This is a genomic window from Saccharospirillum alexandrii, assembly GCF_043641555.1.
GTDB lineage: Bacteria > Pseudomonadota > Gammaproteobacteria > Pseudomonadales > Natronospirillaceae > Saccharospirillum > Saccharospirillum alexandrii_A.
Genome location: NZ_JBHZRJ010000003.1, coordinates 1 through 115343, shown reverse-complemented (window position 1 = coordinate 115343; position 115343 = coordinate 1). Strand labels below are relative to the sequence as shown.

Below are 115343 nucleotides of genomic sequence, written 5' to 3'. Positions count from 1 at the left end.
ACCAGGCCGTGCTGGCACACTACATGACGGCCGCGTTCGCACTGGATCTTCACCCCCGGGACATTTACTGGTGCACTGCGGATCCAGGCTGGGTGACGGGTACGTCCTACGGCATTATCGCGCCCCTGTGCCATGGCGTAACGCTGATCATCGATGAAGCCGAATTCGAAGCCGAACGCTGGTACCGGATACTCCAGGATCAGCACGTGACCGTCTGGTATACAGCACCAACCGCCATTCGCATGCTGATGAAGTACGGCCCTGAACTGGCCCGGCAGCACGATTTATCCTCTCTGCGCTTTCTCGCCAGTGTCGGCGAACCCCTGAACTCCGAGGCCGTTGTCTGGGGCCTTGAAACCCTGGGCCTGCCGTTTCATGACAACTGGTGGCAAACCGAAACCGGCGGCATCATGATTGCCAACTACGCCAGCATGGACATCAAGCCCGGGTCCATGGGCCGACCGATGCCGGGCATTGAAGCCGCCATTGCGGAACGCTCGGAGGCCGGGGAGATGCGTATGATCACTGACCCCAATGAAACCGGTGAGCTGGTTCTGAAAGCCGGCTGGCCTTCTATGTTTCGCGGCTACCTGCATGAAGACGCCCGCTACCAAAAAGCCTTTGTTGACGACTGGTATTTTACCGGTGATCTGGCCAGAAAAGACGAGGACGGTTACTTCTGGTTTATTGGCCGGGCCGACGATGTCATCAAGTCATCCGGGCACCTGATCGGGCCCTTTGAAGTCGAAAGTGTGCTGATGGAACACCCAGCCGTTGCCGAGGCTGGTGTTATTGGTATTCCCAATGAAGTCGGTGGTGAGGTGGTCAAAGCCTTTGTTGGATTAAAACCGGGTTATGAAGCCGACGAGAAACTGTCGCAGGACATTCTGGGCCTGGCACGCAAGCGACTCGGCCCGGCCGTCGCACCCAAATCCATTGCGTTTCGCGACAACCTTCCCAAAACCCGCAGCGGAAAGATCATGCGTCGCCTGTTGAAAGCACGCGAGCTGGGGCTGCCCGAAGGCGATACGTCCACACTGGAGGAGTCGCGCTGATGAGTACTGCAAAACCATTGCCAGGCCAGTTGGATCCCAGTCGTAAACTGAGGCTGTCGCGCGATCATCTGCTTGACCTGTTGTTTCAGATGATTCGCGTACGCCGGTTCGAGGAAAAGTGTGCGGAACTCTATACCCGGGAGAAAATTCGCGGTTTCCTGCATCTCTACATCGGCGAAGAAGCCGTGGCCGTGGGTGTCGCCCGCGCCCTGAACGATGACGATGCCGTAGTAGCGACGTATCGCGAGCACGGCCATGCCCTGCTGCGCGGCGTGCCGATGGACAAGGTGATGGCTGAAATGTACGGCAAGGAAACCGGTTGCAGCAAAGGCCGTGGCGGGTCCATGCATCTGTTTGATGCGCAGCAACGGTTCTTTGGTGGTAACGCCATCGTCGGTGGCGGTTTGCCACTGGCGGTCGGCCTGGCGCTGGCCGATAAAATGGCAGGGCGCAACCGGGTAACCGTTTGTTTCTTTGGTGAAGGGGCTGCGGCTGAAGGCGCTTTTCACGAAAGCCTTAACCTGGCTGCCTTGTGGCAATTGCCTGTCCTGTTCGTGTGTGAAAACAACAACTATGCCATGGGTACGGCGCTGTCCCTGTCCCAGTCGCAACGGGATGTGTATGTCAAAGCCGAGGCTTATCAGATAAAAGCTGAGCGCGTCGATGGCATGAACGTGGTCGACGTTGAAGCTGCATCCCGGCGTGCGGTCGAAGCCATTCGTCAGGGAACCGGACCGCACTTTCTAGAATGCCACACCTACCGTTTCCGCGCGCACTCCATGTTCGACCCCCAGCTGTATCGCGACAAGGCCGAAGTTGAGACCTGGAAAGACAAGGGCCCGATCGTATTGCTGACCCGCTGGATGGACAACAACGAGCTGCTGCACCCGGACGACCTGCAACGCATGGAAGAGGCCGTCGCCGAAGAGATTGAGGCGGCCGTTACCTTTGCCGAGTCTTCACCCTGGGAATCCGTTGCCACCTTGAAACAGCACGTTTCCCTGCCCGCGAACAATCCGTTAACCCCGCCGCCCAATGCCAACAGTGAGCCCATGGAAACCACCTATCGCGAAGCCTGTCACCTGGGCCTGCAAGAAGCGCTGCAACACAACGACCGCGCTTTCCTGATGGGTGAAGACGTGGGCCACTATGGCGGTTGCTACGCGGTCAGCCATGACCTGCTTGCTGAATTCGGTGAACAGCGGGTACGCGATACGCCGTTGTCTGAAAATGGGTTTACCGGCGCTGGCGTCGGGGCGGCACTCGGTGGCATGCACCCTATCGTTGAAATCATGACGGTCAATTTCAGCCTGCTTGCCATGGATCAGATTGTGAATACCGCGGCAGCCCTGCTGCATATGTCCGGCGGCCAGTTCAATGTTCCGCTGGTAATTCGCATGGCGACCGGAGCGGGCCGTCAGTTGGCCGCTCAACATTCACACAGCCTGGAACACTGGTACGCTCACGTACCGGGTTTGCGGGTACTCACGCCCGCCACACTGGAAGACGCACGCTACATGCTCTGGTCGGCACTGCAGGACCCTAACCCGGTGCTGATTTTCGAACATGCGGCTCAGTATAACGACAAAGGCACACTGGCCCCTTGCCCACAGGGCGTCAACATCGATCAGGCGGCCATACGCCGACCCGGCAAAGACATTACCCTGATCACCTACGGGGGGTGTCTGAATAAAACGCTGGCCGCCGCTGACGCACTGAGCCAGGAAGGCATCGATGCTGAGGTGATCGATCTGCGCGTGCTGCGGCCATTGGATACGGCTACTCTGGTCGAATCGCTGTCTCGAACGCACCGGGCTGTGGTCATCGAGGAGGCCTGGAAAACCGGCGGCATGGCTGCTGAGGTCAGTGCGGTTCTGATGGATAAGGTGTTCTGGGAGCTGGACGCGCCGGTCGGGCGAGTCGCCAGTGAAGAGGTGCCCATTCCCTACGCTGCTCACCTGGAAGTGGCGGCACTCCCCCAGGTCGAGGCTATCGTACAAGCCGCCAAAGCAACGCTGCGAGGCGGCCATGAGTGACTTCCTGATGCCCTCCCTCGGGGCCGATATGGACGAGGCCGTTTTGGTGGAATGGCAGGTGAAAGCCGGCGACACGGTTCACCGGGGTGACGTTATTGCCGTGGTGGAAACCGCCAAAGGTGCCATTGAAGTGGAAGTATTTGAAGAAGGCGTTGTGGAAGAACTTTATGTACCCGTGGACACCACCGTACCGGTTGGTAGCCCCATCGCACGTTTAGCCACCCAAGCCAGCGTGGCGCCAGCCAGCCAGACACCCGCCGAACCGGAAACTGCGCCGAACGCCTCCGTTGAAGCTGACCGGCAGCTGGAACCGAGTGCCAAGCCTGCGGTGGAAGTGTCGGTTAAAACGGAAAAGAATGATCGAATCACGCAGACCCCGACAACACCACCGGAACGACTGAAAGCCAGCCCACTGGCTCGCCAGCGCGCTGCGCAGTCCGGCCAGTCGCTGGCAGGCGTAACGGGCAGTGGACCGCAGGGAGCCATTTTGGTAGGCGATCTCACCTCCACTGCTCAGCAAGCGCCAGCCGCAGCAGAACCAAAAGGCGAAAAATCTCACGCCGGGTTTAACCCAGTCGAAATGCGCAAAGCCATTGCCGCAGCCATGGCACGCTCGAAACGGGAAATACCTCACTACTACCTGGCCACGGCTGTAGATATGATGGCCGCAACTCGCTGGCTTGAGGCATATAACGCCAACCAGACACCGGAGAAGCGGCTGCTGATGTCCGCATTGATTTTCAAAGCCGTCGCCAATGCCCTGCGCGATTTTCCGGAAATGAACGGTTATTTTCAGGAGGGAACTTACCAGCCCAGCCCTTCAGTCAATCTCGGTATCGCTATTAATTTACGCGGTGCCGGTCTGATGACACCTGCACTCATAGACGCCGACAAACTCAACCTGGCGGAGCTGATGACAAACCTGCAGGACCTGACCCGACGTGCCCGCCAGGGCGGCTTGCGCAGTTCGGAAATGACCCGGGCTACCATCACCATTACCGCGCTGGGCGAGCGGGGTGTCGACTCCGTCTATGGCGTCATCTACCCGCCGCAGGTCGCCATTCTGGGGTTTGGCAAGGTCAGTTCACGCCCCTGGGCCATTGGCGATGCGCTGGCGGTTCGCCCTGTGATGCAAGCGACGCTAGCAGCCGATCATCGGGTTAGTGATGGCCATCGTGGCGGCTTATTTCTCGACCGAATCAACCAGACCCTGCAAGACCCCGAGCAGCTCAATCAACCTGCCCACCAGGAACCTGAATCATGATGAACCGTGATGAACTGAGAACCGCCCTGATCGAAGAAATTACCCGCGTCGCACCAGACTTGTCTGCCGATGAGATAACCGACGATGCAAGCTTGCGAGATGACTACGACCTGGATTCCATGGATTCGTTTAATCTTGCTTCGGCTATTCACAAGCGACTGGGCGTTAACATCCCCGAGACCGATTTCGCCCGCTTGCAAAGCCTGGCTCAGTTGGTGGCTTACCTGGAAAAACATCCGGCTTAAGCACCGGTAAGCTACAGCGCCTGGTAGCGTTCCTGAGCGACAAAACGGTCACGTGCCTGGCGTACCTCGTCATGGTGTTTATCGGCCCATTGCACCATGGGCTGTAAGTGTTCATAAAATGAATGGCCAAGCCCGGTCATGCAGTACTCCACTTTGGGCGGAATGGTGGGGTACACCTCTCGTCTGACCAGCCCATCCTGCTCCAAATGACGCAGCGTCTGCGCCAGCATGCGCGGTGAAATATCAACGATCTGACGGCGCAGCTCACTAAACCTGAGTGTCTGGTTGCCCAGTGTCATCAGGATCAGCACCGTCCAGCGATCGCCCAGCCGATCCAGCACATCCCGAATCGGGCAGTTTCGATTCAGGGGTTCGTGTTCCAGTTTGCGTTTGCCCATCGGGTCAATCCACCGTTATTCAGTTCATTGGTATTCCATGGCCTGTCACCAGGTTACCTGGCAGTAACCAGGTGACCTTCAGCACCCTACTTCCGCCGCCCGGGAAAGGCAGTATCATAAAGTAACCTACTAGGTAAACGTAACCTTTATTTGGCAAGACACGAGGGCTTTTTCCATGAGAGACACTTACCCCATTGCCGTCACCGGCGCATCAGGCCAACTGGGCCGACTGGTCATCAATGCCTTACTGACCGAGCAGGGCGTTCCAGCGAACCAGATTATCGCGCTGACCCGACGCCCGGAATCCCTGAAAGAGTTCGCCGATCAGGGCATTCAGGTACGCCAGGCGGATTTCGACGACCCGGCTACTCTGAGCGCAGCCTTCAACGGGGTGAATCGCCTGTTGCTCGTTAGCACCGACGAACTGGCGGAAGCCGGCAAACGCCTGGCTCAGCACAAGCTGGCCGTCAGCGCGGCGGAACAGGCCGGGGTACGGCATATACTGTACACCTCCATGCCCAAGCCCGAAGGCTCGGCCATTACCTTTGCCGGTGACCACCTGAAAACGGAACAGTTTATTGCCGCAAGCTCCATGAGCTGGACGATCTTGCGCAACAGCTGGTACTTCGAAAACCTGTTGATGGAAACCGGGCACATCCTGGAGTCGGGTCAGTGGTTCACCGCCGCTGGAGACGGCCGGGTTGCGAACATTGCCCGTGCCGACCTGGCAGCGGCCGCCGCCGCAGCGCTGGCGAAGAATGACTTCAACAACCGCACCTACACCCTGACGGGCAAAGAGGCGCTCACCACCGCGCAAATGGCCACTCTGCTCAGCGACATCAGCGCACGTTCCATTGTGGTGGTGCCAATTACCGACGAACAAAAAACAGGCGGGCTCGAACAGGCGGGTTTACTACCGGTATTGGCCAAAACGTTTGCAAGCTTCGATACAAACACTCGCCAGGGCGGCGTAGAAGAGGTCACCAGTGACTTTCACCAATTGACCGGGCGTGAACCGCAAACGCTGAAGGAGTGGCTAAGCCAGAACCGGGCGCTCCTCACACCAGCGTCCTGATCTCGATAGCAGTGGCAACTGCTTCCGGCCATTTATAAACGACAGGGAGTGTCGTTCACCGCAAGGCAGGAGGCCTTGCTTGCAGCAGACTTCACAATCCTCCGCACTATTCCCCAAGTTACTGACGTCGCCTAACAACCGTTAAACCTCCTGCTAATTCTTTTCACTTGATAATGAGTTGCATTTTTATTACTGTTTGCGTAAAGCAGCGTTCGACTGTAATAGCCGCCGCAGAATCCCTCTTGGACCGTCAGTTACCCAAATGACCACAACGACCGTCACTCCTGCATCCTTCGCCGACTGTATCAATGAGCTCGGCAACCGCTTCGACGGCCTTAAGGTGAGCTATGGCACGCAGCCGGAACATAGCTGCCGCTTCGATGAAATGATCACTGAACACAGTGAATGGCGTACTGCCCTGATGCGCCATGAAGCCGGGCGATGCCCCGGCCTTGACCCCAAAGGTCAGGTCGCCTTCCTGGTTGGCGACACCGCTCACTATTTACTGACGGCCATCGCGGCCCTGTACCTGGGCGAAGGCATAGTGCCCTCTCTGGCAAGCGATAATCTGGCGTTTATGAAATACGACGTTCACTGGGAAGAAAACGGAGCAAGCGGAACCTATCAATTACTGGAAGTCCGGTTGCTCGGCTCAGACTGCTGGGCTTACGCCCCCCGCACCTTAATTAACCATGCCATTCCGGTCAGTAGCCAGGCTGACCTGCAGGATCTGCTGCGCCGGCAAATAGAACGCCTCTTTCAACCGCTTATCGAACGACTCTATCAACTGCACCGCCTGAGCAAGGCAGCACAATGGCGCCTGGTAGCCGATGCACTGGCGGTCGCGTTTCTCAATATCGGTCGACAGTCTGGTGTGGAAGAACACGCCCGGGAAGAAGCCCTGGCACTGATAAAGCACCCCGGCTCCCCATTGTTCAACCGGCAAACCGGCTTTTTCGAAATCACCTTAAAAGACAAACGCTCGCCGGAAAACGTTCTGGCAAGACAACACTTTCGTGCCCGGGGTGGCTGCTGCCGCTATTACACCAGCGATGCAGCTAACTATTGTTCAACCTGTGTATTACTGCCCAAGGAAGAACGGGATAAACGCCTGAGTCACTACCTAGAGCACCAGTACAACGCCCAGTCAGCTTAATGGGCAAATTTTCACGCGGGAATCAATCAGAACCAATGATGAGAACGACGAAAAAAATACCCCTGAAACGCAACCTCGTTGCTGAATAAGTAACGTATACAGAGAAAAACATCATGATAAAAACATGGCTCATCACCGCCGCGATCACCCTGAGCAGTGCCTTGCCTGCTTTAGCCACTGCCTGCCCGGAAAACACAACGGCCGTTAACCACGAACTGGGTACCACCTGCGTGCCGGGGCAAGTCAGTGCTGTGGTTGCTCTGGAATTCAGCTACATGGACGCCACACTCAATCTTGGCGTTAAACCTGTGGCGGTGTCCCGCGATGCTTTACCGTTACCGATTCTTGAAGTGCACATGGCAGGCATTCCCAGCGTGGGCACGCGCGCGCAACCGGATTTAGAAGCCATTGCTGCTGCCAACCCAGACTTGATATTGGCTGACCTAACACGCCATACCGACCTTTACCCCCATCTGAGCGCCATCGCGCCCACCTTGGTGTTCAACAGTTTGCGGGGCAGTTACGAAGACATATTGAACCAATACCAGCAAATTGCCGACCTGTTGGGCGAGCGTCCGTTGGCCGACACCCAACTGACCGAGCACCAACGGCGCTACCAAAACGTGCGCGCATCAAACCAGAACCAAGGTCAAAGCATAGTGATTGCAGTATCCCACCCCGGCGGGTTTACAGCGCATGGTGGCACCAGCTTTATGGGCAGCATTTTGGGTGATTTCGGTTTCGACAATGCCGTTGTCCCTGCTACCAATGCCATTTCCGCCAATGTCGATTTTGAAGGCTTATTGGCTTTAAATCCGGATATTCTTATTGTCCTCGAAGCCACAGAAGAGGTGACTCAAAACCCCCTGTCAGCATGGGAAAAAAGCCCTTTGTGGGGCTCGTTAGCTGCTGTAGAAAATAACAAAGTGTATCGGTTTGACCGCAGCAACTGGTCCCGTGCCCGCGGTCTGCTGGCCTTAAACGCCATGCTGGATGATGTGGTTAATAGTGGGTTATTACGATGACACGACTGATCATCGCCCTCGCCACCTTCACGATGTTTTCTACCGCTGTGGTTGCGCAGGTACCTGCAGTGCCTGCCATTTGAATGATGTAGTAAGTCAGCCTGCCATCAAACCAAACCTTAATAATTATGCGTACAAATATCATTAATGTTTGGTAGGTCAGCCTCTATAGACGGCCCTCTGGTCACCCGGATTCAGGCTCTGTCATTCCATTGATGCAGATCATGACCGGCACTCACGTCAGAGCGTAGTGTGGCTAGAAACAGCCTGCGGAGACCTGTCATGACGAAGCTCTACGACCAATTAAAAGAAGATCACCGGAATCTGGTGAAAGTGCTGGATGTGCTGAAGCGGCAGATAGCGCTGTACAGTACGCGTGAGGAGGCGGGAACCGAGAAACCCGATATCGCGCTGATCCTGGATGTCATGGACTACATCCAGCACTATCCGGATCGCTTTCATCACCCACTGGAAGAAGCCTGTTTCGACTATCTTGACGAACATAAACGCGGAGATGCGGTTGCCAGGGATGCCATTCGGGAAGAGCACGAAGCGCTGGAACACAGTGCTAGTAAAGTCAGAACATTGCTTAATGCCATCAATCTCGGTGAGGCCGTTCCGTTGGACAGGCTCCAGCAGACTCTGGATCAGTTCCATTCCCTGCAGCTTAACCACCTGAAACGTGAAGAGAAAACCGTGTTCAAAGACATCAACGCCCTGGATGACGCTGCCAGCGAGACCATCCTGGATCGGGTTGAGCACCGTCAAGACCCACTCTTCGCGGACGTGGCGAACCAGCAGTTCAACGACCTGATCCGGCAACTAATGCAGCAGTAACGACAGCGTAACGTCATGCGTTTCATCCGGTCCCATGAGGCAGTTGCTGTCGGCGTTACCCTACTGCGCTGTGGGCAACGCCAAAGTGAAGTGCCTCGTCACGGTTGTAAGTCCACCATAAATGCCGCAAAAAACTCAGCCAGACTCTGATGATCATTCAGCGGCAATACATGGGCAACATACTGATCCGGACGAACAATGACCAGACACCCCAGCTCCCGATTGATGCCACGCAGGTCAAAAATATCCTGCCCGCTGTCCAGCTCCGGGCAAAACACTTTTTCATAGTCATTTAAACCGTAGCGTCCCTTGCGGGGCATCAACAGGGTGGGCATGGAATCTATCGCCATCTCCCGGTGTGACGACTGAAAAACCGCGCGCAGATCAAACACCGAATCGATGTCTTCACCCTGAGGTGTGTATCGCCTGATTGGCGACTCCGGCGCGTCGGTCAGAAACTCGCACAGCGCCCTTATGCCAGACTGCGCCCCCGCCCTATCCATCTCACCGGCGAAGGCATATAGCCGCCAGCGACCATCGGCTCGAGCCACATGCCCCAGATGCAAGGGTCGAGCATCCGCCAGGCGTACTACCGGTGCGGAATGAAACCGTTTGCCAATGATAAACCCCTGGGCCAGATGCTGGTGCGTTGCCTCTGCGCAAATCTGGGAAGGCTGATAGTGCGTTTCCGTGCCAGCCGTAAACCGGCCCTGCCTGACAAAATAGCGCTCGAATTCTTTCGGGTCGACACCCCCCTCACCTCCGCCTTCAGACGGACGGTCACTGAACATCTTCGCCCACGTTCGGTCGAAATCAATTAATTCCTGTGCCACTGTCTGGCGTTCAGCTGAATAGCTGTGCAGCAAGTTAGGAGTGCACTGGCCGCGCAGTACCGAGGCCAGTTTCCAGCCCAGATTAAACGTATCCTGCATCGAGAAATTCATGCCTTGCCCGGCTTTGGGGCTGTGCGTATGGCAGGCATCGCCTGCAATGAACACGTGGGGCAAATCCTGACAGTCTGAGCGGCCCGCAACATCGTCATAGTGGTCACAGATGCGCTGCCCGATCTCATAAACCGACCACCAGGCGACTTCTCTGACATTCAGCGTATACGGATGCAAAACACGTTGCGCTGCAGCAATAAGGTGATCGACAGTAATGTTACGGCTAGCGACCCGCTCGTTCTCGTTCAACTTGTCGAGTTCCACATAAAGCCGCACCAGATAGCCGCCTTCACGCGGAATGACTAGCACATTGCCCTCGGTGGCCGAGTGAATCGCCGCCTTGAGCCGTATATCCGGAAAATCAGTTACCGCCAGAACGTCCATCACACCCCAGGCCTGATTCGCTGAATCGCCACTGAGTTCCCGCCCGATCGACTTGCGCACTGCACTGCGGGCGCCATCACAGCCGACGACATAGCGTGCCCGAACGATCTCTTCCTCCCCCTGATGCGCCGCATCGGTTCTGGCAACGCGAACCGTTACCGGGTAATCCGCTGCCTTACGGTCGACCTCAACGTCTACCAGGCTACGCGAGTAGTCTGGCTCCAATCGGCTGGGGCTGTTTTTCATGACCTCGAGATAAAAATCATGCACCCGAGCCTGGTTCAGAATGACATGCGGAAATTCGGACAATCCGTCTTCGGTATCCTGCACACGGCCGTTGCGTACGATGTGTTCCGGGCGTTTTGTGTCCGGCTTCCAGAAGGTCACTTCGTTGACCCAGTAGGCTTCTTCCATGACCCGACGACTGAAGCCGAAGGCCTCAAACATTTCCATGGTGCGGCAGGCGACACCATCAGCCTGCCCCAGCTTCAGCGGGCCCTCTTTTTGCTCGATGATGCGCGTGCGAATATCCGGGAAGGCGGCCAATTGGGCGGCCAGCGTCAACCCAGCCGGTCCGCACCCGACGATGAGTACATCGACCTGCTCGGGCAGGGAATCGGTTTGAGGGTTGGTTTTCGCCGACTCTGACGGCGCCTGAACCCGCGGATCTCCGGCATTAAACCCATCCAGATGAAATTGCATACCCCCTCCCCAACGCCTATTCTCGGCTTCTCTGTGATTTTTTGGACCCGTGTTCAGCCTCACAACGAGACTGACCGGACGGTGACACCCTGTGTCTTGATCTATAAAACAATATAGTCAGTATGCTGATCATCAGTATACTTGTCAATTATCGCCTTATTGTGCGTTCCTGAATGAGAGTTCCTGAATGACCGACGTCAACACCATGCCCGGACACCTGATACGCCGCTACCATCAAGCATCAGTGGCCATCTTTCACGCCCGGGTCGCAGAACTGGGCTACGACCTCACACCTGTGCAGTATGCCGCCCTGGCAAAAATAGAAGCCCAGCCGGGCATCGACCAGGCAACCCTGGCGGGCCTGATCGCCTATGACCGAACCACCATCGGAGGCGTGGTAGACCGACTGGTGCAAAAGACGTATCTGGTCAGGGAAGTCAGCGCTACAGACCGCCGAGCCCGGGTTCTAAAGCTGACCGAGTTGGGAGTAACCACCTTGCACCGTTTGGGGCCGGCGGTGGAGGAGGCACAGCAGACCATGCTCAGTGGCCTCGAACCGGGTGAACAGGCGGAATTTGTCAGGCTGCTGCAGAAAGCGACAGCCGGGGTTAACCAGATGAGCCGGGCTCCTTTGAAAGAGACCGACTAGTATTGGCGGGTTTCTATCGGTACGCGCGTGTTAAGACGGATCACCGGTGCGAGCCGGTGCTCCGAACGGCTGCGTCAGAGTCTGGGCCATCACCACACCGGCCAGCACCAGTACGCCGCCGACCAGATGAAACAAAGCCACACGCTCACCGAGAAACACCATGGCAATAAGTGCGCTGAACAGCGGCATCAGGTTGATGAAGATGCTGGCCTGGCTGGCGCCTATCTGGCGTATGGCGCGCATCCACAAGAAGGTGGTGACAATGGACGCCGGAATGCCCGCGTAGAGAATCAGCCAGACGTTGCTGCCATCTACCGGCGTCATCGGCCCCAGCAAATAACCGGGCAACAGAAACAAAACGGCGAAACAGACCTGGGCATAGAGCAACACCCAGGGGGGCAGATCAAAAGGCCAGCGTTTAAGCATCACGCCGTAGAGGGCATAGCAGGTCGCGGCAACGACCATCAGCGCATCGCCCGCCGCTACATTCAGATCGAACAGTACCAGCGGGTTACCCCGGCCCAGCAACACAGACACCCCGATCAGGGCGACCAACCCACCCAGAATGCCGCCCCGGGTAGGTGGTTCACGCAAAATCAGGGCACTGAGCAGCACGGTCAGCAAAGGCACCATGGCTGCCAGAATGCCCATGTTGGTGGCCGAGGTGGTTTCGGCCGCCACATAAGCCAGCCCCTGCCAGAGCGCCATGCCCAGCAACCCCAAAAAGGCCAGTTTGGGCCATTCGCGGCGGATCGTCGCCCGGTATTTCCAGGCTTGGGGCAAGAAAAGCGGTGTCAGAATCAGCCAGGCGAGCAACCAGCGCAAAAAAGCGATACTGCTGGGCGCAATCGCCCCAACCGTCAACTGGTTAATGGTCATGTTGCCAGACCAGATCAGTACAGTCCCCAGCGGGGCCAGGAAATACAACAGCGGCATGGTTTCCTCAACGCAATCAGGCAGATAGAACGATAACGGACGGCCACAATAACCGGGCGCTGCCGGGGAGTCCACTGAGCCCGACTCCCCCTCCAATACCCAACCCCCCTCAAATTACGCCCCCCAAGTGGATTACAGCGCACGCCCAATGTGGATACTTCAGGCTGGGTTATCCGGCAGTAAGGAACATTAATCCATTCACCGACAACAACAAAAAGAGGCAAACATCATGCACGCAACGCAGCGTTCCCGATCCATCTTAGGCTGTACCCTGGGCGCTACTCTCGCCCTGTGCGCAGTTTCCGCACCGGTACTGGCCGATATGGCGCAATCCGCCAACGTCATGGCGCCGCTAGAAGTCGATAACTACGGCGCCTTTGAAAACCAGATGGCCACAGCCAATGCCATGGGGGTTACAGCCGTTTCGGTCGATGTCTGGTGGGGCAAGGTAGAAGGCGCCGGTGACCAGCAATTTGACTGGGGCTACTACGACGATTTATTCGGTCGCATCACCAACGCAGGCCTGGATATCGTACCGATCATGTCGTTTCACCAGTGCGGCGGTAATGTGGGCGATACCTGCAATATTCCGATCCCGGGGTGGATCTGGAATCACTACCCGGTATCAGCCTCCGATTTGCGCTACAAAAGCGAGCAGGGCAACGAATCCGTTGAAACCGTCTCGTTATGGGCCGACAGCTACGTGCTCAGCGAATACCAGGAATTTATGGAAGCCTTCGAGGCGCGCTATAGTTACCTGGCCAGTGACATCGACGAAATCAACATCTCCATGGGGCCTGCGGGCGAACTGCGTTATCCATCCTACAACAGCCACGACACCGGTACCGGCTACCCCACGCGCGGTGGTTTTCAGTCTTACAGCGAGCCAGCCAAGTCAGACTTTCGCAACTGGGCGATCAATAAATACGGCAGTCTTTCGGGGGTTAACAACGCCTGGGGTTTTTCACTCGGCCAGGTCAATGACATCAACCCACCCGCCAACGCCGGCAATTTCGTCACCAGTGGCGAACACGTCAACACGCAATACGGCCGTGATTTTGTGCGCTGGTACCACGATAGCCTGATGGGCCATGGCTATAACATGATGGATACGGCCCTCACCGGCTTCGACGGTGCCTTTGCCGACATTGAGCTGGGCATGAAAATCCCGGGCATTCACTGGAAAATGTCAGCCACCGATAACACGCGGCGCAGCGCAGAAATTGCCGCCGGTCTGATTCCATCTGACATCGACCTCAACAGCCCGGCAACCGGCCATGGCTATGCCGACATCGTCGGTGTCGTCGCGAGCTACCAGAACGAACCGCGCGGTGTCGTGCTGCATTTTACCGCCCTTGAAATGAACGATGACCCTAACGGCAACGGCCAGTCGCTGGCACAAACACTGGTGTTCTGGGTGGCCGAAGAAGCCGAAGCTCAGGGCGTACCGATCAAGGGTGAAAATGCACTGGCTGGCGGTGCAACCACCGACACGGGCTGGGACAACATCGAGAACGCCTTCGACTACGCAAGCTACAGTGGCATGACGGTATTGCGCATCAATCAGGTGGCTACCGGTGGCACGGGTCAGTACCGCTATGAGCAATTCATCAATAACTACTTACAGGTCGAGGAATCCGGCGACTTCCAGCGCACGGTGATCTTCATGTACGGTCCTACTGATGCCGGTCAGGATATGTTCATTCGCGGTGGCATCGATCACAACTATGCGAACACCAACCTCGGCCGTAATTGCCAGACATGGAACACCGAGTGCGCGCTTCGCATTCAACACAACAACCTGTTGAACAGCACCACGGCTTCCTGGAAAAGTGGCGACCTGTACCTAGACTGGTATGGCATTGAAGCCAACCAGGGTGCCGGCGCCGAAGGCACCGCCATGGACTGGACCACCAACAACTGGCCATCCAGCTGGGGGCCACTGCGCACCGTACCGGTCGATGGCTACGGCGAATCCGCACTGAACAGCTACGGCGATCACTACTGGATGCTGGATGTGCAAATGGATTGCGCAAACACCGTCAATGGCTGGTTTGAACTGAAAAGCTACATCTCAAACGGGCCCGGCTGGGAAGGCAGCATCAGCCAGAGTAGTACGCCTTACAGCTCGGGCAACCATATGGCGCAGTGCGGTAAAATCAATGTGTTCGAACGGAACAGCAACAGCGTTCAGTTCGTAGACTTCTGATCTTCATTAACCAGCCTGTCCATTAAAAAGGGGCGCCTTGCGCCCCTTTTTTCGAGTTCAGAAAATGATTCCCCGCCTATTTACGATTGCCTGCAAAACTGTCACCAACAGAACCGGGCATTAGCCCGCCGCCCGCCGTGCACGAATCAGTGTCATTACCTTCTTGGCCACCAGCGGGAATAGACCTAACAGAGTGAAGGAAATCAGCAAACTGGGAGACAGAATGCCCGAGAGACTTTCCAGCTGACCCAGTTGGGTGCCTGCATTAATATACACCAGAGTGCCTGCCAGCATGCCCACCTGGCTCACCCAATAGAAAGTCCAGGCTTTGATCGGTGTCAGGCCCATCAGCAGGTTGATCAGAAAAAACGGAAAGGCGGGTACCAGGCGCAGTGTAAACAGGTAAAAACCGCCCTCTTCTTCAACACCCCGGTTGATCGCCGTAAGGCGCTCACCAAACCTGGCCTGCACAGCGTCTTTCAACAGGTAGCGCGCCACCAGAAACGCCAGTGTTGCCCCCAGCGTGCTGGCAAAAGACACCAGTAACAGACCCCAGGCAAGTCCGAACAAGGCACCGCCGGCCAGCGTCATGATGGTGGCACCCGGCAGCGACAAGGCAGTCACAATCACATAGATCCCGAAGTAGGCGGCGCTGACCAGAAACGGGTGTTCATTCAGCCAGGCTTCAAATTGAGCCTGGCCTGCGTTCAGGCCCTCCAGCGTCAGCCATTGCTGCAAGTCGAATACAAAAAACGCAATGATGGCCGTGGCAATCACGACAACAATCGAAACTTTCTTTTTCACGAGTTGTTTCTCTCTCTTAAAATGTATCGGGTTCAACTTCCTACAATCAGCTCAGGCCATTCAGAGCCCCCTGAAGACGGGCCATTAGCCAACTGGTACACTTCAGGCACCTTGTTTGCTGGCTGGAAGGCTACCGTCATGTGTGAACTTTTGGGTATGAGTGCCAATACCCCAACTGATCTCTGCTTCAGTTTTACCGAGCTAACCCGTCGCGGCGGGGGCTCCGGCCCGCACAAGGATGGCTGGGGCGTTGCCTTCTATGAAGGCCGGGGTGTCCAGGCGTTTCACGAGAGCCGGGCCAGTGCCCAGTCCGACATTGCACGCATGGTGCAAACGCACCCGATCAAAAGCGAAATCGCCATTTGCCACATTCGCCAGGCCAATGTCGGCGATGTCTGCCTGGCCAACACCCATCCGTTCCAGCGTGAACTCTGGGGCCGCTACTGGACGTTCGCACACAATGGCCAGTTAAACCAGTTCGAACCCCGCCCGGGTATTTACGAGCCAGTGGGAACAACCGACAGCGAAGCCCTGTTCTGCGACCTGATGAACGCCATCCGCTCTTCGCTGGACCGCGATGTGGACCTGAAAACCCTGACCCGGTTTCTGGTAAAACACAGCAATGCCTATTCAAAGCTGGGGGTCTTCAACCTGTTGCTGAGCAATGGCGACTGGCTGTTTACCTACTGCACCACGAAAATGGCGGCCATTACCCGGCGCTCCCCCTTTGGCCCCGCCCGCCTGCAGGACGCCGATGTAACGGTCGACTTTGGCACCGTCACAACCCCGTCCGATGTGGTCAGCGTGATTGCCACCGAACCATTGACGGTGGATGAGCGCTGGGACCGTTATGAGCCTCATGAATGGCGAATGTGGCGCAAGGGAGAAGTGATTGATCGCGGCAAGCAGATCACGACCGCCGATTCTCCAGCTTGAATAACCGGTCGAGCGATAACGCACCAGGACCTACGGCAAACACACCGAACAAGACCACAAACCACCAGGCAGCTGGGTTCCACCAGTGACCCCAGGTTGGGAACACCGCCAGTTGGATAAACAGCGTCATCGCGATCAGCCCAAGCGCTGCCGGTCGGGTCAGCAGACCCACAATCAGCAACACAGGTAAAACCACCTCAACAATACCGGCAAGTAACGCCAGCGATTCAATCAACGCTATGGTGAGAGACCCGCTCTGGTAATCGAGCGTTACCGGATCACACAACAGCAAGGCACCCGGTCGAACCGGATCGGGGCAAAAGAATTCGTAGAGAAACAAATCGTATTTGGTTTCGTTAAAGTCAAACCAGCCATGCCATTTCGACAGGCCGGACTGCAAAAAGACACGCGCCACCAGTAGCCTCATCAATAGTAAAGCCAGAGGTTCCAGGTAGGTAGATAGTAGTCGTGTGCCACGTTGATACCCCTGCTGAACCCGCACTACAATGCTCATCGTTTTTAGTCTCCAGCTATCAGCAGCCCAGACTCAATAAGCCGGGCAAAATAGTGTTCCAGGGTTATCGGCACATCATGAACGTTTGTTGTTGCCGGCAGGAAATGTTCAGCGGCTTCTTCCAGGCTATCGGTAGCCTGAAAACTCAGGTAAAAATGCGCTTCCCAGGCGTCCAGCTGGCGGCTGAGCACCGTCATATCCGGACGCCAGAGCAGGGCATGGCCGGGCTCAGGTTGAGTAGGTACCCATACGCCACTTTCTCCCTGTCGAATGGACAACCAGACATCAAACACCGAATGACCCAGCGCGACCACATGCGCATTGCGCGGCAGGCGCAAGGACACCGGTAAACCATCACCCGATTGAATACGCTGGTTCAATTGCAGCGCGGTCAGAGGGCTTTCATCCAGGCCAAACAGACAATCGAGCCAGGCACCGTCGAGCCGCGCCAGATCAACCAAACCCGGGTTTATTAGTGAGCACTCTTCAGTGGAAAGCCAATCAGGAAAGTCGGCGCCATAGCCAGTCAGGGATCGCTGCCTGGGCGGCGACGCTTGCACATAGGCAGTACAGACTTTGCGAAAATCGACCTCCCCCATCGCCGACGCGACTGCCGGAAAGCGAGCCTCCAGTGCTTCGCGGCAGGCACGTAAATAGCCATTGCGATACAGGATGGCGATTTGTTCTGGCTGGAAGTCGGAAAATACATGATGCAACCCATTCGCCTGGCCATTCAGCACAAAATCACTCAACCCGCGATAAGGGTCATGCATGATCAGGCTCCGTTAGGCGGTCGAGCATTCGTTGCGCTCTGATCACTTCCTGCTCAAGTATCGAAAACTCCGGAAGGTTGGCATCACGCTCAATCAGTATGGGTTTGGGCCCGAGATGCGCCAGCGCATAGTCGAGTAACGACCAAACCGGGCCAGCCACGGCAGACGCATGGGTGTCGATCAACAAGCGGTTGCCAAACTGCGGATCGGCATCAAAACCCGCAATATGAATCTCCCCAACTTTTTCCGGTGGCAGTGCATTGATGTAAGCCTTTGGATCAATACCTATGTTGTGCGCTGAAAGATACAGATTATTGATGTCCAGCAAGAGCCCACAACCGGTTCGGCCCGACACCTCCAACAGGAAATCGGCTTCATCCATATCGCTGTGAACCGTCAAATAATTGGTTGGATTCTCAATCAGTATGGTTCGACCCACGGCAGTCTGATAGGCATCGACACCGGCGACCAGGTTGGACATTACTGACCGGGTTCTAGGCAGTGGTAACAGTTCCGCAAGATAGGTTTGATCGATCGAAGACCAAACGGCATGCTCCGACAACCGAACCGGTTTGATGTCATCAACCAGTTGACGAATGGCTTTCAGATGATCGGCGTCTGGTAAATCCGGACCACCGAGTGAAGCACCGACACCGTGGAAACTGATGTCGCGGTCAGCGGCAATTTGCCGCAAACCGCGAAGTCGGGGCCCGCCCTGCATCAGATAATTTTCCGGATGCACCTCAAACCAGATTCCATGCGAGCGACTGGCCATCGCCTGCTCGAAATGCTGGGGTTTGAGACTGACACCAGCCGCCGCAGTGTCGTGGAAGGCAGGTTTTGGTTCAGGAGCAGACATAATGACGACCTGTAATACAGTAACGACCTGTAAAGTTGAAACGCTGCAACAGACAAACCGGTCTGTTCCGGTCAGCCCGCTGCAAGTCGCTCAGGGTATATTACGATCCAGTGCAGACAAGGCGGCTTCACCATCGGGCGTTACAATGTATTCACAGGTACCGCGTGGTACATACGTCCAGGAATTACCCTGATAATCCAGAGTAGCGGTCCCCTCGCAGCTGGTGCCCGGACCGGCGGCACAATCATTTTCTCCCGCCAGTGCGATGCCAAAGCACTTGTCATTCCGGCCGGCAACCCGTTCACCGGCCATCCACTTTTGAAAGTTCTCCTGAACGTTCGCCGGTGCGTTAGATTCAATCGACAACCCATCATTCGGTTTCGCCATTGAATGGCCAGACATGGCCATAACTGAACCGGCAAGCAGTGCTGTGGTAATAGACGTTGTATATTTCATAGGTTTTCTCCCTGACTGTTTTATCAATACCCGTAATTCGGGCTAATCGGACGGCAACCGAGCCAAAAGTGACATCAGGTTCTCGTACTGTTCAGTCGTGCGCAGGGGGAATTCATTACAATGATTAGAAAAGAAAGACGGATTATTTGAAAAATAAAGTCACTGATGGTTTATTCGCTGCAGCGGCGAACCTCACCGGGTGCTGTTAAGCTGTAAAGGCATCGGGCTGTATCCGTTCCAGAGCCAGGCAGACCATCAACCTGAATACTACCTCGACCAACTGGTCGGCAATCACGGCCATTAAACCGATTCACAGCCCCTTATTCTTTACTGCTGGAGCCCGCTGAGTCGCTGGTGCTGTTTGTGGTTTCCTCACCTTGTTCTTTAGCATACCGTCGCGCTATCCGACCGAGGTCATGCACCTGAACGTTAAAATTCCTGCATCCGACACACAACAGGTTGTGCATTTTAATCGCCGCCCGCTCGCGAATCGTTAGATCACGTTCACAACCATCAGACATCAGTCGGGTAGCTTGTTCACAATTCATCATGGCGCTACTTCCTCACAAAACCAGTGCTCTTCAAGACAGCGGCGCAGGCGTAACCGAGCCCTGTGTAACAACACATGCAGGTTGCTGGCGCTGATATCAACCGACTGACAAATCTCATCACTGTCGAGTTCAATAAACTCACGCATCATAAACACCCTGCCCTGCGCCGGTGGCAGGTCTTCAAGGCAAGCCTCAAAAACGCGCCAGAAATGAGCGTCGTCGATCGCTTCAACCGGCTGTGCCCAGCGATTGGGGCGATCTTCCTGATGCCAGAAGCCCCGGGTGTCGAACACCGAGGGAAGGGCTTCGTCGTCGGCTGAATCCGACTGCTTTTCCACATCCACCCATCGCTGCCGGTAGCGCAACAGGTCTGTAATCTTGTGTTTCAGAATGGCGAACACCCAGGTTTTCAATGCGGCCTTTCGCTCAAACGACGCCACGTTCTTCAGGGCACCTATCAGTGCCTCCTGCACCGCATCTTCAGCCTGGGCCTCATTGTCGAGTTGCAGAACCGCAAACTTGAGCATTTGCCGGCGCAAGTCTTCGAGAAATACGGGGTCGGTTAAGTGGCTCGCGGCTGACTGTTCAACCAGCGCCTCCCCGGGCAGCACGGACTCTCCCATTGATCGGTTCCCTGATGTTTTTGGTGTTTTTGCCTGTAACCGGCCGGGTGACGAACGGTTCAGGGTTCAGACAGCAAAGACTACAAGGATGATGTGACTTTGTCGTAAGACCGACACTTTCCTTACAGTTTGCTGTTAAAAAATCGACGTTGTTGTCAGCCACAGGTTAGTGATGCAGGTCCAGCCGGCGGACGATGGCTTTCCAAAGTTCACTGAGGTCTCTGGAGACCGGGTGCTCAGGATGACTGTCGGTTACAGCACGTTTGTTCACGGCCATCTGCTCCATCAGTGTCGTCGACCGCACCCAGCCCAGTGGCGGTGAATCCTGCCCGGCTGCGAAAGTTTTCAGGCACTGGCGATGCAACGCCAGGCGCTGATTAACCCGATTAAAGAAGGGCGCAATTCTGCTCGGGTCTGTCTTAATGTCGCGGGTAAAGTCGGCCAGATCAGTATAACTTTGCAAACACAGCGGCGTCGGGGTCAGTGGCACCAGCACCAGATTGGCAGCCCGGTAGGCCTGTTCGGTAACGGTATTGATGCCCGGCGGGCAATCGAGCAACACCAGATCAAACTGCGACTTGAGCGATTTAAGCAGCTGTTTTAAGTGTTTGTCGGAGACGGCGTCGCTCATCAGACGGTCGAGTTTGCGCAACCCCTTGCGCGCCGGAAGAATGAAAACACCGTCATAAGGGGTGGCTTCGATGAACTGATTCCAGTCGATTTGATCGTTGAGCCAGTCTTTGGCGCGCAATTTGGGAGCATTGCCCTGGCCGAGCAAAAAGGTGGCTGACCCCTGTGCATCGAGATCAATGACCAGGGTCTCAAAACCATAGGTCATGGCTTCATGAGCCAGATTCAGCGTGATCGAGGTCTTCCCCACCCCACCCTTTTGGCTGTGAACCGCAACAACCTTCATAGCTCTGGCTCCTGAACACCGAACCCTGATTACACCACGATAACCCCAAAGGCTCCAGAGTAAGCCGAATTCGACAGATATCCGTAGATAAGGCGAAGGCTTTAATGGAACCCGGAATGTCACTCACACTGAAGCAGGCCCGGCAGCACAACACCCGTTTTCACTTGGCCGAAGTGGAAGCATTGATGGGCACTTTTTACCAGATTCACCTCTTCGACGCTAAGCGCGGGCACCTGCTGACTGACGACGCAGGTCGGCCGGTTCAGCTGAAGTCACTGCCCGGCGTGCGCAGCCTGCTGCAACAATTACCGCTGGATCAGGCAGAACTGGTTCACCGGTCGGCGTTTGGCGAAATGATCGGCCTGGACGATACCGACAACACCCTCCGTGTGCCGCTGCGCCTGCACCAACCCGACAACCCGGAGGCTGATGTATGACGCCCACCCAAACCCTGCTGTTCTGGTCTCTCGGTGGCCTGCTGTTTTTCTGGGCAGGTGCCCTGTTGCTGTTTATCAACCCAGGATGGGTTGAGGTGTACATCAGTTTCAGTGCCCTGATTCTGAGCTTTCTGTCTGGCAGCCTCTGGGTGCAGAGTGCCAGCCAGGATACCCGGCGGAACCGGCGCACACTCAACCTCACCATGGGCTATTTCCTGCTCGCCTGGCTGGCCCTGTTTCTGCCGCCCGCCATCGCTCTGGTGCTACTGGGCATTGCCTACCCGGTACTCTGGTGGCAGGAAAAAGACCGCTTTTTCACCATCTACACACCCGACTACCGTCGGCTACGTACCCTGTTGAGCTGGAGTGTTGCAGCCAGCCATGTGCCTGCGGCCGCCGCCCTGATTGGAGCCGCTTCATGAAACTGATCATCGGTGCCAGTGGCGGTGTTGGTCAGGGCCTGTTAGCGGCCTGGGAGCAGAGTGAGCGGGTAGGAACCTACCACCAGCACCACCCTTCAGAGCCAACTGGGCAGAGCCACCTGCGCTGGCTGCCCTGTAATGTACTGCAGCCCGGCTGGGCCGATGACCTGCTCGATGCCGTAGGGCCCGACCTGCCCGAGACCATCGTGCTCTGCAGCGGCATACTGCACGATGCGGATCATCAGCCGGAGAAAAGCATCACCCGCTTCGACCGCGACTGGTTTGCCCGTTCCATCGCCACCAACACCCAACCCTTTGGCGAACTGGCCGCCGCCGTCACTACCCGGGCCCGGCGAGACCAGGCTGTTACCCTGGCGGTGATATCAGCCAAGGTAGGGTCCATCAGCGATAACAAGCTCGGCGGCTGGTACAGCTACCGGGCCAGCAAGGCCGCCCTCAACATGCTGGTACGCACCACTGCCATCGAATGGCGTCACCGCCTGCCGCAAAGCTCCCTGCTGACCCTCCACCCCGGCACCACCGATTCAAGGCTGTCGGCTCCGTTTCAAAAGCGCCTTCCCGAAGGCCAACTACACAGCCCGGATTACACCGGGCAGCGGCTGGCTCAGCTAATCGACAACGCCCAGCCTAAAGACAGTGGCGCTTTTTTAAGCTGGGATGGAAGTTTACTACCTTGGTAGAGGTGTACTTACAGCCAATCGCGCCGAGTACCAGTTGTTGCCAGGGGCCCGTGACGGCCACCGGGTAGGCTCATACAGGGTCGGGCGGAATGCCGCCCACTCAACCCATCCATGGGGCCTAGACCGCAGCATCCATGCTGCGGACTTCCCTGTATGAACCTACCCGGCAGCCGCCACTCATATCGCTGGCCCAACCAAAAACCGCATTACCCAGTCGGATAAAAAACACGCTTCGGGAAAAACTCGCCACCGAACCTGTAATTTTGTTACATTCTGCTGAGTGAACTCTCTACTATTGCCCGGCTCACTGGCTTAATTCATTTTACGAACCCGGTGAGCCGGAGCCTGTATAGGTTGTGCAGCCATGATTAAAAAAATCGGAGTGTTAACCAGCGGTGGCGACGCGCCTGGCATGAACGCGGCGATCAGGGCCGTGGTACGCAATGCCATCGTTAAGGATCTGGAGGTTTATGGCATTCGGGATGGTTATCTGGGCCTCCATCTCGACCGGATCAAACCGCTGAAACGCCAGGACGTGTCAGACATGATCAATCGCGGTGGCACCTTTCTGGGGTCGGCCCGATTTCCGGAATTCAAGGAAGAATCGGTTCGGCGCGAATGCATCGACAACCTGCGCAAGCATGACATCGATGCCCTGGTTGTGATCGGCGGCGATGGCTCCTACATGGGCGCCAAGCGACTGACTGAAATGGGTTTCCCCTGCGTTGGCCTGCCCGGAACGATCGACAACGACGTCGCTGGAACCGACTACACCATTGGCTTTCACACGGCGCTGAACACCGTGCTCGACGCCATCGACCGGTTGCGCGATACCTGCTCGTCGCACAATCGCATATCCATTGTCGAAATCATGGGCCGGTACTGCGGTGACCTGACTATTATGGCGTCTATCGGGGGCGGGGCTGAATACACCATTGTGCCCGAAAAAGGCTTTGACGAGGCATCGCTGATCAAGACCGTTGCCAACAACGTCATCACCGGCAAGAAGCACTCCATCATCGCCATTACCGAGCATGTGACCGACGTCAGTGCTCTGGCCAAGCGCATCGAAGCGCGAACCGGTCTCGAAACCCGGGCTACCATACTGGGGCACATTCAGCGCGGCGGCGTCCCCTGCGCGTTCGACCGGGTAATGGCCAGCCAAATGGGTGCCTATGCGGTTGAGTTACTGATGGAGGGTCACGGCGGCCGTTGCGTGGGGCTGCAAAGCAACCGTCTGGTGCATCATGACATTATCGATGCCATTGAAAATATGCCCCGCCCGTTCAAACAGGACCTGTACGACCTGACCAAATTGCTGGCCTGACAGGCTCCCCGGGGGAAGGTATCCACCCGGGGTTGACCCATGCGGGGTTGGTTAATCGAGCGTAGTGATAATGCGGGAATAGCGGGCTATGTAGCGTCGCGCTTCGTCCACCAGCAGACGACCATCGATACCCTGCGTCGAGACGTCTTCGATCCAGCGTTGCACGACCTGCTCGCTGAGGTCTTCAAAGGCGTAGATCTCATCGACCGGCAACTTGGTCAGATTTTCATATTGAACCATCCGGCCAGGCACCTCCAGATCATCCCAGGCGAGACCCATCTCCTTCACGAAATCAATGCCGATGTTGTCGTCGATGACCTGCTGCAGGTCGGCAGGCAAGGCATCGAACTGGCTTTGATTCATCAGAAACAGGAACACCGAGGTGCCGAAGCGGCTGCCGTCCGACCCTATTGTCGAATGACCCACCAGTCCTTCAAGACCGATTGAGGAAAACACCTCGAACGGGATCAGAGCACCATCAATACTGCCATCGGCCAGGGCATCCCGAATGCGGGGCGCTGGCATGGCGGCCTGCTCGGCCTGCCAGGCATCGATCAGCCAGCCACCGGTGCGTGAGGGGGTACGAATGGTCAAACCGCGCAAATCAGAGGGTTCGGTCACGTTCTGATTGGCCATCTGAATCGCATTGCCGGCGTGCACGTGCACCAGCAGTGGCTTCAGCCCCTGATAGTCGGCCTCAATCAGATCAAAATTGGCAAAAATCGCCCGGTTGGTGGCATAGGCGCTGCGAAAATGCACCGCAGGCAGCTCGAAAACTTCGGTACGGGGAAAGCGGCCCGGTGTATAACCGGCCAGTGTCCACACCATGTCCACTTCACCGGACTCAACCTGATTCACCAGCGTTGGGGGCGCCCCGCCCAGCGACATTGCCGGGTGAATGCTGATATCGATGCGGCCGTTGCTTTGCTCGCGAATTCGCTCGGCCCAGGGCTCCAGCAGTACTTTCTGAGCCGGTGAGTCCGGGCCTAAAAAGTGATGCAACCGAAACTGGAACTCCTCCGCCTGAGCCGTGCTTACCAGGCTGACCAGACTGGTTACGACCAGGCAGATCAGAGGCAGGCGTTTAACCGGCTTCACAGCTAACCGGTGGTTGCTATCCTTCATAGTATGAACGCTCCTTAAAGCAGACAGGCCATCAACAGCCCGGGCTGAAACATGACTCAGTCGTAATCGTTGTTGTTTGAGGTGACCAGTGCCAGCCAGGCGCAGCCTGGATGACGACAGATTCAGATAAAAGGGTGGGCATGAGACATCGGCCAACTGGCCCCGATTTTCCACCCCTCTGGAGGTTACCGTGACCCTTAACAGGGTACGACGAGCCCACTCATGGACGCAGCGTTCCATCGCAAAATCGAGAGGTAGCTCACACTATCTACCCATGTTCATCAATAGAAACCGCGTCTCCTGGCAGATCGGCATCTATTTGACGCGTTGAACCGTGAAAAACACCTACGAAAAGTCAAATCACTGGCATTCGCACTCGCCTGACTGCGTATTAAAGAGGGGCGGGTGGATTAGAAGATGTCGGCCGGGTCCAGACCGAACAGGGATGGATCGCCGGGGTCGACACTCTCACCCTGCTCGTCTTCCGGGGTGACTTCGCCTTCAAAATCCGGATTGTCCTGGCGCACAATAATCTCTACCCGGCGGTTGGTAGCACGACCTTCCGGCGTATCGTTACTGGCAATGGGCTTGGTTGAACCGTGCCCGACGATGGTAAAGCGGTCTTCACTCATCTCCGGAGCGGCCCAGAGGTATTCGGCAACCGATAAGGCCCGGGCTGAACTGAGCAACCAGTTACTGCGAAAGCGCGCAGTCGCGATGGGTATATCGTCGGTATGGCCTTCAATTGACAGGGTACCGGGTACCGTCACCAGCAAATCCCGAACGCGGTCAAGAATGGGTAAGTATTCATCGGCAACGAAGTCGGTTCCCGCGCCGAACGACTGTTCGCGCACCCGAATAATGATCGTCTGATTAACGGTTTCGATATCGAGCATGCCGTCGGCAATGACATCAGCCAGAGCCTCGGCTATCCGCTCTGCCTGCTCTTCCACCTGGCGTTGTGCCTCGGCGTCCGACACCCGCACCTGGCGTGACTGCAAGCCGGACTCACCTTCAGCCTCTTCCTGCATCAGGGTCGTATCCTGGCAAAGTATCTCCAGCGAGTCGCGCAAGTCATCGACGGTATCCTGACGGATAACGTTCAGGGGCGTCGGATCCGGGCGGCCCGGGCTGAATTCCTGGGCAATGATGCTGGTGCCCTTGGGCACTTCATTGAACTGAAGTTCGGCCTGAACACCAAACGCATTGCGCAAAGACCCGGCCAGGCGTTTGAACTTGAGCGCATCCATCTCCGAAAAGGACAGTAACAGCACAAAAAAGCACATCAACAGTGCCATCAAGTCAGAAAAAGTGGCCATCCAGGCTGGCAGCCCTTTCTTGCATTCGGGACAGTCGTCTTCAAATTCGTCGCTCATCAGATGACCACCGCCATGTCATTCAGCTCCGCGTTTGGATGTCGGTAGGTAACTCTTGAGCATGGACTCGATAATTCGCGGGTTTTGTCCTGCCTGAATGGACAGCAACCCGTCAATGACCATCTTTTGAATGCGCTCTTCTTCCAACGCCCGGAATCTGAGTTTATCGGCGATTGGAATCGCGACCACCGTTGCCAGCAAGGATCCGTAAAGCGTTGTCAGCAGAGCCACCGCCATGGCAGGACCAATCGCCTTCGGGTCATCCATGTTAGCCAGCATGGCCACCAGACCGATTAGCGTCCCGATCATACCCATGGCAGGAGCGACATCACCCAGTGCGGTGAAAAAGGTCGTCCCTTCTTCGTGCCGTGCTGACGTCATCTTCATGTCTTTGCTGAGCAGTTGTTTGACCACTTCCGGGTCATGTCCATCAACCAGCAACTGTATGCCTTTGGAGAGAAACTCATGGCTGGTTTCACGCCCCTCCAGTGACAACAGCCCACCCTTGCGAGCCGCGTCGGCCAGCTCAACCACTTCATCAATCATGTCGTCAGGCGTCACCAACTTAAAGGAAAACGCTTTTCCCACGACGCTTCCCACCCCGAGAAATTTCTCCAGGGTCAATTTGGACATTGCCACAAACGTCGATCCGACAAACACAATGAGAATGGAAGGTACGTTAACAAACATGCCCAAATTGCCACCCAGCAACATCGACATCAAAACCATCGCAAAGGCCCCGATGAGGCCAATGATCATCGCTAAATCCACAGTGTAAGCTTCCCGGTCTGGTCCCGTTGAATCGTCTATCCTGTTATTCTAACAAGAGTCTAGCAATAGTCTGGCAGAACAGCGTGCTCTACAGGCCTGTTTCAACCCCGGCTATCAAGGACGTTCCGTCCATCTTAACCGGTATATCGGCAGGCACGATCATTGTTTGACTGTAAAACGCCCGTTTCGGGAAAAGAATATCAGCAGAGTGTAAAGTATCGGCTGGCGCCAAATGGTTGACCCCTCTGGCCTGCCTTCGTACCTTACGCCACCACCACAGCCCAGGACCCCGACATGACCGACCCAAAAACCGATACGTTTGAAGCCAAAATGGGCCAGCTGGAGACACTGGTCAGCCAGCTGGAGTCCGGTGAACTGTCGCTGGACGATGCCATGAAAACCTTTGAACAGGGCATTAAGCTGACGCGAGAGTGCCAGTCTGCGCTCGACCAGGCCGAGCAAACCGTGCAGGTACTGCTCGGCGAACCCGGTCAGGAGCAGCTGTCCCCGTTAACCGATTCCGAGTGAGCCAACGCCCCAATGACCTTTGCGTCTTTTCAGAACGATACCCGCCAGCGTCTTGAGCAGCACCTCAATCAACTGTTGCAACAGCCGGTCGCTAGCCGGCTGGTCGAGGCCATGCGTTACTCCCTGCTCGATGGCGGCAAGCGCCTGCGCCCAACCCTGGTGCGTGCCGCCGCCGAAAGCCTGAGCGCCGAGCCCGACACCTGGCTGTATCCGGCCGCCGCATTGGAGATGATGCACGTCTACAGCCTCATTCACGATGATCTGCCCGCCATGGACGACGACGACCTGCGCCGTGGCAAGGCCACCAACCACCGGGCCTTCGACGAAGCCACCGCCATACTGGCCGGCGACGCCCTGCAAAGCCTGGCTTTTGAACACCTCAGCCAGACACCGGGCCTGGACGCAAACACCCGCCTGGCCATGGTCGGTATTCTGGCCAGGCAGGCCGGACACGCCGGCATGGTGGGCGGCCAGATGCTGGATCTGCAGGCAGAAGGGCAACAACTGGGGCTCGACGACCTGGCCCGTATCCACCGCCTTAAAACCGGCGCACTGATCGAATCGGCCCTGCATCTTGGTGCCCTGTGTACCAATGCCCCCCTGCCCGACGTTACCCGCGCAGCGTTAACCACCTTCGGCCAGGCTCTCGGCCTTGCGTTTCAAATCACCGACGACATGCTTGATGTCACGGCCGATACCGCCACTCTGGGCAAACCCCAGGGCAGCGACGCGGCGCTGAACAAATCCACCTACGTGCAATTGCTCGGTCTCGACGGCGCCCGGCGTGAGGCGCAGCAGCACACCGACGCTGCCCTGGCCGCGCTCGACCAACTGGGCATCGACCCGGCATCTCCCCTGCGAGCACTGACAAACTATGTTCTAAACCGGAACCACTGATCGTGTTCCTTAGCGACCGAACTTCCCGCAACGACCACTAGGGACGAACAGGGCTTTCCGTTACAATGCCGTGCCCGGCAGACACAGACCGGGACGACCCACACCATAACGATCATCACTGGTTCCGTTGCAGGGACAGGCTCGAAGGCAGGAAAGCGCATTTTCATGAAGGTTTTTACTCACATCCCCAAAACAAGACCGGTCACGCCCCTGCTCGATACCATCGACACGCCGGCAGACCTGCGTCTGCTGACGCTGGACGAACTGCCCCGCCTGGCGGATGAACTGCGCGAATTCCTGCTCTACAGCGTCGGCCAGACCGGGGGGCACTTTGGCGCCGGTCTGGGCGTCGTGGAACTGACCATCGCCCTGCACTATGTCTACGAAACACCCGACGCCTCACTGGTCTGGGACGTCGGCCACCAGGCCTACCCCCATAAAATACTGACCGGGCGGCGCGAGCGCATGCACAGCATCCGCCAGGCCGAGGGTCTGGCTGCCTTTCCAAAGCGCGATGAAAGCGACTATGACACCTTTGGCGTCGGCCATTCCAGCACGTCCATATCAGCGGCGCTGGGCATGTCGATTGCCGACCGGTTGCTCGGTACTCCGCGCCAGAGCGTTGCCGTCATCGGTGATGGCGCCCTGACGGCCGGCATGGCGTTCGAAGCCCTCAACCACGCAGGTCACGACGGCGCAGACATGCTGGTGGTGCTGAACGACAACGACATGTCGATTTCGGAAAACGTCGGCGCCCTGTCGAAAACCTTTTCCCGGGTCTTTTCCTCCAAGACTTACTCGCACATGCGCGAGAACAGCAAGAAGGTCCTGCAGAACCTACCGCCCATCCTCGAATTCGCGCGCAAGGCCGAGGAACACGTTAAAGGCATGGTGTCGCCCGGCACCCTGTTTGAAGAGCTGGGGTTCAACTACGTCGGCCCGGTAGACGGCCACGATGTGATCGAACTGGTGCATACCCTGCGCAACCTGAAAACCTTCAACGGACCGCAATTTCTGCACGTGGCCACCCAAAAGGGCAAGGGGTTCACCCCGGCCGAGAACGAACCGATCAAATACCACGCCATCACCAAGCTGGAAAAGAAAGACGTGGAACCGGCCGCCAAACCCCCGGCAGGCCCCAAATACTCCAACGTCTTTGGCCAGTGGTTGTGCGACATGGCCGGCAGCGACGACCGCCTGATGGGCATCACCCCTGCCATGCGCGAGGGCTCAGACCTCGTCGCATTCGCCGACCAGTTCCCGGACCGCTATTTCGACGTCGCCATCGCCGAACAGCATGCCGTTACCCTGGCCGCCGGCATGGCCTGCCAGGGCGCCAAGCCGGTTGTCGCCATCTACTCGACGTTTCTGCAACGCGCTTACGATCAACTGATTCACGACATCGCCATTCAAAACCTTGATGTCACCTTCGCCATCGACCGCGCAGGCCTGGTCGGTGAAGACGGCCCAACCCACGCGGGCAGCTTCGATCTGAGCTTTTTACGCTGTATTCCCAACCTGGTCATCATGGCGCCCAAAGACGAAAACGAATGCCGTCAGATGCTCAGCACTGCGTATCACCACCCCGGGCCAGTCGCTGTGCGCTACCCGCGCGGCACAGGGCCGGGCGCCATCATCGAAACAGCGCTAACGGTATTGCCCCTGGGTGAAGCCGAAACACTGCGCCAGGGCAAAAAAGTCGCCATCCTGGCCTTCGGCAGCATGGTCGCACCGGCCCAGGTCGCCGCCGACGCACTCGACGCCAGCCTGGTTAACATGCGCTTCATCAAACCTTTGGATAATGAGCGGGTTCTGGACATGGCTCGCAGCCACGACCTCATCGTGACCGTAGAAGAAAATGCCATTTGCGGCGGCGCTGGTTCAGCAGTCACCGAATGCCTGCACCAGGCCGGCCTGACCACCCCTGTATTGCAACTGGGTCTGCCAGACACCTACATCGACCACGGCAAACCCCAGGATTTACTGGCCAGTGTTGGTTTAAATGCGCCTGGAATTCAGGCAGCGATTGAGCGTCGCTTCAGTAGCTCATAACTAACGTTTCGGAGTTCGGTTCACCTCAAGGGCATTGGCCCGCACCGGATGCCGGGTATGCCTCTGTGGGGTCGGCGTAGATCCCTCCATGGAGCCTAGACCGCAGCATCCTTGCTGCGGACTACCCCACAGAGGCATACCCAACACCCAGTGCTAGCCTTCTGGGCGAACTCCGAAACGTGAGTTATTAACATTGAGGTTTGTTCACCAAAAACATGTACTGGCATGTTTAGGGTAAACCACGAACCAAGTGTCAGCTGCCGGGTAGTGCCATCTGGGGTAGTCTGAGGCATGGATGCCGAAGCCTAGGCCCCATGGATGGGTTCACGCCGACCCCGGATGGCCCTACCCGGTAGCTGGCACGGTCCACTGGCACAGATGAAAAGTAGCCACCCATCAACAGGGAGAATACCATGCCACAGACACTCGATTTCTGGCGCACGGTCATGCAGTCCAAGCCTGGCAGCCAGGAGGAAACCCCTTTCGGCCCCGATGCGCTGGTGTATAAAGTGGCAGGCAAGATGTTCGGCCTGATTGGTCTTGGCGACAGGCTGACCATGAACCTGAAATGCGACCCTCAGGATGCCCTGATACTAAGAGAGGCTTTTCCTGCCGTCACACCCGGCTATCATATGAACAAGCAACACTGGAACACGGTTGATCTGACCGCCGGTTTGGAACCGGACCTGATCAGCGAATGGATCGACGACTCCTACTTGCTTGTCGTTCGCTCCCTACCCAAAAAGCAGCAAGCCCAACTGCTGAGCCCGACTCAGCCGGAGACCAGGGATGAATAACCTAACGCTCGTGATCGCCAACAAAAACTACTCCAGCTGGTCGCTGCGCGCCTGGCTGTTGATGTCTCACTTTAAAGTCAACTTTCAGGAAGTTCGCGTTCCGCTCGATACGCCTGAAACGCCAGCCCTGATGGACCAGCACAGTCCGAATCGCCGCGTACCCGTGCTGAAAATCGGTAAGCTCAGCGTCTGGGATTCACTGGCCATTTGCGAAACCGTGAATGAACGGTTTCTGCAAGGGGCCGGTTGGCCGTCTAACCCCGATTTGCGCGCTGTGGGTCGCTCGGCTTGTGCTGAAATGCACAGTTCCTTCTTGGCCTTGCGCCAGACCATGCCGATGAACTGCCGACGTGTGGTCAAGGGCTTCACGCCAGACGCCGCCACCCGCGCCGATATTGACCGGATGCACACCCTGCTCAGCGATTGCCTGCAGCAATCCGACGGGCCGTTCCTGCTGGGTCGCTTCTCCATTGCCGACGCCTTTTTTGCACCGGTCGCTTTTCGACTGCGTGGCTATGGCATCGAGTCGCCCGAGCCCGTCACTGCCTGGATCGACCGGATGCTTGAATTGCCGTCACTGCAGGCCTGGCTCGATGCTGCCCGCGATGAAACCGAAACCATTGACGCCGAAGAAGTCCCTGACCAGGGCTGACGGAAACGGGAGCTCACCTGATGTCGAGTTTTGAACACACCATGCCTGACAACGCACCTGCCGTGCTGACCACCGAACAACTGAAGCAATACCAGGAAGACGGTTTTCTGTTGCTGGAAGGCTGGGTACCGGATGACCTGAGACAGCAACTGATTGAGCGTGCCTACCAACTGATCGAGCAGGCAGACCTGACCGAGCACAACCGGTTCTCCACCACCGATCGGGCGCAAATCAACAACGATTTCTTTCTGGAGTCGGCCGAAACCATTCGCTGCTTCTTTGAAGAAAAAGCCTTCGATGACACTGGCGAACTCACCCAGCCCCGCGCACAAAGCATCAACAAGATCGGTCACGCCCTGCACGATCTCGATGATGTGTATCAGGCCTTCGCCCGGCGTCCGGAATTCGGCAAACTGGCACGCGACCTGGGCCTGCAGGCCCCGCACCTGTACCAGACCATGGTGATTTTCAAACAGCCCCGCATTGGTGGCGAGGTCACCTGGCATCAGGATGCGACCTTCTTTTACACAGACCCCACCAGCGTCATCACCTACTGGTTTGCGCTGGAAGATGCCACCCTCGAGAACGGCTGCCTCTGGGTCGAGCCGGGCGGCCACACCGGCCCCTTGCGTGAACGTTATTTCCGCGAAGACAGCGACCTGCGCATGGAACCGCTGGACGACACCCCCTGGCCTGATGACACCTCGGGCACGCCCATGCCCGTCAAGGCGGGCAGTTTGCTGGTGTTCCACGGCCACTTGCCGCACTACAGCGCCCCCAATCGCTCTGATAAATCCCGACTGGCCCTCACCTTTCACGTGGTCGATGGCCAAATCACCTATGCACCCGAAAACTGGTTGCAGCGCCCGACCCTGGGCACGTTTCCGCTGTAACCGTCGTAGAATGAGGAGTCGCTCGTGTTCGATGTAGCCACTACCCTGGCCCAGCTCAGTACCGACGAAAAAGTCAGGTTACTGTGCGGAAAAGACGCCTGGCACCTGCACGGTATAGAGCGGCTGGGCATCCCGTCCATCACCCTCACCGACGGCCCGCATGGCGTGCGGCTCAGTGAATCTCAGGCGCTGGATGATTCCGCCCTGCCCGCCACCGTGTTTCCGGTCGAGGCAGCCATGGCCGCCAGCTGGAACCCGGAATTGCTGGAGCAGGTGGCTGCGGCCATTGGCGAAGAGTGTCAGTCGATGGATGTGGGCATCCTGCTCGGCCCGGGCGTGAATGGAAAACGCACGCCTCTGGGCGGTCGCAACTTTGAATATTTTTCGGAAGATCCGTTTCTCTCGGGCGCCATGGCCAGCGCCTTTGTTCGCGGCATTCAGTCGCGCGGCGTGGGGGCCTGCCTGAAGCACTTTGCCGGCAACGAACAGGAAACCCGGCGTTTTCTGGTCAATGCCGAGATTGACGAACGCACCCTGCAGGAGCTCTACATAGAGCCCTTTGCCAAAGTCATTCGCGAGAACCCGCCGTGGACGATGATGGGCGCCTATAACGCGGTCAACGGCGTGCACGCCTGTCAGTCGACCGACTTATTGCAACGCATCCTGCGCGACCAGTTGAGCTACGATGGCCTGGTCATGTCTGACTGGGTCGCGGTTAAAGACAAGGCCGCCTCCCACATCAACGGGCTCGATCTGGAAATGCCTGGCCCCGGTGAGCGCGATGCCGAACTCCATGCCGCCCTGGCCGATGGCCGTATCAGCGACGCCGAACTCGACCAGCGGGTCACTCGGGTGCTGACACTGATAAAGCAGGTGTTGGACAACAACCGAACCGTTACCGTCGAATGGCCAGCCCACCATGAACTGGCCACGCAACTGGCGGTCGAGTCGATGGTGTTGCTGAAAAACGAAGCCAGCCAGTTACCCCTGAAACCGCAACAGCGCATTGCCGTCATTGGCGACTTTGCCCGCCACCCGCGTTTTCAGGGCGGCGGCAGTTCGCACATGACGCCACACCAGCTCAGTACGGCTCTGGGCGCCATCGAACAACGTGCCGAGGTGATTTTCGCCGAAGGGTACACCGAAACTCAGGTCACGCAGGAACAACTGGACGCTGCCGTTAGCGCAGCTACCGGGGCAGACCGCGTGGTTCTGCTCACCGGCACGACCGACTCCATGGAAAGCGAAGGCTTCGACCGCGCCGATATGAAACTGGCCCCGGATCATCTGATGCTGATCAGCGCCATCGCCGATGCCAACCCCAACGTCACCCTGGTGCTGCACACCGGCTCGGCCATCGAGACTCGCCAGTTCGAACACCAGATTCCGGCCATGCTGCAAGCCTGGCTCAGCGGGGAAGGCGGCGGTGAGGCACTTGCCCGGGTATTGTTTGGCGAAGCCAACCCCAGCGGCAAGCTCAGTGAAACCTTTCCGGTACGGCTGGAGCACAACCCGACGTTTGAGACCTTTCCCGGCACCAAAGCCACGGTTGCCTATCAGGAAGGTCTGTTCACCGGTTACCGCTACTACGACACCAAAGCCCTGCCAGTGCAGTATCCCTTCGGTCACGGGCTCAGTTACAGTCAGTTCACCCTGGGGGATCTAACCTACCACGCCGATGCACGCCAGGTCAGTTTCAGCATCACCAACCAGGGGCCGGCCGAGGGTGCTGAGGTGGTGCAACTGTATATCCACGACGAAGCCAGCACGTACCGGCGGCCAGTGCACGAACTGAAGGCGTTCCGGAAAGTCAGGCTGGTTCCCGGAGAAAAACGTACGGTCACCCTGCAGCTTGATGCTCACGCCTTTGCCTATTACGTGCCCCATCTGAACGGTTTCGCAGAAGAGAGCGGCCGGTTCGAATTGCGCCTGGGATTTTCGTCAAGAGACATTCGCCAGACGCGCTGGGTGACTGTCGAATCCGACACCGATGTCCGGATACTACCGACCCTGGGTGATACGGTTCAGGACTGGCTGTCAGACAGCCGCACGGCGCCCGTTCTGCAAAACGAACTGGATCGTCTGAACTTTACCGCATCGCATCCGATGTACGGCATCGCACTCGGTTTCCCGATTCCCCAGCTCATTCAGTTTATTCCCCATATGGGGTACGACGAAAACGATGCCAGGGACGTACAGCGCTCGCTTGAACAGCATTGGAGCCAGATCCAGACGGTGGCCTGAACCCGGCCTTTAGACGGCTAATCAGCCTTCGCGCCGGTAGGTTCCCACCAGCCGGTTCATGCCAATGATGTTGGGTTCTATTTTTTCCAGCAGCTGCCACAGGGTTAGGTCGGGTGTATAGCGTTCGTTGCTGTCCAGCGCCAGCACCCAGAAATAATAGCGGTGAGTACCGTGCCCTTCCGGTGGCATGGGGCCACCGTAACCGGAATGGCCAAAATTGTTTTGCCCGGCCGTTCCCAGGTCAGTGCCTGCTGCCAGTTCGGTCAATGACCCCGGCAGGTTGTAGAGCACCCAATGCACGAAACCGTAATTGCCATTGGATGACACCAGCGGCGCATCCGGATCGTGGCAAATAACGGCGAACGACTCGGTGCCTTCCGGTACCTTGTCCCAACTCAGTGCGGGTGAACGATCTTCCCCTTCACCGGTGCAGTCACGGGGAATCACGCCATCGGCTGGAAAATCAGAACTGCTTAGGGTCATGGGCGACAGGGCAAATGGCATGGGCAAACCTCCAAACGTTGACGTGAACAGAGACAGTCGTTTCTGCGCGGACCACTACACTGGCAAATCACTGGGCCACAGGTCAATCAAACCTTGGTCGCAGAGCTAGGGAGCCTCTGAATAATTCCCCCTAGTGATGATGCATACGCACAGTATAGTCACAGGGCAACTGCACCGTGACCTCAAGGCCACCCTGCGGATGATCTCTCAGACTCAGTTCGCCCCCATGTCCATGCACAATGCTTTGCGCGATGCCGAGCCCAAGGCCCATACCACCGGCATTGCGCGCCTGGCCATGCGCCAAACGGGTATAGGGCTTGAACAAATTCACGGGGTCCGTGGTACCCAGGCCCGGCCCGCTGTCTCTAATGCGCACAACGGCCTGCCCTTGCTCTGTTGTCAGGCTAACGACGGCCTGGTCGCCATAAAAGACGGCATTGTCGATCAGATTGGTCAGGCAGCGCTTCAGCGCCAGGGGTTTGCCCATTACGTCAACCGGTTGTTTCTGTTGCACGATAACCCGGTGACCACCGAGCTGTTTTTCGCTGGCAATCTTGTTGATCAGAGTTCCCAGTTCTAGGGGTTTCGGGTCTTCGTGAATATCCGCATCGCGCACCGTTTGCAGGGCGCCTTTAACCATAAGATCCAGCTCTTCGAGATCTTCTTCCAGAGACAGCCGCAACGCCTCATCCTCAATCATTTCCGTCTGCAGCCGCAGCCGGGTGATGGGCGTGCGCAGGTCGTGCGAAATGGCGGCAAACAGCCGCTCACGGTCATCGAGGTAACGCTGAATGCGCAGTTCCATGGCCGAGAATGCCTCGGCGGTCGCGTCGAGCTCGCGCATGCCCGATTCAATAAGCGGTTCATGGGCTACGCCCCGGCCAAAGGAGTCGGCGGCGTCGGCCAGTCGCCGTAGTGGCCGGGTTTGCCAGCGAACAAACCAGAAGCCGAGTACGCCGACGGCCATCAACGTCACCCCCAGAGACCACCAGCGCTCGCGCGTGAGCACCCGGTTTTTATCGAGAATGTAGGGGTCGGGCAGCAGGGTGGCCAGGTACAACCAGTCGCCACCGGGCATGGGCACTTGCACCGTGAGAATGGGGGCCGGTTCCGGCTCGAGGATCAGGCTCTGGCGAATCCAGCGAATCGGGATGTCGGCAATCGGTACTTGCTGATCGTACACCCGCACTTCCTGCGGTAATGCCAGAGCCAAGTGAACACCACTCTGACCCAGGTCGGCACTGAGCTGGTCGTCAATGGCCGCCAGAAAGGCGTCTTTTAACGGCGCAGTGAAGGTGCTTTCACTGGCCAAACGGTGTTGATTGACGCTCATGAACAACCGGCTACCGCCTACTTCGCGTTGCTGGTCAATAACGATCGGACGCACGTTATCGGGCAGTGCCTGAAAGTAGCGAATGGTGGCCGCCAGGGTAATGGCCAGGTACTGGGCATTTTCCGACACCCGATTACGGCTGTCGCTGTCCAGCTGACCCGCCCAGATCAGACTGGTCATGATCTGGGCAACCCCAACGCCCGACAACATGACCAGCAACAGGCGAGCGAAAAGAGACCGGGGCAGCCAGCGCCGGGTCGGGTTCACGCTGAAACCTCCGGCTCTTGCGGTCGCTGGTTCAACCGTTCAACTTCAGCGGTGAACACGTAGCCCTGGTTGCGCACGGTTTGAATAAGCTGACCGTTGCGGCCCGCATCGCCCAGGCAGGTTCGCAACCGGCTGATCTGGACATCCAGGTAGCGATCCAGCGGGCCAAGGTCTCGCCCCCGGGTCGCTTTCATCAGAAAGCTGCGCGACAAGACATTACCGGCCTGGTCGAGAAACAGAGTCAGCATCTGATACTCCGCCGCTCCGAGCGTGATGGTGTGCCCTGTCGGGAGTTGCAAAGTGCGTTCGAGCGAGTCCAGCAGGTAGTGCCGAAACCGGTAAAAACGCCCGCCGTCACCGACTGGCTGGGCCGGCTCGTAACGCCGGTGAATCGCCTTGATTCGCGCCAGCAATTCACGCGGGCTGAAAGGTTTGGCAATGTAATCGTCCGCGCCCATTTCAAGGCCGACCACGCGGTCGGTTTCTTCCGCATTGGCCGTCAGCATGATGATCGGCACATCGGACACAGCCCGAAGCTTCTGGCACACGCTGAACCCATCCTGCCCCGGCAGCATGATATCGAGCACAACCAGGGAGACTTCCCGGCTTCGGGATTCGAACTCAGCCAGAAAGGTTTCGCCGTCGGCAGCGGCATAGACCTGATAATTGTTCTTTTCGAGATAGGTCTTCAGCAACTCACGAATCTTGTGGTCGTCATCCACCACGTAGATGTGTTTGGGTGTTTTCATTTCAATGCTCTCAGCGTCTGAGCCAGTTGAATTGCCGCCAACTCGGGCGTCATCCGCTCGTCGTTAAAGAAGCGATGCACAATCTCGAAAACGGCATCTTCCGACTCCGGAGACATCGCCATTGAATGGGCAATGCTGGGCGCCAGCATGCCGCTTTGACTGGCCTGGCCAAACACATGATGAGAAGCCCGAGAACAATCATCGACGGCGGTTACCGGCAGGTCTTTTCGGGCCGGGATGGTGCCCTTGGCCAGGCTGAAATCGCGCTGTAAATCGGGAGACAACAGTGTGTCAATAAAGGTGGGCATCGGCACGGCATTGGGTTCATCGAGAAACATCACAAAGGTGTCGATGCTGTATAGGTGTTGCTCATTGGTGCCGGGAACCGGCAGGCACAAGTAGTCCTCTCCCGGGACCAGGCCCCAGGCACTGAACTCGCCTTTAACCCAATCGCCCATAATCTGCACAGCAGCCTCCCCGTCTGCAACCAGTCGGCTGGCTTGCTGCCATTCACGCTGATTGATGTGCGGGTCCATCAACGTTTTCAGAGTGCGCAATTGCTCAAAGGCGGCAACGACCGACGGATCGGTCAGGGCAGACTCATCCCGGTCGATAAAATACTGGCGGTAAAAGCTCGCGCCCGCCTGGCTCAGCAAAACGATTTCGAACAGCGTAGCGTTCTGCCAGGGTTCGTTGCCATGTGCCAGGGGAATAATGCCCGCAGCACGCAATACCGGTGCTGACGATTCCAACTGACTCCAGGTGGTCGGTAACGGAATGTCGAGTCGTTCAAACACCGAGGGGTTCAGCCACATCCAGTTGATGCGATGAATGCTTAATGGAATGGCCACCGTCTGCCCCTGAACCCGAATCAATTCATTGACGACCGGATAAAACAGCGATGTATCGTCCAGTTGCGCATGATGCAGCGGGCTCAGAAAACCCAGCTGGGCCCAGTGCTGGATATCCGGCCCTATGATCTGGGCAGCCCCGGGTGGCGATCGGTCGATCACCCGGGCTTTCAATACCGCCATGGCCGAATCACCTCCGCCACCGCGTACCGGGTAATCCACCCAGAGCAGGTTGCGGTCTGCCAGCCGCTCTTTAAGCACCGCCGCCGATTGCTGTTCACCGCTGGATGTCCACCAATGTAGCACTTCAAGGGATTGCATCGCGTATGCGCAGGTCGGCATCGCGATCAAGGCTATCCACATCACAGCAGGCGCCAGAGTTACCCTGGGATCAGTCATCATTATTATTCTGTTCAAACCCGACTGAATCTTACCTTACTCTGCTGCCAGGTTTTCTATCAAATTCTTACCGGCGTCTTTCACACTCTGCCATTCGGGCTGCATTGCAAGCTTCGGAAAGGACAGCTGTTTGCGTACCTTTGTTAAAAACCATCTGTAAATCAATTCGTTAGTCTGAGCCTGCGAACCTTACCCGACAGTCGGAGTCCGGTTTCCGGTAAGACGCCCTTTCGTCATAAGGTCGTGAAACTGGATTCATTGCTCCAGCGAACCGCTCAATTCCAACAAGAAGAGGAAGCACCATGCTGTCGTTAAAACCCACCCTGTCGCTGACCGCGGCGCTACTGACTGCAAGCCTTGCCGTCGAAGCCCAGACGCTGACCATCGAAAGCTGGCGTGTCGACGACAAAGACCTTTGGCAAGACATACTAATACCGGCGTTCAACCAGCAACATCCGGATATCGAAATCCGATTCAACCCAACGTCGCCCACCGAGTACGACTCATCACTGAATGCTCGCATGCAAGCTGGCACCGCCGGTGATCTGGTCACCTGTCGCCCCTTTGATGTCTCTTTGAACCTGTACCGCCAGGGGCATTTGATGGCGCTCAATGATCTGCCGGGGCTGGATCATTATCAGGACTTTGCCAAACGCGCCTGGAGTACCGATGACGGTGCCACGGCCTTTTGCCTGCCCATGGCGTCTGTCATTCATGGCTTTTTCTACAACAAAGCTATTTTCAGCGAGTTGAATCTCGACCCGCCAGAAACGCTGGATGAGTTTCATGCCGTCCTGGAAACCGTCAAGTCCGAATCCCGTTACACCCCTCTCGCCCTGGGCACCAACGATCAGTGGGAAGCCAACCAGATCGTCTTTACCAACATTGGTCCCAACTTCTGGGAAGGTGAAGCGGGACGACTGGCGCTGATTAATGGCGAGGCGACGTTCACCGACGCGCCCTACGTAGCCGCCTGGGAAGAAATGGCACGCTGGAGTGACTACATGGGACGCGGCTACCCATCGCAGACCTATGGCGATTCACAGAATCTGTTTGCACTCGGGCGAGCCGCCATCTACCCCACCGGCAGTTGGGACACCTCCTATTTTAACGATCAGGCAAGCTTCGAATTCGGTGCCTTCAAACCGCCCGTGGCCGCCGCCGGCGACCAGTGCCATATTTCCGATCACACCGACATGGGCATTGGCATCAACCCGGCTTCCGCCAATCCGGAAGCGGCGAAAACCTTCCTGAACTGGGTCGCCAGTGCTGACTTTGCCGACCTGTTCACCAACGAGGTAACCGGCTTCTTCTCGCTGTCGACCCACCCGGTTGAGGTCAACGATCCGGTGGCGGCTGAAATGATCAGCTGGCGCGACGAGTGTGACTCCACCATTCGACTGAACGCCCAGGTCATGAATCGCGGCACACCCAACATGGAACAGGAACTGTGGATTGTCAGCAGCCAGGTTCTGAATGGTGACATCACGCCGGAAGAAGCAGCAGCGCGCATCCAGACTGGCTTTGCCCAATGGTATGAACCTCAGTCCGAGTAATCGGGCTGTTTTGAGGGCGCCCTGTTCATCAGGGACGCTCTCCTTTTTTAAAACCGCTGTGCCTTCTCCGGTCCGGTACCGGCATACGTTTTCGATAGGGCTCATGATACACACCGAGGTTAGCACCCATGCAACGCGCATTTCCCTGGCACCTGATTTTCTTTCTGGCACCGGCGCTCATCATCTATACCGTCTTCAGTGCCTACCCACTGTTCGACACGCTTCGATTGAGTTTCTTTACCGACAGCGAGAGCGGTGAACGCAGTTTCGCCGGTCTCAGTAACTTCGTAACGCTGCTGGGCAATTCGGTCTGGTCTGAGGCATTCTGGAATGCCATGTGGAACAACACCCAGTTCTTTCTGATTCACTTGCTGGTTCAGAACCCCATTGGCCTGGGCCTGGCTGCACTGCTGAGCCTGAAAGGTCTGCGCGGTGCCCGCACTTACCGCACGCTGATTTTTTTACCAACGCTGTTGTCCGTCGTCATTATCGGGTTTATATGGCAATTGATTCTGAGCCCCTTATGGGGTGTTTCGGAAAACTTTTTATACGCGCTCGGCCTGGGGCACTACTTCGACGCCTGGCTCGGCAGGGAAAGCTCTGCACTGATTACCCTGTCATTAATCTCGGTCTGGCAATTCATCGGCATACCCATGATGCTGATTTACGCCAGCTTGCTGTCGATTCCGGAGGAATTGCTGGAAGCCGCCAAGGTCGACGGGGCGTCACCCTTTCGAATTTTCTGGCGCATCAAAGTGCCGCTTATTCTGCCCACCCTGGGCCTGGTCACCATTCTAACCTTTGTCGGGAACTTCAATACCTTCGAGCTGGTCTATGCCGTTAAAGGCGCGCTGGCAGGGCCGGATTATTCCACTGACATCATGGGTACCTTTTTCTATCGAACCTTTTTCGGCTACCAGTCGCAACTGGGCAGCGCCACCATGGGCGCGACCGTGGCCACCATGATGTTCCTGGTTATTCTGACCGGGGTGATGGCGTATTTTTACCTCGTGCAGCGCCGCCTGACACGCTACCAGTTATAAGGAACCGCGTATGACACCCTCATTTCAGTATCAGCAAAAGGCCCGGATGGGCCTGGTTCATCTGGCTCTGTTGGGCTACACGCTGATCGCGCTGTTTCCCATTGTGCTGGTCATCATCAATTCCTTTAAATCAAGGTCGGCGATTTTCAACGACCCGCTCTCACTGCCAGACACCGGCAGCTTTACCCTCGTTGGCTATGCCAAGGTTTTGCAGGAGTCCGACATCCTGCTGTACTTTGCCAACAGCTTGCTGGTGACGGTGATTCCATTATTTCTAGTACTGCTGTTCGGTGCCATGGCCGCCTGGGCCCTGAGTGAATACCGATTTCGGGGCAACCGGCTGCTGGCCCTGTTTCTGGCTATGGGCATCATGGTGCCGATCCGGCTCGGGACGGTCAGCATTCTGGAGACCATGGTGAGCCTTAACCTGGTGAACACGCACCTGGCGCTGATACTGGTCTACACCGCCATGGGCTTACCCCTGGCCATTTTTATCCTGACCGAATTTATCGGCCAGGTGCCCAACGAATTGAAAGAGGCCGCGCGCTGCGACGGCATTACCGAGATTCGCCTGTTTTTTCAGATCATTCTTCCGCTGGTACGACCCGCCGTGGCCACGGTGGCGGTTTTCACCATGGTACCGATGTGGAATGACCTCTGGTTCCCGCTGATTCTGGCACCGGGTGATGCGACCAAAACGATTCAACTGGGCGTTCAACAATTCATTGGCCAATATGCAACCGACTGGAATTCAGTGCTCGCGGCGCTGTCGCTGGCGGTGCTGCCGATATTGTTGCTCTATGTCTTCTTCTCGCAGCAATTGATCAGCGGGCTGACATCGGGGGCCGTCAAGTAGATTCCCGCACGGTGACCGATGACCGGCCCGGTCACCCCTGTTATTATCAGCGGCCTCTGTTGTAAGGCCGCTTCGCTATGAAACCCTTTGATATCGCAATCGTCGGTGGTGGCCTGGTCGGCCTGACCCTGGTGCGTGCGTTGCAACCGGCTCTCGATGCCGGTGCCCGCCTGGTGGTGATCGACCCGGCCCCTACCCCGACCCACCAGGCGCCGCAATCCCCCAGCTTCGACGACCGCGCCACCGCACTGGCCGCATACTCCTGCCTGGCCTTGCGTCGACTGGGCCTGAGTGAGTCACTTGACCGTTACGCCAGCGCCATTCGCTGGATTGAAGTCAGCGACAAAGGCCATGCCGGGTATCAGGTGATGGACGCTGCCGATCACCCCGAAGGCGCGTTCGGCCAGGTAATTGGCAACGCCGCCCTCGGGCAAATACTGTGGCAAGGAGTGCAGTCAATACCCGGTGTCGACTGGCGTTTTGGCACCCGGGTGCAGAACCTGGTACCGGGGCAGTCCGACAGCAGCCTGCATCTCGACAACGGAGACAGCCTGACAGCCCGGCTGGTTATCCTCTGCGATGGTGGGCGCTCACCGCTGACCGGGCAACTGGGCATTGGCCACGAGGTGCGCGACTATCAGGCGCGCGCCGTGATTGCTACCGCCCGCACCGAGCAGCCTCACGCGGGTCGGGCCTATGAGCGCTTCACCGATACCGGTCCGATTGCGATGCTGCCTTTCGGCGATTACTCGGCCCTGGTCTGGACCGTACCGTCACGGCTGGAAAAACGCTTTCAGGCACTGGATGAGCGTGATCGACTGGCACTGCTCAACCAGCGTTTCGGGCAACGACTCGGGCGCATCACCGAACTCGGCCCGCTGACCGGTTACCCGCTGCAACGACGCACCGCCACCGAGCTGGTTCGACACCGGTTACTGGTACTGGGCAATGCCGCCGCGACGCTGCATCCGGTTGCCGGGCAAGGCTTCAACCTCGCCTTGCGCAGCGTCATGCGCACAGCCACGTTACTCAACCAGCAACTGTTACAGGGCGAAGACGCCGGGGCCATCGCTCCGCTGCGCACCCTGGCAGCGTCGATTCAGGCCGATCAGGCCATCACCGCCGGTTTTTCCGATACTCTGGTCCGCAGCTTCGGGTCAGAGCGACCCTGGTTGCAGCTCGGTCGCGCACTCGGCCTGAATACGCTGGACCGTCACCCACAACTTGGGCGCGGCTTCGCACTCGCCAGCATGGGTTTGTTGCAAGGCGCCCCCCTGCCCCGCTCTGACTTGAACCTGTCCACAGAAGGACTGACCTGATGATTACCCAAATTTCGCACGACCTGTTGATTGTCGGTGGCGGCATGGTCGGCCTGGCACTGGCCATCGACAGCGCTCGCAGGGGTCTGAGCGTTATCGTGGTAGAGCAGGACTTACCAGAACCCGAAACGGCGGTCGCGGGGGTTTATTCGCCCCGGGTCAGCGCCATCAGCCGGCAAAGTCAGGACTGGCTGACCAGCCTGGGTGTCTGGCAGCACCTTCCGGCTGGCCGCGCCTGCGCTTACCAGGAAATGAAGGTCTGGGATGGTCAGGGGCAGGGTCGCATTGGCTTCCATGCCGATGAAGTTCAGGCCGACGACCTGGGTCACATCGTTGAAAACCGGTGGCTGGTCAGTGCCCTGTGGCACCAGGCAGAGAACACCCCGGGCCTGACTCTGGTCGCGGGTCGGACAGTGCAACACTGGGATCAACAGACGCACCAGGTGCAGGCCACACTGAGCGACAACAGCACCGTCACCGCCTCGGTGCTTGCCGCCTGTGACGGTCGCTTTTCGAAGATCCGGCGCGACGCCGGCATGGCGACCCGGGAATGGGACTACCAGCAACAGGCCATCGTCACCACAGTGCGCCACCAGCAGCCGCATCGCGGCGTGGCCCACCAGGTGTTTCTGGACACCGGGCCGCTGGCGTTTTTACCGTTGCGGGATGAAACCGGCGACGAGCAGGCCAGTTCGATTGTCTGGTCGGTCGACAACGATGCTGTTCAGGCGCTGCTCGACCTGCCCAAGGCCAACTTTCTAACGGCCCTGAACCGGGCCTTCGAACATACCCTGGGCGAACTGACCGACTGCGATTCGCGTTTCAGTTTTCCGCTGCAACAGATGCACAGCAAAGCGTATATTGCCCCGCGGCTGGTCCTGGTTGGCGATGCGGCTCACGCGCTGCATCCGCTGGCGGGCCAGGGCGTCAACCTGGGTTTTCAGGATGCCGCGACACTGGCCGCCGAATGGCAGCGGTCGCATCGGCGTGGCGAAGATCCGGGCAGTGAGCGCACACTGCGTCGCTATCAGCGCCAGCGCCAGGGTCACAACCTGGCCGCTATGGCGGCAATGGAAGGGTTTAAGCGACTGTTCGGCAGTGACCATCCGCTGGCCGTCTTGAGCCGTAACTGGGGCATGAGCCAGTTAGATCGGCTCCCGCTGGCAAAACGCCCGCTGATCAGTACCGCCCTGGGGCGTTCCAGAGCCAACTAGCTGGCTGTTGAAATTCGTAGAATTTCGGCTGCCTGCTACCGGAACACGGATGTTCCGGCAAAATCGATGACTGTTAAGTCATTGATTTTGGGAGAGAAGCGGAAATCGCAATTTTCGCTTCTCGTGTTTTGAAACAAGGTAGGATGCCTTTTGCAACAACCTGCTAAGGGCGTGAGTTCTGCCCTCAAACCATCAGACCAAACAGGATGCGCCGTGTTTCACATTGCCTTGCACGAACCCCAGATCGCCCCCAACACCGGCAACATCATGCGCCTGGTCGCCAACAACGGCTGCCAGTTGCATGTCATTGAACCCCTGGGGTTTGATTTCGAGGAAAAGAAGCTGCGCCGGGCCGGGCTCGATTATCAGGATCTGGCCCGCATGTCCCGTTACCCCGATTACGCCACATTTAGTGAAGCCATGGGTGAACGGCGCGTCTTCGCCTTTACCACCAAGGGCCATCGTAACTACGCCGATGTCCGCTTTGAGCCGGGCGACGTATTGCTGTTTGGTTCCGAGACTGCCGGACTGCCCGCCAGTCTTCGCGAGGCGCTGCCTGCCGAACACTGCCTGCGCATTCCCATGCTGCCCAACAACCGGAGCATGAACCTGTCCAACGCCGTGGCGCTGGTCAGTTATGAAGCCTGGCGTCAGCAGGGGTTTGCGGGAGGCCGCTGACCCGCTGCTCGCCGCAGCGACCTGCGCAGCAAATAATTGACACTTTACGTCACCTACCGAACTTTCACCCGTCGCGAAATTGACGACAGCCCCCATTCATTCAACGGACTGTCGTTACATTTGACTTCTGTTCCCCTAGAATGTGACGCAATTATCAAATTCATACCATGACCCGCAAACAACAGCCTGTATCATCTTGCCAGGCAGCCACGGTGATGGTTAGCGATCTCAGAGGCCAGAGTGCTCTGTTCAGAGACACAGACCTCAGCAAACGACGCTGAATACCAACAACAACATGCTCAATATGACAGAACAATGCGCACGGTTATTGCTAGACTCAAACAGCGAACGAGCGGAGAGGCCAACTTTTGGGTGACATAAAACGGCGACAACGGCCTGCGCGCCAGCAAACCTGGGTTTACCTTACCGAGACAGGCATCGGCTTGCTGGTCCTTGAGCGCTCCCGCCAGGGGATTCCTCAGGTGAAGACCAGCCTGTGGCGTTCGGAAGACACACCCTTGTTGCAAGCCGAACAGCTGGCGGACTGGGTGGCGAAACACAGCCGCGGCCAGCTTAACCTTCTGCTCAGCGACCCGGCCTACCAGATGTTGCTGGTCGATGTGCCGGACGTGCCCGCCGCCGAGATGGACGCTGCATTGCGTTTCAAAACCGCTGAACTGATCAGTTACGATCTCGACGACGCCAGTATCGACGTTATTCTGCTGCCCACCGAAGCCTATCGTGGCCGCCTGCGCATGGCGTTTGTCATCGCTGCTGAAAAGAAACCTCTGGCCGACTGGGCCATGGCCATGGCCCGGCGTGGCCTGCGCATTGAATGCATCGACATCGATCAGCTCGCCTTGCGCAATACCGCGATTCGAACGCTGGAACGAAACCAGAGCGGCCTGTTGTTTATGGAAGCTGACCGCTGCCGTCTCATTTTGCTGTTCAACCAGGAAATTGTGCTCAGTCGCCAGTTCGAAATCGGCTATTCCGATCTGGGCCTGGCCGCCGACGGCGAACAAGGGCTGGAACTGGAAGGCAACAGCGACATTCAACTCGACTCCTTGTCGCTCGAAATCCGCCGCTCCTTTGATTACTACGAGGCGCAACTGGGCCTGGGAGCCATCAGTGATGTGGCCTTGCTGGGCTGGCCTGGCGACCCGGCCATTGGCGAGACGCTGGGCACCAAACTCGATACCCGATTCAGCTTATTGCATCCGGAAGATTTCATCATGACACCCACCGACAGCGACTGGCCGGTTGAGTTGACACCGGCGCTGGGTGCCGCCTTTCGGGAGACCGCCGCATGACCCGCCATATCAACCTGATGCAGGCAGGCATGCTGCCTGGCCACGGCCGCCTGCAATTGCCCACCTTTGCGGCCGTTCTATTGCTGGCGCTGATGGGGTCAGCCGGCTGGATAGCACTCAGCTGGCAGCAGCAAAACAGCTTGCAGTCAGAACTGGCCGACTGGCAGCAACGAGCCGCTCGCAGTGAGCAGGCGTTGCAACAGGCGCGATCGGTAAACCCGCAACTGGACACCGAAGCGGCCCTGATTCAGGAGAACGCCGAACTCACCCGGGAGAAAAACGCACGCGAAACCGCCTACAGCGGCCTGGCGACTCAGTTGGGCGCATCAGCACGCGGCTTTTCGACCCCGCTGACGCAGCTGTCGGCTATCGATTTCGACGGCCTCTGGCTCAGCCGCATCGAACTGCGCAACAGCCAGCAAAGCCTCGGATTGGCCGGCTATGCCCGTCAGCCGGGCCTGGTGCCCCGCTATCTGAGCCAGCTTGAAGGCTCGGTGTTTCGCGGCATCAGTATTCAGAACCTGAACATCGAACAAACTCCGGATGACGACACCCTGTGGCGCTTTTCGCTGGCTGATACAGCCAGTGTTGACGCCGCCTTGAACAATGGGGAGCCAGGCCGATGAACGCCACCCTGTTTCAATTGCGGCTGCTCATCGACCGGCTGTCGATCCGGGAGCGGGCCATTCTGCTGGTGAGCATGGTGATGCTGCTGGCTGGCATCAGCTACGGCGTACTGTGGTACCTGGGCTGGACAGACCAGAGCGCCGTGCGCGACCAGATCACCCGGCTGCAGGTACAGAGCACCGACAACCAGAACGCCCTGCTGGCGCTGGAACAGGCCCGCAACAACCCGCAACTGCAGACCCTGAGCAACCAGAATGAACGGCTGCGCCGGGACGTTCAGCAACTCAACGATCGCATCAGTGGCATCACCGAGGTGTTGATTCCACCCAACACCATGGCCACCCTGTTGCGCGAACTGCTGGGCAGCAGCGATCTGACCCTGGTTCGGTTTGGCGCCCTGCCCGCCCAGCCTCTGGCCGAGGACGACAGCGGCGAAGCCCAGTTGTTCAGGCACCAGCTCGACATTGAGCTGACCGGCGATTTTGACGCCCTGACCAGCTATCTGACCACCATCGAAGCATTACCCTGGCGTCTGTTCTGGGACGAACTCAGTGTCGAAACCGAACAGTACCCGCAACTGCGAATTCGGCTGAAAGTTCATACGCTGAGTGATCAGGAGGCCTGGTTGAATGTCTAGAGTAACCTGGGGTTTCATAACGTTCTGTCTGACCGTGATGCTCACCGCCACCAGCGCCCAGGCCGACCCGATGCGCCCGGACACCGCCCGGCCCGAGCCACAGTCAGCACCGGCACCCCGGCCCGAGCCCGAGCCGACTTTCAGACTGAGCTCAATCTACCGGCTGGATCAGCAAGCCTACGCCGTCATCAATGGCCAGTGGCTAACGGTCAACGACACGCTTAACCAATACCAACTGATGGCCATCAGCAGCGATCGGGTCCTGCTGCAACGCGGCAACCGCACCCGAACCCTGACTTTACCGCAGGCCGGCACCCTGGCCATCACCCCGACCGATGAGGAATAACCCAGTGCCCTACCCGCTTCCTAACTGGATTGCCAAACACCCGGTAAGCGCCGCTACCTACAGCGCACGCGTCACTGCGCTGATCGTCGCTCTGGGGCTGGTCGGCTGTGCTTCAATGTCAGAGCCCCGGGAACCGACCAGGGCACCGGAACTCGACAACCGGTCTGTACTGGAACAGGAGCTCAGTGAGGCTTCTGAGCCCGCGCCGGAGCGCAGCCCGGTAACGGCACCGCCGGAACTGAGCAGCGACCTGCTCGACTTCAGCCAGGCACCCCGTACCCGTCCACGTTTTGATGTTCAGGCAACCGATGTACCGCTGACCCGCTTCTTTTCCGATCTGGGTACCACCCAGGGCGTGAACATACTGGTCGACCCGGACATTACCGGCACGCTGACGCTGAACATGACCTCCGTTACCCTCGATCAGGTGATGTCAGCCGTGCGGGACATCTACGGATACGACTATCAGCGCACCGACTACGGCTTTCGGGTGCTGCCCAACCAGATTGCCACTCGCATTTACCGTCTCAACTACCTGAACGTCGCCCGGTCGGGCCGTTCCGACACCACGGTCAGCGGTGGGCAAATCAGCCAGCAGGACAGCACCAACAACCAAAGCAGCAGTGTCGCAACTGAAACCAGTGCGGATTTCTGGCAGGGCATGGAAATGACCATCATGGGGTTGCTGGACCAGACGGAAGATCGTCAGGTTGTGGTCAATGCCCAGTCCGGACTGCTGGTGGTTCGCGCCACACCGCGTGAGCACGAGGTCGTGGCCGGGTTTCTGGATGATGCGCAACTGAGCCTGCAACGTCAGGTGGTCATTGAAGCCAAGGTCGTAGAAGTAACGCTTAACAACGAATTTCGCTCCGGCATTAACTGGAACACCTTTGCCAACGATCTGATCGCCGTGGGTACCGATTCGACCGCCGGGCTCAGTGCCAACCCGCTCAGTGGTATCGGAGACATCGGCGGTGTGTTCAGTTTGAGCGTGGGTGACGGCAACTTTAATTCCATGCTGCAGCTGCTGCAAAACCAGGGCGACGTACAGGTGCTGTCCAGCCCCCGGGTTTCAACCGTGAACAACCAGAAGGCGGTCATCAAGGTCGGCACCGACGAGTACTTTGTTACCGAGGTCAGCTCACGCGACAATAACGACGACGATACCAGCGCCAGTTCACCTGAATTCACCCTGTCGCCGTTCTTCTCCGGCATCGCGCTGGATGTCACCCCGCAGATCAGTGCTGAGAACAACGTCATTCTGCACGTGCGGCCCTCGGTGACCGAGGTGGTTGAACGCACCAAGGTCATTACCGTAGGCGGCACCGAGTTCGATTTGCCACTGGCGTTTTCCAGCATTCGCGAAACCGACAGCATCATCCGCGCCTCCAGCGGCCAGATTGTCGTCATCGGTGGTCTGCTGTCCCAGCGACAGGGGGCGTCGGCTACCGGATTGCCAGGCCTGTCGCAACTGCCCGGCCTGCGTTTTCTGTTCGGTCAGAACCGCGAATCCCAGGAAAAGAGCGAACTGGTTATCCTGCTGAAACCGGTGGTGTACGATGAAGAAACCACCAGTAACGATCTCGACCGCGTCCTGAACCGGATGTAAAGGCAGCCAACGGCCATGTACGAAGCCCACTTTGGACTCAAGCAGCCGCCGTTCAGCCTGTCTCCCGATACGGCTCTGTTCGTGCGCCTGGACGATCATGAGTCGTGCTACCAACTGCTGACACACGTGCTCGACACCGGCGAAGGCTTTCTGAAAGTCATCGGCGATGTGGGCACCGGCAAAACCATTCTGTGCCGGCGGCTGTTGCGTTTTCTCAGTGACGACCAAGCAGCGCGGGAGCGCTTTCACAGCGTCTACATCCCCAACCCGATGCTCTCACCCGTGGGGCTGTACCGGGCCGTTGGCCAGGAACTGGGGCTAGAGACGCCGCTGCAAGCCGACAACGCCGCCCTGCTGGAACACATCAACCAGCAAATCCTGAACCTGGCGCAACAGCAACGCGGTGTGGTGATTGTGGTGGACGAAGCTCAGTCGCTGCCACCGGCCACACTCGAAGCTTTGCGTCTGATCACCAACCTCGAAACCGAGCGGCAGAAACTGGTGCAGGTGATCCTGTTCGGCCAGCCCGAACTCGATGAATTGCTCGATCAGAACCGGTTCCGGCAATTGCGTCAGCGCATTACCTTCGCCCACTATCTGAAACCCCTGTCGCGCACCGCCATTCGCCAGTACCTCGACTTCCGCCTGACCCAGAGTGGCTACAACGGGCCGTCGCTGGTCACCGACCGGGCCATCAAACGCCTGCACCAGCTCTCCGGCGGTATTCCACGCATGATCAATGTGCTGACGCACAAGGCCTTATTATCGGCCTATGCCGATCAGCGACGTCAGCTTAACCCAGCCGACTTTGACCGGGCCTGGCGCGATAGCAAGCCGGAAACACCCCGGCTGACAGCCCGGGTAGCACCGCTGGCCGCCATGACCGCCGTGCTGCTGCTCGTCGTAGTCTCGGTCTGGAGCCTGCTATGAGCCTGATGCACCAGGCGCTCGACCAATCGGCTGCACCAGGCCAGAGCCGACGCAGCGGTTACAACCCGTTGCAGCGGAGCACGGAACGCACCGGTGTTTTCTGGTGGGTCATCGCACTCGTTGCGTTGCTGTTGGCACTGGCCGTGCTTGCCTGGCCACACTGGCGTTCGACACACGCGTTATTGCCACCGATTCAGGCCCAGGCAGCCCCCGTCGAGGAGAGCCTTGCAGCGCCAGCCAATACACCCATGCTGGCTGCGGCTGAGCCGGTGCAACTCACAACAACGGCCTCGCCAGCAGCGACCAACCAACAACCGGCTAACCAGGTGCCAGAGCCCCAGCCAGCACCTGAACCTGAACCTGAACCTGAACCTAAACCTGCTGAAGCTGACAGTGCGCCCGCCCTAGCCACAACAAACGCCGATAGCCCGCAGGTCACCCCTGCGGTGCCTGCCACCGCGGCTGAACCCGAAGCAACGGTCAGCCAGTCAACGCCCGAGCCGATGGCCGTCGACCCGCCGGCTGCGCGTCCCCCGGCACCCGCTCCAACACCGGCCAAGATTGAAGCTTTACCGGAATCTGCCGATACCCCGACTGACCCTGCCGCTACTGCCCAGGCAAGGCCGGAAGCGACGGCCGCGCAGTCGAGCAGCAGCGTGGCCACAGCGGTTCCGCAACACGCGAGCACACGCCAGGCCGTAAAAACGGCCATTGGCCAGGGAGATCTGGAACAAGCGCAACAGCGGCTGCGCGCCTGGATCAACCGCGAGCCGCAATTGGAAGAACCACGCATCTGGCTGGCCAAACTGTATTTGAACCAGGGGGATGCTGACCAGGCCGAAGCCTTGCTGATCGGCTTGCAGAGCAACGAAGCCCTGGGTCTGCGTGGTCTCATTCTGGAACAAAGCGGGCGCTATGCTGACGCTGCCCGCGTATTTGAAGCCCTGACACGGGAAGAAGCCAGCAACCCACAATGGTGGCTGCACTGGGCCATCAACCTGGAAAACGGCGGCAGGCTGGCGGAAGCCCGGCTTCTGTACCAGACTTATCTGGAGCAGTTTTCCGCACATAACGCACGGCTCACGGCCTTTGCGACAGAGCGTTATCGGGCGCTGGCGGGGTAACACAGCATGAACCGGTTATATGAACTGTTAAAAGACCATTCAAACCTGAACCTCGAGGTTCTGGAACAACACTACCTCGCCCTGGACAACGAAGACGATGAACGGGAGCTGGGCAGAAGGCTTATTCAGGCTGGACTGATCAAACTTTCCGGCATTATGGAAATTGCCCTGCGGCACGACCTCTTCCCAAAAGCCGATTCGGTGCTGCGACGTCTGGCCGAAGCACGCCAGCGCCACCAGGTGATCAAACCCAAGGCCCACACCACCCGCTATCGGGTCAGCGAAGACGATGTGCCGGTCGACCAGATCGAGCTGATCGACATTGGCGTCAACCTGCCCATACCGGCGCCCAATCTGAAGTCGTTTCGCGATACCAGTACCGATGAAAAACAAGTGGCGGACATGGCCTTTGAGCTGGCGCAAATGAACCAGGTTCAGGAAGCCGAGATGTTCATGATCGATGCGCAGGAGGAATTCCCGAAATCGATGCGCATCTTCGTTTTGCTGGCCTGGCATTATTGCCGATGCCAGCATTTTAAAGACGCCATTCAGTGTTGCCAGGCAGGGCTCAAGCTTAACCCGTCGGTGTTTCCGCTGGTGGAATACATGGCCATTGCCGAACAGGCACTGGGTAAACACTTGCTGGCCATCAATCATTTTCAGAAGCTCGCCTGCCTGCCCCGGGTAAAACCCATCTGGTACATGCAGCTGGCCTTGTCGCTGGAACGGGCCCGGCTGAGCATGGACGCCAGACAGAACTATCAGACGTTTCTCGCACTGAACACCGACCCCGAATTGCAGCAATTCGCCCAACAACGCTCAACAATACTGGCTGGTTAAATGACTGAACCCCGAACCCTGGACACCACACCGCAAAGCCGCAAAAAAATTCGCCTGGGTGATCTGCTGGTCGAAGCCGGACTGATCTCCGAGGGTCAGCTTGGCCTGGCACTGCAGGAACAAAAGCACACGGGCAAGAAAATTGGCCGCGTGCTGGTCGACATGGGGCTCGTGCCGGAAAACAAGCTGCTCACCACACTGTCGAAGCACCTGGATATTCCCTTCATCGAAATGCGCCAGTTCCAGCTCAAGCAGGATGTGATGCAGCGGCTGGACGAATCCGTGGCTCGGCGCTTTCGTTGCCTGCTGCTCGCCGACAACGCCGATGGCTTGCTGCTGGGTATGGCCGACCCACTGGATCTGATGGCCATCGATGAAGTCGAAAAACGACTGAAGAAGAACGTCAAACCAGCCATTGTTCGCGAAGCCGAACTGCTGGCCACTCTGGATTCGGTGTATCGGCGTACCGGTGAAATTGAATCCATCGCGGTCGAACTGGAAGGTGAACTGCGCGAAAGTGATTTCGACCTGGCCAATCTGGCCGACGACAGCGACCTGCAAGACGCGCCGGTCGTGCGATTGCTGCAAAGTTTGCTTGAAGACGCTGTCGCGGTTAACGCCTCCGATGTGCACATTGAACCCGATGAGTCGGTGTTTCGCATTCGCATGCGCGTCGATGGCGTACTGCAGGAACAGGTGATCAAGGAAAAGCGGGTTGCCTCGGCGCTGGTGATGCGGCTTAAGATCATGTCGAACCTCGATATTTCCGAGCGACGCATGCCACAGGACGGTCGCTTCAACATTCGTGTTAACAGCAAATCAATCGACGTGCGCCTGTCCACCATGCCGGTGCAGTATGGCGAGTCGGTGGTGATGCGTTTGCTCGACCAGTCGTCCGGTCTGCAATCGCTCGAAGCGCTGGGCATGCCCGAAGCCATTCGCCGGCGATTCGAACTGATGGTCGAACGGCCCCACGGTTTGATTCTGGTCACCGGCCCAACCGGCAGCGGTAAAACCACCACGCTGTATTCCGCGCTGAATTTGCTGAACCAGCCCAACCGGAAGATCATCACCGCCGAAGACCCGATCGAATACCGCATGTCGCGCATTAACCAGGTGCAGGTAAACCCGCGCATCAACCTCGATTTTGCCAGTATTCTTCGGTCGGCCCTGCGGCAGGATCCGGATGTCATCCTGGTCGGCGAAATGCGCGACCAGGAAACGGTCTCCATCGGCGTCAGAGCAGCCCTGACCGGCCACCTGGTGATGAGCACCCTGCACACCAATGATGCCGTCTCCAGCGCCATGCGCCTGGCCGATATGGGCGTTGAATCCTATCTGGTGGCATCGGCCCTGCGCGGCATCATGGCGCAGCGGTTGCTGCGCAAGGTCTGTGAAGAATGTCGTCAGCCCTATCAACCGGAAGTCCGCGAGCAACTCTGGCTCAACAATCTGGCGGATGGTCGGTTCTCGCAACAGACTTTCTACCGGGGCACCGGCTGCTATCACTGCAACAACACGGGTTACCGCGGTCGAGTGGGTGTTTACGAGTGGCTGGAGCTGGATGAAGCCATGCTGATTGCACTGCGCGATCAGGATCACAACGCCTTTGTCGCTGCCGCGCGCGCCAACGCCCAGTTCAAACCCATGGAAGAATGGGCGCTTGAGTACGCGGTAGAGGGCATCACAGACCTGTCTGAAGTGTTCAAGATCACCATCGACCTGAACGATCTGGTGGCCGACCATGGCTGAGTATTTTTACCAGGGTCGCAACGCCGAGGGACGCCAGGTGGAGGGGCAACTGGAGGCAGCGTCGCAAAGCGCCCTGCTGCAATTGCTGAAACGCCAGAGCATCATCGCCACCCGCATTGAACCGGTGGCAAAACCCTCGTCCAACAACATTGATGTCTCGGCCCTGCTTGGCCGCTATACCCAGCGCAAGGCCAAAGTCAGTATCGACGAACTGATCATGTTTTGCCGTCAGATGTACGCATTGTCGCGTTCGGGCATCCCGCTGATGCGCGCCATCAATGGCCTCGCCGATGCCACCCGCTCGCCCCGCCTCGGCGAAGTGCTCGGCGATGTGGCGCGCATTCTCACCCAGGGCTCTCCCCTGTCGACGGCGTTTCGCAGCCACCCGGACGTATTCAACGACCTGTTCATCGCGATGATTCGCATGGGCGAATCCACCGGCCGGCTCGATACCGCTTTTCAACAACTGGTCAGCCACCTGGAACTGGAAAAAGACACACGCAAACGCATCGCCTCAGCAACCCGGTACCCCATCATTGTCGTTGCCGCCATATCCCTGGCGATGGTGGTCATCAACTTTATGGTGATTCCGGCCTTCGCCGGAGTATTTGCCAAACTGGGCGCCGACCTGCCCCTGCCAACGCGCATTCTGATCACCAGCTCCGACATCATGATCAGCACCTGGCCTTACCTGCTGGGTCTGGCTGTATTGGGGGTATACGCCTTCAAACGCTGGAAAAAGACGCCTCAGGGGGCTCTGGCATGGGACCGACAGATACTGCGATTTCCGCTGATGGGCGGTATTTATGAACGCATTGCACTGGGCCGGTTTGCCCGCCCCTTCGCTATGATGCTGGAGGCCGGGGTGCCGCTGTTGCAGGCACTGAGCGTGGCCAGCCGGACCGTCGGCAACAAGTACATTGGCAAGGGCATTGAAGGCATGATGTCGGGCATTGAACGGGGTGAATCGCTGCAGGCTACGGCCTCGGCCAGTGGTTTGTTCAACCCGCTGATTTTGCAAATGATCGCCGTTGGTGAAGAAACCGGTAATGTCGGTGGTTTGCTGGTCGACATCGCCGATTTTTACGACCAGGAAGTCGAATACGATCTGAAACGACTGGCCGAGGCGATTGAACCGATCCTGTTGCTGTTTATGGGCATGATGGTGCTGGTGCTGGCCCTGGGCGTGTTTTTGCCCATGTGGGATCTGGGTGCCGCCTTCGGCTAATAGCCCCGCGCCTTCGGCTAGACAAACAAACAGCTCACTCCTAAACTGACGTAACCGGGATGTACCCGACACGACTCAGGGATAGACGGGGATTGATGTATGAGTGAACTCGATTCTAATGGCGCCCGGGTACCTCCAGGCAGATGCCGCATAATCTCCCGCTTCTTCAGCAATCTGACGCCAGCATCCCTAAGCCTGATCGCCAGCCTGCTGGTCCTTTTTGCCTTGCCGGGTGTCAGAGCAAGCGACTTTCCCAACCGTCCACTGACCATGGTCATTGGATTCAACCCGGGCGGCAGTACCGACATTCAGGCTCAGGCCCTGGCTGAGGTGCTGGAAGACGAGCTTGGCCAACCGGTAGAGCGACTCTACCTGCCAGGCGCTGGCGGTGGCGTTGCGGCCGCCCTGGTAGCAAGCAGTACCGACCAGGGTTACCTAATGATGTTTGGTTCATCGCTACCCTATACTTTTACCCCCCTGGTAACCGACGCTTCCTTCGATCTGAACAGTTTTCGTTATGTGTCGGCACTGGCACTGGATCAGTCGGCGCTGGTCACCGGTGGTAACAAGCCGTACCGCACCTGGGCAGAATTACTTGACTACGCTCGCGACAAAGACGAACTGACGGTCGCCTCCCAGACCTCACAGGATCGCTTTGTCATCAATATGATCTCGCGTCGAGAGGGCATTCCACTGCGTATCGTGCCCACCACGGGAGGGGCTGGCATGGCACCCATGGTACTGGCGGGCGACGTTGACTTTGCATTCAGTGGCGGAACGCACACCCAGTACACCGAATCGGGCGAGATGGTCGTGCTGATGGGACTCGTTAATGAACGGCTGATTGGCTACCCGGACGCGCCCGCCATTGGCGAGCTCGGCTACGATGTGTCGATGCAGAACCCACGGGTGGTGGTGGTTCCCGCCGATACGCCGGACGACCAGGTCAGCGTTCTGTCCGCCGCCCTGTCCAAAGCCACGCAAGACCCCCGTTTTATTCAGGCCACCGAACGGGTTCGCCTGCCCATCACCTTCTGGGATGAACCCCGGTTACAGTCCTACTTTGAACAGCAAGTTGAAAACTATCGCTGGCTGATTCAGGAGTATGGTGAAGCCGATGAGAACTGAACATCCCAACTTACACGCCAACCGGGGTAAGAATGCCAAAGCATTCGACGCTTGACGCCAATGGGTCAGTGAGAAGGCGATTCCTTGAACTGAAATTCATTACCCGCATCGCCCTCGTCTTTGGTGCACTGGGGTTAATAACGCTCTTTTTTTCCATGCTTTATGCTGTCGAAACCGCACAGGACAGCCTCGACAGTGAAATTCAAAACACCTTGCGCCAACACCACCGGACAGCCGCCAACCTTTATACCAACCGGCTCGACCTGCTCGATGCCTATTTGCAAAGCGCGGCAGCCAACCGGGTATTCACCTCGATCGCCAGTGGTACTACCAGTCTCGATTCAGCAAACAACGATATAGCCTATATGTTTCAGGATTCGGCGCTGGGAAACAACATTGACGTCCTGTTCATCACCGACGCCTCCGGCCAATTGCTGTTCGATGCCAGCCTGCCCCTCTACGACATCAACCCCATGCTGGGCCAATTGCGTTCGCCCGTGCACTACACCCATCGCTGGCTGATCGAACATACTGAACCGCTGACGGTGATTCTGAAAGCAGCACCACTTTTTGACCCTGCCTCGCTCAGACTTCGCGGCTACCTCTATATTGGCCTGGCCATTGGTCAGAATCGCACGCTGCTGAATGATATTGCCAAACTGGCCGACGTTGATGTGATCAAGATCGGGCTGGGTGACCGGGAGCTGATACGCCAGACCGAACTGGACTATAGCGGCGGCGCGTCCTATGCGCAGCCATTCGGTGTCGTTGAGCAAAAAGACAATGTCTATCTGAAAACACGGCCATTGGACATTGCCAGCAACCGCGATGATGTCTGGATCGAGCTCGGCCTGTCGGCCGACCACTTTCCGCCCGTAGCTGAAACCTACCAAAGAACGTTCTTTGCCCTGTCGGCCGGGTTCATTTTGCTTTTTGCATTCGCCACCTGGCTGGTCCATCTGAACCATAACCGGAGCATCAGTAATCTGTTGCAGTACATTGCAAATACCCGGCAAAGTACCCGGGCTGCACCGTTTAAAACCGGTGGCATCTACGAGCACAATCAGGTCGGGCTTGCCATGCAGCGCATGGTGTACGAACTGAATATTGCCGCCAACGTGTTTGAATCGGCACAGGGCATGCTGGTCACCGATGGGGCAACCCGTATTTTAAAAGTCAATGAAGCCTTCACCCGGATGACCGGTTACCGACAGGAAGACATTGCCGGCTCACTCATGAGTCTGATAGAACCTAACCGGCATGACGAAGACATCAACCAGATCATTGAACAAAGCCTGGCCAGCACCGGCAGCTGGCAGGGCGAAGCCTGGGGGCAACGAAAGAACGGAGAGTATTACCTGCAATGGATGCACATTACCGCCGTGTTGTCGGATGAGGGCGACACCGTGCAGAACTTTGTCGTGACCATCGTTGATACCACGGAACGCAAAGCGGCCGAACAGCGCATTGAACAACTGGCCTTTTATGACCAGCTCACCAGCATGCCCAACCGACGCATGTTGATGGACCGCCTCACCAGAGCGCTGGCAGCCGCTACCAGCACCGAACAATATGGTGCCTTGCTCTACATCGACCTGGATGATTTCAAAACCCTTAACGATACCCGGGGGCACGATACCGGCGACCTGTTTCTGCAACAGGTTGCCGAACGGCTTGTCGGTTGCATTCGCCATACCGACACCGTGGCACGCATTGGTGGTGACGAGTTCATCATTTTGCTGGAAAGTCTCTCGGCGAATGTCAGCAATGCCACCGAATTTGCCGAAGCATTGGCCACCAATGTGCTGGACGCCTTCAGGCAACCATTTTTTATGCCCAATCTGGAACACTTCAGCACCCTGAGTATCGGGATTACTCTGTTCAGCAACCACTCGCACAGTGTTGATGAATTGCTTAAACAAGCTGATCTGGCCATGTATCAGGCAAAGGACGCAGGCAAGAACACCGCACGTTTTTTCACCCCCGACATGCAGGCCCGGGTGCTCGAGCACCTGGAAATGGCCAACGAAATTCGCACGGCCATCAAGGAACAGCAATTCGAGCTCTTTTTGCAGCCCCAGGTCGATGCCGACCACACCATTGTCGGGGCCGAAAGCTTGCTGCGCTGGCATCACCCCAACCGCGGCCTGCTGCCGCCGACCGAGGTGATACAGGTGGCAGAAGAAACCGGTCTGATTAATCCTCTGGGTGATTGGGTGCTCGAACGTTCCTGCGAAATACTGGCCGGCTGGGCAAAGGATCCGGCTCTGTCGCAGCTGACCCTGTCGGTCAACATCAGTGCGCGGCAGTTGCATCAGCCCGATTTCGTAGCCGAGGTAGTGCGCATTGTTCAACAGGCCCGTGCACCCGCTGCGCTGCTGAAACTCGAGTTGACGGAAAGCATGTTGCTGGAAGATGTGCAGGACACCATTGCCAAGATGCAACAGTTACGTTTGCAGGGCATCGGGTTTTCTCTCGATGATTTTGGCACCGGCTATTCGTCGCTGTCCTACCTGAAACAACTGCCTCTGGATCAATTGAAAATCGACCGCACCTTCGTCAACGACCTGACCACCAACCCGGACGATTCCGACATCGCCCGAACGATCATTTCGTTAGCCTCAAGTCTGTCGATCAACGCCATAGCCGAGGGTGTCGAGACCGCCGAGCAAGCGCGGTTACTGAAACAGTTTGGCTGCCAGGCTTATCAGGGCTACTACTTTGGCCACCCAGTGCCGCTGGCAGAATTTGAACGCAGTGTAAAAGCGGCGTACCAGCCAGGTTAGTGAACCGTTCGCGGATGCGAGAGACGCGCTTGTAACACGGCGGTAACCGACTTATTCTCTGGCTTTACTCAGGTTGGCGTTAGACCGACCCGTTATTAGTCATGTCAGGGATGATCCAGCTGGATACACAACGATGCTTGATCACTGGCCCGCCCCCGTGCGCCGCACCCTGTTTAAACTGGTCGGTGTTAACTGGGCCGAGCAATTACTGAACGATGCCTGGCAAACCGGCGATGGCGAGCTGCATGCCATGCTCGACACCCTGTTGCGCCGAAACCAATTTTCGCTGACTGCCGAGAACACCGACCTGCTCGATGACCTGGGCAGTTGCATTGTTGCCGGTAATCATCCGCATGGTCTCTTCGACGGGCTGGGCCTGGCCTGGCTGGCCAGTCGAACCCGGGTGCCGACGCGCATCATGGCGCGTAATTTTCTGAACGTGTTTGGCCCGCTGCGCAAGGTGTTTCTGTCGGTCAACCTGGACAGCGAACGTCGCTCTCTGGGTGGCAGCAAAACACTGGCGGCTGCCAGCCAATGGTTGCAGGAAGAGGGGCGGCTGGTCATTACGCCGGCCGGCGGGCTGAGCCAGGCGCGACCATTCTGGGGGAACGCCACAGACCCCACCTGGCGTACCGGCATCATTCGGCTGGCTCGCGAGACCAACCGCCCCATCGTGCTGGTCGATGTGCAAATGCCACGCGCGCCTGTGCGCCAGCTGTTGCATCGCATTCACCCGGTGCTGCGCGCGATTGTGCAGGTTTGGGCGTACCGGCTGGGCAGGCACCAGAGCATTCACATGCGGGTTGTCGAGGTGATAGCGGTCAATGACCTGCCGTCAGAGCGCAGCCTGTCAGACCAGGCACTCTGGTTGCAAAACCGATTACACCTGGCCCAACAGGCCGGTTAAACCAACCCGATACTGAGTTGAGGGGGGCGTCGCGACCAGAATGCCGACAACAACAAACCGCTGACCAGGTGCCAGACACCCCAGAACGCGGTAATCAGCATCATGCCACCGAGATTCGGGTAGAACGAAAACAGGATAATGAGCCCGAGACCCGAGTTCTGAATGCCGACTTCGAGAATGACCGCACGCCGCTGATCTTCAGGCAGTCGGGCCCAGGTGGCTGCCGCCCAGCCAAGGCTGAGTGCCAGAGCGTTGTGCACGATGACGAGGCCGGCAAAGGCCGTGGCATGTTCGATAAAGAGCCCACCATTGCGCGAAAAGGCAATTCCAACAAACACCAGGAAGATCAGCAGCGAGACCCAGCGCGCCGGCTTGTCAGCACGGGCCGCAAACCCCGGGAACTTGTGACCCACCAGCATGCCCAGTGCCAGCGGCACCCCCAGAACCCAGCCAATCAACTGCACCATGGCCAGCGGCTCGACGTTGATGGCCTGGACGATGGCCCGGGTTTCCGGTGCCAGTGAAGCGTAAAAGGTGAAGTTCAACGGGGTCATCACTATTGCCGCGAGCGAAGAAATGCCGGTCATGCTCACCGAGGTGGCAACATGGCCACGACTGAGAAAGGTGATGATGTTTGAGAAACTACCACCCGGACAGGCTGCGACCAGAATCATGCCCAGTGCCAGTGAGGGATCCAGTGATAATGCACGGGTGAGGGCGTAAGTGGCGGCTGGCAACAGAACAAACTGACAGACCAGACCAATCACCGGCGCTTTGGGCGACTTCAGTACGTAACGGAAATCGCTCATTTTGACCGACAATGCCGCGCCAAACATCATGATGGCCAGCATGAAGTTCAACATATCGAGGCTGGAAGGATCGAAAGCAATCTGGACTGAATCTAACACTCAAGACTCCTCAACGGGGTGTTTCAGGGCAAACAACAATGAGCTGACCCAATTCTTCAACGCTCCAGCATCAGGGCCGGCAGCTCATTCAGCATAGCCTAACAGTGTAGCGCTGGACTGGGATAACCACTATCACCGGAGGCCTTAGAGGGTAGCAATTCAACAATTTGGCTTCATACTTTACCTCGAACAGGCTTCCCGCCTTATTCAGAACATGGGAACCAAAGGAGCAATCTCGTGAAGTCACAAAAAACCGTATCGCTGGTACTTGGAAGTGGCGGCGCCCGGGGTATGGCTCATATTGGCATTATCCGCTGCCTCGAAGACCGGAACTACAAGATAACCAACATCGCGGGTGCCAGTATCGGCGCCCTGGTCGGCGGATTTTACGCGGCCGGCAAACTGGACCAGTACGAACGCTGGGTCTGCGCTCTGGAACGCACCGACGTCCTTCGCCTGCTCGACCTCTCCTTCAACGGCGGTGGCCTGTTCAAGGGCTATAAGATCATGGAAGTTCTAAAGCGCCAGGTCGGCGATGCGCAAATCGAGAACCTGCCCATCGAGTTTACCGCCGTTGCGGTCGATATCGAACGCCAGCGGGAGATCTGGCTCAACGACGGCTCCCTGTTTGAAGCCATCAGAGGTTCCATCGCCATCCCCTCTGTCTTCAAGCCGCATCCCTACCGGGGCATGATGCTGGTCGACGGCGGCGTACTGAACCCAGTGCCGATCGCCCCCACTCTGCGCACCCAGACCGACATGACCATAGCGGTCAACCTCAACGGCCGCGCTGACATGCTGGGCAGAATGGAAAAGGCGAAACACAAGAAGCCGGTCAGACTCTCCGAAGAGGCGCAGAATACGGTACACCGCGCCATCAACCGCTTTATTGACCGCTGGTGGTCGGAAAAAGCCGACACCACGGAACCCCAGAACCAATGGAGCATGCTCGAATTGATGAACCGCTCTATCGATACCATGCAAAACACCATTGCCCACATGAAGCTGGCCGCACACCAGCCCGATGTTCTGATTGAAATTCCACGGGGTGTGGGGGGCCTGTTCGACTATCACCTGGCCAGCGAAATGATCGAGGATGGCTATCAGCTGTGCGCTGCCGCACTGGACCGTTACGAGGCCAAGCAAGGCTTTGCCGACCTGACTGACGAAAAGATTGAAGTCGGCACCGACGAGCTGTAATGCGTTTTAGCAGCTCGCCTATGCTGATTCGCGGTCCTCGTTGCGGCGCTCTTCGGGTGGACCCACATCCTCTTCGGAATCCGGGTGCAGTGGCAGTACGTTGGGCGAGGTGCGCACCATGGCCACGTACTGGCTTTCGTGGTCTTCCGGACGTTCGATGATGCGTGAACGAATCAGCTGTACGCTCAGTACCAGGCTGAACAGCGCCAGAGTGATCAGGTAATAGGCCGGCAAGCCACCGGCGCCCAGGTATTCGAGCGCCAGCCCCGCCGCCGCAGGCCCAATGAACGACCCGAGACCATAGAGCATCAACAAGCCACTGGAGCCGGCAACCAGGTGGTCCTTGTGAATCCGGTCGACCAGGTGGGCTACTGATATCGGGTAGACCGCCAGCACCAGCCCGCAGAACAGGACCGACAGTGCCGTCATCAGGGTGCGTTCAACCGGTAAATACCAGGCGCTCAGCGCCATCCCCAGTGCCAGTAGAGTGCCGAGTACGAAGGTCACCAGAATGACACGGCGCCGGTCCATCCGGTCCGACCAGCGCCCGACCGGGTATTGAATCAGCGCACCGCCGAGAATCGACAGGGAAATAAAGGCCGCCAGCTGATTTTCGGTATAGTCGAGGCCCGCCACGAACAAGGGTGTTAGCCCCCAAAAAGGCCCCATGATCAGGCCAGACACCACCACGCCAGTCACCGCAACCGGCGCGGCATCAAACAATTTCAGAATACTCATCGACGGCATGTCGACAGGCACATGAGGCTGCTGCAGACGCGTCCAGGAGACCGGCATGATGGCTGCAGTCACCAGAAAGCTGGCCAGCACAAACAGGGTGTAGCTGGTGGCGCTGTCGATGCGCAGCAACTGCTGGGAGGCCGCAATCGCCACCAGATTCACCAGCGTATAGATTGAAAACACCCGGCTGCGGTAGGCATCCTGAGTCTGGCCGTTCAGCCAGCTCTCGATCACCGTATACATCACGAACACACCGAACCCGGTAAAGAACCGGATCACCAGCCAGGCCAGCGGCGAAATAATGAGCACATAGGCCAGAATGCTGCAGCCCAGCAAGGCCGTGCAGAAGGTAAAACAGCGAATGTGACCCATACGCTTGATCATCGTCGAGGCCATCAAGGTGGCCACCAGCGCACCGAGAAAGTAGACCGACGTCAGGATACCCAGATATTGACCGGAAAAACCTTCAGCGACACCGCGCAACACCAGCAAAGTACTCAGCAGGCTGTTGCCCAGCAATAACAGGCAGATGCCCAGAAACAGGGCCATAATTGATACAAGAATTGAACGCATACCACTTCCGTACGGCTTTGGAACAGGGATTGAAGCCCGGCAGTATAGACTAAACCGGGGCGAATCAAGCAGGCTAAAAGTCGACTAGACTGAAGACAGGTGACACCGCCTTATATCACCTATATATTAGACTGCACTAATAAAAGGAGTCATCGCTATGAAGATCAACATGGGCACGACCGATCGCACGCTTCGCCTGATCGCCGGTATCATCCTCATCGCGCTGGGGCTCACCGGAGTCATCGGCTGGTGGGGCATCATCGGCGTAGTGCTGGTGGCCACCGCTGTTGTACGGGTTTGCCCTGCCTACCTGCCGTTTGGGCTGTCGACCTTGCGCAAGAAATAACAGCCGACACTGTTCAGCGGTGATCGCTGTCCCAGTTAAACAACAGGGCGGCGATGCCCAGAAACAAGGCTGTCATCCCGAGCAGGATCAGTAAATGGTCACTCACCTGCATCAGGCTTGCGCCTTCCGTCGTTATCTCCCGGGCGGCACTTACCAGGTGCGTCAGCGGCAAGGCATTGGCGATGGATTGCACCATTGGCGGTGCCCCTTCCAGCGAGAACCAGACTTGCGACAAGCCCATCATCGGCCAGGTGGCCATGTTCATCAGGCCGCCTGTCAGTTCCTCACTTCGCGACCGGCTGGCCACCGCCAACCCGAGTGAAATCAGCGCCAGAGCGCCAATGAACAGCGTCAGCAACAAACTGAAGGCGTTGCCCAGCATCAGCGTCGACAAGGCCCAGTGACTGCCAAAATAGATGATCGATGCCACCAGCATGACGGTCAGCAGTCGCGACAGAATCTGCGCCGACACAAACTCGAACGCCGACAGCGGCGTTGCCTTGAGCCGTTTCAAAACCCCATTCTTACGGTAGCGGACAATCGCATAGCCAACCCCGAACAGCGAACTGAACATGATGTTCATGCCGATGATGCCGGGCAGCACCCAGTCAACGTAGCGAATCGGCTCGCCCTGCACCACACGCCGGTTGAACTCGGGATCCGCATTGACCAGCAAACGTTCAGCCACATAGCCATTGCGACTTTCTTCGTTAACCCAGTACAACTTCCGGTCAAGATCCAGCACCAGATCAATCTGATGGCGCCGGGCCCGGTTCAATGCCTCGTCTAGCTCCTCGTAGGGCACAAACTGTATATGGCTTAGCCGCATGAAGGCGGGCTGTGAGATATAGGCATCCTGCTCACTGATGATCCCAACCTTGAACATCGGCATGCCCTGGCCAAAAATGAAATAGAAACCAAACACCAGCAGAAACGGAAAGGCAAAGTTCCAGGCGAGTGAACTCCGGTCACGCCAGAATTCCTTGTTGCGGGCATTAAAGACGGCCAGCAGACGGCTCATCATCGGGGGTTCTCCTTTCGATCAGGCGCGCAGGGCATGGCCGGTGAGTTTAAGAAAAAGATCTTCCAGATTGGGGCTTTTCACCTGCAGGCCCGTCAGCGAGACCTGAGCGTCGGCAAGCTGGCGTACCGTGGCGTCCACCGCTGTCGTCTGAATCTCGACCCGCTCCCGGTTCATGAGCATCTCGAAGGGCAAGACCTTCCCCTCGACCGCCGAGGCTGGCAAGTGCACCATAACGCCCTCAAAATGACGATCTAGCAATTGAGCCGGAGACCCCCGCTCGACAATGCGCCCTTTATCCATAATGGCAATGTCGTCGCAGAGGGTTTCCGCCTCGTCCATATAATGCGTGGTCAGCACAATGGTCTTGCCACGGCGCTTAATGGCTTGCACCAGCTCCCAGAAATTCCGGCGCGACTGCGGATCCAGCCCGGTCGTCGGCTCATCCAGAAACACCAGGTCCGGATCGTTAATCAACGCCAGCGCCAGCAACAAACGCTGACGCTGGCCACCTGACAATTTGCGCGCATCCCGGTTCAGAAACTCACCCAGTGAACACAATTCGACCAGTTCATCCCGATCAATGGTTTTCGTATAAAAGGCAGCGAACAGCTTCAAGGTCTCGCCCACCGTCAAATAGTCCTGCAGGGCCGTATTCTGAAACTGAATACCCACCCGCTCGAACGCTTTCCGTGAGGCCGGTTCACCAAAGAGTCTTACTTCGCCCGAGGTGGGTTTGCTGATGCCTTCCATCATTTCAATGGTGGTGGTCTTACCCGCACCGTTCGGCCCCAGAAGCCCGAAGCATTGCCCTTTAGCCACCGAAAAACTGATGCCGTCAACGGCCGTAAGCTGTTTGTAGCGTTTCACCAGATTGTGAACACTCAAGAGATCGTTCATTACAACGCCTTGTTTATGGGCTCTAAATTTGTAGTTAGCCGAGGTGACTAGCGCCGGTTGCCGGGGTTGCCTCTATGGGGAAGTCCGCAGCAAGGATGCTGCGGCCTAGGCTCCAGGGACGGATTTACGCCGACCCCATAGAGGCAACCCCGGCGGCCGGAGCGGACCAGTGCCACAAAGGGACTCCAAACGCTGCGGCAGGGTACCCTGACCCGGATTCGTCCGCTATAGCCGATAAGTCATTCCCGCCCGGGGGGTGCCAGTGCTAGACTGGCCAGTCTGCATTTAACCGACACCGGGACCGCCCAACTGAGCGCGGCGCATCAATCCCGGTGACGGCATTAACCATTGAGGACTCTGTGTGATCCCTGAGAAAGTATTAGTGGTCTCTCCCGCCCTGGCGGAAACCCTGGGATTGGAAGAGGCGCTATTGTACCAACTCCTGACGGAAATGGCCCTGCTGCTCGGGTCACGGGTCACCCTGACTGAACACCATCGACAGCAGCTGCTACCCTTCTGGAGCAGCGCCCAGCTCAGTGCCGTATTGCGCCGGGTTCAGGCACAGGGGCTGCTGACTGTGCATAATGAAGACCCCTGGCATGTGCACCTGGAAGACCTCGACGACAGCCTAGTACCACCCGAACCCTGGCCTGATGCGAAAACGGACGCCAAACCGGCAGAGGCCATACCGGTCGAGCGGGTTCCGGTTAGAAGCATGAACCGGCCGGCTCCTGCGCCAGACACGGGCAACTCGCCGCAATCAGGCATGAACGATGCCCGGCGCCGAAATCAGATGCAGGATGATCTGGCCTATCTGAAGCCCGAGAAACCCGACATGAACTCCGTGCGCGCCGAACGCACCCGGATGCATCCTGACTGGGAGCCCAGCCCCGAATTTCCCGGGTTGCTCTCGTTTCACGATATTCCACTGACCTATGCATTGGCGGAACTGCCAAAATTCAGACAGTATTATCAGGACAAAGACAGAGCCGAATTCAGCTGGGACGTCCGTTTCCTGAACTGGGTCCAGCGTTCCTGGCACGATCAACTGAACAACAAGGGCCGACATGAGCGAACCCAACAACACACCCAAGAGCCTGCAAACCCTGCTCGCGAAAAACGGGCTAAAGTCCGGGAAGCTCTCCGCAACATCCGGGACACCGACTGGTAGCGGCGGCGCGCTCGACCACGAGACCAAACTGCTGGTCAACATGATTTTCGCTCGCTTCCACCATATCTATACCCACAAATTCGAGAGCGCCTACGGCGATGAATCGACGCTGACACTGGCCAAGCGGGAATGGGCCTACAGTCTGGCCGGAACACCAGCGCATCTGGTTGAGTACGCTCTGGAACGCTGCAAACTCGAATTTGCCTGGCCACCGACCATTGCCGACTTCGTTCAGCTACTGCAACCCCAGCCCGAAGCGCTAGGGCTGCCAGGCATTCGTGAAGCCTATCTCGAGGCTTGCCAGAACAGTCATTCACCGGCCAACCGGCACTGGTCGCATGCGGCCGTGCACCTGGCGGCGCGGGATGTTGGTTTTTTCAGAATGCGCACAGAGGCCGAGCGTTACAGCTGGCCGCCGTTTGAAAAGGCGTATCAGGAAAGGGTGAATCAGGTGGCGCGCGGCGAGGAACTGGTGGTCAGCGAACCGGCCATCGCCCTGCCCGACCCGGATACCAGTGCAGAACTGAACCTGGTCAAAACACTCGAACAGGCCGGTGTTGAGGCGCCGGTCGCCTACAAGCTGGCCTACTATCTGGAGAAACCACCGGGTTCAGAGGTGCGGGAACGGTACCGGGAACACAGCCGCCAGCGGCTGGACGAGCTTGGCGTGACGGTCACGTTGCCAGCATAGTGTCTTAACCGGCGCCGCGACTGCCTAACCGATCGGTGTTCGTTCTTTCACTGGGCCTCAAGCCGTACTCGAACTCAGTTTACGGGTTCCATGAATCGGCTGCTGGCATAACCCACGCGGCCCTCGACCCGAATCCGGTTCCAGGTCCCCTGGGAGCCTTCAGGCTCCATCCAAACCCGTGCACCCTCTCCCAGCTTGATGATGACATCAGACTCAGTGGAGGGTGCCTCACGCACGTTCAGAATCGAAGCGGTCACTTGCATCAGAACGTCAGGTTCATCGGTCACCGGTTCAGCGATTGAGTCCGCACCTGGCACGGCTTCCGGTTCCGACTGTGACACCAGGCTCTGCGGCGACGCTTCGCCATCTGATGCCGCGACCGTTTCCTCTGGGTCGCTGACGTCGGTGACTTCTGCCTCCCCGGTGGATTCATCCTCTGGTGCTGCCAGCGAAGTCGCCTGTTCAGGGCTTGCCTCCGGCAAGTTTGATTGATCCAGTGTGCTGGCACCCAGAACCGATTCGGACATTTGGCTTCCTTCCGATTCGTCCGCAGAGGCGGCCAGGCTGGTCGCGGGTAATGGCGCACCCTGGTGCGACATTCTCGGGACCGGCTCACGCCCCAGCTGCGGCGGCCCCCAGACCAGAAACGCCAGACTGCCGGCGCCCACCACCAGACCTGCCACAAAGGCACTGGCAAGCCGGAAACGGCCGCCGTTTCTGCCATCGTCAACATTGCTGGTGCGCCGAATCGGGTCACTCATGCCGTACAAACGCCATTCGATCCGATCAAGATAACGCGGGTCTTCAGGTAACAGCGGGGCGCGTGTGACGTCTGTAGGCTGTTGCTCAAGTTCTTTCTGAACTTTTTTGCCAATATCGAGGATATGAAACTCAGGAACTTTCAGAACCCGGCCGAGCAACCGCAGTGCCAGAGGCACATGGCTGGGCAAGTCATGATTAACCAGCAACAATCGCCAGCAACTTTCGATCAGAAAAGGCAGTTGCTCTTTCGACAGGGTAGACGACAGCCATTGCAGGGCCTGCACATGATCGTCGATGTCTTTTTCTTCGAGGAAGATGCGCCAGCGCTGACTCAATTCGTCATCGGTATAAGGCAGCGCTTCACGCAGGGTAGCTTCCAGGTGCATTTCACTGGTGGGGTAGACGAACGCAAGCCATTGCAGCGCAAGATGCACTGCAGCCTGGGTTGAGTCAGGGTGGTGCACCCAGAACCGGGGCGTGTCCATGTAGGGGCTCGTTGCTGATGTCATAGTTCCGACATTCAACCACTGGATGAGCCGGTGCGCAACCGCCTTAAACGCCTTTACACCGGGCCGGAGCTTCGTCAGGGCGGCGCTTGCGTCGCGCGTTCACCCATAAAAAAGCCCCGAACCAGTCGGGGCTTTGCATTGGGCTCAATTAAGCCGGTGGTTATTCTTCGACGATGACAGCGTCAGCGTCTTCGAAGCCTGCCTTCTCTTCAGCGGTCACTTCACGCATGGACAGCTTGACCCGGCCACGGTTGTCGACATCGAGAATCTTGACGATGACGGTATCGCCTTCGTTGATCTCGTCTGTCACCTTGGCAATGCGGCGATCGGCGATCTGGGAGATGTGCACCAAACCATCCTTACCCGGCAAGAACTGCACGAATGCGCCAAAATCAGCGATCCGCACCACCTTGCCCTGGTATACAGAACCGGGTTCCGGCTCGGTCACGATCGACAGGATCTTGTTGCGCGCGGCCAGGGCAGACTCTTTGGTCGGGGCGTACAGGCGTACGGTGCCGTCGTCCTGAATGTCGACCTGGGCGCCGGTTTCTTCAACGATGGCGCGAATGGTTGCGCCACCCTTGCCGATCACGTCACGAATCTTGTCGGTATCGACTTTCATGGTGTCCATGGTCGGGGCGTTGTCAGACAGCTCAGTACGCGAGCTGGAGATCACATGCGCCATTTCACCCAGAATGTGGGTGCGGGCTGCGTGTGCCTGCTCCAGTGCGATTTCCATGATCTGCTCGGTAATGCCCTGGATCTTGATGTCCATCTGCAATGCCGTCACACCAACATCGGTACCAGCGACTTTAAAGTCCATGTCGCCGAGGTGGTCTTCATCGCCCAAAATGTCGGTCAGGACGGCAAAGTCATCACCTTCCTTGACCAGGCCCATGGCAATACCGGCCACCGGACGCTTGATGGGTACACCAGCGTCCATCATCGCCAGAGAGGCACCACACACAGAGGCCATTGACGATGAACCGTTCGATTCAGTGATCTCAGACACGACACGCATGGCGTACGGGAACGTCTCTTCGTTCGGCACCAGCGACAAAATGCCGCGCTTGGCCAGACGACCGTGACCAATCTCACGACGGCCTACGCCACCCATACGACCCGCTTCACCGACGCTGAACGGAGGGAAGTTGTAGTGGAACATGAAATTGTCGGTCATGGTGCCGTGCAACATGTCTTCCATTTTGCCATCGCGCAGGGTACCGAGGGTAACCGCAACCAGTGCCTGGGTTTCACCACGCGTAAACAGCGCAGAACCGTGAGCACTTGGCAGAACGCCGACTTCGACTTCAATCGGACGAACGGTCTTGTTGTCACGGCCATCGATACGCGGCTCACCCTTAACGATGCGGGCGCGAACCAGTTGCTTCTCGATCTTGGCGAACACACCTTTGACATCATCGGCGGAAGGCTGACCTTCTTCATCACCGGCCAGTGCTTCAACGACCTCGGTTTTCAACGCCGACAGCACGCCATAACGTTCCATCTTGTCAGACACCTGGTAGGCATCGGCAATGCGCGTACCGTACTGGCTGCTGATCTGCGCGATCAGATCGGTCTTCTCGGCCGCAGGGGTGAACTCCCACTTGGGCTTGCCGTTTTCAGTTGCGAAGGCATCAATGGCGGCAACGGCCTTCTGGTATTCTTCATGGGCATACAACACCGCGCCCAGCATCTGGTCTTCAGTCAGCTCATCGGCTTCGGATTCAACCATCAGCACCGCGTCTTTCGTGCCGGCGACGACCATGTTCAGGCGTGAGGTTTTCAGCTGGGTGTAAGTCGGGTTCAGCAGATACCCTTCGTCGTCGGTGTAGCCGACGCGTGCCGCGCCGATCGGACCGGCAAAAGGTACACCGGAGATGGCCAGGGCCGCAGAAGTTGCCAGCATGGCACAGATATCCGGATCGTCTTCTTTATTGGCAGAGACGACATTCAGCACAACCTGAACTTCGTTCATGAAGCCTTTGGGGAACAACGGACGAATCGGACGGTCGATCAGACGCGAGGTCAGCGTCTCTTTCTCAGAAGGACGGCCTTCACGCTTCAGGTAACCACCAGGAATTTTGCCAGCAGCATAGTATTTTTCCTGATAATGCACCGACAACGGGAAAAACGGCTGATCCGGGCGGGCTTCTTTCACGGCAACCACGGTGGCCAGTACAACAGTCTCATCGATGGTACACAGAACGGCACCGGTGGCCTGACGGGCGACGCGGTTGGTTTCCAGAGTGACAGTTTTGCCACCAAACTCGAAGCTGTGTGATTTGGGTGTTAAATGACTCAATGGAGTCTCCTTATGATCGATCATTGTCAAAAATGGACGCCGATCCCAACGATGCTTCTATCACTGGGCTTTGCGTTTGCGCTTCATAGGCGCTGCAAAGCCCAGTGATAGAAGCTCCTCAGGCGGGTTGTACCCGGCACTGGGAAGATATCGTTGTTCACGGTGGTCCTGATGTTTCACTGCCATTTGGCCATGCTACAGGCGCCAGGCACCAGCAGACCAGTCAACAGCGAGGGGAAGTTTAGCAACCTGCGAGGCAAACAGGGAGCATAGTGCAGAAATGACAAGGGCTCCTGACAGGAGCCCTTGTAACACGAAGCTTAAGCTTAGCGACGCAGACCGAGACGCTTGATCAGGCTGGCGTAACGGGAAACGTCTTTGCGCTTCAGGTAATCCAGCAGCTTACGACGCTGGTTTACCATGCGAATCAGACCACGACGCGAGTGGTGATCTTTACCGTGCTCTTTAAAGTGGCTCTGCAGACCTTCAATGTTCTTGGTCAGCAGGGCAACCTGGACTTCGGGTGAACCGGTGTCGCTCTCGCTGCCACCAAATTCTTTTACCAATTCTGCTTTTTGCTCGACAGTTAATGCCATGGTACAAACTCTCCACGAATATGCGTTCAATGTGAAATGGCCACCGTGCATATTAACAGTGACATTCCAGCCCCGGCCGCAAAGGCCAAAACCGGGCGGGATTATACATGACACTTCACCAGGAACAAAGCGGTGCCGTGGCTGGGACAGTTCTGTAGCTGTGGTCCGCGGAGGCTGCCGGTTATGCCTCTGTGGGGTCGGCGTAGACCCGTCCATGGGGCCTAGACCACAACATCCATGTTGTGGACTCCCCCACAGAGGCATAACCGACACCCTCCGCTCGTCTTTGGTGGCTTTACTCACCTGCTCTATGATCCGCTGGCGACCAACCGTAATGGTTGTAGAAGACTATCAGCCACCACCTCTCCCACACCAAGAAAACGACCACTGTCGTCGTCTTTGACGCGATATTGCCCTGGCTTAAGGTCCAGGCCATCGCTGACAGGGTTGCCGTGGCTGAAGCGCCGTGTCTGGCCTTCGGTAAGGGTGATGACAGGCAGGTCGACAAGCAGGTCGTCAAGGCTGAAGAGGTGCAGGTCGAGGGCTTCGGGGCCCTTTGCTTCCTGTTCGCTGATCAGCGCATCCAGCGGCACGGCGTTGTCCAGTGAGAACTGGCCGTGCTTGGTGCGTCGTAGCGCCGTGATGTGTGCGCCGCAGCCGAGGGCCTGGCCGATGTCATCGACCAGGGTTCGGATGTAAGTGCCTTTGGAGCAGTGCACGTCCAATACCAGCTCATCATCCGTCAGACTGACCAGCGTCAGGCTGAATATGGTCACCGGCCGAGGCTCTAGCTCTATGTGCTTGCCTTCACGGGCCAGCTCATAGAGCTTTTTGCCATCCCGCTTGAGCGCAGAATACATGGGAGGAATCTGTTCGATATCGCCGGTAAAGCGCTCTGCCAGCAGCGCCTCTATCTCAGCAAAATCGAGTTCGGGCACCGGGCGGGTTTCGGTGACTTCGCCTTCGGCATCAAGGGTATCGGTACGTTCGCCCAGTTTGGCAACCGCTCGATAGGCCTTATCGGCTTCCAGTAAAAAACGGGTAAATTTGGTCGCTTCACCCAGGCAGAGGGGCAACAGACCCGTTGCCAACGGGTCCAGTGCTCCGGTGTGACCGGCTTTTTGCGCCTGGAACAACCAGCGCACCTTTTGCAGCACACCGTTTGAAGACCAGTCCGATGGCTTGTCCAGCAAGATGACGCCGTCGATGGCGCGTCCTTTTCTGCGACGTGCCATGAATCAGGACGGGTCTTTATCTGAAGACTGCTCGTCTGAAGAGTCTTCATCAGCAGCGTCGTCGATGTTTCTGGCTTTATCCTGACGCACGGCTTCGTTGATCAGGCCGGACAGGCGCGCACCCGACTCCAGTGTTGGGTCGTAGTGAAAGCGCAGCAGCGGCATAACCCGCAGTTTGAGCTCGCGTGCCAGTATCGTGCGTAAAAAGCCTGAGGCCTTGTTCAGCACGGCTTCCTGCTCACTGCGTTCAATATCGGCTTCGGCACTTTCGCCGAATACCATGCAGGTAAAATAGATGTCGGCGTAGGACAAATCCTTGCTGACCTTAACGTCGTTCAGGGTCACCATGCCGAGGCGCGGGTCCTTCACTTCCTGCTGGATAATCACCGACAGGTCACGCTGCATCTGGTCGGCAATGCGCCGGATACGACTGTTTTCTTTGGCCATGATGCGGCCCTCTTGCGAATAGGGGAAATAACTCTGTTTTTATAACTCAAGATTCGGCGTTTGCACCTGGTTAAGTGCCAGGTGCCGGGTGTACCCAACCGGGGAAGTCCGTAGCATGGATGCTACGGTCTAGGCCCCATGGAAGGGTTCACGCCGACCCCGGTTGGGTACACCCGGTTACTGGCACGAGCTCCTGGCACCAAAGCAAAACCAAACGCCGAAACGTACCTCTATAAAACAGACAACCCCGGACAAGCCGGGGTTGTCAGGAACTCAGGGCGCATCAATCATCGATGGTGCGCGCAAATTCCTTAACATCAAAGACTTCGATCTTGTCACCGGCTTTAACGTCATTGTAGTTCTTGACGCCAATACCGCATTCCATGCCCTGACGAACTTCCTGGACATCGTCTTTGAAGCGACGCAGGGATTCCAGCTCGCCTTCATAGATGACCACTTCGTCACGGAGTACGCGAATGCGCTTGCTGCGGTGCATGCTGCCTTCGATGACCATACAGCCGGCCACTTGCCCGAACTTGGGCGAGTTGAAGACATCACGTACTTCGGCAAGGCCGACAATCTCTTCACGCAGATCAGGCGACAACAGACCGTTCAGTGCGGCTTTGACATCATCGATCAGATTGTAGATCACGTTGTAGTAACGCAGATCCAGACCTGCCTGCTCGATCACTGTCCGGGCTTTACCGGTGGCGCGTACGTTGAAACCGAAGACAACCGCCTGCGAGGTAATCGCGAGGTTAGCATCGGATTCTGAAATCGCACCCACGCCGCTGGCAATCACGTTCACCTTCACTTCTTCGTTGCCCAGTTTCTGCAATGAAGCGGTCAGGGCTTCGAGTGAGCCGCGAACGTCGGTCTTCAGTACGACGTTCAGCACCTTCTTGTCTTCGGAACCCATACCCTGGAACAGAGCGTCGAGTTTCGCCGCCTGCTGCTGGGCATGTGCCGACTCCTTGGTGCGCATGGAGCGCATCTCGGCGACTTCACGGGCTGAACGCTCGCTTTCCGACACCACAAACTCGTCACCGGCATCCGGCGTACCGTTCAGGCCGAGAATCTCGACCGGAATGGACGGGCCAGCTTCCTCGATCTGTTTGCCGGTTTCATCCAACAAAGCACGCACTTTACCGTAGAAAGTACCGGCCAGAACCACATCGCCCTTCTTCAAACGACCGGACTGAACCAGAACAGTGGCAACAGCGCCACGGCCCTTGTCGAGGCTCGATTCCACGACGGTACCCTTACCCGGGCCTTCGTGGTGTGCTTTTAGCTCAAGCACTTCGGCCTGCAACAGAACCGCATCGAGCAGCTCATCGATGCCCTGACCGGTATGCGCCGACACCTGAACAAACTGGGTGTCACCACCCCAGGACTCGGGAATAACATCGCGCTGAGACAGCTCGTTGATCACCCGGTCCGGGTCGGCCGCTTCCTTGTCCATCTTGTTGATGGCCACGATCAGAGGAACGCCGGCCGCACGGGCGTGTTGAACCGCCTCTTCGGTCTGCGGCATCACACCGTCGTCTGCGGCAACAACCAGAATCACCACGTCCGTTGCCTTGGCACCGCGGGCACGCATAGCGGTAAAGGCCGCGTGTCCGGGAGTATCCAGGAAGGTGATCATGCCCTTGTCGGTTTCAACGTGGTATGCACCGATGTGTTGGGTAATACCACCAGACTCACCGGATGCAACACGAGTACGACGAATATGGTCGAGTAAGCTTGTCTTACCGTGGTCAACGTGACCCATGACGGTTACAACAGGTGCGCGAGGTGACTCTTCACCGCTGTAGCTGACCTCCATCACATCGTCTTCCATGGCGTTTTCATTCACCACGGTATACTTGTGCCCCATTTCCTCGATCACCAGAATCGCGGTGTCCTGATCGATGGCCTGGTTAACCGTCACCATAACGCCCATCTTGAACAGGATCTTGACCACTTCAGCGGCCTTAACCGACATCTGACTGGCCAGTTCAGCCACGGTGATGGCTTCACCCAGTTGCACTTCGCGCACTACGGGTGCGGTCGGACGCTCAAACTGGTGGTCACGCTTCTTGTTACCACCACGCTTGGCGCGACGACGACGGCCCATGCCATCTCCATCGTCCAGTGCCGACAGCATCTGCTGATGCTTGTTGCCGCCACGACCGGTGTTAACGCGCTGCGCCACTTCCGCTTTCTTGCCGCCCTTCTTGTGACCGGCCTTGCGGCTGTCTGCAGCCGGGCCATCGTCGACCCGCATCGGGCGTTCAGCCGTCTTGTGCTTTTTCTTGTCGGTGGTGCGATCTTCCTTGGCCATTTTGGCCTCGGCGTCCGCGACCGCCAGTTGCGGATCAACCTCTTCCTCAACTTTCTTCGGTTGTACTTTTGAAGTGCGTGCCTTTTCAGCCTCGCGTTTTGCCGTTTCTTCACGCGCCTTCTCTTCGGCGGCACGTGCCCGTGCTGCTTCGAGTTTCGCGTCTTCTTCGGCACGACGACTGGCCGACGTATCGGCAGTCGCCACAGGGGCCGGCGTTTCAGTCGGTGCTGCATCGCCGCTGCCTTCAACGGCATCGCGCTTCATGTAAGTACGCTTCTTGCGCACTTCGATATTGACCGTCTTGCCGCGACCGCCACCACTGGTTTTCAACGTGGTGGTGACTTTGCGCTTCAACGTGATCTTCTTGGGGGCTCCGCTGTCTTCACCGTGACTTGTTTTCAAATACGTCAACAGTGTCTGCTTCTGGTCATCATTAACCGCTTCGCCCTCAGACTTTTGCGGCAGACCAGCATCGCTCATTTGTTTCAATAAACGATCAACGGGTGTACCAACGCTTTCCGCCAGTTGTTTAACGGTGACTTCTGCCATGGATTCCTCCTACCCGTGATTACTCATTCTCAAACCAAGGTGCCCGTGCTGCCATAATCAATTGGCCAGCCCGTTCCTCGTCCATATCATCGATGTCCATCAGGTCATCGATACTCTGTTCCGCTAGATCTTCCATCGTGGCGATGCCTTTGCTCGCCAACAGGCGGGCCAGGTGTTCATCCATGCCGTCCAGGCTCAGCAAGTCGTCACTGGGTGTTGCGGAATCCAGTTGCTCTTCACTCGCCAGTTCCAGCGTCAGCAACATGTCTTTTGCGCGCTGACGCAGTTCGGTCACGATGTTTTCGTCAAACCCTTCAATGCCAAGCATTTCCTCTAGAGGTACGTAAGCGACCTCTTCCAGTGTGGTGAAGCCTTCCTCTGCCAGAATGGCAGCAATGTCTTCATCGACATCCAGCTTCTCTTCAAAATAGGTAACCAGGCGACCGGCTTCCTCTTCCTGTTTCTCGTCGGCTTCTTCCTCGGTCATCACGTTGATCACCCAGCCAGTCAGTTCACTGGCAAGCCGTACGTTCTGTCCACTGCGGCCAATGGCAATGGCCAGGTTGTCGGCGGCAACCGCGACATCCATGGTGTTGGTATCTTCATCCATCACGATGGAGGCTACTTCAGCCGGTGCCATGGCGTTAATCACCAGTTGGGCCGGGTTGTCGTCCCACAAAATGATGTCGACGCGCTCATTGTTCAGTTCGTTCGATACCGCCTGCACTCGCGAACCGCGCATACCGACACAGGCACCCACCGGGTCGATACGACCGTCATTGGTTTTCACCGCAATCTTGGCTCTAGAGCCAGGGTCACGGGCACAACCACGAATTTCGATCACTTCTTCCTGAATTTCCGGCACTTCAATGCGGAACAGTTCGATCAGCATGTCGTTGCTGGCACGGCTCAGTTCGAGCTGCGGGCCACGGCCTTCAGCACGAATGTCCTGCAACACAGCGCGCACCCGGTCACCAATGCGGAAGGTTTCACGCCCGATCACAGATTCACGCGGCATTACGGCTTCGGCGTTGTTACCCAGGTCGACAATAATGTTGTCACGAGTCACTTTCTTGACCGTACCCAACACCATCTCACCGACACGCTCACGGTATTGCTCAACAATTTTTGCCCGCTCGGCTTCACGCACTTTCTGTACAATGATCTGCTTCGCTGCCTGGGCGCTGATGCGGCCAAATTCAGCGTTCTCGATCACCTCTTCGTAGGTGTCGCCCTCTTGCAATGTCTTGTCGACTTCATGGGCTTCCTGAGTAGTCCATTCGCAACCCAGGGTCGGAACGCCATCATTTCCCATCACAGTCCAGCGACGAAAGGTCTGGTACTCACCGGTCTTGCGGTCGATCACAACGTGAATGTCGATCTCGCCTTCTTCATCTTCGTCGAAGCGCTTCTTGGCAGCGGCTGCCAGAGCCAGCTCCATGGCATCAAAGATGACCTCTCGGGACACACCTTTCTCATTCGCTACTGCGTCCACGACCAGGAGAATTTCTTTACTCATCGTCTCAGCCTCTTGTTTGCCGGGCGGTTGACCGGGCTTTCCTTTCGGTTAATCGGTTTATTGCTTGTCAAAGTTCGGTATCAGGCTGGCTTTGTCGATGCTTTCGATCGGCAACAAATAGTCCATACCATCAACGGTCACGCAGATGTCCTGATCCTCTATCGCGGACAGTACACCTTTGAATTTACGACGCCCTTCAAACGGCGCACGCAAACGCACCTGAACCCACTCACCCAGATACGCTGAAAACTGATCCAGACTGAACAAAGGACGATCCATACCCGGGGAGGAAACCTCCAGGGTGTAGTTCTGACTGATCGGGTCTTCAACATCCATCACCGCGCTGATCTGGCGGCTCACTTCCGCGCACTGATCCACATTGATCCCCGCTTCGTGATCAATGTACACGCGCAGGGTGCTGTGTTTGCCCTGTGCTGAAAACTCCAGACCCCAGAATACAAAACCCAGACCGGTAATCACCGGTTCCAGCATTGCATTCAGTTCGTCGACCTTTGCCATTCAAACCCCTCTGTGAGCCCGGTTTCCGGGACTGCCTGTTGCCAGTGGCGCCGCCACTGACGTCTATTCGATGATGTCGTGCCCTAAGTTGACTTTTTCAGAGCCAAAAAAAGGGCAACTTTGGAACCAACGCCTTCCGTTGGCTCCGCAGGCCCAGATCGATAACACTGAGATCCCAACGGTTCCGCACTCGTGCGGTTCACGCAGGTGAGCTTCAAAACACAAAGCTCTACGGAAAACCGACCGGACTGCTAACAAAAAGCCCCTGCTAGGAGGGGCTTCAAGTCGTGGTCTCGCAGACCAGTCTATGAGTCGGAAGGCCCTCTGGCTTCCGAGGGTCTGCAGACCCTACAACATACCTGTCCCTGTATGTTGCTCGGTGAAAACCGCGTGATCGACGGAAACTTTCACCTATCCATATGGTAGCGGGGGCAGGATTTGAACCTACGACCTTCGGGTTATGAGCCCGACGAGCTACCAGACTGCTCCACCCCGCAATAAACCTTCATAGAACTTCGAGGAATTCACACTCCTCAGGCGGCGGCATTATAGGGATGCCCCGCCCGACTTTCAAGGCAAAGCCCGGAAAGTCCCCCAAAAAGAAAAAGGCCTGCTCGCACAGGCCTTTTAAGTGGTGCCGACGACTAGACTCGAACTAGCACGGGCATAAGCCCACCACCCCCTCAAGATGGCGTGTCTACCAATTCCACCACGTCGGCAAAAGCGTTCCCCGGTCGAGCTATTCCTTACTCGGCCGGTATATCCAAAGTATTCTGTTCGGGTGCGACTGGCGCTTCCTCGGTTTGCTCAACCGCAGGAATATCCAGACCCAGGTCATCAAGACCTTCTGCTTTTTGCTTGGCAATGTACGCCAGGCCAAAACTGGTCAGAAAAAAACCGGTCGCCAGTATGGCGGTGGTGCGGGTCAGAAAGTTGGCACTGCCACCACTGCCGAACACGGTTTGCGAGGCACCGCCACCAAAGGAGGCCCCTGCATCGGCGCCCTTGCCACGCTGAATCAGTACGAAACCGACAACACCCAGACCCAGCAGAACATGAACCACCAACACCAAATTTTCGATAGCCATTCGTTAAACCCCTTTCGCAGCCTGACAGATCGCAACAAACTCGTCGGCGAGCAGTGATGCTCCCCCTACCAGCCCGCCATCAATGTCGGGTTGCTGAAACAATTCCTGTGCACTGGACGCCTTAACACTGCCGCCGTAGAGCACCTGGCACTTCCCGGCAACAGACTCGGACGCCTGCGCCAACAAACCTCGAATAAACGCATGTACCGCCTGAGCCTGTTCGGGCGAAGCGGTCTTACCGGTGCCTATCGCCCAAACGGGCTCATAAGCAATAACAATGGTCGCGAACGCATCAATGCCAACGATATCCAATACCGCCTGCAACTGGCGGCCGACGACGGCCTCTGTCTGGTCAGCTTCGCGCTCGGCGAGCGTCTCGCCGACGCAAAGCATCGGCACGACACCAGCAGCCAGCGCAGCCTGAACCTTCCCGGCGACAACACTGTCGCTTTCAGCGAAGAGTTCACGACGCTCAGAGTGACCTACCAAAACATAGTCGGCCCCAAAATCCTTCACCATTCCCAGTGAAATTTCACCGGTATAGGCCCCTTTCTCAGCAGAATGGACATTCTGAATACCATATCGAATGCCACTGCCGGCGACAGCCGACGCTACCTGATCCAGGTACACAGCAGGAGGAAACACAACAGCATCGACCGCTGCGGTATCGATTCCCTGTACAAATGCCGTCAACAAAGCGCTGTTTGCAGCCTTGTCGCCATTCATCTTCCAGTTTGCGGCTACCAGTTTGCGTCGCATGCCTGACCTCCTTAAATCGGGCGCAGAGTGTACTGCCTTTCCACCGGCCGAGCAACAGGCTGTTTGGAAAAAACGGGGTTAAAACAACAGCTTACCCCATAAACCCCAGTGGCTGACCAGGCCATTCTGTGGAATTGGGGTGGTTTTTCCGGCAAATTATACCGCCGCAGCCTCGACCGCCGCCTTGACGACCCCGGCCAACCGCTCACAACTGCGCTTGACCTGGCCAATGTCTTCCCCTTCGACCATGACCCGAACCAGTGGTTCAGTACCGGACGGTCGCAACAAAATCCGACCTGCATCGCCCAACACCCCGGCCTGCACATCCAACTCGGCCTGCACTTCAGGCAACGCCTGAACATCCATCTTGTTCGGCATTTGCACATTGATCATGACCTGGGGGTACTTGCGCATACCGGATTTGGCCTGAGACAGTGTCTGGTCGGCGGCCTGCAAGGCGCACAGCACCTGTAATGCGGCGACAATGCCATCCCCCGTGGTGGTGACATGCTTGCATACCAGGTGTCCGGAATTTTCGCCCCCCAACACCCAGCCGCGCTGGTGCAACTGCTCCATCACATAGCGATCACCAACCTGTGCCCGAACCAGTTCGATGCCCTCTTTCCTGAGCGCCACTTCAAGACCCAGATTGGTCATCAGCGTACCGACTACACCCCCCTGCAGACGATTCTGGCGGTGCAGATGAATGGCAAGCAGGTACAGCAACTCGTCACCATCGACCAGCTCACCTTCATTGTCGACCATCAACACCCGGTCGCCGTCGCCATCAAAGGCGATACCCAGATCAGCCTCCTGCTCGAGCACGGCTCGCTGTAAACTGGCCGGATGGGTTGAACCCACGCCCTTATTGATGTTCAGGCCGTCCGGCGTGGCGCCAACCAGGCTGACCCGGGCGCCCAACTCCCGAAACACCTTGGGGGCAACATCATAGGTGGCGCCGTGGGCGCAATCGAGCACGATGTGCAGGCCATCCAGATTAAGGTAGCCCGACGTACTTTTGCAAAACTCCACATAACGGCCACCGGCGTCGTTGATGCGCAGTGCCTTACCCAACAAGTGACTCTCAGCCGTGGTCATCACCTTTTCAAGTTCGGCTTCGATGGCCAGCTCAACGTCATCCGGCAGCTTAGTGCCGTCTGCGGAAAAGAATTTAATGCCATTGTCGTAGTACGGGTTGTGTGAAGCTGAAATGACGATGCCCGCATCTGCATGAAACGCGCGGGTCAGATAGGCAACGGCAGGCGTTGGCATTGGCCCGACCAGCAGGATATCGCACCCGGCAGCCGACAAGCCGGCTTCCAGCACCGCTTCAAACATATAACCTGATATGCGGGTGTCTTTGCCAATCAGTATCTTGCTGTGCCCTTCACTGGCGAACACCCGGCCAGCCGCCCAGCCCAGTTTCAATAAAAATTCAGGAGTAATAGCGCCGCTTCCAACCCGGCCCCGTATGCCATCCGTGCCAAAATACCGTTTTTCCTGACTCACTCGTTCTTCTCCTTGGTTTCAGGTGCGTTCGCCATAGCCACCCCAAAAACGCGACGCCTTTCTACACCGACTGGTGCAGGGCGTTGATCACGGCAATGGCATCTGCGGTTTCCGCCACATCATGCACACGCACGATGGACGCGCCGTTCATCGCCGCAGCGACAGCAGCCGCCAGGCTGCCATAAAGGCGCTGATCGACCGGCTTGCCCAATACATCGCCAATCATCGATTTGCGCGACAGCCCCACCAGCACCGGGCAACCCCAGCGGGTAAAGCGCTGCAAATGCTTCAATAAACTGAGATTGTGGCCCAGTGTCTTGCCAAAACCAAACCCCGGGTCAACCAAAAGTTGCTGACGTTGCAATCCGGCGGCCTCACAGGCGCCGATACGCTCATCGAGGTAACGCTCAACTTCAGCAACCACGTCATCGTATTCCGGACTCATCTGCATCGTGCCGGGCTGACCCTGCATGTGCATCAGACAGACCGACAGGCCGGTCTCCACCGCAGCCTGCAAGGCACCTTCGCGAGACAGGGCACGGACATCATTAATCAGATGCGCTCCGGCTCGCGCGGCCTCCCGCATGACTTCCGGGGTGCTGGTATCGACCGACAAGATCACCTCGGTGTCTCGGGCCAACGCCTCAACCACGGGCACAACCCGATCCAGCTCCTGCTGTACGCTCACCGGGGTGGCACCCGGACGAGTGCTCTCGCCACCCACATCCAGAATACTGGCACCGGCCGACACCAGACGCCGCGCCTGGGCCAGGGCGGCGTCGGCTTTAATGAACCGGCCGCCGTCTGAAAAACTGTCGGGAGTAACATTCACCACACCCATTACCCGGGTCACACTGAGATCCAGAGAACGATCACCAAATAACCAACCAGACCCGCTGGCGTGAGTACCCGTCATGGAGGAGACTCCTTTAAACAATTGCTTACATAAAAAAACGGCGCCGGAGCGCCGTTTCAGAATTCTTGCAGAGCCAGAGGCTTATTCGGTCTGGCCATCCCGGTCCAGATCAGCCTGGTCCTGAGAGGTTTCAGTCGCGGTATCGGCAGGCTCGCCTGATTGTGCCTTGCCACCACCTGAATCCCGATCGTCCCAGCCTTTGGGCGCTCTTGGCTTGTTGCCGTTCATGATGTCGTTGATTTGCTCGGCATCGATGGTCTCGTAATGCATCAGCGCGTCTTTCATCATTTCCAGCTTGTCGCGGTTAGCTTCGAGCAATTCACTGGCGACGCTGTAACACCGGTCGAGTATTTTCTTGATCTCGGCATCTACCGCGCGGGCAGTTTCCGACGACAGCTGGGCCATGGAAGACTGACTGCCCAGATACCCCTGCTGTTCTTCTTCAAACTGCTGGGCGCCAAGTTCACTCAGGCCCCACTTGGTCACCATATTGCGAGCCAGTTGCGTCGCCCGTTCAATATCATTCGACGCACCCGTGGTCACACCTTCCTTGCCGTTGGTCATTTCTTCGGCAATACGGCCGCCGTACAGCGAACAAATCTGGCTTTCCAGCTGACGCTTGCTGATTGAGTACCGGTCTTCTTCAGGCAAGTACATGGTCACGCCCAGGGCACGACCACGCGGGATAATACTGACCTTATAGACCGGGTCGTGCTCGGGTACCAGCCGGCCAATAATGGCGTGGCCGGACTCGTGATAGGCAGTATTGATCTTTTCTTTCTCGGACATGACCATGGATTTGCGCTCGGCACCCATCATGATCTTGTCTTTCGCCCGGTCGAACTCTTCCATCGACACGGTGCGCTTACTGAGGCGCGCCGCGAAGAGCGCCGCCTCGTTAGCAAGGTTGGCCAGATCTGCACCCGAGAAACCGGGTGTGCCGCGGGCGATCACCGACGCATCAACGTCGTCACCCACCGGAATCTTGCGCATGTGAACTTTCAGTATCTGTTCACGGCCACGTACATCGGGCAACGCCACAACGACCTGGCGGTCGAACCGACCGGGACGCAACAGCGCCGGGTCAAGCACATCGGGCCGGTTGGTGGCCGCGATGACGATGATGCCATCGTTCACTTCAAACCCGTCCATCTCAACCAGCAACTGGTTCAGTGTTTGTTCGCGCTCATCGTTACCACCACCGATGCCAACGCCACGAGAACGCCCTACGGCATCGATCTCGTCGATAAAGATAATGCATGGCGCCTGCTTCTTGGCCTGATCGAACATGTCGCGTACGCGCGATGCACCCACACCAACAAACATTTCGACAAAGTCGGAACCGGAAATCGAGAAGAAGGGTACCTTGGCTTCACCGGCAATGGCTTTAGCCAGCAGGGTCTTACCGGTACCGGGCGAACCGACCATCAACACGCCGCGAGGGATGCGGCCACCCAGACGCTGATACTTGCCCGGGTCGCGCAGGAATTCGACCAGCTCCTGAACGTCCTCCTTGGCTTCTTCAACACCGGCTACGTCTGCGAAGGTGGTTTTAATCTGATCTTCGCTGAGCATCTTGGCCTTGCTCTTACCAAAGCTCATCGGACCCTTGCCGCCACCGGCACCGCCCTGCATCTGGCGCATGAAGAACATGAACACTGCAAGAATGATCAGGATCGGGAAGGCAGCCACCAGCAGCTGGGACCAGATGCTTTGCTGCTCTGGCTGCTTGGATTCCACTTCAACATTGTGCTCGATCATGTTGTCGATCAGCTCGGAATCATCGACATAAGGCGGCCGCACGGTCTCGAACGTTGAACCGTCGCGACGAACACCGTTAATGGTCAGCCCCTGATAGACCACAGACCGCACCTGATCCTGTTCTACCTGCTGCACAAAGCGGGAATAGCTCATTTCTTCAGAGGTGGCCGTCGTATCAAAATTGTTAAAAACGGCCAGCAGAACTGCCGCGATAATCAGCCATAGAACCAGATTTTTAGCCATATCGTTCAACTTTTACCCTCGTTGGCAGCCAGGCTGCGTAGGTCGTTTGTCTCCGTCCCAGCCTACCCTCGGGTGGCCAGAGACGGATGCGCAACACCGGCGTGATGGTGTGATATCAGCCCGGTATCTACGCGTAAATTCGGTCAGCAGACTTGTCCGGCTATTCGGAATAAGACCTGCCCTCAAGCCTTAAATGCCAACTGGCACAGACTTTTCGCACACCGAAATAATGGGGTGCAGTAATTAAAATGCAAGAACAACCGGGCTATCATCCCGATTGATCTGCAGCCTTGTCCGGCTTCCTGCCCGGTTGGGCTGTGTTTGGCAGGGTGTTCTAAAGTACAATGCCGTTTTTTGCAAGCAACTGAGTCTGAGAGACACCCATGAGTTTGAGTCAGGAACAACGAAAACGCTACCGTACCATAGGTCACGATCTGAACCCGCTGGTAACCATCGCCGAGAAAGGCTTGGCGGAAACCGTGCTGGCCGAGATCGACCGCGCATTGAACGACCACGAACTGATCAAGATTAAGGTCAATGTTGCCGATCGTGATCAGAAGAACGCCCTGATCCAGTCTGCCTGCGAGCAAACCGGTGCCACCCTGATCCAATCCATCGGCCGGGTTGCCCTGCTGCTGCGAAAGGCAAAGAAACCCAACCCCAAACTGTCCAACCTGACCCGGCTCGGCAACTGACTCCGGTCAGCGTTGCCGGGCGCGGCCTCCATGTCCCCGCCCCGTTGTATAACCCTGGCTTGCCCTGTTGTAAAACTTTGGTAAGCGCCCCGTCGAACCGGTGAGGTGACTAACCTCCCGGAACAGACCCCGTTACTTGACCGGCGTTAGCCAGCCGTGCGGATCGTCGGACTCGCCCCACTGAACCTGATTCAGCGCCTTACGCAGGGCAAGGGTTGTTTCACCGGCTTCACCAGACCCGACCGAAAATCGCTGCTCACCGCGAATCAGGGTGCCTACGGGCGTCAATACCGCGGCGGTTCCCGACAACGCTGCTTCAGTACCTGGCTTGGCCGCGCGTTCAAGCAATTCGTCCACACTCAGGCTGCGTTCGCTGACGGTCATGCCCCGGTCCCGGGCCAGAGTCAGGATCGAATCGCGGGTAATGCCGTGCAGGAAGGAACGGTCGAGGCTCTTGGTGATGATTTCGTTGCCATCGATCAGAATAAAGTTGGCAGCACCGGTTTCCTGAACATCGCCATTCGGGCAAAACAATACCTGATCCGCATCGTGACGGGATTTGGCCGCCAAAATAGGACCCAGCGCACTGGCGTAGTTGCCGCCGCTCTTTACCATACCCATGTGCGGGGCACAGCGCATGCCGTCTTCCTCGAGCAGCAGAGACAGCGCCTTGCCACCACCGGCAAAATAGTCACCAACCGGCGACAACAACACATACAGCAGTGAACTCTCGGTCGGAGCAGCAGCCTTGCCGATTGCCGCTTCGGTGCCTATGTGCGTTGGGCGAATGTACATGGACCCCGGCGTCTCGGGCACACCGTCTTTGAAGCGAGCGACGATATCGATGATCATCTGTTTCAGCTGAGCTTTGTCGATGGCTGGCAGGTTCAGCAACTGGCTGCTTTGCGCCATGCGCTCAATGTTGGCATCCATTCTGAAAATATTGACCGAACCGTCGGCATGGCGGAACGCCTTGAGACCCTCGAAACAGGTACTGGAATAGTGCAATACGTGCGCGCCCGGATGCAGCGTCAGTGAATTGGAGGAAACGATCTCGGTCTGGCTCCAAGCGCCATTGTCATACTGAGCCAATGCCATCTGCGGCATGAATACGGTACCAAATGCGGCCATTACAAATTCCCAATGCTGTGGGCCAGATTCAAGCCCGTGGTCGAGGCGTCGACCCTTAGCCGACGATGCCTCATTGTATGCCAAGTTAAGAGCCGGACTCTAGCGCCAAAGGCCCGGAACACCATGCATTGATATCAACACTGTATTCCTCACCTGACACCCCGGCCAACACCCGGTCATTGCGGTGGCTGCTCGGCCGGTGACTCGGCGCCGAGCCAATGTTGCCACTGCGCCCGTATCAGCTCGCGCACCCGAGCCAGCTCGGGAGTCATCTGTGCCACTGGCACCGTTGTGGAGGTTCCTGACAACACCGCATGATGGGTGTGCTCGCGCAGGGTCAGATAAGCATCGAGCCACTGGTCGGCCTGTTCACCGGTCAGTACGCCCGCCTCGCGCAGGGCTTTGATGCACCGCACATTGTCAGACCAGCGGGCCACTTCCGGGTGGTCGTCGGCGTAGGCCAGCACCAGGTACTGCACCAGAAACTCCAGGTCAACAATGCCACCCGGGTCTTGCTTGATGTGAAACACCTCATCCGCCTTGCCCTTCTGTGCCTGGCTGGACAAGTGCCCCACCATTTTCCGGCGCATCTGAATCACGTCTTCGCGCAGTGTCGCGCGGTCTCGGGGCTGCTGCAGAATATTCTGCCGGACCGCGTTAAACGCCGTTTGCAATTCCGGGTCGCCCGCAATAAACCGGGCCCTGACCAGTGCCTGGTGCTCCCAGGTCCAGGCCTTGCTGTTCTGGTATTTCTCGAATGCCGTCAGGCTGGTCACCAGCAGGCCGGAATTGCCAGAAGGTCGCAGCCGGGTATCCACTTCGTAGAGGGTTCCGCTCGGTGTCGCGGTGCTGAGCAAATGAATCAGTCGCTGCCCCAGTCGAGCCATAAAGACCACGTTGTCGATCACCTTCGGGCCTTCGGTCTCCCCCTGGGCCGAGGCCTGATGCAGAAACACCAGATCAAGATCCGACTCGTAGGACAGCTCCAGCCCGCCCATCTTGCCGTAGGCGACAACGCCAAAATCGAGTTCACACCAGTCGCCATTATCGCGGCTGGGCCTCCCGTGCTTGTCGACCATCTGTTGCCAGGCGAGCGCCAGTGCCTGCTCAACCACAACCTCCCCGACCCAGGCCAGGTAATCCGAAATTTTCATCAGTGGCAGCATGGCAGCGACTTCGCAGGCGGCCGCCCGCAATACCCGGCCATGACGAAAATGGCGCAGCACTTCCATTTGCTGTTCCAGATCGTCCGCAGGCACCCGCAGCAGCGTCTGGTGCAGGTCATCGGTCAGTTCGCCACGCTGCGGCAGGCGGTACAAGCTGTCGGGGTCGGACAGCTCATCGAGCAAATAGGGTTTCTGGGCGAAAAGGTTGGCGATCCACGGAGACGCTGGCGCCAGTCGGCACAGCTGGCGCAGCGCGTCCGGATTTTCGGCCAACAGGACGAAATACACCGACCGCCGCAGAATAGCCTCCAGAATCGGGCGCAATGCCTCGAACCCGCTGCCCAGCTTGTCATTGCCAGCCAACTCGGTCAGCAGCATGGGCATCACCTGGTCCAGGTTGTCGCGGGCCTGGCCTTGCAAACGCTTCACCGCAGCTTCGTTGCGAAAGGCCAGTACCGCCTCGGCGTCTCGGCTGTCAACGTCGGCCGACTCAACTCGCCCGTCACGCCACAGGGCCACCATGTCCGGATTCAGCGCCCGGGCGGATTCGGCATCCTCGGCGACCACCTGCTGGAAATGATGGTGTATCCGCTCACGGTAATGCGCCAGTTGCGCCAGCAGGGCCTCAACCGAATCACACCCCATGGACCAGGCCAGGCGCGCCCGGTCGGTGTCATCCCCCGGCAGGCGCTGCGTCTGTTCATCGCGCAGCGCCTGTATGCGGTGTTCGAGGTCACGCAGGAAGCCGTAAGCCTCCGTCAGCTCCCGGCTGACGTCGGCCGGCAAATAGCCCTCATCCGCCAGCATCGACAGCACTGGCCAGGTGCCGCGCTCCTGCAAGGCAATGTCCTGCCCGCCTCGTATCAGTTGGAACGCCTGGGCAATGAATTCAACTTCTCGGATCCCCCCCTGCCCCAGCTTGATGTTGTCTTCCAGTTGCTGTCGGCGAACCTCTTTCTGAATCATTGATTTCAGCCGTCGCAGTGCGCCCAGCGCGTGAAAGTCAACGTAGCGACGATAGACAAAGGCTTTCAGGTCCTGCTCCAACTCGGCCTGTGCCGCCGGCGCACCGGTAACCGGACGCGCTTTTACCATGGCAAACCGCTCCCACTCCCGGCCCTGATGGGTGTAATAATGGTGCATGGCAGCAAAATTACTGACCAGAGCACCGCTCTGGCCCCAGGGTCGCAACCTCATGTCGACCCGAAAGACAAACCCCTCTGGGGTACGGGTATCCAGCAACTGGATAACCGTGCGCCCGACCCGGGTAAAAAATTCCTCGTGGCTGCGCCCGTTGCTCACTTCTCCCTGGCTGGGAAAGGCGAAGATCAGATCAATGTCTGACGACAAATTCAGCTCGCGCGCGCCATGTTTACCCATAGCCAACACAACCAGGCTTTGATGCTGTTCGCCGAACTGGGACGGACCCGGCGCACCCCATTGCTCAGTCCAGTGAGCCTCGGCGTAGGTCACCGCACACCGGATGGCGATATCGGCCAGGTCTGACACCGCCCGGGCCGTTTTCCGGGCTGTCGACTGGCCATTGGCATCCTGCACCATCAAACGGGCCATTTGCCGGTTGCGCCAGTTGCGCAAGTCGGCCTTGGCCGGGTCCAGGTCATCCAGTGGCCAGTGGGCGCTGAGCGCGTCCAAATCAGCGTCGGCAGGCTGCGGATCTGTGACCCATCGCGCAACCTCTGTAATGCCGCAGACGCTCAACAACTCATCGAACCAGGGGCTGCACACCGCCGTCCTGGCCAGCCGCCGGGCAATATCGGCCTCAAGCCCGGCTGTTCTGGCCTGTTCAAGCCGATCCTGAAAGGAAGCGTCTAGCGTGGAAGGTGGCGTCACAGCAGTTCTCTCTTATTGAAGGTGATGGGTTACCGGATACTGCCAAAACCGGGAGCGCATGGAAACTGCATCCGATTGACACTCTGACTGCGTAAGGGGTTGAACGACGGCACTGGGTATTCAAGGTGCGATCGAGAAGTGTAAGAAACGCGGCCGTCGTACGACTCTTATTTAAGGTACCATTATCCCGGCAGGGATCGGGTGGAGACCCGCACAGGCGCAGTACCAGGAAACTGGGCTCTCCGACCGACAGCATAGACTACCCATTCCATCACTCAGTTTAAAAAGGATACCGCATGATTCGACATCGCTGGGCGCTCGCCGCGACCCTGACGGCAACACTGGCCACGGGCACTGCCCTGGCAGAAACCAGCTGGACCGAGACGCTGGAGCAAGCCCGGGGCCAGACGGTCTATTTTCACGCCTGGGGCGGCAGTGAGGTCATCAACGACTATTTGCGCTGGGCTGCCGAGCGGGTTGAAGACGAGTTCGAGGTAACACTCGAACACGTGAAAGTGGCCGAAATCGGCACCACGATCAGCCAGATTCTGTCGGAGAAAACCGCCGGTCGCGATAGCGGCGGCGCAGCCGACCTGGTTTGGATCAACGGTGAAAACTTCGCCGCCATGAAAGAGAACGACCTGTTGTTTGGTCCCTTCACCCAGGATTTGCCGAACTACCCCCTGGTCGATACCGACAACAAACCCACCACCCTGTTTGACTTCACCACCCCGGTCGACAACCTCGAAGCCCCCTGGGGCATGGCACAGCTGGTGTTTATGGCGGATACGGCGCGCGTCGATGAAACACCTCGCTCCATGCTCGATCTGCTCGACTTTGCCCGCGACAACCCGGGCCGGGTAACCTACCCGGCACCACCGGCCTTTCACGGCACCACCTTTCTCAAGCAGGCCCTGCTTGAACTGGCCGCTGATCGGGAACCCCTGTACAGCCCGGTCGATGACGCCGATTTCGACACCGTCACTGAACCGCTCTGGGCTTATCTGAATCTGCTGCACCCGCTGATGTGGCGCAACGGAGAGACCTTTACCAGTGGCGCCCCGGAAATGACGCAATTGCTGAACGATGGTGAAATTGTCCTGTCGTTGTCGTTCAACCCGAACGACGCCAGCAATGCCATCGCCAACGGCGAACTGCCCGACACAGTGCGTACCTACGTTCATGACGCTGGCTCTATCGGCAACACTCATTTTGTCGGCATCCCCTACAACAGCGACCACACAGCAGCGGCCCAGGTCGTTGCCAATTTCCTGATGTCACCGGAGGCCCAGGCGCAAAAAGCAGATACCTCGGTGTGGGGTGACCCCACGGTACTGGCGCTAGACAAGCTATCGGAATCCGACCGGGCACTGTTCGAGCAACTGCCGGAAGGCGTGGCCACACTCTCGGCCGATGAGCTCGGCGCCGTGCTGCGCGAACCGGACGCCAGCTGGGTTCCGGCCCTGGAACGCGCCTGGCAGCAACGTTACGCACGTTGATCACCCGGTTACTCCCCTGGTTCCCGCGCCTGCTGCTACTGGCGTTTCTAACACCGGTACTGGTCGGGCTGGCGGGCACCTGGTTACCCGCCTTCGGCTGGTTTCCCGCGCTGGGACAGCGCTCGTTGTCGTTGGCCCCCTGGGTTGATCTGCTGCACTACCCGGGCGCCGGAACGGCCCTGCGCCTGTCGGTGCTAACCGGCCTGGGCTCATCCCTTCTGGCACTGGGCGCTACCCTGTTGATCCTGATGGCCTTTTACCCTTCCCGGGGTTTTCGCCGGCTGGAGAAAATGCTGGCGCCCATCCTGTCGGTTCCCCATGCCGCCTTTGCCATTGGCATCGGCTTCCTGGTCGCCCCCAGTGGCTGGCTGGTTCGCTGGCTCGAGGTGATGACTGGCTGGCCGGAGTACCCGCCCAACTGGATGACGTTCAAAGACCCCTATGGCCTTAGCCTGATGCTGGTTCTGGCGCTGAAGGAAATTCCGTTTCTGTTGTTCATGGCGCTGGCGTCCCTTCCTGCTCTGAAGGTGGAAAAAACGCTCTGGCTTGGTGCCAGCCTGGGCTATCGCCCGGGCAAGGTCTGGCTGACGCTGATCTGGCCCGTCCTTTACGGCCGCTTGCGGCTGCCGTTCTACGCCGTGGTCGCTTTCAGCCTGTCGGTTGTGGACATTGCGCTCATTGCCGGCCCTACCGCGCCACCGACCCTGGCCGTGATGGCCACCCGTCTGTTCAACGACCCGGACCTGCTGCTGCGTTTACCAGGGGCGGCAGCCGCCACCACCCTGTTGCTGGTGACGGTTCTGTCGCTGGCCATTTTGTACTATCTGGAACGCCCCCTGCGATGGCTGTGTCTGCGTCTGCTGGGCAACGGTAAACGCCCTCGTCTGAGGCTGGGTTTGCGTCTTTGGGCATCACTGATACTGATACCCGGCACCTTTTTTTACCTGGGATCGCTGCTCGTCCTGATCCTTTGGTCCTTTGCCGGTCAGTGGCGCTTCCCCGGGCTCTGGCCCGATCCTTTTAGCTCCCGCACCTGGGCCAGTGCTCCGGAGCGCCTGATCGACCCGCTCTGGCTCACGCTCAGCACCGGGCTGAGCGCAGCGGTCATCGCACTGGTGCTGGTGATTGGTGCGCTGGAAAACGAGGTACGGTTGCGCCAGCTGAAACCGGGCTTTACGGCTCAACGCTTGCTCTGGGTGGTGTATTTACCGCTGCTGGTGCCGCAAATTGCGTTCCTGTTCGGCTTTCAGGTCAGTCTGGCCTGGCTGGAGCTGGGGGGACGCTGGTGGGTACTGGTCTGGTCGCATCTGGTGTTCGTGCTGCCCTACACCTTTCTGACGCTGAGTGGCCCCTACCGCGCCTATGACGAGCGCTACACCTGGATTGGCCTGAGCCTCAGCGGACATCGGCTGGCGACGTTCTGGCGTATTAAACTCGGGCAGTTGTGGCGGCCACTGGGTTATACCCTGGCCACCGGCTTTGCGGTATCGGTCGCCCAGTACCTGCCGACACTGTTTATCGGCGGCGGACGCTTTGCCACCATTACCACCGAGGCCGTCAGTCTGGCCAGTGGCAGTAACCGGCGCAGCATGGCGGTTTATGCACTGGTGCAGCAGTTGCTGCCGCTGATCGGCTTTGCACTGGCGCTGTCGCTCGCTGCCTGGCGCTACCGGCATCACCGGGCCCTGCAACAGAGCCAAACCTGACATGAACGGACAACGCATGGCATTCGACATCGAACAGCTGAGCCTCGCGCTCAATCACAGCCCTCTTTTCCAGCCACTGACGGTGCATCTGGAGCCCGGGCAAATCGGGACCGTCATGGGGCCTAGTGGGTCCGGCAAATCAACGCTGCTCGCCGCCATTTCCGGCACCCTGCCACCGGTTTTTGAACTGGGCGGCGACATCCGGCTCAATGGCCAAAGCCTGCTCAGTGTGCCAATTGAACACCGCCAGGTCGGCATTTTGTTTCAGGACGACCTACTGTTCCCGCACCTGAACGTCTATCAGAATCTGGTGTTTGCGCTGCCCGGCGAGCTGAACCGGGTGCAAAAGCGCGAGCGCATCGCTTCGGCACTGGCCAGTGCCGGGCTGGCGGCTTTTGAACGCCGCGACGTCGCCACCCTGTCCGGCGGGCAACGCGCCCGCATCAGCCTGTTGCGCACCCTGCTGGCCGAACCGCGCCTGATCTTGCTGGACGAACCCTTTTCCAAGCTGGATCAACACCTGCGCGGCCAGTTCCGGGACTGGGTGTTCAGCCGCATCATTGAGCTTGGCATACCAGCGCTGATGGTTACCCACGACCCGGCCGACCGGCCCGAACAGGGCCTGCTGATTACTCTGGAGACCTTCGATGCTTGACCGCTGGACCCTCACCCTGATCAAACCCCCGCTTAAACGGCTGGCCCGAGGCTGCGACCAACAGGGCATTCGCGCCAATCAGGTCACCCTGGCCGGTTTTGCACTGGGCATGCTGGTGGTGCCCCTGCTTGGGTTTCAGCTTTACACCCTGGCGCTGATCGCGGTGTTGCTGAACCGGCTGGCCGACGGGCTCGATGGTGAACTCGCCCGACTGCAGGGCGCCACGGACGGCGGAGCACTGCTCGACATTGTGCTGGATTTTATTTTCTACGCTGCAGTAGTGGCCGGTTTCGCACTGGCCAACTCGGCCGACAACGCGCTGGCAGCGGCGTTTCTGCTCTGGGGCTTTATGGGCACCGCCAGCAGTTTCCTCGCCTATGCCATTCTGGCCGAGCGGCGCAAGCTGAGCAGCATGACCTACCCCAGCAAGGGCTTTTACTACCTCGAAGGGCTGGCCGAAGGCACGGAAACCATCGCCTTTCTGGTCGCCATGTGCCTGTTTCCGGACTACTTTTCCGGGCTGGCCTGGGCATTTTTCGGACTGTGCGTCATCACCACGGCAACCCGGGTGGTGGGGGGCTACCACAGCCTGAAAGACGACTCGACTACCACTCACCAGGACGTCTGACGCATAAAGCCTTTGCAGCGCCCCGGGGTTAAACCGTAAACTCCGCGGCCCGGTTGCCGCCTGGCCATCGAGGGGTTAGGCTGATGGCAGCTTCGCATCCAATAATCGCCAACTTCGACTATTCGCAAAGGGTAAGCCATGTACATTGCTTTTCTGATCAACGCCTGGGAAGACATCGAACCCGGCAAAAGCTCTACCCTGGTGATGATCCAGGAATGCCTGACGCGCGGCCACAAGGTAGCGCTGCTCTACCCGCAGAACCTGACCGTGCGCAACAACGTGGTCAACGGTTTTTCGCGGGTGATTCAACCGATCGACAAGGTGCCTGAAAGCGTCTCCACGCTGTACAAGAAGATTCGTTTCGACGAGAAAATGCTGCCGTTGCATGCCTTCGACTGCATCATGATTCGCAAGGATCCGCCCATCGACCCGACCATTCTGAGCTTTCTCGATGCCGTCAAGAACGAGACACTGGTCATCAACGATGTCGACGGCGTGCGCAAGGCCAGCAACAAGCTGTACACCACCACCTTTCACGACCCGGAAAACCACTTTCTACCGGAGACCCATGTCTCCAAGAACAAGGATTACCTGCTGCGCGTCATTCGCGAGAGCGACCGCGCCAAGTGGATTCTTAAGCCTCTGGATGGCAGCGGTGGCCACGGCGTCATCGTGCTCGAAAAAGCGGCACAATCGAGCATCAAGAGCTTGCTCGACTTTTACATCGACCGGGAACGCAACAACTACGTCATTCTGCAAGCCTACATTGAAGGGGCCGAGCACGGTGATGTGCGAGTGCTCATGCTCAATGGCAAGGCCATTGGCGCTTACCATCGCAAGCCGGCAGACGGCGATGTTCGCGCCAATATCCAGGCCGGCGGCAGTGCCCACATCTGGAAGCTGACTGAAGAACAGAAACGCGTTTGCCGTAAAATCGGCCCCAAACTGGTCGCCGATGGCCTCGACTTTGTCGGCCTGGACCTGATTGGCGAACGCCTGCTCGAAGTCAACGTCTGCAACCCGGGTGGCATCACCAACATCAACCGACTGAGCAAGGTAAAATTGCAGAAGCAGGTCATCGACTTTCTGGAAGACCGGGTCAGTGAGCGGCGTGAGAAGCACGCTGAACTAGAGCACCTGATGAAGCGCCTGTCCGACCTGCGCTCGCGGGATCTACTGGACAACGAATGACCCCTATAAACCGGCCAGACCCGCATACGCCATTGCGTATCGACTGGCTTTCAGATGCGGATATCGCAGCACTGCAGGCCCGGCCAGCGCAGTGCCGCTCCCTGTTTGGCCACCCCGCACTGCTGCTGGAACTGCAAAACCACATACTGACCGAGCCAACACAGGCGCTCTGGTATCGCCCCGCCTGCGTGTATCGGAGGGATGAAGCCGTGGCCGCCGGCGGATTCAAGGGTCCACCCATTAAAAACACGGTGGAACTGGGTTACCGCACTCACCCCGACTGGCGCCGCCAGGGCCATGCCACCGAACTGGTACGCTGGTTGTGCGCTTTCGCCCGAGCGCAAAGGCTTGCCCGGGTGGTTGCCGTAACCGCCACCGGCAATCTGGCCTCGCAGGCGGTATTGGCCCAGACCGGCTTCGTGCACACCGGTGACTTTCTCAGCGACAGCCAGCAATGGCTGCAACGCTGGCAACACACGCTCTGATCGTCAACCATCCAGACCCCGGTTCATTCCGTACCTTTGCAACCTTAACCGTTTTCCCGCAGAGGCTCGCATGCAACTCGGTCTTATTCTTGGTGACCAGCTTTCCCGGACGCTGCCGACCCTTCGGCGCCTGAACCGCGACCGCGATCTTATCATCATGGCCGAGGTCTGGGCTGAAGCCCGGTATGTGCCCCATCACCGGCAAAAACTCTTCAACTGCTTCAGTGCCATGCGGCATTTTGCCGATACACTGGCGTCAGCTGGCTGGCGCGTCCGTTACTGCCCTCTGGACGGCGCAACGGTCTATGCCAGTTTGCGGGAGGCCGTCGATGCCGTGGTCACCGAACACCCCATTGATCGCATCGTTGTGACCGAACCCGGCGAGCACCGGCTGCTGACTGACATTGCTCACTGGGAAACGCATTTTGGTTGCCCGGTCGAGGTGTTGGAAGACACACGGTTTGTCATCTCCCTGACCGATTTTGCCGCCTGGGCGGACGGTCGCAAGGCTTTGCGCATGGAGTATTTCTATCGCTGGATGCGCCAGCGCACCGGGCTGCTAATGACCGAAGACAACCAGCCGGAAGGCGACCAGTGGAATTTCGACGCCGACAACCGCCGCGCCTGGCGAGGCGACCCCGTGCCTCCGGCCCCTCTGCTGTTCGAACCAGACAGCATCGACCAGAGCGTCGCAGCCATGATCGACGACCGGTTCGCCGATGGCTGGGGTGACGTTCAGCCGGGCCTCTGGCCGGTGACTCGCGCTCAGGCCGAAGCCGCGCTAAATCATGCGGTCAGCCATTTGGCCTACTTCGGCGACTTTCAGGATGCCATGGCCAACGATCAGCCCTGGCTGTTTCACAGCCGCTTGTCATCTGCCCTGAATCAGGGTCTGTTGAGCCCACTGGAAATCTGCGAGGCCGTGGCCGATGCCTATTACCGCGACCTAATACCGCTGAACGCCGCCGAGGGCTTTATTCGACAAATCATTGGCTGGCGGGAGTTCGTGCGGGGGCTGTACTGGTACCTGCGCCTGTACGAACCCCAAAACGGCCTCGACCATCATCAAAACCTGCCGGCCTATTTCTGGACCGCGGAAACCCGCATGAACTGCGTGCACCAGACGGTGACCCAAACCCGGACTTATGGCTATGCACACCATATCCAACGCCTCATGGTCACCGGGAATTTCGCGTTAATTGCAGGGCTCGATCCGGAGGCGGTCAGCGAGTGGTACCTGAGCGTTTATGTGGACGCCTATCAGTGGGTCGAACGACCCAACACCCTGGGCATGGCGCTTCATGCCGACGGCGGCCGCATGACCAGCAAGCCCTACGCGGCTTCTGGCCAGTATATCAACCGGCAATCGGACTACTGTAAAACTTGCTGGTACAAGGTAAAGGAGTCAACGGGCACCCGCGCTTGCCCGTTTAATGGATTGTACTGGCACTTCTTGATACGCCATCAGGGCCGCTTTCGCAGCAATGGCCGCATGAGCCTGATGTACCGGAATCTGGATAAAAAGAGTGAGGTCGAACGCGATGCATTGTGGCAGCAGGGCGAACAATTAATTGCTCGCCTTACCTCGCTGTAATACCAGTCGCCCGATTCACTGCGTCGCCATTGAATCAGGCTTGTCCCAGTGCAACCGCAGTTTCGTCAGCGCCTCTTTTTCCAGCTGGCGGACTCGCTCCCGGCTGACGCCAAGCTGATCTGCAATTTCCCGGTAACCATATTCACGACCTTGTTGAATGCCATAACGCAGGGCCACGATGACTTTTTCGCGGTGGCCCAAAATGCCCAGCGACTGCCGGATCCGGTCGATCACCTCGCTCTGCTCGGTTGCCTCATAGGTGGTCAGATCGGTCGCTTCCAGATGACTGGCCCAGCTGTCGGCCCCGTCATCCGACAAGGGGGCATCGAGTGACAGCGGGCTTAACCCCAGCTCCAGAAAATGCCGGACCTGGGCTTCATCCATGTTGAGCTCCCTGCTGATAGTTGCTACCGACACGGGCTTGCCCGCCGTCTGTTGCACCATCACCAGTTGCCGCTGAAAGCGTTTAACGTCGTCGACCACATTGGTGGGTTTGCGAATCAGCGCTGCCTGGTTTTTCAGCCCAAGCCGAATGAATTGCTGTATCCAGTAATGGCTGTAAGTCGAAAAGCGTGTGCCCTGGCAAACGTCAAACTTTTCCAGGGCACGCATCAAACCCAACTGACCTTCCTGTACCAGGTCGGTCAGGTCCAGCCCCTGGTTGACGTGCTGATGAGCCACGCTAAACACCAGCCGAATGTTCGACCCAAGCAACATTTCACGGGATTGTAGCAGCCGCCGCCACAGGCGCGGCAGCATGGTCGGTCCGGTATTTTGCTCCAGATACCAGGCGCGCAACGCCGTCATGTCGGCGTGGTTTGGTCGCTTGTCCCAAATGGTCCTGATCCAGTCGCGCTGGCTCCAGTCCAGCCCCGGATAGCGTGCCTGCCACCAGGCTTTACCGATGCCATGTGTCAATCGTACCAGCGCCAGTGAGGCATCCTGGTGCTGTTGCAGCCAGGCGCGCTCCTGTTCTGCCGTCAGCAGCGGATGCAGGCGGCTCCATTCGGCGTAACTGTTGTACTCTGCGTCGGCCGCCGCAGCAAACCAGGCCGGATTGTGAGCATTCATCGTTGCACCTATACCAATTCGTTCGACTGGAACTGAACCAATCAACTCCCAACAGGGTGGCGCGCTTTATTCAGCATTCAACCCGCGGGAAAAGATACGGTTCGTCCATTCATTCGTAGGATGTATCAGTTTTAGATGAGATATCGGGCTCAGGTACCGCAAAGATTAGACAATACCTGTACAGCGCCCGGCGCCTTTTAACTGAACCAGCGAGTGACTGAGACACCCCATGAATACCGGAAAACGGATCGGAGAGGCCGCTACCCTGACCGGCTTGAGTGCTCATGCCCTGCGCCAGTGGCACCGACGTTACGACATTGGTCCCAGCTTCAACAGCGGTGGTGGCCAGCGCCGCTACAGCGACCAGGACATTGAACGCATTCAGCGCATCGATCGGTTACGTCAGCAAGGCTTCAGTCTGGCTACACTGGCCGAATGGCCGATGGCCAGCCTGCGCCAGCATACCGAACGCGACCAGCGCCGCCTGGTCATCGGCTGGTACGGCCGCCACTACAGCGCCTTTGCCGCCCAGGTGCCACAAGCCGATTTTGTGCCCTCGGCAACCCTGGAGAAAAGCCCTCCCGGTGTGGACCTCTGGGTGATCGAATGCTCGACTCTAACGGATGACTTGCTGGATGAATTGCCTGACAGCCAGGAAGCGCTATCGATCCTCTGGTATGACTACGCAAACCGCCGACAACTGACTCACCTTGAACGACTCGGCTACGAATGTCACAAGGGGACGCCGACGACGCGCTGGTTTTTGGACCGGCTCGGCAAGCTAACCCCGGGGTCGGGCGGTTTCAGCCTGGAAGAACTGTCTCGGCTGATGACCATTCAACCCTCGCTGAACTGTGAATGCCCCAATCACCTGGCCGGTATCCTGCACGAGCTGACCCAGTTCGCCCAATACAGCCTGGAGTGCAGCATCAGCGACGACAAGGATGCCGAATTGCACCAGGATATTTTCCGTCACATACAAACGTCCCAGCGATCCGTATTGTCAGCGCTTCATGCTGTCGTTCTGGCCGAAGAACTGGACGTTCGCACCTTGACGGCTTCATAAGCATGACCCAAATCAGTGTGTAAAACGGCAAAGATTCGATAATACACAAGACCGAAACTCCCGCGAGACGATCAGCGTCTGCACATTACAATAACCTAATGTTTCAGCCTGAATTGACCGATACCCTAACAGGCACGTCATTGAGACAAGGCCGTAACACGGCGCAACGACTCCGCAAGTCACTGAGTGAGTACCAACCTATGCAGTCAGACAGTCTAATCTTTACATTCGAGCAGAAAATAACCAACATGCTGTCGCTCGTGTTGATCGCCCTCTGGCTGCTGGCATTGGGACTTGCGACCGTTCATCAAACATGGTTCGAAGTGCTGGTGCTTGGCACCCTAATAGCGGCCGGCCCGCTGATCCTGAACCGCCTGAGTCCCGGAACAAGGCTGGTCCGCATGGTTTATGGCGCTGCGTTCATGGCCATGACGGCACTGCACGTTCACCAAATGCATGGACTGATTGAAATGCACTTCGGCTTTTTCGTGTTGCTGGCGGTCGTATTTGCGTTCCTCGACATCTGGGCGCTGGTGGCGGCACTGACCGTCATCGCCGTGCATCACATCAGCTTTGCCTACCTGCAATACAACGGCAGCCCGGTCTTTGTGTATGACTTGGCATACCTGCAGTCCAATGGGTTCAACCCACTGGGATTCGTGTTGTTACACGCCACCTATGCCATCGTTGAGACCCTTATACTTGTCATTCTCACCCGGCCTGTTCGCCAAATGCTGGATACTGCAAGGGAACTGGCGACCGTCAGCCACTGGATGACCGCCGATGCCGGGCGTATTGATCTGACGCGTCGGGCTAAAGACGCGCACAGTCCAGTATTGAAGAGCTTTAACAGCATGTTGGAAAGCATGCGCTCGGTGACGGCTAAAACACTCAGTGATAGCCAGGTGCTGATAACGGCGACTCGTACCATGGAGCACCGGGTCGGGCAACTGGTCAGCGACACGGAGGATCAGGAACACCGGTTTCAGGGGACTTTGAGTCAATTGCAACAATGGTCGCAAAATGCGCGCGATGTCGCCGACGCCACCGATACCGTGGCCCGGTCAACCGCAAACAGCAAAGAGGTCAATGACGCCGTTCAGGCGCAGGTCGCTGACACCTTGTCTTCGTCTCAGTCGCTCACCGACCAACTGCACGACACACGTTCTGTCATCGGTCAGTTGGCTGACGACTGTGCCGAAGTGGGTAAGACTCTGGCAGTCATCAACACCATTGCTGAACAAACCAACTTGCTGGCCTTAAATGCCGCTATTGAAGCGGCTCGTGCCGGTGAACAGGGTCGTGGTTTTGCCGTTGTCGCTGATGAGGTGCGCTCACTGGCAACCCGAACTCAAACGTCGACCGTTGAAATTAATGATGTACTGCAACGGTTGACGCAGCGCTCCACCGCATCCGTTGAGGCTATGAATACGGCTGTTCAACACGTTCGCGAAAACGCTCTGCAAACTCAGGGTGTGCAGCAAAGCGCCGCTCAGTTGCATGAACAAATTGGCATTATTGTCAGTGAGAATGAGCGCATTCGGCAAGTTAGCGACGATCAGTCCGTGGCTACCCGGCAGCTGGAAGAAGATATCAATACGCTGGCTGAACTGGCCCGCAGAGTCCACAGTGCCATGGGTGACTCGAAGGCTGATCTGAGCAGCCTTAGTGCTACATTCAGCGCCTTGCATTTAGAGCTGAATCGATTTGATGTCTAATCGGTTCAAACAGGCCGCACTCACCGCACTGGCATTGTTCTGGTTTGCGGCCATTGTCACTGGCTTCTGGTGGTTCCAGGCCAGGCTGATCGTCTCCTTCGATGCTGACCAGCGCATTCTGGAACAGTTTCCCCGGTTAGGGGATTATGGGGCGGCCTTGTCTCAGGAGATGCCAGCAAACCCTGAGTACCGCAGAGCCAGGGTCATTATTGTTAAAGACTCTCAGTGCCAGTGCAATCGGTATTCTACAGACCATCTTGCTGCGCTGCAGACCGAGTACGGTTCATCTACCACGTTCGATACGACTCGGTTGAGCGATCTGCCAGTGGCCATGCGATCCCTCATTCCTGCCACACCGTTTGTGTTGGTTCAACAACCCGGCGGTGCTTTGGTTTACGCCGGACCTGTGAACAGCGGCGTCACGTGCACATCCAACACCAGCTTTCTGGAAACCGTACTGCAACGCCCGGTGGACACTGCCCTCCAGATTCCACTGCTGGCCCGTGGCTGCTATTGCGCAAATCGGTCCGCCAGTACCAGTTAGCACTCCGCTAGGGTTATCAACGTTGGTACCCCCTGAAACCGCTCGACAACAAGCCTCTGTTATTGCTGTGCTGGCGTCAGTAAACTCGCACCTACTGCAAACATCCGTTGGACCAAACCATGAAAACAACACACCTGCCGCTGCCGTCACCGGCGCCCGGCATGCAACGTCACCTGACCGTTCATGAATACGGCGACGGCCCCCGCAAAGCTTACTTGCAGGCGGGTTTGCACGCCGATGAATGGCCTGGCTTGCTGACGCTTCAGCATTTGATGGAAAAACTGGACACTCTTGAGCAGGCAGGCCAGATCAGGCAGCGCATTGTGATTGTGCCTTTCGCCAATCCGGTCGGCATGAACCAGCGATTGTTCGGCAAATTTCCAGGCCGGTTTGACGCCACCACCGGGCAAAATTTCAACCGGGGTATGTCGCTGTCAACCGGAGCGCTGACGCACAGAGTGGGCCACTTGCTGAATGCAGAGGCCGACCAGAATGATGTCCAAGTACGCGCAGCCCTGCGCCAGTTGGTTGAGGAAAAACCGGCCCACTACGAAATCGAAGCCCTGCACAAAGCCCTGCTGAGCCAGTCAATAGACGCGCACCTGATGCTCGATCTGCATTGCGACGACCACGCACTGCCCCATGTATTCTATGGCGATCATCAACGTCCTATCGGCACTCAACTGGCCGATTGCCTTGGCTTCGCCATCCGGCTCGAGGAAGACGTTCGGGGCACAGTCGCCTTTGACGGCAGCCACACCCAACCCTGGATCACCCTGGCTGAAAACACCGGCAAACCCTTTGCCGAACCCTGCTTTGCCGCCACAGTGGAACTGCGCGGCCAGAAAGACGTCAGCGACGCTCTGGCCCGGCAGGATGCCGAGGGGCTACTGACGTTTCTTGAGCAACAGGGGTTTGTCTCAAACAGCGGCGCCACAGCCCAGCCACAACAGGGCGACACTCTGAGCATCAACGTTGATCAGGTAAAAGTCATCACGTCACCTGCCAATGGCCTGGTGGTGTATCACCGGGCGCTCGGAGACTGGGTAGACGCCGGCGATCTTCTGGCCGAGATAGTTCTGCTCGATAGCCATCGCCCGGAACGGGTACAGGTACCCGCGCCCGCCAGTGGCCGCCTGTTCAGCCAGACCAACACCTTTCTGACTTCGCCCGGAGCCAGCATCGGCATGATTGCCAGTAAGGATCAGCAGATTCAGCCGGGAACCCAGCTGAGTTATTAATACGCAGGATTCAAATTTAGCAATAGATTAGCGATGGGTGGCCGGGCTGCTTCTGCGGGGGTATCTGAGGCATGGACTAAAACGCCGGGAGCGTTTTAGCATGAGCGCTGCGAGCCCGTAGGGTGAATCCCATGGATGGGATTCATATCCCGAAGTTAAGCCTACAGGGCGGTCCGACGTCTCGGGGTTTTTACGGCGCCCCCGCAGGAGCAGCCCGGCCACCCGTCGCGGACTCAAGGCGCTGTTGACGACCCGAAGTTGATGAGCCCAAAGGGCTCAGATCATGCCTGAGCGGCCATGATGCGCTCGTATTTGTCCTGCAGTTGGGTTTTACTTTCAACGTGTGACGGGTCGTGGGGAATGCAATCGACCGGGCAGACTTGCTGGCACTGGGGTTCATCGTAATGACCCACGCATTCGGTGCACAACTGCGGGTCGATTACGTAGATTTCCTCGCCTTCGGAAATCGCATCGTTGGGACACTCCGGCTCACACACATCGCAGTTGATGCATTCATCGGTGATGTACAGGGCCATGACAACATCCTCTCACAGTCTGCCTCGCGGCAATGATGTAGCTAAGCGGAATCAATCGTTCTGCTGATAAATCTCAGCCAGAGCTTCTTGCACAATCGGGTGCACCATTTTGGTGACATCCCCGTGCAGCAGGGAGATCTCACGAACAAAGGTAGACGAAATGAAGGAATACTGCTCGGATGGCGTCAGAAACAAGCTCTCGACATCCGGTGCCAGCACCCGGTTCATATTGGCCAGCTGAAATTCATATTCGAAGTCACTGACCACGCGCAACCCGCGCAAAATAGTCTGTGCACCTTTCTCATGGGCAAAGTCGACCAGCAGGTTGCGAAAGCCCTCAACCTCCACATTGCCCATGTTTTCGGTGACCTTGCGAGCCAGAGCAACACGTTGCTCCAGGCTGAACAGCGGCTTTTTCTTAGGGCTGGCCGCGACGGCGACGATAACCTTATCGAATTGCCGCAGACCCCGTTCGACCAGATCCATATGCCCATAGGTAATGGGGTCGAAGGTGCCTGGGTATACTACGGTGCGTACCATGTTGCGCTCCCGGTTATTCAACGCGCGCGAATGTTACCCCAGCCGCCCGGACGGCACAAATCAATGGACCTGGGTTCCGTGACTATGGTTCGCGGCAGGTGCCGGTATTACCCCTGTAGGGTCGGCGTGAATCCATCAATGGCGGTCCGACGTCTCGGGCCTAGTCCACAGCGGTAATACCGGCACCCACCGCTTGCGATGTAACAGCGATGATATCCGTTTTACTTAAGAAAAAATCGTCTCAATTGCCGTTGCACCCAGCCATCATAGGGCGGATACACCAGTTTGAGGCTGTTCAATTTTTGCTTACCCACCACGGGCTTCAGTTTGGAAAACGTGTCGAACCCGGCTTTGCCGTGATAGTGCCCCATGCCACTCGCCCCTACACCACCAAAGGGAATGTTATCCAGAGTGGCGTGAAACAGCGCCTCATTGATCACCAGCGCGCCGCTGTGGGTGCTGCGTTCGAACTTGGCCTGCCAGTTCCGGTCGTACCCAAAGAGGTAGAGGGCCAGTGGCCGGGGTCGGCTGTTAATGAATCGCTGTGCTTCCAAGTCGTTTTCGCACGGGATGATGGGCAAAATGGGGCCGAACAACTCTTGCTGCATGACCGTGCTGTCCAGTGAGACGCTGGTTAGCAATACCGGGGGCATTTTGCCGCTGCTGGCATCCAGCCCGGGTGGCTGATCGCCCCAGTGAAGGTGGGCGCCATCGGCCTCGGCTTGCTGCAACCATGAATCCAACCGCTGGCGCTGACGCTCGTTGACGATTGAGGAGTATTCCGGGTTATCGATGACTTTGCCGTACATGCGGCTCACCGACTGGTGAAAGGCGTCGATAAAGGCGTCAATACGATCCGGCGGGCATAAAATATAGTCCGGGGCGATGCAGGTCTGGCCGGCGTTCAGGCACTTGCCAAACGCCAGCCGTTCGGCTGCTTCGGCAATCGGAATGCTGGAATCGATTACGGCCGGGCTTTTCCCGCCGAGTTCGAGTGTAACAGGCGTCAGGTTCTGCGCTGCGGCCGCCATCACGGCCTTGCCCACCTCGGTGGAACCTGTAAACAGTAGATGGTCGAACGCCAGGGCCGAGAATGCGCGGGCTACATCGACATCGCCATTGATGACCGTGATCACGCCATCGTCAAAGGTTTCGTCGACCAGCTTCTCAAACAGCGCGCCGAAGGCTGGCGTGAATTCGGACACCTTCACCATGCAATGGTTGCCCGCTGCCAGCGCAGCAGTCATAGGCCCTACGGCCAGATAGAGCGCATAATTCCAGGGTACGATAATCCCGGCGACGCCAAGCGGTTGTGGCAATACCTTGCTGTGGGCGGGCTGAAACAGCAACGGCACCAGATGTTTCCGCGCTTTCATCCAGCCTTTCAGATGGCGCAGCGTGTGGTTGATCCCGAGAATGGACGGCAGTACTTCAGCGTTCAGCGTCTCCCCTTTGGAGCGGCAGCCAAAATCCTGATTCAGGGCATCGGCCAGTGCAGTCTGGTTATCCAGAATCAGTTGTTTCAGTTGCAGCAAGCGAAAACGCCGCTCAGCCAAGCTGGGGTAAGGATGCAACCGATAGGCGGCCTGTTGGCGGTCAAACCGCGCCTTAAGCATGTCCGGAGTCATTCGCACCTCTGAGAAGGTTAAAAAATCACTCTAGGCCAGTCAGTGAAGACGGGTCAATGTCAGCCGGTTAATTCACGTCCATTGCCGCCCCGGTCCATTGATAGAGTCGCATGCTGACGTCGCCACTGTGCTTTTCCTTCATCAATTGCAACCCGCCAGGGACGGCCAGTGTCTGCTGCCGGGGGCTTTCCAGGTAAACCAGGGCACGATCGGCAAGGCGCTTCTGTGCAATCAGCGCCGAGAGGGCATCGGTCCACAGCCCGGCCGCGAAAGGCGGATCCAGAAAGACCAAATCAAAGGGCTCGGACTCTGCCCGGGCCAGCCAGGCCAGCGCATCGCATTGCACCACGGTCGCAGCACAACCGAGTGTCGAAACAGCTTGCTTCAGGCTGGCCACGGCTTGTGGTTGCTTCTCCAGCAGCCAGACATGCGCGGCCCCGCGCGAGGCCGCTTCAAGCCCCAGCGCACCGGTGCCGGCAAAGGCATCCAGCACCCTGGCGCCCGGGGTCTGTACCTGCAGCCAGTTGAACAGGGTTTCGCGCTGGCGGTCGCCGGTGGGCCTCAGCCCTTCCAAGTTGGCAATACCAAGCCGGCGCCCCCGGTATTCACCACCAATGATGCGCAGCGACCCTGCGCCCCGGGCAGGGCTTTTTCGAGCGGGTTTGGGCATAGTGTCCTCTTAATCGACGATGGGCATGACAGGTTATGGCTGGCTGGTCGCCCGGGCCGCATTCACATCTTCCAGCGTAATAGCTGACAAGCGTTGTTGCTGCGATACCAGAAAATCGGAAGGCAAATCGTACACCGCAGAAGTCACCAGATAGCGATGAATCTGTTCACCACTGCGGCTGCGTTGCTCGGCCGAGGCGGTATAGGCCGCTCTGACGGGCTCAAGCTCCTCTTCCGTCACTGGCTGGAACAGATCGTTGCTGAGCGTCTGGTTGATCAGCACCTGGCTGGTTTCTGCCCGATGGTCCCAGCGCACCTGAGGATCATAACCACTCAGCCGCTGCTGTAAAACGCCCACCCAGAGCAGAAACGCCAATTGCTCATTGGTACCCATGGGCGGTGACCTCAACCGGCCCAGCGAGGGCTGGGGCGCAACCTGATTGACCATCCCCTCGCCCGACAGCGGCTCCAACAGGCGCCTGGCGATGGCCATGCGATCGTCGTCAAGATCACCACTGAGCACTACCGAGCGGTTGTCTCCATCGGGCAACCAGCTATGCAAGAAATCGACACTGGCCTCAAGGGCGGCCGTATCGGCCGGGTTAACCACCGTTACCTGAAACTGCCCACCCTGGCGAGAGGTACTGACCGCCGCTTCGATGGCAATGTCCAGTTGCTCGGTCGGAATCAGATCCTGGGTGATGGTCAGCCGCAACTGACGGGCCTGGTCCAGGTCGACCGTCCAAAATGTGCGACCAGGGGCCTGCTCATCGGTTTCCACAGCCAGGTCGTCCAAAAACCAGGCCTGGGGCTCGACGACCTCGGAGACAACACCCTCTTCCTGGCCCACCAGGTTGAACACCACGATCAGAGGAATAGTCACGAAAATGATAAGCCAGAGTGTGCGGCGACTGAAATGGAACATGAGACGGGTGGGGTTCCTGTGCAAATCCTATAGGGAGAGTCAATGTACTGACAATGGACAGTTTACACCATCCATGGCGTTTCTTGCCCTGCCGCCGGTATATCTCCCGCGCATTCCCTCTAGCGCCTGAATTAACATTATTGAAAGATACTGTTCATATTTCATAGTTCAGTTTTCGTTGAAATGACTAGCGATGGCTGCCTGGGGCGCCTCCGTGGGGGAGTCCGCAGCAGGGATGCTGCGGCCTAGGCTCCAAGGATGGATTGAGTGGGCGGCATTCCGCCCGACCCCACGGAGGCGTTCCAGGCAGCCGTTGCGAACCATTGCCACCAAGCGAACCCGAACTCCGTAACTTGCGTAATAAGGCTTTGGCTGGCGGGTGCATTTTGCTAGCATAGCGCGGCTTTTATCGCAGTTTTTCTGAACTGCCCGGCAACACAGCGGGCCCAGTCCCGAGGTTGGTTGCTCTTTTTACGGCATCGATCCGCAGTTACCCATTCACCGATTACACAGGCTACAACGCTACCATGCTGGGCTTTGGCAAAAAGAAATCGAAACCCGAGACCGAACAGACCAAGCCGGAAGCACCGGCTGAATCCATTTTTGCCCGCATCAAACAGGGGCTGGGTCGCACCCGTTCGACCTTTACCGATGGCCTGGCTTCGATGTTTCTGGGCAAAAAAAGCATCGATGACGACCTGCTCGAAGAGCTGGAAACCCAGTTACTGACGGCCGACGTCGGCATCGAGGCCACAGCCGCCATCGTTGAAGAATTAACCGAACGGGTCGGCCGCAAGGAGCTCAAAGACGGCGATGCCCTGCTCTATGCTCTGCGCGACACTCTGGTGCACCAGCTGCAACCGGTCGAATCGCCCCTGGTCATCGACGGCTCACAAAAACCCTATGTGATCCTCGTCGTTGGCGTAAACGGTGTGGGTAAAACCACCACCATTGGCAAATTGACCAAAAAATTCCAGAGCGACGGTCACTCCGTCCTGCTCGCCGCCGGCGACACCTTTCGGGCTGCGGCCGTCGAACAATTGCAGGTATGGGGCGAGCGCAACAAGGTGCCGGTTATTGCCCAGCACACCGGTGCCGACAGCGCCTCCGTTATTTTTGATGCCGTTCAGGCCGCGCAATCACGCGGTGTCGATGTGGTGATTGCCGACACTGCCGGTCGACTGCACAACAAAGACAACTTGATGAACGAACTGGCCAAGGTCGTCCGGGTGATGAAAAAGTTGGATGACGCGGCCCCGCACGAAGTCTTGCTGGTACTCGACGCCGGTACCGGCCAGAACGCCATCAGCCAGGCCCAGAACTTCACCGATGCCGTCAACCTGACCGGCCTGGCCCTGACCAAATTGGATGGTACCGCTAAAGGCGGCGTTATTTTTGCGCTGGCGAAAAAACTCGGCATTCCGGTTCGCTTTATCGGGGTCGGGGAGCAAGTCGACGACTTGCGTCCCTTCAATGCCCGAGATTTTGTCGATGCCCTGCTGGATACCCGCGCCGAATGATTCACTTCGATCAGGTCAGCAAACGCTACGAAGGCGGGCACGAAGCCCTGTCGAGCATCAGCTTGCACATAGAAAAAGGCGAAATGGTGTTTCTGACTGGCCACAGCGGTGCCGGCAAAAGCACCCTGCTGAAACTGATCACCCGCATTGAAAAAGCCTCCTCTGGTCAGTTACGGGTTAACGGCCAGATTCTGAACCGGCTGCGCCGCTCACAGATTCCACATTTCCGGCGCAACCTGGGCATCGTGCACCAGGACCATCAATTGCTGATGGATCAGACTGTATACGACAACGTTGCCCTGCCACTGATCATAGCCGGTGAACACCCTAAAGACGTCACCCGCCGGGTGCGTGCGGCGCTCGATAAGGTAGGGCTGCTGGAGCGGGAGAAGTATCGCCCTATACAGTTGTCCGGCGGTGAACAACAGCGGGTTGGCATTGCCCGCGCCGTGGTTAAAAAACCAGCGATACTATTGGCCGACGAGCCAACCGGTAACCTCGACCCGGGTTTATCACGGGACATTATGGAATTGTTCTCCGAATTCAACCGCGTCGGCACCACGGTGCTGATTGCCAGCCACGACCTGGGGCTGATCGCCCGGCTCAATTACCGGGTTGCATCGCTTCAGGACGGCAAGCTAATGAGCACGCCGTTTGACGGGAGGCGCACGTGAGCACCCGAACGCCAAACCGGCCTACTGCCAAAAAGCCTGTACAGAATTCCGCCAACCGCCGGCGTGACAGCGCTCCGGGCAACCGCTCAGCCTGGCTGCGCCACCACCGCGACTGCGCCAGTCAATCCCTGATGCGCCTGTTACGCAGCCCGGTGTCGAGTGCCCTGACCTGGCTGGTCATTGCCATTTCGCTGACCCTACCCACCCTGTTTTACCTTGCGCTGTCCTCTTTGCAGGCACAAACCGAGCAATGGCAGGAAGGCGGCCAGATCACCCTCTACCTGGAACAGGGCCTGCCTGATTCAGACGGTGACCGCCTCACCCGGGAGCTCGACGCCCGCCCGGAAGTCGCTCGCGCTTACTACATCAGCGCCGACGAAGCCTGGACGTCGTTTCAGGAAACCCTGTCAATCAACCGGCAGGCACTGGGGTTCACCGACAACCCCTTACCCGCCAGCATTGTCGTGGTTCCGTCACAGCAAAACAGCAGTCAGCTCGAAGCGCTGCAATTGATCATTCGCGGCTTGCCGGAAGTCGAGGATGTGCAACTCGACCTGGCCTGGATCGACCGGCTGAACCGGTTTCTGGAGCTGATCTACAGCATCGTCACCGGTTTGGCGGTGCTGTTGGGTGTCGCCGTATTGCTGGTGGTCGGCAACACCATTCGGCTGGCGATAGAATCGCGTAAGGATGAGATTCGCGTCATCAAATTGCTGGGGGCTACCGAGGCCTTTGTGCGTCGTCCCTTTGTCTATCTGGGTATCTGGTATGGCCTACTGGGGGGCGTCGCCGCCTGGATACTGGTCACCGCCGTGGCCTGGTGGCTGCGCAGCCCGCTTACCGCCTTCCTGAGTACCTATGGCCTGGAAGCCAATGTCTCCTGGCTGGGTTTCACTGATACGCTGGTCCTGATTCTGGCTTCAATCGGCGTTAGCCTCGCTGGTGCCCATATAGCGTTACAGCGCCACCTCAAGGACGCCGAGCCCCGTTGAACCGGTGTGAGGCCGCCGACGTATACGGTATTGAGCGCTACCGGTGTCTGGTGACTATTGGCTATAGAATTTGGCTATCAAAAACATTAATGTTGATTGATGGTTTGCACAACATTTACCGCTGATACTAGGGTTCAAGAGCCGACTTCTGTTAATATAGTTGGTGAATTAATTTGATTTCCACCGCGTGCACTGGTTTGAATTCCGGTGAGTCCGGGGGAGGGAGAAAACGTGAAACTGAACAACAGTGTTCCTGCGCTTGCTTTGGATTCTTTGGCCCCGGGTCAAAGCCTCGAGTCGTATATACAGTCGGTCAACACCTTTGACCTGCTCACGGCTGATGAAGAGAAAGAGCTGGCTGAGCGCTTGTACTATCAGGAAGACATCGATGCGGCTCGCCGCCTGGTTTTGTCTCACCTGCGTTTTGTTGTTCACATTGCCAAGAGCTACTCAGGCTATGGGCTCAACCAGGGCGATCTGATTCAGGAAGGCAACGTCGGGCTGATGAAAGCCGTGCGTCGCTTCAACCCCGAAGTGGGTGTGCGCCTGGTCTCTTTTGCCGTGCACTGGATCAAGGCTGAAATTCACGAGTACATTCTGCGCAACTGGCGCATTGTGAAAGTGGCTACCACCAAGGCGCAACGCAAGTTGTTCTTCAACCTGCGCAGCTCCAAAAAGCGTCTGGGCTGGTTGAACGAGCGAGAAGCACAGGACATCGCCGATGACCTGGGCGTGAACCTGAAAACGGTTTACGAAATGGAAGGTCGCCTGACAGCTCATGACGCCACCTTCGATGCGCCCAATGAAGACGACGATGAAGGCCCGGCCATGTTCCCGGTTCATTACCTGCAGGCTCAGGGTGCTGACCCGGCAGCCCTGGTCGAACAGGATAACTACGAGACGGACGCCAACGACCAGTTGTTTGCGGCTCTGGAAGACCTGGATGATCGTTCCAAAGACATCATTCAAAAGCGCTGGCTGAGTGATAACAAAGCCACCTTGCATGAATTGGCCGATGTCTATGGCGTCTCCGCTGAGCGCATCCGTCAGTTGGAAAAGAACGCGATGAAGAAAGTCAAAAAAGCCATGACCATCGATTTCTGATCGACAGGCCTGGCCTGAAAAAGCCGCTGCAAAGCGGCTTTTTTATGTCTGACTGATGCCGGCTTTGCAACGCAAGACGGCCTTCAAACCTGACCGCTAACCGGGAACCAACCGCTATGTCTCACAGTCGACGACTCACCGCAGTGGCAGCCTTGCTGGCCGGGCTCAGTGTTGCTTTGGGTGCGTTCGGCAGTCATGCGTTGGAAACCCTGGTCACGCCGCAACGACTGGATACCTGGGATACTGCCGTTCACTACCAGATGTTTCATGCTCTGGCACTGCTCTGGTCAGGCCTTTATCTTCAGCACTACCCACATCGAGGCGTACTAACCTCCGCGCTGCTGATACTGGCAGGCACCCTGATTTTCTCTGGCAGCCTGTACGCCCTTGTTTTATTGGATGTTCCTGCACTGGGAGCTATTACACCAATAGGTGGGGTTATATTAATTACCGGCTGGTTTACCCTGGCCTGGCACCTGGCCCGTCGCCACTGATGCATCCGAGAACAAACCTGGAACCCTCATGACCAACGAACTCACCCCCATACAACGCAAGGTTCGCAGTTTTGTCATGCGCACCGGACGCATGACCGAAGGTCAGAAACTGGCTCTGGAGAATGGCTGGCCAACGTTGGGACTCGATCTCAGCCACGGCCCCTATGATTTGCCGCAGGTATTTGGTCGGCGAGCACCCGTTGTTTTTGAAATTGGATTCGGCAACGGTGACTCCTTACTGAGCATGGCTCAACAAGCTCCGGAAAAAGACTTTATCGGGGTAGAGGTACATACACCCGGTGTTGGACGACTGTTGCATCATGTTCAGGAAGGCGGGTTTAGTAACCTGCGCGTGTGCAAGGAGGATGCGGTCGAGTTCCTGACCCACTGCATTGCTGACCACAGCCTCGATACCGTGCAACTGTTCTTCCCCGACCCCTGGCACAAGAAACGCCACCACAAGCGACGCATCGTCCAGCCGGAATTTGCCGCCTTGTTACGCGAAAAACTGAAGCCGGGCGGCACCTTCCACATGGCTACTGACTGGCAAAACTACGCCGAACACATGCTCGGTGTGATGGAAGCGGCCGAGGGCTGGGAAAATACACAGGGAAACGGCTGCTACCTACCCGGCCGACCCGAGCAACGGCCCGAAACGAAGTACGAGCGGCGTGGCATTCGCCTGGGTCATGGGGTCTGGGATCTGGAGTTCAGAACCATCTGAGCGGCGCTCAGTGGCCCGGAGAGACATAACCGGGCCACTGACACAAGCAGCCCTCCCGTTGCGCCAACCTGAACCCCAGGCTTTGATACAAGGCACTCGCATGGTAGTCGGCATCAGCAATGATGATTTGCCGGCTGGCTCTTGTGGCAACCCATTGAGCCAGATGATGGATCAGCGTGCGAGCAATGCCCTTATTCTGAAAGTCCGGTATGACCTGAACCTGCTGATAACGGGCCAGATCATTCAAGGCAAACACACCGGCATAGCCCAGCAGACGATCACCGCTAAAGGCGCCAAAAAAATCTCCGTACCCCGCTCGCTCCAGGTCTCGATAGGTTTTTTCGCGACCTGCCAGGTACCTTCTGTAACCCGCCTCCTCATGACCGGCATCACGCTCGGTGACAGCGATCTCCCGCCATTGTGACCAGATGGATTCATCATCGCCAAAAGGCGTTATTCGAATCTCAGTATTCAGACGATGGGGGCTAATCAGCGCATCGCTTGGCATCGCCAGAACATGGTTCTCGGTAAACTCATAATTGGTATTCAGAAAACCGCGGATGTCCGTCTCTTCTGACGCCTCGACTACAGGCCAGATAAAGGTTCGATGTCTGATATCCGCCACACCTTCAAATGCCTGATCAAAGGCCTGCTCCCATTGGTACCTGGATTTTTCCGACAACGGCACTTTAAGCGCCAGGAAATTACCGAAATAAAAATCCGGTGACGCCGGCGTCCGGTAAACCGCGTAATCGACATGATCAATTAATTCGGACTCCAGATGCGAGACAATAAAATCGCTTTGAACGCCCAGGCTAATGGGATGTCGCATAGTGAACCGTGATTATTTTGGGTGAGTTAGCACTATATACCACAGTCGCAAGGGCTGCGCCGCCTCCCTCTCACTAACTCTCTCACACTGATCGGGACTCTCCATGTGAGAGCTGGTCATCGTTTGTCGAACCGAAGCCACAGACATAAAAAACCCCGAACCATCTCTGGCTCGGGGTTGGTATTAAAAGCTTTACGAGGACCCGGGCGGCGCTCCGCTGCTCTCATGAGAGTCGGTCATCGTCCGTTGAACCGAAGCCACAGGCATAAAAAAACCCCAGACCTTCTCAGGCCTGGGGTTGGTATTAAAAG

At 57.6% G+C, this 115343-nt stretch carries 106 protein-coding genes, 2 tRNA genes and 1 pseudogene (1 of these 109 running past the window's edge); 63 read left to right on the top strand and 46 right to left on the bottom strand.

The annotated features are described in order from the left end of the window. The 4 genes in view from acsA to ACHUE7_RS10890 are tightly spaced (each overlapping or abutting the next) and all read left to right on the top strand, a layout consistent with a single transcriptional unit that may run on beyond the window. Nucleotides 1–1055 carry the 3' portion of an acetate--CoA ligase gene (gene acsA, locus ACHUE7_RS10905; RefSeq protein WP_394169984.1) on the top strand. It extends 730 nt beyond the left edge of the window, so 1055 of the gene's 1785 nt are visible here — the last part of the coding sequence; the start codon falls outside the window, past its left edge; it ends in the stop codon at nucleotides 1053–1055. Beyond that, entirely contained in the window at nucleotides 1055–3091 is a 2037-nt protein-coding gene (pdhA, locus tag ACHUE7_RS10900) for a pyruvate dehydrogenase (acetyl-transferring) E1 component subunit alpha (protein ID WP_394169983.1), read from the top strand. Before acsA ends, pdhA begins: the two co-directional genes overlap by 1 nt. Continuing rightward, entirely contained in the window at nucleotides 3084–4355 is a 1272-nt protein-coding gene (locus ACHUE7_RS10895; protein WP_394169982.1) for a dihydrolipoamide acetyltransferase family protein, read from the top strand. The genes pdhA and ACHUE7_RS10895 overlap by 8 nt, the downstream gene beginning before the upstream one ends. Then, entirely contained in the window at nucleotides 4352–4600 is a 249-nt protein-coding gene (locus tag ACHUE7_RS10890; RefSeq protein ID WP_394169981.1) for an acyl carrier protein, read from the top strand. Before ACHUE7_RS10895 ends, ACHUE7_RS10890 begins: the two co-directional genes overlap by 4 nt. A gap of 11 nt (nucleotides 4601–4611) precedes the next feature. Here ACHUE7_RS10890 and ACHUE7_RS10885 read toward each other — a convergent pair whose 3' ends face one another. Continuing rightward, nucleotides 4612–4998: a winged helix-turn-helix transcriptional regulator gene (locus ACHUE7_RS10885; protein WP_394169980.1), complete on the bottom strand. Its 387-nt coding sequence runs from the start codon at nucleotides 4996–4998 to the stop codon at nucleotides 4612–4614. A 175-nt stretch (nucleotides 4999–5173) separates the two neighbouring features. Between ACHUE7_RS10885 and ACHUE7_RS10880 the strand changes: the two genes are divergently transcribed. From ACHUE7_RS10880 to ACHUE7_RS10865, 4 genes are all read left to right on the top strand, one after another. Continuing rightward, nucleotides 5174–6073: an SDR family oxidoreductase gene (locus ACHUE7_RS10880; protein ID WP_394169979.1), complete on the top strand. Its 900-nt coding sequence runs from the start codon at nucleotides 5174–5176 to the stop codon at nucleotides 6071–6073. A 262-nt stretch (nucleotides 6074–6335) separates the two neighbouring features. Next, on the top strand, nucleotides 6336–7229 hold the full coding sequence (locus ACHUE7_RS10875) for a hypothetical protein (protein WP_394169978.1): 894 nt from the start codon (nucleotides 6336–6338) through the stop codon (nucleotides 7227–7229). Nucleotides 7230–7342: 113 nt separating this feature from the next. Next, nucleotides 7343–8254 (top strand): ABC transporter substrate-binding protein, encoded by a 912-nt coding sequence (locus tag ACHUE7_RS10870; RefSeq protein ID WP_394169977.1) that lies wholly within the window; start codon nucleotides 7343–7345, stop codon nucleotides 8252–8254. Nucleotides 8255–8536: 282 nt separating this feature from the next. After that, the gene (locus tag ACHUE7_RS10865) at nucleotides 8537–9091 is read left to right on the top strand and encodes a hemerythrin domain-containing protein (RefSeq protein WP_394169976.1); all 555 of its coding nucleotides are present in this window, start codon (nucleotides 8537–8539) and stop codon (nucleotides 9089–9091) included. A 98-nt stretch (nucleotides 9092–9189) separates the two neighbouring features. Here the strand turns inward: ACHUE7_RS10865 and ACHUE7_RS10860 are convergent, their stop codons facing one another. Then, on the bottom strand, nucleotides 9190–11121 hold the full coding sequence (locus ACHUE7_RS10860) for an FAD-binding monooxygenase (RefSeq protein WP_394169975.1): 1932 nt from the start codon (nucleotides 11119–11121) through the stop codon (nucleotides 9190–9192). 187 nt (nucleotides 11122–11308) lie between these two features. On the opposite strand from ACHUE7_RS10860, the gene ACHUE7_RS10855 reads away from it, so the two are divergent. Next, nucleotides 11309–11770, top strand: coding sequence for a MarR family winged helix-turn-helix transcriptional regulator (locus ACHUE7_RS10855; RefSeq protein ID WP_394169974.1), 462 nt, complete (start codon nucleotides 11309–11311; stop codon nucleotides 11768–11770). A 30-nt stretch (nucleotides 11771–11800) separates the two neighbouring features. Here ACHUE7_RS10855 and ACHUE7_RS10850 read toward each other — a convergent pair whose 3' ends face one another. Then, a complete protein-coding gene (locus tag ACHUE7_RS10850) occupies nucleotides 11801–12706 on the bottom strand; it encodes a DMT family transporter (RefSeq protein ID WP_394170589.1) in 906 nt (301 codons plus the stop codon). A 229-nt stretch (nucleotides 12707–12935) separates the two neighbouring features. On the opposite strand from ACHUE7_RS10850, the gene ACHUE7_RS10845 reads away from it, so the two are divergent. Next, nucleotides 12936–14915, top strand: a complete 1980-nt coding sequence (locus ACHUE7_RS10845; protein WP_394169973.1) for a family 14 glycosylhydrolase — start codon at nucleotides 12936–12938, stop codon at nucleotides 14913–14915. A 132-nt stretch (nucleotides 14916–15047) separates the two neighbouring features. Here the strand turns inward: ACHUE7_RS10845 and ACHUE7_RS10840 are convergent. Next, nucleotides 15048–15719 (bottom strand): annotated as a pseudogene (locus tag ACHUE7_RS10840) (TVP38/TMEM64 family protein); the annotation flags it as partial. A 138-nt stretch (nucleotides 15720–15857) separates the two neighbouring features. On the opposite strand from ACHUE7_RS10840, the gene ACHUE7_RS10835 reads away from it, so the two are divergent. After that, nucleotides 15858–16655 (top strand): class II glutamine amidotransferase, encoded by a 798-nt coding sequence (locus tag ACHUE7_RS10835; protein ID WP_394169972.1) that lies wholly within the window; start codon nucleotides 15858–15860, stop codon nucleotides 16653–16655. Here ACHUE7_RS10835 and ACHUE7_RS10830 read toward each other — a convergent pair. From ACHUE7_RS10830 to ACHUE7_RS10805, 7 genes are all read right to left on the bottom strand, one after another. Then, nucleotides 16630–17169: a DoxX family protein gene (locus tag ACHUE7_RS10830; protein WP_394169971.1), complete on the bottom strand. Its 540-nt coding sequence runs from the start codon at nucleotides 17167–17169 to the stop codon at nucleotides 16630–16632. The two genes, ACHUE7_RS10835 and ACHUE7_RS10830, sit on opposite strands and share 26 nt — an antisense overlap. A 5-nt stretch (nucleotides 17170–17174) precedes the next feature. Continuing rightward, nucleotides 17175–17942, bottom strand: coding sequence for an HvfC/BufC family peptide modification chaperone (locus ACHUE7_RS10825; protein ID WP_394169970.1), 768 nt, complete (start codon nucleotides 17940–17942; stop codon nucleotides 17175–17177). Continuing rightward, entirely contained in the window at nucleotides 17935–18801 is an 867-nt protein-coding gene (gene bufB, locus ACHUE7_RS10820; protein WP_394169969.1) for an MNIO family bufferin maturase, read from the bottom strand. Before bufB ends, ACHUE7_RS10825 begins: the two co-directional genes overlap by 8 nt. Before the next feature lie 90 nt (nucleotides 18802–18891). Then, nucleotides 18892–19257: a BufA1 family periplasmic bufferin-type metallophore gene (locus ACHUE7_RS10815; protein WP_394169968.1), complete on the bottom strand. Its 366-nt coding sequence runs from the start codon at nucleotides 19255–19257 to the stop codon at nucleotides 18892–18894. Between the two features lie 320 nt (nucleotides 19258–19577). Next, nucleotides 19578–19778 carry a hypothetical protein gene (locus ACHUE7_RS20650; protein WP_463558943.1) on the bottom strand — a complete coding sequence of 67 codons (201 nt, stop codon included), beginning with the start codon at nucleotides 19776–19778 and terminating at the stop codon, nucleotides 19578–19580. 26 nt (nucleotides 19779–19804) lie between these two features. Then, nucleotides 19805–20431 carry an RNA polymerase factor sigma-70 gene (locus ACHUE7_RS10810; protein ID WP_394169967.1) on the bottom strand — a complete coding sequence of 209 codons (627 nt, stop codon included), beginning with the start codon at nucleotides 20429–20431 and terminating at the stop codon, nucleotides 19805–19807. Nucleotides 20432–20597: 166 nt separating this feature from the next. Beyond that, the gene (locus ACHUE7_RS10805) at nucleotides 20598–21347 is read right to left on the bottom strand and encodes a ParA family protein (RefSeq protein WP_394169966.1); all 750 of its coding nucleotides are present in this window, start codon (nucleotides 21345–21347) and stop codon (nucleotides 20598–20600) included. Nucleotides 21348–21463: 116 nt separating this feature from the next. On the opposite strand from ACHUE7_RS10805, the gene ACHUE7_RS10800 reads away from it, so the two are divergent. From ACHUE7_RS10800 to pfkA, 4 genes are all read left to right on the top strand, one after another. After that, entirely contained in the window at nucleotides 21464–21784 is a 321-nt protein-coding gene (locus ACHUE7_RS10800; RefSeq protein ID WP_394169965.1) for a DUF6482 family protein, read from the top strand. Continuing rightward, the gene (locus ACHUE7_RS10795) at nucleotides 21781–22206 is read left to right on the top strand and encodes a DUF3429 family protein (protein ID WP_394169964.1); all 426 of its coding nucleotides are present in this window, start codon (nucleotides 21781–21783) and stop codon (nucleotides 22204–22206) included. Before ACHUE7_RS10800 ends, ACHUE7_RS10795 begins: the two co-directional genes overlap by 4 nt. Continuing rightward, nucleotides 22203–22907: an SDR family oxidoreductase gene (locus tag ACHUE7_RS10790; RefSeq protein ID WP_394169963.1), complete on the top strand. Its 705-nt coding sequence runs from the start codon at nucleotides 22203–22205 to the stop codon at nucleotides 22905–22907. The genes ACHUE7_RS10795 and ACHUE7_RS10790 overlap by 4 nt, the downstream gene beginning before the upstream one ends. Nucleotides 22908–23271: 364 nt before the next feature. Beyond that, complete coding sequence (gene pfkA / locus ACHUE7_RS10785; RefSeq protein WP_213677035.1) at nucleotides 23272–24234, top strand: 6-phosphofructokinase; 963 nt, start codon at nucleotides 23272–23274, stop codon at nucleotides 24232–24234. Nucleotides 24235–24285: 51 nt separating this feature from the next. On the opposite strand, the gene ACHUE7_RS10780 is transcribed toward pfkA, so the two are convergent. The 3 genes from ACHUE7_RS10780 to pomA form a co-directional block, all read right to left on the bottom strand. Then, nucleotides 24286–25359 (bottom strand): TRAP transporter substrate-binding protein, encoded by a 1074-nt coding sequence (locus ACHUE7_RS10780; protein WP_394169962.1) that lies wholly within the window; start codon nucleotides 25357–25359, stop codon nucleotides 24286–24288. Nucleotides 25360–25769: 410 nt separating this feature from the next. After that, a complete protein-coding gene (locus ACHUE7_RS10775; RefSeq protein WP_394169961.1) occupies nucleotides 25770–26735 on the bottom strand; it encodes a flagellar motor protein MotB in 966 nt (321 codons plus the stop codon). Between the two features lie 18 nt (nucleotides 26736–26753). After that, complete coding sequence (pomA, locus tag ACHUE7_RS10770) at nucleotides 26754–27506, bottom strand: flagellar motor protein PomA (RefSeq protein WP_394169960.1); 753 nt, start codon at nucleotides 27504–27506, stop codon at nucleotides 26754–26756. A 294-nt stretch (nucleotides 27507–27800) separates the two neighbouring features. On the opposite strand from pomA, the gene ACHUE7_RS10765 reads away from it, so the two are divergent. From ACHUE7_RS10765 to ACHUE7_RS10735, 7 genes are all read left to right on the top strand, one after another. Beyond that, nucleotides 27801–28034, top strand: a complete 234-nt coding sequence (locus tag ACHUE7_RS10765) for an exodeoxyribonuclease VII small subunit (protein ID WP_127560638.1) — start codon at nucleotides 27801–27803, stop codon at nucleotides 28032–28034. 12 nt (nucleotides 28035–28046) lie between these two features. Next, nucleotides 28047–28931 carry a polyprenyl synthetase family protein gene (locus ACHUE7_RS10760; RefSeq protein WP_394169959.1) on the top strand — a complete coding sequence of 295 codons (885 nt, stop codon included), beginning with the start codon at nucleotides 28047–28049 and terminating at the stop codon, nucleotides 28929–28931. A gap of 165 nt (nucleotides 28932–29096) precedes the next feature. After that, complete coding sequence (dxs, locus tag ACHUE7_RS10755) at nucleotides 29097–30983, top strand: 1-deoxy-D-xylulose-5-phosphate synthase (protein WP_394169958.1); 1887 nt, start codon at nucleotides 29097–29099, stop codon at nucleotides 30981–30983. Between the two features lie 413 nt (nucleotides 30984–31396). After that, nucleotides 31397–31780, top strand: a complete 384-nt coding sequence (locus ACHUE7_RS10750; protein ID WP_394169957.1) for an MmcQ/YjbR family DNA-binding protein — start codon at nucleotides 31397–31399, stop codon at nucleotides 31778–31780. Then, a complete protein-coding gene (locus tag ACHUE7_RS10745; protein ID WP_394169956.1) occupies nucleotides 31773–32432 on the top strand; it encodes a glutathione S-transferase family protein in 660 nt (219 codons plus the stop codon). Before ACHUE7_RS10750 ends, ACHUE7_RS10745 begins: the two co-directional genes overlap by 8 nt. A 20-nt stretch (nucleotides 32433–32452) precedes the next feature. Continuing rightward, nucleotides 32453–33325 (top strand): phytanoyl-CoA dioxygenase family protein, encoded by an 873-nt coding sequence (locus tag ACHUE7_RS10740; protein ID WP_394169955.1) that lies wholly within the window; start codon nucleotides 32453–32455, stop codon nucleotides 33323–33325. A 24-nt stretch (nucleotides 33326–33349) separates the two neighbouring features. After that, nucleotides 33350–35569, top strand: a complete 2220-nt coding sequence (locus tag ACHUE7_RS10735) for a beta-glucosidase (protein ID WP_394169954.1) — start codon at nucleotides 33350–33352, stop codon at nucleotides 35567–35569. 21 nt (nucleotides 35570–35590) lie between these two features. Here the strand turns inward: ACHUE7_RS10735 and ACHUE7_RS10730 are convergent, their stop codons facing one another. The 4 genes from ACHUE7_RS10730 to ACHUE7_RS10715 all read right to left on the bottom strand — a co-directional run bounded on the left by ACHUE7_RS10730 (nucleotide 35591) and on the right by ACHUE7_RS10715 (nucleotide 39675). Continuing rightward, the gene (locus tag ACHUE7_RS10730) at nucleotides 35591–36073 is read right to left on the bottom strand and encodes a YbhB/YbcL family Raf kinase inhibitor-like protein (RefSeq protein ID WP_394169953.1); all 483 of its coding nucleotides are present in this window, start codon (nucleotides 36071–36073) and stop codon (nucleotides 35591–35593) included. Between the two features lie 130 nt (nucleotides 36074–36203). Next, nucleotides 36204–37673: an ATP-binding protein gene (locus ACHUE7_RS10725; protein WP_394169952.1), complete on the bottom strand. Its 1470-nt coding sequence runs from the start codon at nucleotides 37671–37673 to the stop codon at nucleotides 36204–36206. Continuing rightward, complete coding sequence (locus ACHUE7_RS10720) at nucleotides 37670–38422, bottom strand: response regulator (protein ID WP_394169951.1); 753 nt, start codon at nucleotides 38420–38422, stop codon at nucleotides 37670–37672. Before ACHUE7_RS10720 ends, ACHUE7_RS10725 begins: the two co-directional genes overlap by 4 nt. Next, nucleotides 38419–39675, bottom strand: coding sequence for an ABC transporter substrate-binding protein (locus tag ACHUE7_RS10715; RefSeq protein WP_394169950.1), 1257 nt, complete (start codon nucleotides 39673–39675; stop codon nucleotides 38419–38421). The genes ACHUE7_RS10720 and ACHUE7_RS10715 overlap by 4 nt, the downstream gene beginning before the upstream one ends. A 299-nt stretch (nucleotides 39676–39974) precedes the next feature. Here ACHUE7_RS10715 and ACHUE7_RS10710 point away from each other — a divergent pair, with 299 nt between their 5' ends. From ACHUE7_RS10710 to ACHUE7_RS10620, 19 genes are all read left to right on the top strand, one after another. After that, entirely contained in the window at nucleotides 39975–41228 is a 1254-nt protein-coding gene (locus ACHUE7_RS10710; RefSeq protein WP_394169949.1) for an ABC transporter substrate-binding protein, read from the top strand. A gap of 128 nt (nucleotides 41229–41356) precedes the next feature. After that, a complete protein-coding gene (locus tag ACHUE7_RS10705) occupies nucleotides 41357–42271 on the top strand; it encodes a carbohydrate ABC transporter permease (RefSeq protein WP_394169948.1) in 915 nt (304 codons plus the stop codon). Between the two features lie 10 nt (nucleotides 42272–42281). Next, nucleotides 42282–43127, top strand: a complete 846-nt coding sequence (locus ACHUE7_RS10700; protein WP_394169947.1) for a carbohydrate ABC transporter permease — start codon at nucleotides 42282–42284, stop codon at nucleotides 43125–43127. A gap of 77 nt (nucleotides 43128–43204) precedes the next feature. Further along, nucleotides 43205–44446: an FAD-dependent monooxygenase gene (locus tag ACHUE7_RS10695; RefSeq protein ID WP_394169946.1), complete on the top strand. Its 1242-nt coding sequence runs from the start codon at nucleotides 43205–43207 to the stop codon at nucleotides 44444–44446. Continuing rightward, nucleotides 44446–45660 (top strand): UbiH/UbiF/VisC/COQ6 family ubiquinone biosynthesis hydroxylase, encoded by a 1215-nt coding sequence (locus tag ACHUE7_RS10690; RefSeq protein WP_394169945.1) that lies wholly within the window; start codon nucleotides 44446–44448, stop codon nucleotides 45658–45660. The genes ACHUE7_RS10695 and ACHUE7_RS10690 overlap by 1 nt, the downstream gene beginning before the upstream one ends. A gap of 213 nt (nucleotides 45661–45873) precedes the next feature. Continuing rightward, a complete protein-coding gene (locus ACHUE7_RS10685; protein ID WP_394169944.1) occupies nucleotides 45874–46338 on the top strand; it encodes a tRNA (cytidine(34)-2'-O)-methyltransferase in 465 nt (154 codons plus the stop codon). A 368-nt stretch (nucleotides 46339–46706) separates the two neighbouring features. After that, a complete protein-coding gene (locus ACHUE7_RS10680) occupies nucleotides 46707–47651 on the top strand; it encodes a hypothetical protein (RefSeq protein WP_394169943.1) in 945 nt (314 codons plus the stop codon). Then, entirely contained in the window at nucleotides 47648–48277 is a 630-nt protein-coding gene (locus ACHUE7_RS10675; protein WP_394169942.1) for a hypothetical protein, read from the top strand. The genes ACHUE7_RS10680 and ACHUE7_RS10675 overlap by 4 nt, the downstream gene beginning before the upstream one ends. After that, a complete protein-coding gene (locus ACHUE7_RS10670) occupies nucleotides 48274–48915 on the top strand; it encodes a hypothetical protein (RefSeq protein WP_394169941.1) in 642 nt (213 codons plus the stop codon). Before ACHUE7_RS10675 ends, ACHUE7_RS10670 begins: the two co-directional genes overlap by 4 nt. Beyond that, nucleotides 48908–49261, top strand: a complete 354-nt coding sequence (locus tag ACHUE7_RS10665) for a hypothetical protein (protein WP_394169940.1) — start codon at nucleotides 48908–48910, stop codon at nucleotides 49259–49261. The genes ACHUE7_RS10670 and ACHUE7_RS10665 overlap by 8 nt, the downstream gene beginning before the upstream one ends. Before the next feature lie 4 nt (nucleotides 49262–49265). Beyond that, nucleotides 49266–50870 (top strand): pilus (MSHA type) biogenesis protein MshL, encoded by a 1605-nt coding sequence (mshL, locus tag ACHUE7_RS10660; protein ID WP_394169939.1) that lies wholly within the window; start codon nucleotides 49266–49268, stop codon nucleotides 50868–50870. A gap of 15 nt (nucleotides 50871–50885) precedes the next feature. Beyond that, nucleotides 50886–51800 (top strand): ExeA family protein, encoded by a 915-nt coding sequence (locus ACHUE7_RS10655; protein WP_394169938.1) that lies wholly within the window; start codon nucleotides 50886–50888, stop codon nucleotides 51798–51800. Further along, nucleotides 51797–52924: a tetratricopeptide repeat protein gene (locus ACHUE7_RS10650; RefSeq protein WP_394169937.1), complete on the top strand. Its 1128-nt coding sequence runs from the start codon at nucleotides 51797–51799 to the stop codon at nucleotides 52922–52924. Before ACHUE7_RS10655 ends, ACHUE7_RS10650 begins: the two co-directional genes overlap by 4 nt. Before the next feature lie 6 nt (nucleotides 52925–52930). Continuing rightward, nucleotides 52931–53764, top strand: coding sequence for a tetratricopeptide repeat protein (locus tag ACHUE7_RS10645; protein ID WP_394169936.1), 834 nt, complete (start codon nucleotides 52931–52933; stop codon nucleotides 53762–53764). After that, nucleotides 53765–55516: a GspE/PulE family protein gene (locus ACHUE7_RS10640; RefSeq protein ID WP_394169935.1), complete on the top strand. Its 1752-nt coding sequence runs from the start codon at nucleotides 53765–53767 to the stop codon at nucleotides 55514–55516. It begins immediately after the preceding gene. Continuing rightward, complete coding sequence (locus ACHUE7_RS10635; RefSeq protein ID WP_394169934.1) at nucleotides 55509–56744, top strand: type II secretion system F family protein; 1236 nt, start codon at nucleotides 55509–55511, stop codon at nucleotides 56742–56744. Before ACHUE7_RS10640 ends, ACHUE7_RS10635 begins: the two co-directional genes overlap by 8 nt. A gap of 99 nt (nucleotides 56745–56843) precedes the next feature. After that, complete coding sequence (locus tag ACHUE7_RS10630; protein ID WP_394169933.1) at nucleotides 56844–57872, top strand: tripartite tricarboxylate transporter substrate binding protein; 1029 nt, start codon at nucleotides 56844–56846, stop codon at nucleotides 57870–57872. 32 nt (nucleotides 57873–57904) lie between these two features. Then, a complete protein-coding gene (locus tag ACHUE7_RS10625; RefSeq protein ID WP_394169932.1) occupies nucleotides 57905–60658 on the top strand; it encodes an EAL domain-containing protein in 2754 nt (917 codons plus the stop codon). A 133-nt stretch (nucleotides 60659–60791) separates the two neighbouring features. Further along, a complete protein-coding gene (locus ACHUE7_RS10620; protein WP_394169931.1) occupies nucleotides 60792–61565 on the top strand; it encodes a 1-acyl-sn-glycerol-3-phosphate acyltransferase in 774 nt (257 codons plus the stop codon). On the opposite strand, the gene ACHUE7_RS10615 is transcribed toward ACHUE7_RS10620, so the two are convergent. Then, nucleotides 61562–62473 carry a bile acid:sodium symporter family protein gene (locus ACHUE7_RS10615; protein WP_394169930.1) on the bottom strand — a complete coding sequence of 304 codons (912 nt, stop codon included), beginning with the start codon at nucleotides 62471–62473 and terminating at the stop codon, nucleotides 61562–61564. The genes ACHUE7_RS10620 and ACHUE7_RS10615 overlap by 4 nt on opposite strands. Nucleotides 62474–62710: 237 nt before the next feature. Here ACHUE7_RS10615 and ACHUE7_RS10610 point away from each other — a divergent pair, with 237 nt between their 5' ends. Beyond that, entirely contained in the window at nucleotides 62711–63673 is a 963-nt protein-coding gene (locus tag ACHUE7_RS10610; RefSeq protein ID WP_394169929.1) for a patatin-like phospholipase family protein, read from the top strand. A gap of 18 nt (nucleotides 63674–63691) precedes the next feature. On the opposite strand, the gene ACHUE7_RS10605 is transcribed toward ACHUE7_RS10610, so the two are convergent. Further along, the gene (locus ACHUE7_RS10605; protein ID WP_394169928.1) at nucleotides 63692–64984 is read right to left on the bottom strand and encodes an MFS transporter; all 1293 of its coding nucleotides are present in this window, start codon (nucleotides 64982–64984) and stop codon (nucleotides 63692–63694) included. A 157-nt stretch (nucleotides 64985–65141) separates the two neighbouring features. Here ACHUE7_RS10605 and ACHUE7_RS10600 point away from each other — a divergent pair, with 157 nt between their 5' ends. Further along, nucleotides 65142–65330, top strand: coding sequence for a YgaP family membrane protein (locus ACHUE7_RS10600; RefSeq protein ID WP_127560581.1), 189 nt, complete (start codon nucleotides 65142–65144; stop codon nucleotides 65328–65330). Nucleotides 65331–65343: 13 nt separating this feature from the next. Here the strand turns inward: ACHUE7_RS10600 and ACHUE7_RS10595 are convergent, their stop codons facing one another. Continuing rightward, nucleotides 65344–66354, bottom strand: a complete 1011-nt coding sequence (locus ACHUE7_RS10595; RefSeq protein WP_394169927.1) for an ABC transporter permease — start codon at nucleotides 66352–66354, stop codon at nucleotides 65344–65346. A gap of 18 nt (nucleotides 66355–66372) precedes the next feature. After that, nucleotides 66373–67251, bottom strand: coding sequence for an ABC transporter ATP-binding protein (locus ACHUE7_RS10590; protein WP_394169926.1), 879 nt, complete (start codon nucleotides 67249–67251; stop codon nucleotides 66373–66375). A gap of 382 nt (nucleotides 67252–67633) precedes the next feature. Between ACHUE7_RS10590 and ACHUE7_RS10585 the strand changes: the two genes are divergently transcribed. After that, on the top strand, nucleotides 67634–68422 hold the full coding sequence (locus ACHUE7_RS10585) for a DnaT-like ssDNA-binding domain-containing protein (protein WP_394169925.1): 789 nt from the start codon (nucleotides 67634–67636) through the stop codon (nucleotides 68420–68422). Continuing rightward, entirely contained in the window at nucleotides 68319–69113 is a 795-nt protein-coding gene (locus ACHUE7_RS10580; protein ID WP_394169924.1) for a replication protein P, read from the top strand. The genes ACHUE7_RS10585 and ACHUE7_RS10580 overlap by 104 nt, the downstream gene beginning before the upstream one ends. Before the next feature lie 74 nt (nucleotides 69114–69187). On the opposite strand, the gene ACHUE7_RS10575 is transcribed toward ACHUE7_RS10580, so the two are convergent. From ACHUE7_RS10575 to ftsH, 15 genes are all read right to left on the bottom strand, one after another. Then, complete coding sequence (locus ACHUE7_RS10575) at nucleotides 69188–70384, bottom strand: SH3 domain-containing protein (RefSeq protein ID WP_394169923.1); 1197 nt, start codon at nucleotides 70382–70384, stop codon at nucleotides 69188–69190. 160 nt (nucleotides 70385–70544) lie between these two features. Beyond that, on the bottom strand, nucleotides 70545–72689 hold the full coding sequence (gene pnp, locus ACHUE7_RS10570; RefSeq protein ID WP_394169922.1) for a polyribonucleotide nucleotidyltransferase: 2145 nt from the start codon (nucleotides 72687–72689) through the stop codon (nucleotides 70545–70547). Nucleotides 72690–73015: 326 nt separating this feature from the next. Continuing rightward, complete coding sequence (gene rpsO, locus ACHUE7_RS10565; protein ID WP_127560569.1) at nucleotides 73016–73285, bottom strand: 30S ribosomal protein S15; 270 nt, start codon at nucleotides 73283–73285, stop codon at nucleotides 73016–73018. 308 nt (nucleotides 73286–73593) lie between these two features. Further along, nucleotides 73594–74520: a tRNA pseudouridine(55) synthase TruB gene (truB, locus tag ACHUE7_RS10560; RefSeq protein WP_394169921.1), complete on the bottom strand. Its 927-nt coding sequence runs from the start codon at nucleotides 74518–74520 to the stop codon at nucleotides 73594–73596. Between the two features lie 3 nt (nucleotides 74521–74523). After that, nucleotides 74524–74967 carry a 30S ribosome-binding factor RbfA gene (gene rbfA, locus ACHUE7_RS10555; RefSeq protein ID WP_394169920.1) on the bottom strand — a complete coding sequence of 148 codons (444 nt, stop codon included), beginning with the start codon at nucleotides 74965–74967 and terminating at the stop codon, nucleotides 74524–74526. Nucleotides 74968–75250: 283 nt separating this feature from the next. Then, nucleotides 75251–77839, bottom strand: coding sequence for a translation initiation factor IF-2 (gene infB, locus ACHUE7_RS10550; RefSeq protein ID WP_394169919.1), 2589 nt, complete (start codon nucleotides 77837–77839; stop codon nucleotides 75251–75253). 19 nt (nucleotides 77840–77858) lie between these two features. Then, nucleotides 77859–79358, bottom strand: coding sequence for a transcription termination factor NusA (gene nusA, locus ACHUE7_RS10545; RefSeq protein WP_394169918.1), 1500 nt, complete (start codon nucleotides 79356–79358; stop codon nucleotides 77859–77861). A gap of 57 nt (nucleotides 79359–79415) precedes the next feature. Next, nucleotides 79416–79877 (bottom strand): ribosome maturation factor RimP, encoded by a 462-nt coding sequence (gene rimP, locus ACHUE7_RS10540; RefSeq protein WP_394169917.1) that lies wholly within the window; start codon nucleotides 79875–79877, stop codon nucleotides 79416–79418. Nucleotides 79878–80297: 420 nt separating this feature from the next. Next, nucleotides 80298–80374 (bottom strand) — tRNA-Met (locus tag ACHUE7_RS10535). 135 nt (nucleotides 80375–80509) lie between these two features. Then, nucleotides 80510–80596 (bottom strand) — tRNA-Leu (locus tag ACHUE7_RS10530). A 27-nt stretch (nucleotides 80597–80623) separates the two neighbouring features. Next, nucleotides 80624–80965, bottom strand: a complete 342-nt coding sequence (gene secG / locus ACHUE7_RS10525) for a preprotein translocase subunit SecG (protein ID WP_181952738.1) — start codon at nucleotides 80963–80965, stop codon at nucleotides 80624–80626. 3 nt (nucleotides 80966–80968) lie between these two features. Next, nucleotides 80969–81724, bottom strand: coding sequence for a triose-phosphate isomerase (gene tpiA / locus ACHUE7_RS10520; RefSeq protein ID WP_394169916.1), 756 nt, complete (start codon nucleotides 81722–81724; stop codon nucleotides 80969–80971). A gap of 156 nt (nucleotides 81725–81880) precedes the next feature. Next, a complete protein-coding gene (gene glmM, locus ACHUE7_RS10515) occupies nucleotides 81881–83233 on the bottom strand; it encodes a phosphoglucosamine mutase (protein WP_394169915.1) in 1353 nt (450 codons plus the stop codon). Between the two features lie 61 nt (nucleotides 83234–83294). Further along, complete coding sequence (gene folP / locus ACHUE7_RS10510) at nucleotides 83295–84149, bottom strand: dihydropteroate synthase (RefSeq protein WP_394169914.1); 855 nt, start codon at nucleotides 84147–84149, stop codon at nucleotides 83295–83297. Nucleotides 84150–84230: 81 nt separating this feature from the next. After that, a complete protein-coding gene (gene ftsH, locus ACHUE7_RS10505; RefSeq protein WP_394169913.1) occupies nucleotides 84231–86153 on the bottom strand; it encodes an ATP-dependent zinc metalloprotease FtsH in 1923 nt (640 codons plus the stop codon). 383 nt (nucleotides 86154–86536) lie between these two features. Here ftsH and ACHUE7_RS10500 point away from each other — a divergent pair, with 383 nt between their 5' ends. Continuing rightward, complete coding sequence (locus ACHUE7_RS10500) at nucleotides 86537–86848, top strand: YhbY family RNA-binding protein (protein WP_127560551.1); 312 nt, start codon at nucleotides 86537–86539, stop codon at nucleotides 86846–86848. A 132-nt stretch (nucleotides 86849–86980) separates the two neighbouring features. On the opposite strand, the gene ACHUE7_RS10495 is transcribed toward ACHUE7_RS10500, so the two are convergent. Together ACHUE7_RS10495 and glnE are read right to left on the bottom strand one after the other, a co-directional pair. Continuing rightward, a complete protein-coding gene (locus tag ACHUE7_RS10495; RefSeq protein WP_394169912.1) occupies nucleotides 86981–87979 on the bottom strand; it encodes a branched-chain amino acid aminotransferase in 999 nt (332 codons plus the stop codon). 176 nt (nucleotides 87980–88155) lie between these two features. Continuing rightward, nucleotides 88156–90996: a bifunctional [glutamate--ammonia ligase]-adenylyl-L-tyrosine phosphorylase/[glutamate--ammonia-ligase] adenylyltransferase gene (gene glnE, locus ACHUE7_RS10490; protein ID WP_394169911.1), complete on the bottom strand. Its 2841-nt coding sequence runs from the start codon at nucleotides 90994–90996 to the stop codon at nucleotides 88156–88158. A gap of 296 nt (nucleotides 90997–91292) precedes the next feature. Between glnE and ACHUE7_RS10485 the strand changes: the two genes are divergently transcribed. From ACHUE7_RS10485 to ACHUE7_RS10455, 7 genes are all read left to right on the top strand, one after another. Continuing rightward, on the top strand, nucleotides 91293–92495 hold the full coding sequence (locus tag ACHUE7_RS10485) for an ABC transporter substrate-binding protein (protein WP_394169910.1): 1203 nt from the start codon (nucleotides 91293–91295) through the stop codon (nucleotides 92493–92495). After that, nucleotides 92492–94201 carry an ABC transporter permease gene (locus tag ACHUE7_RS10480; RefSeq protein ID WP_394169909.1) on the top strand — a complete coding sequence of 570 codons (1710 nt, stop codon included), beginning with the start codon at nucleotides 92492–92494 and terminating at the stop codon, nucleotides 94199–94201. Before ACHUE7_RS10485 ends, ACHUE7_RS10480 begins: the two co-directional genes overlap by 4 nt. 16 nt (nucleotides 94202–94217) lie before the next feature. Next, entirely contained in the window at nucleotides 94218–94856 is a 639-nt protein-coding gene (locus ACHUE7_RS10475) for an ATP-binding cassette domain-containing protein (protein ID WP_394169908.1), read from the top strand. Then, a complete protein-coding gene (locus tag ACHUE7_RS10470; protein WP_394169907.1) occupies nucleotides 94849–95484 on the top strand; it encodes a CDP-alcohol phosphatidyltransferase family protein in 636 nt (211 codons plus the stop codon). The genes ACHUE7_RS10475 and ACHUE7_RS10470 overlap by 8 nt, the downstream gene beginning before the upstream one ends. A 138-nt stretch (nucleotides 95485–95622) precedes the next feature. Next, the gene (gene gshB / locus ACHUE7_RS10465) at nucleotides 95623–96675 is read left to right on the top strand and encodes a glutathione synthase (protein ID WP_127560537.1); all 1053 of its coding nucleotides are present in this window, start codon (nucleotides 95623–95625) and stop codon (nucleotides 96673–96675) included. Next, nucleotides 96672–97160, top strand: a complete 489-nt coding sequence (locus ACHUE7_RS10460) for a GNAT family N-acetyltransferase (RefSeq protein WP_394169906.1) — start codon at nucleotides 96672–96674, stop codon at nucleotides 97158–97160. The genes gshB and ACHUE7_RS10460 overlap by 4 nt, the downstream gene beginning before the upstream one ends. 70 nt (nucleotides 97161–97230) lie before the next feature. Further along, entirely contained in the window at nucleotides 97231–98754 is a 1524-nt protein-coding gene (locus tag ACHUE7_RS10455) for a cryptochrome/photolyase family protein (RefSeq protein ID WP_394169905.1), read from the top strand. 15 nt (nucleotides 98755–98769) lie between these two features. Here the strand turns inward: ACHUE7_RS10455 and ACHUE7_RS10450 are convergent, their stop codons facing one another. Then, complete coding sequence (locus ACHUE7_RS10450; protein WP_394169904.1) at nucleotides 98770–99825, bottom strand: sigma-70 family RNA polymerase sigma factor; 1056 nt, start codon at nucleotides 99823–99825, stop codon at nucleotides 98770–98772. A gap of 229 nt (nucleotides 99826–100054) precedes the next feature. Here ACHUE7_RS10450 and ACHUE7_RS10445 point away from each other — a divergent pair, with 229 nt between their 5' ends. The 4 genes from ACHUE7_RS10445 (at nucleotide 100055) to ACHUE7_RS10430 (ending at nucleotide 104394) form a co-directional block, all read left to right on the top strand. Next, the gene (locus ACHUE7_RS10445) at nucleotides 100055–100891 is read left to right on the top strand and encodes a MerR family transcriptional regulator (RefSeq protein WP_394169903.1); all 837 of its coding nucleotides are present in this window, start codon (nucleotides 100055–100057) and stop codon (nucleotides 100889–100891) included. A 248-nt stretch (nucleotides 100892–101139) separates the two neighbouring features. Continuing rightward, nucleotides 101140–102609, top strand: coding sequence for a methyl-accepting chemotaxis protein (locus tag ACHUE7_RS10440; RefSeq protein WP_394169902.1), 1470 nt, complete (start codon nucleotides 101140–101142; stop codon nucleotides 102607–102609). Then, complete coding sequence (locus tag ACHUE7_RS10435; protein ID WP_394169901.1) at nucleotides 102602–103153, top strand: DUF6436 domain-containing protein; 552 nt, start codon at nucleotides 102602–102604, stop codon at nucleotides 103151–103153. The genes ACHUE7_RS10440 and ACHUE7_RS10435 overlap by 8 nt, the downstream gene beginning before the upstream one ends. Before the next feature lie 119 nt (nucleotides 103154–103272). Further along, on the top strand, nucleotides 103273–104394 hold the full coding sequence (locus tag ACHUE7_RS10430; protein WP_394169900.1) for a succinylglutamate desuccinylase/aspartoacylase family protein: 1122 nt from the start codon (nucleotides 103273–103275) through the stop codon (nucleotides 104392–104394). A 281-nt stretch (nucleotides 104395–104675) separates the two neighbouring features. On the opposite strand, the gene ACHUE7_RS10425 is transcribed toward ACHUE7_RS10430, so the two are convergent. The 5 genes from ACHUE7_RS10425 to ACHUE7_RS10405 form a co-directional block, all read right to left on the bottom strand. Continuing rightward, a complete protein-coding gene (locus tag ACHUE7_RS10425) occupies nucleotides 104676–104930 on the bottom strand; it encodes a YfhL family 4Fe-4S dicluster ferredoxin (protein WP_127560523.1) in 255 nt (84 codons plus the stop codon). Nucleotides 104931–104981: 51 nt separating this feature from the next. Further along, nucleotides 104982–105470, bottom strand: a complete 489-nt coding sequence (coaD, locus tag ACHUE7_RS10420; RefSeq protein WP_394169899.1) for a pantetheine-phosphate adenylyltransferase — start codon at nucleotides 105468–105470, stop codon at nucleotides 104982–104984. A 221-nt stretch (nucleotides 105471–105691) separates the two neighbouring features. Continuing rightward, nucleotides 105692–107098 (bottom strand): coniferyl aldehyde dehydrogenase, encoded by a 1407-nt coding sequence (locus ACHUE7_RS10415; RefSeq protein WP_394169898.1) that lies wholly within the window; start codon nucleotides 107096–107098, stop codon nucleotides 105692–105694. Nucleotides 107099–107165: 67 nt separating this feature from the next. After that, nucleotides 107166–107768 carry a 16S rRNA (guanine(966)-N(2))-methyltransferase RsmD gene (rsmD, locus tag ACHUE7_RS10410; protein WP_394169897.1) on the bottom strand — a complete coding sequence of 201 codons (603 nt, stop codon included), beginning with the start codon at nucleotides 107766–107768 and terminating at the stop codon, nucleotides 107166–107168. A 33-nt stretch (nucleotides 107769–107801) separates the two neighbouring features. Continuing rightward, complete coding sequence (locus ACHUE7_RS10405; protein ID WP_394169896.1) at nucleotides 107802–108692, bottom strand: peptidase M16 family protein; 891 nt, start codon at nucleotides 108690–108692, stop codon at nucleotides 107802–107804. A gap of 458 nt (nucleotides 108693–109150) precedes the next feature. On the opposite strand from ACHUE7_RS10405, the gene ftsY reads away from it, so the two are divergent. The 6 genes from ftsY (at nucleotide 109151) to trmB (ending at nucleotide 114200) form a co-directional block, all read left to right on the top strand. After that, complete coding sequence (ftsY, locus tag ACHUE7_RS10400) at nucleotides 109151–110212, top strand: signal recognition particle-docking protein FtsY (RefSeq protein WP_394169895.1); 1062 nt, start codon at nucleotides 109151–109153, stop codon at nucleotides 110210–110212. Continuing rightward, nucleotides 110209–110886, top strand: coding sequence for a cell division ATP-binding protein FtsE (gene ftsE / locus ACHUE7_RS10395; protein ID WP_394169894.1), 678 nt, complete (start codon nucleotides 110209–110211; stop codon nucleotides 110884–110886). Before ftsY ends, ftsE begins: the two co-directional genes overlap by 4 nt. Then, nucleotides 110883–111878, top strand: coding sequence for a permease-like cell division protein FtsX (gene ftsX, locus ACHUE7_RS10390; protein WP_394169893.1), 996 nt, complete (start codon nucleotides 110883–110885; stop codon nucleotides 111876–111878). The genes ftsE and ftsX overlap by 4 nt, the downstream gene beginning before the upstream one ends. Before the next feature lie 231 nt (nucleotides 111879–112109). Beyond that, entirely contained in the window at nucleotides 112110–112982 is an 873-nt protein-coding gene (gene rpoH, locus ACHUE7_RS10385) for an RNA polymerase sigma factor RpoH (protein WP_348473969.1), read from the top strand. Between the two features lie 116 nt (nucleotides 112983–113098). After that, nucleotides 113099–113476, top strand: coding sequence for a DUF423 domain-containing protein (locus tag ACHUE7_RS10380; protein ID WP_394169892.1), 378 nt, complete (start codon nucleotides 113099–113101; stop codon nucleotides 113474–113476). Between the two features lie 28 nt (nucleotides 113477–113504). Next, nucleotides 113505–114200 carry a tRNA (guanosine(46)-N7)-methyltransferase TrmB gene (gene trmB, locus ACHUE7_RS10375; RefSeq protein ID WP_394169891.1) on the top strand — a complete coding sequence of 232 codons (696 nt, stop codon included), beginning with the start codon at nucleotides 113505–113507 and terminating at the stop codon, nucleotides 114198–114200. Between the two features lie 7 nt (nucleotides 114201–114207). Here trmB and ACHUE7_RS10370 read toward each other — a convergent pair whose 3' ends face one another. Further along, complete coding sequence (locus tag ACHUE7_RS10370) at nucleotides 114208–115032, bottom strand: GNAT family N-acetyltransferase (RefSeq protein ID WP_394169890.1); 825 nt, start codon at nucleotides 115030–115032, stop codon at nucleotides 114208–114210. Between the last annotated feature and the right edge of the window lie 311 nt (nucleotides 115033–115343).

Coding starts and splice junctions, on each gene's coding strand:
- pdhA (WP_394169983.1), top strand. CDS start 1,055: ATGAGTACTGCAAAACCATTGCCAGGCCAGTTGGATCCCAGTCGTAAA.
- ACHUE7_RS10895 (WP_394169982.1), top strand. CDS start 3,084: ATGAGTGACTTCCTGATGCCCTCCCTCGGGGCCGATATGGACGAGGCC.
- ACHUE7_RS10890 (WP_394169981.1), top strand. CDS start 4,352: ATGATGAACCGTGATGAACTGAGAACCGCCCTGATCGAAGAAATTACC.
- ACHUE7_RS10885 (WP_394169980.1), bottom strand. CDS start 4,998: ATGGGCAAACGCAAACTGGAACACGAACCCCTGAATCGAAACTGCCCG.
- ACHUE7_RS10880 (WP_394169979.1), top strand. CDS start 5,174: ATGAGAGACACTTACCCCATTGCCGTCACCGGCGCATCAGGCCAACTG.
- ACHUE7_RS10875 (WP_394169978.1), top strand. CDS start 6,336: ATGACCACAACGACCGTCACTCCTGCATCCTTCGCCGACTGTATCAAT.
- ACHUE7_RS10870 (WP_394169977.1), top strand. CDS start 7,343: ATGATAAAAACATGGCTCATCACCGCCGCGATCACCCTGAGCAGTGCC.
- ACHUE7_RS10865 (WP_394169976.1), top strand. CDS start 8,537: ATGACGAAGCTCTACGACCAATTAAAAGAAGATCACCGGAATCTGGTG.
- ACHUE7_RS10860 (WP_394169975.1), bottom strand. CDS start 11,121: ATGCAATTTCATCTGGATGGGTTTAATGCCGGAGATCCGCGGGTTCAG.
- ACHUE7_RS10855 (WP_394169974.1), top strand. CDS start 11,309: ATGACCGACGTCAACACCATGCCCGGACACCTGATACGCCGCTACCAT.
- ACHUE7_RS10850 (WP_394170589.1), bottom strand. CDS start 12,706: ATGCCGCTGTTGTATTTCCTGGCCCCGCTGGGGACTGTACTGATCTGG.
- ACHUE7_RS10845 (WP_394169973.1), top strand. CDS start 12,936: ATGCACGCAACGCAGCGTTCCCGATCCATCTTAGGCTGTACCCTGGGC.
- ACHUE7_RS10835 (WP_394169972.1), top strand. CDS start 15,858: ATGTGTGAACTTTTGGGTATGAGTGCCAATACCCCAACTGATCTCTGC.
- ACHUE7_RS10830 (WP_394169971.1), bottom strand. CDS start 17,169: ATGAGCATTGTAGTGCGGGTTCAGCAGGGGTATCAACGTGGCACACGA.
- ACHUE7_RS10825 (WP_394169970.1), bottom strand. CDS start 17,942: ATGCATGACCCTTATCGCGGGTTGAGTGATTTTGTGCTGAATGGCCAG.
- bufB (WP_394169969.1), bottom strand. CDS start 18,801: ATGTCTGCTCCTGAACCAAAACCTGCCTTCCACGACACTGCGGCGGCT.
- ACHUE7_RS10815 (WP_394169968.1), bottom strand. CDS start 19,257: ATGAAATATACAACGTCTATTACCACAGCACTGCTTGCCGGTTCAGTT.
- ACHUE7_RS20650 (WP_463558943.1), bottom strand. CDS start 19,778: ATGTCTGATGGTTGTGAACGTGATCTAACGATTCGCGAGCGGGCGGCG.
- ACHUE7_RS10810 (WP_394169967.1), bottom strand. CDS start 20,431: ATGGGAGAGTCCGTGCTGCCCGGGGAGGCGCTGGTTGAACAGTCAGCC.
- ACHUE7_RS10805 (WP_394169966.1), bottom strand. CDS start 21,347: ATGAAGGTTGTTGCGGTTCACAGCCAAAAGGGTGGGGTGGGGAAGACC.
- ACHUE7_RS10800 (WP_394169965.1), top strand. CDS start 21,464: ATGTCACTCACACTGAAGCAGGCCCGGCAGCACAACACCCGTTTTCAC.
- ACHUE7_RS10795 (WP_394169964.1), top strand. CDS start 21,781: ATGACGCCCACCCAAACCCTGCTGTTCTGGTCTCTCGGTGGCCTGCTG.
- ACHUE7_RS10790 (WP_394169963.1), top strand. CDS start 22,203: ATGAAACTGATCATCGGTGCCAGTGGCGGTGTTGGTCAGGGCCTGTTA.
- pfkA (WP_213677035.1), top strand. CDS start 23,272: ATGATTAAAAAAATCGGAGTGTTAACCAGCGGTGGCGACGCGCCTGGC.
- ACHUE7_RS10780 (WP_394169962.1), bottom strand. CDS start 25,359: ATGAAGGATAGCAACCACCGGTTAGCTGTGAAGCCGGTTAAACGCCTG.
- ACHUE7_RS10775 (WP_394169961.1), bottom strand. CDS start 26,735: ATGAGCGACGAATTTGAAGACGACTGTCCCGAATGCAAGAAAGGGCTG.
- ACHUE7_RS10765 (WP_127560638.1), top strand. CDS start 27,801: ATGACCGACCCAAAAACCGATACGTTTGAAGCCAAAATGGGCCAGCTG.
- ACHUE7_RS10760 (WP_394169959.1), top strand. CDS start 28,047: ATGACCTTTGCGTCTTTTCAGAACGATACCCGCCAGCGTCTTGAGCAG.
- dxs (WP_394169958.1), top strand. CDS start 29,097: ATGAAGGTTTTTACTCACATCCCCAAAACAAGACCGGTCACGCCCCTG.
- ACHUE7_RS10750 (WP_394169957.1), top strand. CDS start 31,397: ATGCCACAGACACTCGATTTCTGGCGCACGGTCATGCAGTCCAAGCCT.
- ACHUE7_RS10745 (WP_394169956.1), top strand. CDS start 31,773: ATGAATAACCTAACGCTCGTGATCGCCAACAAAAACTACTCCAGCTGG.
- ACHUE7_RS10740 (WP_394169955.1), top strand. CDS start 32,453: ATGTCGAGTTTTGAACACACCATGCCTGACAACGCACCTGCCGTGCTG.
- ACHUE7_RS10730 (WP_394169953.1), bottom strand. CDS start 36,073: ATGCCATTTGCCCTGTCGCCCATGACCCTAAGCAGTTCTGATTTTCCA.
- ACHUE7_RS10720 (WP_394169951.1), bottom strand. CDS start 38,422: ATGAAAACACCCAAACACATCTACGTGGTGGATGACGACCACAAGATT.
- ACHUE7_RS10715 (WP_394169950.1), bottom strand. CDS start 39,675: ATGATGACTGATCCCAGGGTAACTCTGGCGCCTGCTGTGATGTGGATA.
- ACHUE7_RS10710 (WP_394169949.1), top strand. CDS start 39,975: ATGCTGTCGTTAAAACCCACCCTGTCGCTGACCGCGGCGCTACTGACT.
- ACHUE7_RS10705 (WP_394169948.1), top strand. CDS start 41,357: ATGCAACGCGCATTTCCCTGGCACCTGATTTTCTTTCTGGCACCGGCG.
- ACHUE7_RS10700 (WP_394169947.1), top strand. CDS start 42,282: ATGACACCCTCATTTCAGTATCAGCAAAAGGCCCGGATGGGCCTGGTT.
- ACHUE7_RS10695 (WP_394169946.1), top strand. CDS start 43,205: ATGAAACCCTTTGATATCGCAATCGTCGGTGGTGGCCTGGTCGGCCTG.
- ACHUE7_RS10690 (WP_394169945.1), top strand. CDS start 44,446: ATGATTACCCAAATTTCGCACGACCTGTTGATTGTCGGTGGCGGCATG.
- ACHUE7_RS10675 (WP_394169942.1), top strand. CDS start 47,648: ATGACCCGCCATATCAACCTGATGCAGGCAGGCATGCTGCCTGGCCAC.
- ACHUE7_RS10670 (WP_394169941.1), top strand. CDS start 48,274: ATGAACGCCACCCTGTTTCAATTGCGGCTGCTCATCGACCGGCTGTCG.
- ACHUE7_RS10665 (WP_394169940.1), top strand. CDS start 48,908: ATGTCTAGAGTAACCTGGGGTTTCATAACGTTCTGTCTGACCGTGATG.
- ACHUE7_RS10655 (WP_394169938.1), top strand. CDS start 50,886: ATGTACGAAGCCCACTTTGGACTCAAGCAGCCGCCGTTCAGCCTGTCT.
- ACHUE7_RS10650 (WP_394169937.1), top strand. CDS start 51,797: ATGAGCCTGATGCACCAGGCGCTCGACCAATCGGCTGCACCAGGCCAG.
- ACHUE7_RS10645 (WP_394169936.1), top strand. CDS start 52,931: ATGAACCGGTTATATGAACTGTTAAAAGACCATTCAAACCTGAACCTC.
- ACHUE7_RS10640 (WP_394169935.1), top strand. CDS start 53,765: ATGACTGAACCCCGAACCCTGGACACCACACCGCAAAGCCGCAAAAAA.
- ACHUE7_RS10635 (WP_394169934.1), top strand. CDS start 55,509: ATGGCTGAGTATTTTTACCAGGGTCGCAACGCCGAGGGACGCCAGGTG.
- ACHUE7_RS10630 (WP_394169933.1), top strand. CDS start 56,844: ATGAGTGAACTCGATTCTAATGGCGCCCGGGTACCTCCAGGCAGATGC.
- ACHUE7_RS10625 (WP_394169932.1), top strand. CDS start 57,905: ATGCCAAAGCATTCGACGCTTGACGCCAATGGGTCAGTGAGAAGGCGA.
- ACHUE7_RS10620 (WP_394169931.1), top strand. CDS start 60,792: ATGCTTGATCACTGGCCCGCCCCCGTGCGCCGCACCCTGTTTAAACTG.
- ACHUE7_RS10605 (WP_394169928.1), bottom strand. CDS start 64,984: ATGCGTTCAATTCTTGTATCAATTATGGCCCTGTTTCTGGGCATCTGC.
- ACHUE7_RS10600 (WP_127560581.1), top strand. CDS start 65,142: ATGAAGATCAACATGGGCACGACCGATCGCACGCTTCGCCTGATCGCC.
- ACHUE7_RS10595 (WP_394169927.1), bottom strand. CDS start 66,354: ATGATGAGCCGTCTGCTGGCCGTCTTTAATGCCCGCAACAAGGAATTC.
- ACHUE7_RS10590 (WP_394169926.1), bottom strand. CDS start 67,251: ATGAACGATCTCTTGAGTGTTCACAATCTGGTGAAACGCTACAAACAG.
- ACHUE7_RS10580 (WP_394169924.1), top strand. CDS start 68,319: ATGAGCGAACCCAACAACACACCCAAGAGCCTGCAAACCCTGCTCGCG.
- ACHUE7_RS10575 (WP_394169923.1), bottom strand. CDS start 70,384: ATGACATCAGCAACGAGCCCCTACATGGACACGCCCCGGTTCTGGGTG.
- rpsO (WP_127560569.1), bottom strand. CDS start 73,285: ATGGCATTAACTGTCGAGCAAAAAGCAGAATTGGTAAAAGAATTTGGT.
- truB (WP_394169921.1), bottom strand. CDS start 74,520: ATGGCACGTCGCAGAAAAGGACGCGCCATCGACGGCGTCATCTTGCTG.
- rbfA (WP_394169920.1), bottom strand. CDS start 74,967: ATGGCCAAAGAAAACAGTCGTATCCGGCGCATTGCCGACCAGATGCAG.
- infB (WP_394169919.1), bottom strand. CDS start 77,839: ATGGCAGAAGTCACCGTTAAACAACTGGCGGAAAGCGTTGGTACACCC.
- nusA (WP_394169918.1), bottom strand. CDS start 79,358: ATGAGTAAAGAAATTCTCCTGGTCGTGGACGCAGTAGCGAATGAGAAA.
- rimP (WP_394169917.1), bottom strand. CDS start 79,877: ATGGCAAAGGTCGACGAACTGAATGCAATGCTGGAACCGGTGATTACC.
- secG (WP_181952738.1), bottom strand. CDS start 80,965: ATGGCTATCGAAAATTTGGTGTTGGTGGTTCATGTTCTGCTGGGTCTG.
- tpiA (WP_394169916.1), bottom strand. CDS start 81,724: ATGCGACGCAAACTGGTAGCCGCAAACTGGAAGATGAATGGCGACAAG.
- folP (WP_394169914.1), bottom strand. CDS start 84,149: ATGACGGGTACTCACGCCAGCGGGTCTGGTTGGTTATTTGGTGATCGT.
- ftsH (WP_394169913.1), bottom strand. CDS start 86,153: ATGGCTAAAAATCTGGTTCTATGGCTGATTATCGCGGCAGTTCTGCTG.
- ACHUE7_RS10500 (WP_127560551.1), top strand. CDS start 86,537: ATGAGTTTGAGTCAGGAACAACGAAAACGCTACCGTACCATAGGTCAC.
- ACHUE7_RS10495 (WP_394169912.1), bottom strand. CDS start 87,979: ATGGCCGCATTTGGTACCGTATTCATGCCGCAGATGGCATTGGCTCAG.
- ACHUE7_RS10485 (WP_394169910.1), top strand. CDS start 91,293: ATGATTCGACATCGCTGGGCGCTCGCCGCGACCCTGACGGCAACACTG.
- ACHUE7_RS10475 (WP_394169908.1), top strand. CDS start 94,218: ATGGCATTCGACATCGAACAGCTGAGCCTCGCGCTCAATCACAGCCCT.
- ACHUE7_RS10470 (WP_394169907.1), top strand. CDS start 94,849: ATGCTTGACCGCTGGACCCTCACCCTGATCAAACCCCCGCTTAAACGG.
- gshB (WP_127560537.1), top strand. CDS start 95,623: ATGTACATTGCTTTTCTGATCAACGCCTGGGAAGACATCGAACCCGGC.
- ACHUE7_RS10460 (WP_394169906.1), top strand. CDS start 96,672: ATGACCCCTATAAACCGGCCAGACCCGCATACGCCATTGCGTATCGAC.
- ACHUE7_RS10455 (WP_394169905.1), top strand. CDS start 97,231: ATGCAACTCGGTCTTATTCTTGGTGACCAGCTTTCCCGGACGCTGCCG.
- ACHUE7_RS10450 (WP_394169904.1), bottom strand. CDS start 99,825: ATGAATGCTCACAATCCGGCCTGGTTTGCTGCGGCGGCCGACGCAGAG.
- ACHUE7_RS10445 (WP_394169903.1), top strand. CDS start 100,055: ATGAATACCGGAAAACGGATCGGAGAGGCCGCTACCCTGACCGGCTTG.
- ACHUE7_RS10440 (WP_394169902.1), top strand. CDS start 101,140: ATGCTGTCGCTCGTGTTGATCGCCCTCTGGCTGCTGGCATTGGGACTT.
- ACHUE7_RS10435 (WP_394169901.1), top strand. CDS start 102,602: ATGTCTAATCGGTTCAAACAGGCCGCACTCACCGCACTGGCATTGTTC.
- ACHUE7_RS10430 (WP_394169900.1), top strand. CDS start 103,273: ATGAAAACAACACACCTGCCGCTGCCGTCACCGGCGCCCGGCATGCAA.
- ACHUE7_RS10425 (WP_127560523.1), bottom strand. CDS start 104,930: ATGGCCCTGTACATCACCGATGAATGCATCAACTGCGATGTGTGTGAG.
- coaD (WP_394169899.1), bottom strand. CDS start 105,470: ATGGTACGCACCGTAGTATACCCAGGCACCTTCGACCCCATTACCTAT.
- ACHUE7_RS10415 (WP_394169898.1), bottom strand. CDS start 107,098: ATGACTCCGGACATGCTTAAGGCGCGGTTTGACCGCCAACAGGCCGCC.
- rsmD (WP_394169897.1), bottom strand. CDS start 107,768: ATGCCCAAACCCGCTCGAAAAAGCCCTGCCCGGGGCGCAGGGTCGCTG.
- ACHUE7_RS10405 (WP_394169896.1), bottom strand. CDS start 108,692: ATGTTCCATTTCAGTCGCCGCACACTCTGGCTTATCATTTTCGTGACT.
- ftsE (WP_394169894.1), top strand. CDS start 110,209: ATGATTCACTTCGATCAGGTCAGCAAACGCTACGAAGGCGGGCACGAA.
- ACHUE7_RS10380 (WP_394169892.1), top strand. CDS start 113,099: ATGTCTCACAGTCGACGACTCACCGCAGTGGCAGCCTTGCTGGCCGGG.
- trmB (WP_394169891.1), top strand. CDS start 113,505: ATGACCAACGAACTCACCCCCATACAACGCAAGGTTCGCAGTTTTGTC.
- ACHUE7_RS10370 (WP_394169890.1), bottom strand. CDS start 115,032: ATGCGACATCCCATTAGCCTGGGCGTTCAAAGCGATTTTATTGTCTCG.